Here is a 115343-nt window from a genome sequence, read left to right as displayed (position 1 = left end):
AGGGATTCGCCCTCGAGCGCGCCGGCTCGCGTCGCCGCGAAGGAGATCCCGCCGCGCGCTCCCCGGTTGATCTTCCCCAGGGTGAGCAGAGAGGGGATTCCTGCCTGATGAAGATAGGCGCTCAGATTCCTCCACGTGCGCATCGTGGACACGTCGACATCGGAGAGCATCACGACGGTGCGGGGGAACCCGGGGAGGAACGGGCCGATCACGATCGCGCGATCGGTGACCGCGAAGGCGAAGGAGCGCAGCACGAGTGCGATCGGGACCACGGCGAGAAGGAACAGGAGGACGAACGAGATCACCGCGGCGAGCCGGTCCCCGGCGAGAAGGATCAGACCATCGATCGCGAGGACCAGCACGAGCGGCAGGAGTCGGAGGTACCAGGGCCAGTGCATCCGGAACGTGGCGCGTGTGCGGCCCAGGACCTGTGCGCGGCTCATGCGCGAGCCTCCCGGGCCGCCGTCTGCTCCGGTGCCTGGCGCACGAGGTCGTCCGACCGACGGAGAAGATCATCCTGCGCCTTCTGCATGGCGGGGATCGCCTCGCCGAGGGCCCTCCCGCGGAACTCCTCGGCGTCCGCGCCGTGCCGATCGGCGGCGGAGACGTCGCGCATGATCCGGGTCCGCACTTCCCGGAGACGGAGCATGCCCTGCCGCATGCGCACGCCGATGTCGCGCAGCTGATCGGTATCGGCGCCGAGGGATGTCATCGCCCCTCCGTCGTCGTGGTGGTCCCCAGGGCCTGGCCGGAGCGGTGCGAATGCCCAGGCGGGTCCGACCGTATGCGGAGACGGGACGAGCGGCCATGGGGAGAAGTCCCCACCGTCCGTCCTGACGGCGGTCGAGAAGGAGCGGCCCGTCGTCTCCCTCCCGCCCCGCCCCGCGACCTCACTCGATCCCGAGCAGCTTCCCGCTCTTGGAGACCTCGGGGTCGGTGCACGAGGCGAGGTCGAAGCAGCAGGGGCGACGCTTGCCGTTGCGCATCTTGTCCAGCGACACCTCGACGCGCCGCGCCCGAGTGTCGGGGTTCTTCGTGGCGCCGACCCAGCGCACCCACTCCCACCGGGCCATGGGCGTGATGTCCTCCCAGACCCCGCCGACGTCGTCGGCGCCCGCGAGCGCCTCGCCGAGATCCTCGGGCACCGACGGCTCGGGCCATGCGGCCGACGGGGTCAGCGCGAAGGACACTTCCTCGCCGTCGCCCCGGCCCAGCACCTCGAGCATCTCCTCGTCGAGGCTGATCCAATGCCCCTTGGCGCCGTCGGGCTCGACGACGAGGTCGAAGGGATGACCGTCGAGTACGGCGGTCACGGCGTTCTGTCCGCGCGTGCGCAGCCGAGCGCTCGCCTCGGCGGGCAGCGGCAGGATCAGGCGCTCGCCGATGGCGCGGATGCGTCCGGTGCCCTCGATCGGCTCTGCTGTCTCGTCGGGGGTCCCGGCCATGTCCCGCTCCGTCCTGCTCCTTGGCTCCGCCGCCCCGTCGGAGTCGACGGGGTCGAGGCTGTCGAGGTCAGAGTACGGCCTCTCCGCGCACCGGGGCCGCGCGCGGGAGTCACGGGCCGGGGCCGCCCGCGGGGGCCGCGCCCCCAGGCCGAGTCGCAGGGACGGGTGCGAGGCGAGCGGTGACGTGTGGGATGACGGACGCTCCTCGGACGCCGCATCCGTGACGGCGCGCTCCCCGCCGGTGGCATCATGGCTCCCCGGCTCCGCCCGCGCGACGAAGCTGTGCAGCGACGACGCTGTCGACCGATCAGTCGCCATCGAAAGGCTTCCCATGTCGGAGAGACCCTCCGCCCCCTCGTCGACCACCGGTTCCTCCGCGGACGGGGCGCCCGCCCCGGCCGGCGCCGACGAGAACACGCGCTCCCTGCAGTCCACGCTCAAGCCCTCCTGGGTGTTCGCGATCGCGCTCGGCTCGGCCGTGGGCTGGGGCGCGTTCATGCTGCCCGTGGACTGGCTGCAGGACGGCGGCACCGCCGGCGCGCTCCTGGGCTTCACGATCGGCGCCGTGCTCATCGGCATCATCGGCATCAGCTACGGGATGATCATCCGCGTGCTGCCCGTGACCGGCGGCGAGCTCGCCTTCGTGCTGCAGGAGTTCGGCCGGCGCCACGCGTTCGTGGTCGGCTGGTTCCTGGCACTCGCGTACGCGTGCATCGTCGCCCTGAACGCGACGGCCGTCGCGCTCGTGTTCCGCATGCTGCTGCCCTCGCTCATGGAGCAGGTGCACCTGTACACGGTCGCGGGCTGGGACATCTACCTGCCCGAGGTGATCATCGCGGCCCTCGCGATCGTCGCCACGGGCTTCATGAACGCGATGGGCACGGCCCTGTCCGGGCGCTTCCAGTTCATCGCCTGCGTGGTGCTGATCATCGCGGTCGTCGCGATCCTGTTGGGTGCGCTGCTCCACGGCATGCAGCACGGCTTCGCGTTCTACCCGGCCTTCCCGGAGGGCTCCTCGCCGCTGCCGGCGATCGCCGTGATGGTGGCCTTCGCGCCGTGGGCGTTCGTGGGCTTCGACAACGTGCCGCAGGCGGCCGGGGAGTTCGACTTCTCGCCCCGCAAGGCGCTGTTCCTCATCCTCGCCGCGATCGGCACGGCGGGCCTGGTCTACCTCGCGATGATCTTCTCGAGCTCCGTCGCGCTGGGCCCGAACGGCGACACCCACCCCGACGCCGCGTGGCCCACGGCGGAGGTGATCGCCGGGATCATGGGCCCGCTCGGCAAGGGCCTCATGGTGATCGCGGTGCTCATGGGCGTCGCGACGGGTCTGAACGGGTTCACCGTCTCCTCCTCGCGCGTGCTGATGGCGATGGGCAGGGCGAAGATGCTGCCGGCGTTCTTCGGCCGCGTCGAGAGCCGGCACCGCACGCCCGTGGTCGCGATCGTGTTCACGAGCGCCCTGTGCCTGCTGGCGCCGTTCTTCGGGCGCTCCGCGCTGCAGTGGATCGTGGACATGACCTCGGTGGGCGTGACCATCGCCTACGGGTACACGTGCCTGGCCGCGTTCAAGCTGGCCCACCCCGCGCGAGCGGGGGAGCACGACGCCTTCGGCCGTGCCCGCCCCGTCTATCGCGCGATCTCTCTGCTGGGCGCGCTGCTGTCGCTGGGCTTCCTGCTGCTGCTGTTCGTCCCGGGCTCGCCGGGGCGCCTGGGCACCCAGCCGCTCGTCGCGCTCGCCGTGTGGGTGGTGCTCGGCGCGCTCTTCCTCGCCGTCCGCCACCGACGGCTGATGGCCGCCCCCGAGGAGGAGCTCGAGGAGGTCATCCTTCACCCCGAGCCGTGAGTGCCGGGCTCGGGTCGGCCCGGCACCGTCCGGCTCTCACGCCGAGTACACGACCTCGCCGTCCTTGACGGTGGTGAGCACCTCGATGCCACGCAGGTTCTGCGGGTCGGTCGCGAGGGGGTCGGCCGAGAGGATCACGAGGTCGGCCCGCATCCCCTCGCGGATCTGCCCCTTGGTCTGCTCCTCGCCGTACTGGTAGGCGGCGTCGGTCGTGACCGCGCGCAGCGCCTCCCAGGTCGAGATGCGCTCCTCGGGGCCGACGGGCGTGCCCTCGCGGCTGATCCGGTTCACGGCCGCCCACACGCTCAGCAGCATGTCCGGGGGCGTGACGGGGGAGTCCTGGTGCAGGGTGACGCGCACGCCGCGGTCCAGCGCCGAGCGGGCCGGGGAGACGCGGCGTCCGCGCCGCGGTCCGAAGTTGCGCAGATGCGCGTCGCCCCAGAAGTACGTGTGGACGCTGAAGATCGAGGCGATCATGCCGAGCCGTGCCATGGTCTCGAGCTGGTCGTCGCGCACGGTCTGGGCGTGGATCATCACCGGGCGTTCGGCCAGCAGCGTCGGGTTCTCGGCGCCCACCTGCGTCACCGTGTCGATCCACTGCTGCGCGGCGGCGTCGCCGTTGCAATGGGCGATCAGCTGGACGCCGTCGCCCGCGAGCTCGCGGGTCCAGGCGAGCACCTGCTCGTCCGAGTGGGCGGGATAGGCGCAGCCGGGATGCTCGTCGCCCGGGACCGGGTCGTAGGGCTCGCTCATCCACGCCGAGCGCGCCTGCGGGGAGCCGTCGAGGATCAGCTTGTACCCGCCCAGGCGCAGACGCCCCGCGTAGTCGCCGGTGAACTCCGCGAACTGCTCGCGCGCCGGGGCGCCCCAGGCCGCGACCGGGTAGACCACGAGGTCCAGCGGGAGCTCGCCCGCCCGTGCAGCCTCGGCCAGGTCCGTCACCGCGTCGGGCGAGGCGGCGCCCTCCTGGGCGGTCGTGATGCCGTGGCGCAGATAGTCCTCCGCGGCCAGACGCAGGGCGGCCGACGCGTCGCCGCCGCCGAGGATGCTGCCCGCGCCGCCCTCCGGGTCGATCGCGGCGAACAGGGCGCCGAGCGCCGCATGCTCCTCGGCGAAGCCGTCGGGGGAGCCGTCGTCGCGGCGGCCGAAGCGCCCGCCCTCGGGGTCGGGGGTCTCGGCAGTGATCCCTGCGGCCTCGACGAGGACGGAGTTCGCGGCGCCCACGTGCATGCTGCGGTGCATGGCGAGGACGGGGACCTCGGTGGAGACGCGGTCGAGGTCCTCGCGCGTGGGGTGGCGCCCCTCGGCCAGCTGCGTCGGGTCGTACTTCGCGCCGATCAGCGGCGAGTAGTCGCCCGCATCGCGCGCGGCGAGACGCTCCCGGAAGGCCGCGACCACCTCGTCGATGCTGCGGGCTCCCTCGAGGTCGACGAGGGCGGCGAGCCGGCCGTGTGCCAGCAGATGGCCGTGGGAGTCGACGAAGGACGGCATCAGAGTGCGGCCTGCGAGGTCCACCTCGGCGGGTTCGTCGGCGCGCTCGCGGAGGTCGGCGAGAGCGCCGACGCCGGTGATCAGTCCGTCCTCGACGAGCACGGCCTCGGGGGCGTCGTCGCGGTCGACCATGGTGAGGATGCGGCCGGAATGGTAGAGCGTCTGCACGCTGCGGCTCCTTCGATGCGGGGGTGAGGCGTCGGCGCGCCGCGCGCGTCGGCCGAGCCACCGTATCGGTGCGGGCAGGACGGTCGCTGGGCCAGGGCCGTCCGGCCCGACGCCCCTGATGCCGCAGTCCTGCGCGGCGCGGCCGATGCTTCCCCCTTTAGTCCCTTCCTACGCCTCGGCTCCGGCCCCGGCCCGTGCCCCGGTGCGGAACCGGGACACGTACTCCTGGAAGTCCCAGCCCTCGCGGGTCGCCGTCCCGTCGAGGAAGTCGGTCGCGGCCTGCCGTCCGGTGCGGTAGAGCTTCTCGCGGTCCTCGTCCGAGAGGTCGAACTGGGTGGGCTTCACGAAGCTCGTGTCGATGAAGATCGTGCGTGCCTGCACGTGCGGGTCGTCGATGTGCATGCGGTCGCGCGCGCCGATGAGGGTGTCCAGCAGGGCGAGCGCATACGAAAGGGCGCCGCGGATGCGGTTCACCGGGGCCGGATCGGCCGGCGGACGGGCCGAGAGCTTGATGCCGAACGTGGGCCAGCGCGGGAGAGCGCCGTCGGCCCGATCGAAGACGCCGACGGGGAAGTTCGAGAGCATCCCGCCGTCCACGAGGTATGCGCGCCGCCCCTGCGAGGTCGCCCATCGCACGGGCCGGAAGAAGAAGGGCATCGCGGTCGAGGCGCGCACGGCCTCGGCGACAGGGAGGTCGGCGGCCGTCATGCCGTACTTGCCGGAGTCGCGGGGCAGCAGCCGCAGCCGCCCCGCCGTGACGTCGGAGGCGGTGACGACCAGGCGGGACGCGCCGGTGTCCGTGCCGGCGCCGGTGGACGAGTCCGCGACGGCGTCCTCGACGGACCGACCGTTCCCGACGGGCCGACCGTTCCCGACGGGCCGGTCGGGCGCCTCGCCCTCGGGGTCCTGGTAGGGGAGATCGGCGAAGGTGAACGGACGGGAGGGATCGGCGGGCCGCGCGTGCTCGGCCAGCTGGTCGGCGAGCCACGTTCCCACGTACCTCCCGTGATGCACGCCCTTGCGCACGAGGATCGCGACCGCCTTGCCCACCAGCGGACGCGTCCACCAGGGGCCGTCGCAGAACTTCTCGTAGTCGATCTCGCGCAGGAGCCCCACCAGGTCTTTGGCGGGCACGTCGGCGGCGACCAGCGCCCCGGCGATCGCTCCCGCGGACGAGCCGGCGACCCGGCCGAAGCGATACCCGCGCTCCTCGAGCACCTCGATCGCGCCTGCGAGGGCGATGCCCTTCACGCCGCCGCCCTCGAGCACGAGGTCGGCGCGGGAGGGCTGGGAATCCGCCTCCGGGGAAGCAGGCATGGAACTCATCATGGCGACAGCCTCTCGCGGACCGACGGGGCCGGGCGTGGAGTCCGCACTGCGGTCCCGGGTGGAGCTGACGAGTTCTGGTGGCGCGAGCGCGACGCTTAGACCCTCGGCGCGCCGTGACCGGTGGTGCCACGCGGGGCGTGGGCACCGTGCTCGCCGACGGCTGCATTTTTGGCAGGGTTCTCGTGGACACCAGTATGCCGCGCTGGACGGCGGAACCTGGCTGCGAGGTCGTCGCCTTCGATTGAAGGGCAAAAGTACGGGCACGAATGCGGAATGGCAGATCGGTGTGCGTAAGGGCTCCTGATCGCGACCTCGGTGCGGATGCTGGCGCTGAACCCTGCACCGACCCGGATCCGCTGAGGGCTGGATGCTCAGTCCGCGATCTGCTTGGCGTACTCCTCCATGTTGTCCTCCTTCAGGGCCGTGCGCAGGGCGTCCATGCCCTTCTCGTCGCTCGCGACGACGCTCGCCCCGCCGGAGGTCGTCGCCGGATCGCCATGCGGCGCGGCGAGGAAATGCAGGTCGCTGCCCCGCAGATTCCTGTTCGAGAGGCCCAGCTTCACGATGGCCTGAGAGGTGAGTCCGTCGTCGGTGGTGAGATACGGGGAGAGGGCGGTGACGGTGTCACGCATCTTCCCCGGGGACGAGAGGGTGTCGCCGCTGATCAATTTCATCGCGACGGCCTTGAGCAGCTGCTGCTGGTTCTGATTGCGGGCGAAGTCGCCTCCGGAGAGGTGCTTGCGCTCGCGGGAGAAGGTCAGCGCCTCCTTCCCGTTCAGGTGCTGCGTCCCGGCGGTGAAGGTCGTGCCGCCGCGCTCGAAGGACTCCGGGACGTTCACGTCGACGCCGCCGAGCGAGTCGACGAGACCTTCGATGCCGTCGAAGTCGATGAGGGCGACGTGGTCGATGGGGGTCTTCGTGTAGTTCTCGACGGTGGTGACTGCGAGGGGGAGACCGCCGTAGGCGAGGGCGGAGTTGATGCGGTCCTTTCCGTGGCCGGGGATGTCGATGTAGAGGTCGCGGGGGAACGAGACGATGTACGCCTCGCCGCCATCGGCGGGGATGTGCACGAGCATCATGGCGTCGGAGCGCTGTCCCGACACGCCTTCGGAGCCCGCGTCCTGCGCGCTGCGCTTGTCCGATCCCAGAAGCAGAATATTCTGCCCGCTGCCGCCGGCCTTGCGGTCACCATCCGACGACCCCTTGTCCAGGCTGACCGTCGTGCGCTTCTGGTAGGCGGAGTCGAGCGAGTGCATGTAGCGGCCGACGATGATCCCGCCGGTGGCGACCAGAGCGGCCACGATGAGGAGCGCGATCAGCACTCCTCTCCAGCGGCGACGGCGGGGAGAGACGGCTCCCGTTCCCTCGGGCAGATCGGTGGGGTCAGACATGGAGCTCCCAGTCGGGGACGGCAGGGGTCAGGCGGCACAATACGGCACGCGGAGCGGGAGCCCGTGCTGCAGGATGGCCCATGTCTGACCGCGGAACTCGGCGATACTCTAGGCACGCCCTCCTTCCCTCGGACCCTTCGCGCCTGCGCAGGATCCTCCGCTCCCCAGCGGTCACTCCCCGAGTCCGGAACTGGATGAGAATTCTTCTGATCAGCCATTACTACGCCCCAGAGTTCGGAGCCCCCCAGCGACGCTGGTCCGCGCTCGTGAGGCGCTTCATCGCTGCCGGTCACCAGGTGACCGTGATGACCCCTGTTCCGCACTACCCGGCGGGTCGACCGACTGCTGACCAGGCCCAGTGCCACCACGTCGGCGGCACCGAAACCGGGATGCACGGGGAGACCATCGTGCGCACTCACTATCTTGCTCACCGAGGGGACATCGTCACGCGCAGCGCGGACCACGCCCTCGCGGCGATAGACGGCCTGCGCAGATCCCTGCTGCGCTTCCGGCGACGGTCCGCGCGGCCCGACGTCATCATCGCGACCGCTCCGGCGATCGACAGCCTGTTCGCCGGCACGATTCTCTCCCGGCTCTGGCGCGTGCCGCTCGTCGTGGAGATGCGGGATGCGTGGCCGGATCTCGTGACGCATGTGGGGGCGGCGGTGCGCCACGAACGGGTATCCGGCGGCGAGGATCCTCCTGCCCCTGATCCCGCCCGGCCCCCGCGGCGTTCTCTTCCGCGCCAGGCGATCGGGGTTGTGAAGGCCCAGGTGCATTTGCTGGTCTCCGCCTGGCAGCGCGACGCCGCCCAGGTGGTGACCACGACCTCTCGCTTCGCGGGCGTGCTGAGGAAGCGCGGGATCGCCCGGGTCGACGTGGTGCGCAACGGCGCGGATCTCAACGTCGTCCAGCCCCAGCGCGACCACGTCCCGGCACATGAAGAGCTGCGCTGCCTGTATCTGGGGAACATGGGGCGCTCACAGGGTCTGGAGACCGTGGTGCGGGCGGCGGCGCGAGTGCACGCGGAGGGCGTGCCGATCCGGGTGCGCTTGGTCGGCCACGGCGCCGAGAGGGAGCGCCTGGACGGGCTCGCTCGGGAGCTCGGTGCGCCGGTTGAGGTGCACCCTCGCATCCCGTACTCAGAGGTCGGCGAGCAGTACGCCTGGGCAGACACCGTGCTGGTCTCGCTGCGCAGCTGGGAGCCGTTCACCTGGACCGTGCCCTCGAAGCTCTACGAGCTGCTCGCGACGGGACGGCACGTCACCGCCCTGGTGGCGGGGGAATCAGCCGACGTGGTTCGGGCATCCGGTGCGGGCGACGTAATTCAGCCGGAGGACGTCGACGCGCTGGTCGATCTCTGGCGGGACCTGCAGGCCGACCGCGAGCGGGTCGCCGTGCGCGCGTCCGGTCGCAACTGGGTGCGCGAGCACGCGAGCGATGACGTGCTGGCGCGCCGGTATCTCGAGATCCTCACCGAGGTCCGGGAGGGCTGAACGGGGCGGTCGACCCTGCACGGCCGTCGGCCTCAACCCGCCTTCGCGGCGTACTCCTCCATGGTGTCGTCCTTCAGGGCGGTGCGCAGGGCCTCCATGCCCTTCTCATCGCCCGCGACGACGCTGGCGCCGCCGGAGGTGGTGTAGGGGTCGCCGTGCGGTGCGGCCAGGAAGTGCATGTCGCTTCCGCGCAGTCCCCGGTTCGCGAGCCCGAGCTTCACGATCGTTCCGGAGTCCAGACCGTCGTCGGTGGTGAGGTACGGGGAGATGTTCTCGACCGCGTCCTTGAGCTTCCCCGGTGAGGTGAGGGTGTCCCGGCTGATCATCTTCACGACGATCGCCTTGAGAAGCTGCTGCTGGTCGCGGTTGCGCTGGAAGTCGCCGTCGGCGAAGGACTTCCTCTCGCGCGCGAACACCAGGGCCTCCTTGCCATCGAGATGCTGTGTGCCCTGGGTGAAGGTCGAGCCGTCCCGCTCGAAGGACTTCGGGATGTTCACGTCGACGCCGCCGAGGGAGTCGACGAGCCCTTGGATGCCGTCGAAGTCGATGAGGGCGACGTGGTCGATGGGGGTTTTCGTGTAGTTCTCGACGGTGGTGACTGCGAGCGGGAGGCCGCCGTAGGCGAGGGCGGAGTTGATGCGGTCCTTTCCGTGGCCGGGGATGTCGATGTAGATGTCGCGGGGGAACGAGACGATGTACGCCTCGCCGCCGTCGGCGGGGATGTGCACGAGCATGATCGTGTCGGAGCGCTGGCCGCTGACCTTCTCGGCCGCGGCGTCCTGCGGGTTCCTCTTGTCCGAGCCGAGCAGGAGAATGTTCGTCCCCGAACCGCTGAGACCGCTGTTGTCGTCGTCGAGGCTGACCACCGTGCGCTTCTGGTAGGCGTTGTCGAGCGAGTACAGGTAGCGACCGACCACGATCCCGACCACGGCGATCAGGCAGAGGACGACGAGCAGGGCGATCAGGGCGGTCCTGCGCCGACGGCGGGGACGGCGACGGATCGCGCCGTCGGCCTCCGGGAGATCGAAGTCCTCGTTCATGGTGCCTCTCGGGAAAAGAGCGGGTACGAGGTGACTTTAAGCCAAGGGATCGCGTAAAGGTAGCGAGGTATGTGGAGGGAATGAGGGGAGGTGGAGTGCGCGTGCGCGGTTGTTGGGCTCGGATTCGCGTCCTCTTTCTCCTGCTCACACTTGATGGACGATCTGGCCGTCCTTGATGGTGGTGAGGACCTCGATGTCACGGAGGTCCTGCGGGGGTGTGGCGAGGGGGTCGGCGGAGAGGATGACGAGGTCAGCGCGCATGCCGGCGCGGATCATGCCCTTGGACTCCTCCTCGCCGTACTGGTACGCGGCGTCGGTGGTGACGGCGCGCAGGGCTTCCCAGGTGGAGATGCGCTGCTCGAGGCCGATGGGCCGGCCGGTGCGACTGATGCGGTTCACGGCGGCCCAGATGCTCAGCAGCATGTCCGGAGGCGTGACGGGGGAGTCCTGGTGGAGGGTGACGCGGACGCCGCGGTCCAGGGCCGAGCGGGCGGGGGAGATGCGCCTGCCGCGGACGGGGCCGAAGTTGGTCATGTGGGCGTCGCCCCAGAACCAGGTGTGGACGGAGAAGATCGAGGCGATCATGCCCAGTGGTGCCATGCGGTCGAGCTGGTCGTCACGGACCGTCTGGGCGTGGATCATGACGGGGCGTGTGTCGAGGAGGGCGGGGTTCTGGGCGCCCACCCGCTCGATGGTGTCGATCCAGAGCTGCGCGGCGGCGTCGCCGTTGCAGTGGGCGATCAGCTGGACGCCGGCTGCGGCGAGCTCGCGGGTCCAGGTCTCGACCTGTTCCGGTGGAATCGTGGGGTAGGCGCAGCCTGGCTTCTCGTCTCCGGGGATGGGTTCGTACGGCTCGCTCATCCAGGCGGAGCGGGCCTGCGGGGAGCCGTCGAGGATCATCTTGCATCCGCCCAGGCGCAGGTGCCTCACGTAGTCCCCCGTGAATTCGTCGTGGGCCGCGAGGGCCTCGGTGCCCCAGCGTGCGATCGGATAGACCACGAGGTCCAGGGGAAGCGCTCCCTTGCGCGCGGCCTCGACGAGCGAGCCAACGGTGCCGGGATCGGCGGCGCCCTCCTGCGCGGTGGTGATGCCATGGCGCAGGTAATCCTCGGCGGCGAGGGCGACGGCCGTGGACGCGTCGGCGGCGCCGCCGGGGACCAGCCCGCCCTTTCCCTCAGGATCGAGGACCGTGAAGAGTGCCGCCATCGCCGGGTGCTCCTCCACGTAGCCGTCCGGGGTGCCATCCGCGCGCCGGCCGAATCGGCCGCCCTCGGGATCGGGTGTGCTGGCGTTGATCTCCGCGGCCTCGATCAGGATCGAGTTCCCGACCGCCACATGCATGCTGCGATGAAGAGCGAAGACGGGCAGATCCGCCGTGACGGCGTCGAGGTCGTCCCGCGTGGGGTGGCGCCCTTCGACCAGCTGTGACGGGTCGTACCGTGCACCGATCAGCGGGGAGGTGTCTCCGGACTCGCGCTCCGCGAGCCGCGCGCGGAAGGCCTCGATGATGTCCGCAATGCTGCGGGTGCCCTCGAGATCGACCAGGGCGGCGAGCATCCCGTGCTGGAGCATGTGCCCGTGGGAGTCGATGAACGAGGGCATCAGTGTGCGGCCTCTCAGATCGACCTCGATGACGCCTGCGCCGCGCCCGCGGAGATCGGCAAGAGAGCCGACGCCGGTGATCCTGCCGTCCTCCACGAGGACGGCCTCCGGTGAGTCATCCTGATCGGCCATGGTGATGATTCGGCCGGAGTGGTAGAGCGTGCTCACGAGTGGGGTCCTTCCGAGTGCTGGTGCACGGGTGTTGCGGGGCAGGCGGGATCGACGGACCGGGCTGCAGGCTCGGCAGCATCGGGGTCCGGGACCTGTCCGCTCAAGGTCCAGGTACGGCGACCGATGCTGCGCGTGACGAGCATGATCACGAAGTAGGCGACGGTCAGGGCTGCCATGATGCCGAGCGCTGCAGGGAGGCCGAAGCTGCCGGCGAAGGCGGCGGAGATCGTGAGCATCGCCGGGATGTAGAGCATCTCGGGGAGGTTCATCAGGCCCATCTCAGCCATCGTGGTGGTCCGCATGCGGGGATCGAGGATACGCACCAGCGCGAGGCCGGTGGGCGTCGTCCCCGTCAGCGTTCCGAACATGCCCATGGTGCGCTCGAAGTCGTGGTCGCTGCCGTAGCGCTGACCGAGGAGGAACACCAGAACGACTGTCACCGCGGTCGCCACGACGCACGTCACGAGGATCGGTACCAGCCACGCCACGACCACCACGGCCTGGACCGCCATGAAGGATGCGACGACCACGTAGTCCGTGGCGAAGCCGGTGATCTTGGCCTGCAGCTGCCGATCGATGAGATGGGTGACGCCCATCCTGCTCAGTATCCAGCGCACGGCATAGGCCGCGAGCAGGCCGTTCATGAACATCATCCCGCTCATCGTGTCACCGATGAACCCGGGGATGAAGCCGAGGATCCAGGCGAGCACGTGGGCCAGCACATAGGAGATCCCCATGAGCGCTATGTGGAGCGAGAGGGTGTCGATGTTACCGGAGAAGGTGGTCTCCGAGCCGACGGACTCCGTCTCCTCGTCGTGGCGGAAGAACCCCTTGGCGACCGAGGCGGAGATGCCCATCGAATGGGTGGCGAGCCCGCGGGTCATGCCCCACTTGGCAAGCGGGACACCCACGAGGAATGCGACGGCGAAACCTGCCGACGCGAAGGCCAGGCCGACGTCGACGGCGTTCGACCATCCCTGCTGCTCGAAGATCCCCGCGAACGTGACCGCCTGCCCCGGCCCCTGCGCGAAGGCGAACGGGACCATGAATCCATAGACCGCGTCCATCCCGCCGAAGCGGCCCGTGACGGCGACGGTGGCCACCCCGATCAGAGCTTGCACGACGAAGACGAAGCTCCAGGTCAGTCCCATTGCCCAGGCGCCTCGGAGCAGCGTGCGGCGCATTCCTCCTTCATCGTCGCTCGTCGTGGACGGAGGCGGGGTGAGCCCGATGGAGATAAAGGAGAGTGTGAACAGCTCGCTGGTGATCGTGGTGAACAGTGTGTGGTCCACACCGTCGATCACCCCGGCGAGCCCCACGTTCATGGCGATGGCCCCGAGGAACCCGGCGATGACGAAGGCGGGGACCATGTTGGTGCGCAGGAAGGGGACCCACCGTCGCAGTGCCATGCCGAGGAGACAGAAGACGCCGATGAGGGAAAGGCCGAATACTGCTGACACGGGGGCTCCTAGCCGTGGCCGCGTGCGACGAGCACAGGAGCGATCGTCGGTCTGCGGGCCGGTGATGGACGTCGTGGGGAGGTTATCGCGAACCCTCAGCTCGCCTGGATCGCTCCCGATATGCGCTCGCGAAGAGCGACGAACTGCGGCATCGCCCGCATCTCCTTGCCCGGCGGGCGGCCGAGCACGGATTCCAGGTCGATGACCTCGTCCAGGAGAATGCGGCCGGGTCGAGGGCTCATCACCAGCACGCGGTTGCCGAGGAACACGGCCTCGTCGACGTCATGCGTGATGAAGAAGATCGTCTTGTGCTGCGACCGATGGATCTCGAGAAGATCGGCCTGGAGCTTGTCGCGGGTAATCGCGTCGAGAGCGCCGAAGGGCTCGTCCATGAGGATGATGTCCGGATCGGTGGCGAGCACGCGGGCGATCTGGGCGCGCTGCTGCATTCCCCCGGAGAGCTCGTACGGGCGGGAATCGGCGAAGTCCTGCAGTCCCACGGTCTCCAGGAAGTGGGAGGCGCGCTCGCGACGCTCGGCCTTGCCCATGCCACGGATGCGAAGACCGAGAGCCACATTGTCGAGCACACTGAACCAGGGGTAGAGGTTCGCGTTCTGGAAGACGACGCCGCGTCCTGCCGCGGGGCCTTGTACCCGATCTCCGTTGGCCAGGACCGTGCCCTCCGTGGGTGTGAGGAAGCCGGCGATCATCTTCAGCAGGGTGGTCTTGCCACAGCCCGAGGGCCCCACCACGCACACGAACTGGCCCCGAGGGATCTCCAGGTCGACCGTGCTGAGGGCGGCGACGGAGCTGCCGCCGTCGGTCGTGTAGTGATGACGGACGTCGCGGAACTCGATCTCGCTCTCCGCGACCGGCCGAGGCGCGGGTCCGCTCGCAGGCTGTGGCGCTGCGCTGCTCATCGTGCGGCCTCCAGGGCATCGGGGTAGAGCATGCCGGCGTACTGCTGGGGCGTTGCCTCCGCGTCGATCTCCTTCTGCTCGAGCAGGAAGTCGGCGGTTGCGGCGAGAACCTCGGGCAGGGTCTTGCCGTAGTGCTTGTCGGAGAGCTGCTGCGCGGGCGTGAGGTACTCGTAGCCCTTCATCAGCTTCAAGGCGTCCTTGCGAGGCGTCCCGAGCTGGGCGGCGAGGGAGTCCGAGGCGGCCTCCTTGTCCTCTCTCATCATCTCCACGCCTCGGCCCTGGGCGATGCCCCACATCTTCATGAACTCCGGGTTCTTATTGATGAAGTCGCGGGTTCCGGCCTCGAGGTCGTAAGTCGCTGCGCCGGTCTTCGCGGTGTCAGCGCTGGACATGATCACGGTGCCGTCGGCGGCGAGATCGCCGAGGGTGGGCTCCCAGACCCAGGCCGCGTCGATCTCACCGCGCTGCCAGGCGGCCTGCATGGCGTCGGTCGAGAGGTTCACGATCTGCACCTTCCCGCTCATGCCGGCCTTCTGGAGCGCATTCAGCAGCGAGAAGTGGGAGGTCGACCCGAAGGGCACCGCGATCCGCTTCCCGCCGAGGCCCTTAAGGTCCTTGATCGAGGAGTCGCGGACCACGAGCGATTCAGCGGTGCCGATGACGTCGTGCAGCCACACGATCTGGAGGTCGACGTCGAGCGGGGCCGAGCGTCCCTTGACGGCCGGGCTCGAACCGACCTGGGCGAGGTCGACACTGCGGGACCCGAACGCCTGCAGCACGTCGCCGCCGGAGTTCATCTGCACCCAGGAGATGTCCGCGTTGGGCATGCAGTTTTCGAGGATCCTGCGGTCCTTGACCACGAGATCGCCGTTGGGGATCGGCTGCCAGGCGATGCGCGCCGTGGTGGTGATCGAGGGGTCCGGGTCCACGGGGCACGGCTCGCTGACGACGTCCGAGTCGGGGTGGACGGTGCGGCCGGGCTGCACGCATCCGGTCAAGGCCACCGCGGCGATGGCGAGCATCGCACCGGCCCGACGCAGGCGCGCCGCGCGAAGAGGGGGGAGCACGCGGATCACGCCTTTCCGTGCCAGGGGGTCAGGAGATCGCCGAGCTTTGCGATCAGGGCGTCGAGGAGCACCGCGACCACACCGATGAGCACCACGCAGGCGATCACGAGAGCCGTGTTCAGCTGGGTGCCCGCGAGGTAGGCGATGCCGCCGATGCCGGGGATGCCGTTGTTGAGCTCGGCCGCGACCACGGTGGTCCACGCGAAGCCGACCGCGAGCCGGACGCCGCTGACGATGCTGTTCAGCGACGCCGGCAGAATCACGAAGCGGATCGACTGCCAGCGGCTCGCGCCCATGGACTGCGCGGCCTGGATGCGATCCGCCGAGACGTCGCGCACGCCGTTCATCGTCGCGAGCACGATCGGAGGGAACGCGGCGAGGAACAGCAGCCAGTACTTCGCGGCGTCGCCGATGCCGACCCAGACGATGATCAAACCGATGTAGCCCAGCGGCGGCAGGGCGCGGATGAAGTTGAGGTACGGGGCGAGCGCCAGGGTGGTCCACTTCGAGGCGGCCATCGCGAAGCCGATGATGGTGCCGGCGATCAGTGCCGCGCCCACGCCCACGGCCATGCGCTGGAGGCTCGCGACCAGGTGCTCCCACAGGTAGTAGTTCTGCACGCCGCAGACCTTGCGCAGCGCGCCTTCGGCGACGGGGACGCACGAGTTCGCGTTCCAGAAGGCCTTCCAGACGGTGCCGGGCCCGGGCAGGAACTGCGCGGAGACCAGATGCATCCCGGCGACGATTGTCCACACCAGGAAAATCACGATGAGCACGCCAACCTGGATCCCGCGATTGCGCAGCCAGATCAGCGATCTGGAGCGGCGTGTGGGGATGCTTGGCGGGGGTCCGGTCGGCTGCTCCGTGGTGGCTGGGACCGCGGTCTGCGCCGGGGCCGGCAGTGCACTGCCAGCAGTTTCTCGGGCGTCCTCGTCCATTGACGCTGCTCTCGTGGGGAAGGGATGTGAGATGGCAGACAGGAAGTTACCACTGCCGGGGATCGTGGAGCCGGGTGGCAACGCGGGCAAACGGACGTATGACAACAAATCGGCGCTTATGAGGGGGTATGGCCACCCTCCGGTGGTCCGCGACACGAGCACTCGCTATCATTCGCTGGATCCTCCCCGCCTCGTCCTCCTCCGAAAGGCCAGCCGAAAGTGCTCATCTCTGCTGTCTCGCGTGCCATCAGAAGCAGTTCGCTTCTCGCGGCGTCGGCCGGGCAGCACCTGCGGGATGACCCTGCCGTGCTCGTGCTCCAGGTAGCGCGACGGATCCCCATGGGGGCCCGCGCGCGAATGGGACGTGTGTTGCAGTCGGTACGAGTCCTCGGGCCGCGCGCCCGGGGGGTTGCCTCCTTCGGTGCCTTCGTCGCCGGGGATGACCTCGCCTCACTTGCGCTCGCGAAGTCGGCGCTCAGCGTGCACTCCAGGATGGGTTTAGAGGTCGCAGTACTCCTTGATCGCCATGACCTCATCGATTCAAGTGCCTCACCATTGCTTCGAGCGCGTGCGAAGACGGCACTTGGAGACATTGACGGGGCGCTCTTTGTGCTTGAGGAGGCTGGACTGGGGCGCACAGTTCAGGCTGGACGTCTTCGCAGTGAGCGTCGACTAATGAGCCCAGGCATTCAACTGCATGCGCCTTCTATCGATCGACGAGTGAGGCACCTTGCCCTGAGCGGATCGGGGCAACCAAGGCGCGTTCTTCATTTTATCACGAACTCGCTCCCGCACACTCAGTCCGGCTACTCACTGCGAACTCATCGTATCCTCAGCTCAATGAGCGAGGCAGGTATCGACTCCGTCGCACTTACGCGCACTGGTTACCCTGTGATGGTTGGAAAGTTCTGGGCAAAAGACGAAGATCTAGTCGACGGTATTCGGTACACACGTTGCCTTCCGGGGCGTCTGGGCGAGACTCCGGAGAGTCGTCTCGAGCAGGAGGTTGCAAGGGCGATGGAGTTAGTCGACGAGTTCGATCCGCACGTGCTCCACGCCACGACGGACTATCGGAATGCTCTGGTCGCACAGGCCGTCAGCGCCGAGACCGGTATTCCGTGGGTCTTTGAGGTTCGCGGCCTGATGGAGCAGACATGGATAGCTTCACATCGCACGCCCACATCCCGAGAGGCCGCATCTGCGTCACAGAAGGCCTCTCTTGTATCTGCGCGCGAGGGAGAACTTGCTGCTCAAGCAGGAGCAGTCATCACCTTGAGTCAGACGATGGCAGACGAACTTGAGAGGCGGGGTGTTGACGCTGGGGTAATTACTGTGGTCCCGAACGGCGTCGAAAAATCGCTTCTCGACCAGGACCTAACCCCCCAGGGCGCGCGAAACAGACTTGGGCTAGATGTGCCACCAGATGCCTTCGTTGTCGGTGCGGTGAGCGCCCTGGTTCCCTACGAGGGCCACGATGTGCTTCTGCATGCTGTTTCCGAAATTTTGCACTCGAGTCATGTCTCGCAGGTGGTGCGGGATCGGTTGCATGTCGTGATAGCCGGTGATGGCACGGCCGCACCCTCTTTGATCGCACTTGCGGCTGAACTCGGGATTCAGGACAGAGTCATAATGCCTGGACGAGTCCCACGAGAAGAGGCGAAGTTCTGGGTTCAAGCGTTGGACGTAGTCGTGGTGCCTCGGCTAGACCTGGACGTCTCGCGCGCAGTAACTCCGCAGAAGCCCGTCGAGGCAATGGCTCTCGGACGGCCCGTCGTGGTGAGCGATCTGCCGGCCTTGCGGGAATGCGTCACGAACAGTCGTGGGCAGATCTGCGCGACACTCGCCCCAGCTGGAGATCCATCCGGTCTCGCTCAGGCGATCGTTGACCTAGCGGATTCGGACCGCCGTCGAGCCGCCCTGGCAGACCGTGCCCACCAACTGGCCAGCGAACGGACCTGGCTCTCGATGGTGAGACGATACGTTGCGGCATACGACCGCGCTCAGTGGGAGTGCAGGGAAGGAGCCGTGGGTGGCGACTGATGTCAAAACGGCGGCCGAGGTAGTCCAAGACCTCAAGAGCCGCGGACTGGACCCCTCCGGGCTCAGTCGAGTCGGAGTTCGGCCCTCCATCGCAGAGTACCTGCGTGAGCTGTGGAACCGCCGACACTTCATCTGGATGGACTCCCACCACCGTGTGGCTACCCAGAACAGCAGAAATATTCTGGGCAACATCTGGCTCGTCCTAAGACCGTTGCTGGACGCGGCGATGTATTTCGTCATCTTCGGGATGATCCTCAGGGCCGACAGGGGCGTCGACAACTTCTCTGCGTACATCGTGATTGGTGTGCTGATGTTCCGGTCGACGACAGGGAGCATCAGCCAAGGGCCGACGATCCTCAAGTCCGGGAAGGCGATGATCAGGGCGTTCTCGTTCCCGCGTGCCGCCCTTCCCATCTCTGCCGAGCTGCGCGCTGCCATGCAGATGATCATCACAGTCACTGTGATGCTTGTGATGATCATCGTTCTACCGAAGCATGAGTATCCCCAGGTCGCGTGGCTGCTCATCGTTCCGCTGTTTCTGCTTCAGTGCGTGTTGAACCTGGGTATCTCTCTGCTGATGGCACGTGTCGGATTCCTGATACCGGATGTTGCTCAAGTGATGTCTGTCGTCTCCCGCTTACTCATGTACGGCTCCGGGATCATTTTCCCGATCGACCGGTACCTGACTCACCCCGTTGTCTCGGTTATTATTCAGGCGAACCCAGTGTTCCAGATGGTGCATATGTATAGGGAGATCCTGATGGATGGAACCGTTCCCGAAGCACGCTCATGGATCGTGCTCTCTGCGTGGGCCGTGGGACTCCTCGTTGTCGGATTTCTCTTCTTCTGGCGAGGGGAGGCGACGTACGGCGATGAACAGCGCTGATTCCAGCACTTCCAAGGCCCTCGACAGTGACGAAGAATCTATTGATAGATGGATTGCTCCAGAATCGTCAGAATTGACCGTGGCGGCGCATCAGATCAAAGTCCGCTATCGCGTCCAGCGCACAGACAGGGAGCCGCGCGACGGTCTTCGCGGACGCCTGCGCCGCACACAGCAAGTCTCAGTGGCGGCGTTGAGGGGGGTCTCCTTCACGGCTCGATCGGGAGAGTTCATCGGGGTAATCGGACGAAACGGATCCGGCAAGTCCACGTTGCTGCGAGTTCTCGCCGGCCTTGAAGCCCCTACCTCTGGAACGGTCCTTACTTCTGCGAAGCCCGCACTGCTGGGCGTGAGCGCGGCGTTGCTTCCCAGCCTTACAGGTGCCCAGAATGTGACCCTCGGTGCTCTCGCGATGGGTCTTTCGCCCTCACGTGCCGAGGAGATCTTTCCGGAGGTTATCGAACTCTCGGCGCTCGGCGATGCGATACACCACCCTATGCGCACCTATTCATCGGGTATGGCCGCTCGTCTGAAGTTCGCCATCTCCCTCGCAGCAGATCCATCAATCCTCATGATCGATGAGGCGCTCTCGACTGGCGACGCGACCTTCATGGAGCGATCCAAGCGGGCGATGGATTCGATGCTCAAACGTGCCGGAACAGTGTTCTTCGTGAACCACGCTGCCCAGACGATCGAGAACATGTGCTCCCGGGCCATCTGGCTTGAGCGGGGATTGGTCGTCATGGATGGGGACGCTGTCGAGGTCGCGCGTAAGTACAGATGGTTCGCGCACAATCTTGCACAGGGGAACATGTCGAAGGCCAACGGGCTCCTGGCCGATGCTCGCCGCGAGGGTGAAGATCAGCGAGAGAAGGATCGCCAGTCCGCTAGACCCGGCCCTGAGCTCCATTGGGTGCCTCGACATCTGCGGCGGGAACCGCGGAAGAAGACGCGTGCTCGTGTGGGAACTACACAAACCGATGATCCGTCGGGAGTCTCTCGATGACTTCGGCCCCATTCGAGGACGGCTATGACCTGTGCAGTGAATCAATGTGCCAGGAGGAAACGTGATGCTCCGGATCATGACGATCTACGGGACCCGTCCCGAGGCAGTGAAGGTCGCTCCGATCATCAAGGCAATCGAAGCGGCCCCGGACCTCGAGCACGTCGGTGTGATAAGTGGACAGCACCGCGAGATGCTCGATCAGGTCAACGAGCTTTTCGAACTTGTACCGGATCACGATTTGAACATCATGACCGCAGGGCAGTCACTTAACGAGATCGTCGCGCGAGTCCTCAGCGGGGTCGACGCGGTGCTGGACAAGGAACGTCCGGATGTGGTGCTCGTCCAAGGAGACACATCGACGGTACTGGGAGCGGCCATCGCTGCTTTCAATCGTCGCCTTCCGGTGGTACATCTGGAAGCGGGTCTCCGGTCAGGGGACATCGACTCTCCGTTTCCCGAGGAGGCTAACCGCCGCCTGACGAGCCAGATCTCTTCCCTGCACCTAGCGCCGACAGCGACGTCAAAGGTCAACCTGACGCGTGAGGATATCAGCGCGAACAATATCGTCGTCACGGGGAACAGCGTGATCGATGCGCTTCGGCTTGCCATGGAAAATCTCCCCGAACACTTTGAAGATGAGCGGCTGGAGCGCCTCCGGCGGAGTCATGCTGAAGGGGGCCACGGGAGGATCCTCTTGGTCACTGCACATCGGCGTGAAAACCTCGGGTCGGCGATGGTGGATATCGGACATGCGGTGGCGGAACTCGCGCACAGGTACCCGAATCTCACGGTTGTATTCCCGCTTCACAAGAACCCAGAGGTCCGAAAGGCCATTCAGCCAGCGGTCGAAGCGGTGACGAATGTCCTCCTCACCGAGCCGCTCGGATACGTAGAGTTCACGCGCCTCCTCGGACTCGCGGACATCGTGCTTACCGACTCCGGTGGCGTGCAGGAGGAAGCTCCCAGCCTGGGTAAACCTGTGCTGGTCATGCGTGAGAACACCGAGCGGCCCGAAGCGGTGCTGGCAGGTACCGTGAAGCTGGTGGGCACACATGCGCAGCGCCTTGTCGATGAGGTGTCGCTGCTTCTGGATTCAGAGGAGGCGCTAAAGGCGATGGCGAACGCCGTGAATCCGTACGGTGACGGTCACGCGGCGGAGCGGGCCATCGCGGCTATCCGGTGGAAATTTGGAAGCGGGGAGAGGATACCAGATTTTCGAATAGCTCCGTAGCCCCCGACTGCGACATTTCAAGACAACATCGACAATTAAATAAACGCAAGGAGAAGAAGATGGCAAAAAAGACAGCAACGATCGTGGGACAGGGATACGTGGGCCTTCCGCTGGCCCAGGCCGCCGCTCGCGCGGGCTGGACGGTGCACGGCCTCGATGTCACAGAGTCACTGGTGGACATGCTCAACGAGGGACACTCGCATGTCGACGATCTCAGCGATGCCGACATTCAGGAGATGCAGAGCCTGGGCTACCGTGCGACCACGGATCCCTCTGTGATTGCGAACTCCGACGTCGTGGTGGTGTGCGTTCCCACGCCGCTGGGGGCCGGAGGTAGCCCCGATCTCGGCGCGGTGAAGGGTGCGAGCAGGACCGTGGGAGACAACCTGGTCAGCGGTACGACCGTGATCCTCGAGTCGACCACCTACCCAGGCACCACAGAAGATGTCGTGAAGCCCATCCTGGAGATGGCATCCGGGCTCGCTGCGGGAGCCGACTTCCAGCTTGCCTACTCTCCTGAGCGCGTGGATCCGGGGTCGAAAAAGTTCGGAATCAAGAATACGCCGAAGCTCATGGGTGGAATCGATGATGCCTCTACGCAGGCCGCCGTGGCATTCTACGGAACGTTCGTGGATCAGCCGGTTCCGATGGATGGCATGCGCGAAGCGGAGACCGCGAAGCTCCTCGAGAACACCTTCCGCCACGTCAATATCGCACTTGTCAATGAGATGTCGAAGTTCTGCAAAGAGCTCAACATTGATATCTGGGAGGTCATCCGTGGCGCCTCGACCAAGCCGTTCGGGTTCATGAAGTTCATGCCCGGGCCAGGAGTTGGCGGGCATTGCATTCCGATCGATCCGAACTATCTCTCCTATGAGGTCCGGAACCAGCTCGGGTACCCCTTCCGGTTCGTGGAGCTTGCCCAGGAGATCAACAATTCGATGCCCCGGTACGTCGTCGACCGCGTCGGCGCGCTACTCAACGAGCATCGTAAGCCGCTCAACGGCTCAAGTGTTCTTCTCCTGGGTATCACCTACAAGGCGGACATCGCGGACCAGCGCGAGTCGCCCGCAATTCCGGTGGCGGAGGTGCTGCGTGAGCGAGGTGCCGACGTCCGCTTCCACGATCCGCTCGTGGACAGCTGGAAGGTCGATGGCACGGAGATCGCGCGCGAGCAGGACCTTGACCAGGCGGTTCGGGACGCCGACGTCGTCGTGATCCTCCAGGCGCATGACTCCTACGACCTGGAGCGGCTTGCCGCAGCGTCCAAGATCATGTTGGACACACGCGGCACGGCACCGAAGCCCGCCGTGCTTCTGTGACCTCGTCCTTCTCTGCGGGCGCTCGCACGCACTCCTGAATGCGTGCGAGCGTCCATGACTCCCTCATAAGGTGACCCATGACAGGATCTCGACTTTTCGATGGCGCCTCAGTTGCCTGCGGTGCAAGCTCGCCTTCTGGATGTGACGCCATGCGAGAGATCATGGGTGGACGGCGTCATGTCTGAGCCCATGAAATGGCGACCTTGGAGATTCGGGATCCTCATGGTGCTCAGCGGGGTCACTATCGCGGCCGCGCTCTCGGTCCTCGTACTGACGCCGGGTGCCGGTTTGGGCTCGCTTGTTGCCATTCTGCTGTTTGGGGGGTGGCTTGCGCCGTTCTCGCTCGCGCTCCACTACCACGGTGCCTTGAAGTCGCTGAAGTCGCTGAAGTCGGCGACGCCGACGGACGTGGAGAAGGCACGAAGCGCAGCCGTTGCCGCAGTGAACGACTCGCGGGCCAAGGCCTCGCGGCATGAATATCACCAGGAACGGACTCTCGGCCGCATAGAGCGGGAGTTGCGTCAGCTTTCCGTTCTGGCGCCACATGGGCGGTGGACTGGCGCAGATGGTCTCGACGTCCTGTTTGTCACGAGCAACGGAGCGGGTCTCGGGCACATTACTCGGCTTCTCGCAATTTCGCAGAACCTCCCCCCGAACAGGACTTTCGAGCTTCTCACTCTGTCGAAGGCTTACAAGCAGGTCGCTGGGCGAGGCATGACTGTTCACTACTTCCCGTCGAGCGAGGCCACAGGGGAGAATACCGCGCGGTGGAACCGTATCTTCCGGAATTACTTCAGGGATCTGGTGACAACCCGTAGGCCCAGTGTCGTGGTGTTTGACGGAACGTGGGTCTACAACGGCATCACCGACGTCTGCCGTGCTTTCGGCATCACGTTGGTGTGGGTACAGCGGGGCATGTGGCGGCCCGAGGTCGATGAAGCGTCGCCCCAGAGGCATGCCGCCGCGGGTGTTGTCGACCACGTGATCGTTCCCGGGGACATCGCGGGCAATGAGACCGTCGATAGCGGTCCGGGACTTGAAGCGACGTACGTCGGACCGATCGTGAGGACGCGGAAGGAAGACCTCGCGGAACGAGAGGGCGCTTGCAAGGCGCTCGGTCTCGATCCAGCTGGCAGGTATGTCCTCCTCAGCCTCGGGGGTGGCTCAATTAGTGATCCTGACTCTATTGCGCACACAGCGCTCACTTTCATTCGTTCTGCATCTCCGGAGTTGATACCTGTGCAGGTGGTCTCCCCTTTGGTGGACATTATTGAGGAGATCCCAGGGTTGCGGAGGATCAAGGCGTATCCGGTGATGGCGCACGCGCGAGCCTTCGAATACATGGTCGCCGCCGCCGGGTACAACTCCGTACAGGAGTCGGTGTCGTTGGGTGTCCCCTCGGTCCTCGTCCCGAACTTCTCGACCAAGACAGATGACCAGGTTCGACGCGCGCGACTCCTGGAAAAGCAAGGACTGTGCCTGGTCGCTGACAACGAGACTGCACTGCGGGAATCGATCGCACGCATGGCGGACGCGAACATACGAAGGGAGCTCCGGTCGAGAATCGAGTTGGTGGACGCGCCCCGAGGCGCTGAGGAAGCAGCCGCGGCGATCGAGGAGATCGTGGAACAGACAGAGTGGATTCGTGGTGTGGACACGGTCAAGGGATCGGAGATCTTCGATGCATGAGTCGATTGATAGGTCGTTCGAGTTCGCACGATTCCGCCGCCTTGGTGCCCGGGCCGATGCGTGGGCACTCTCGTCTGAGGCCACGGTGGCGAAGGACATCTACGCTTCGGTAGCGAGTGGAGGCACCAAGACCTTCGATCAACTGCTGCGGGCGGTGGGGGAGGGAGACCTCTCGGGCTGGGATCCTGTGTGGGTCGCGCGTCTCGCCAGAGTGCTCGCTCTGCAGCCGTACGAGACGGGCCTGAGAGAATTTGCTTTCCGGGCATTGAGACTCAGCATCGATCTGATCCCGGTCACCGGCGTGACGATGTACCTCCGGAAGATTCTGTTCGAGATGCTCTTCGAGCGGAAGGAGGATACTGCAGCGCGGTCCCTCTTGGAGAGCGATCCGCAGTTGGCCGATCTCTACCACGGGTACCTGGCGGCCGACCTCCTGAATCCGTACCGGAACGGCTCCATGGCGAGCTTCAAGGAATGGCTCCCGAGTTTTAACAGGCCTTTCACTGCCGAGGGCCTTTCCTCCGTGGAGGTGCGCACCGACGCCCTGACCCCTTTTGATGGATTGCAAGGAGGCGTGGAACTCGGTTCGATTGACGGACCGCTTGTGAGCGTGATCGTGACAACGTTCAATCCTGACCCCGATGAGATCCGTTCCTCGGTGCGATCGATCTTGCATCAGACCTGGCGATCGGTTGAGGTCCTGCTTATTGACGACTGCTCCAGGGAGGAGTCGATCCAGGTCCTGGAAGACCTCGCTGCAGAAGACTCGCGGGTTCGCCTGATCAGACTTTCCGTCAACGGCGGGACGTATCGCGCACGCAACGCCGGCATCGCAGCGGCAACGGGGAAGTACCTCACCGGGCAGGACACGGATGACTGGTCGCATCCGGAGAGGATCCAGAGGCAGGTCGAGTTTCTCGAGGCGAATCAGGAGCAGATCGGTGTCACGATCACTGCCAACAGGACGGACCACAACCTCGTGAAGGTCTCGCTCGGGAACAAGCCTGAGCGGCGCTGCGAGGTGAGCCTGATGGTTCGCGTCGACACGGCTATGGCGGTCGGTGGCTACCTTCCGGTGCGGAAGGCGGCGGACAGCGAGTTCCGCGAGCGGATCGAGAAGTGGTCGGGCGTGACCGTGCAGCGGCTGGATGAGCCTCTCTACGTGATCCGGATGTCCCCGGGGTCGCTCTCCCGAGCCGACTTCCGACCGGGGTGGTCGCACCATGCCAGGCGCGGCTTCTGGAGCTCGTACAAGCATTGGCACGCGAACGCGGATCCGGAGGATCTGGTCGTCAACGCCGAGAGCCCACCAGTGTCGATCCCGTCCATGGCCCCGGCCCGCATCGCTGGGCGCGAATGGATGGAGACGAAAGAATTCGACGTCTGTGTCGTCGCGGACTGGCGAGGCACGACGGAGGACCAGCGCGCCGCTCTCGACGAACTTCGCGCCATGTGCACCAGCGAGCTGTCGGTCGCGGTCCTGCACATCGACACCCCGTGGGGACGGACAGGTGACACTCGGGCACTCGTGAGTGGAGTTCAGGAGCTGATCAGCCGGGGGCGCGCCCGTCGCGTATATCTGGACCAGGAGATTGACGCAGGCCTTGTGCTGATCCGCGACCCGGCGACTATGGATTACGCACGTGAGATGCGTGGATCCATCACAGCCGATGCATTGCTTGTGGTGGCGAGCGGGGACCCGGCCTGCTCTACCGCTCATCTGCGGCCGTACGACGCACGCCATGCGCACAGGATGGCAGAGAGTATCTTTGGCTTGGTGCCGCGCTGGATCGCACCGGAGGGTGTGGACCCGACCGTCCTTATGGACACCCTTGAGCTGCCGATGGACGAGGCGGTGTACCCCGTCTACGTGGACGCTGAGCGCTACTCGCGGGCTCCTCTTCGGCGGCGGCAGGGGCGCCCTGTCGTGGGGCGGGTCGCACAAAACGAACTCGAGGACTGGCCCTGTAGGAAAGACCTCCCCACGGTATACCCCGCAAGCGAGGCGATCGACCTGCGCGTGCTCGGCGATGCGCGGGGTGCGGTCAGAGCGATGGGGAAGCGTCGACTTCCTGCAGAATGGCTGCAGTACAAGACCGGCGATATAGCCCCCGACACTTTCTGGAGAACAGTCGATGCCATGATGCTGTTCGATCAGAATCTCGTGGAACGAGGACTGGAGCGATCCGTCCTGGAGGCGCTGGCGTCGGGAGTGCCGGTTGTGACGGATCATCGCCGTGGCCGGCTTTACGGCGATGCAGTGGTCGCCACGGACCCATCGGAGGCGCTTGAGGTGCTTTTGGGTCTCATGGCCGAGCCCGCAGATCTCGAGCGACTTAGAGCCGTTGGCAAGCGGCTGATCAGGAATCACGCGGATCCACAGCGGCTCCGCACCTTCATCGAGCGACGCGTGCGGGCAGCACGCGCAGGAGCTGAACGAGATGCGTGACGGAAAGAATCAAATCATGTTCGGCTACCTCGGAGCCGTTGTCCTATTTCCCGCGGCGTTCATCATGGCCATTTTCATGGTCGGGCCCGAGAGTTCAGTCGGTACCCTGATCTACACGCTACTGGTCGCCATCCTGCTCGTGGCTGGAGCGGGCATTTTCGCGGCGATTGGTGTCCGGGCGTACATGCGTCGAGTCCTGCAAACGATATCCAATCGCCTCGATCGTGCATTCGAAAAAACTGATCATGCGGCTGGTCGTCGACATGGCGAAATCCTCGCGGAGCACCGGCGGATTCTCGAAATCGTCGACTCGGAGATTCGCCCACAGTTGGTAAGTCACTCATCGACTCTGGAGGCACTGGAGAAGGGACAGCGGGACGTGCAGCACTTCCTCAAGAAGGAAGGGAACGCACAGGAGGTCCTGGACAAGCTCATAGTTGTCGAGCGCCGGCTCGTCTCGGGAGTGGACAGCATCGCACTGACGACGTCGGATCAGGTCGGTGCGGCACTTGCGGCGCTTTCAGGCGACCTGCGTCGGAGCATCGATGGCGTGCGTGATGAACTCGGCACTGCGAGTAGCAGGGCTCAGGCGGCTGATTCCGACGTGTCCGCCAGGCTCGTTGACCTGGATCGGGCAATCGGCTCCGTGCACTCCACGGTGGGTTCTGTCCTTCCCCGGCTCGAACAGGCGTCGAAGAAGCTCGGTAAGTCAGTTGGTTCCGTCCGTGCAGCTGTGATCGGCGTGGATGGGGGCCTCCAAGAGGCGGCCCGAGAACTCGCCGAACAGATCGACGTCGTGGAGTCGACGCTGTCTGGATCCATTGCACGGACTCATCGAGACGCGGACCAGAATAGGCAAGCCGTCAGCTCACTCGAGACGCTCGCGCAGGACTCCATCTCCAGGCTCACGACCTCGCTCCATCACGTAGCTCAGCTGCTCGGCGATCTCGAGGCCGCCGTCGGCGAGACCGCGCCGCAGCTTGAGCGCCAAACGGACTCGATCATGCGTGAGCTCCAGCCCCTTCATGCGGCAGCGGAGGATTCGGCTTCGAACTTATCCGCTGGCGTCGGTTCGATCGTGTCGAAGGTCGACGATCTGCAGGACTCGGTTGACGCCAGAGTGGGCGACGTGCAGGGCACGGTGGACGAGATCAAGACGCGCCTTCTGCCAGGTTTCGACGAGCTCACGTCCCGCCTCGGTGCGCTGGGTGAGCGCGTGGATGGCCTTGGGCCCGATGTCGAGCGCCGAATTGGAAGCCTCGATGGTGAAATCGCCTCGCTCCACTCGAAGATGGATGAGTCGAGCCCGGCTCTCGCGCACAAGATCTCAGAGCTCGACTCCAAGGTGGAAGAACTGCATGCCCTCGCAGCCACCTCTGCTGCGGCATCGAGTGGTGACGGTGAAACACAGACCTCAGCAGAAGCTTCAGTCGCGCATGTGGGAGACACGCTCCAGACCGTGCTGCAGCTGACGGATACGGCGAAGAATGAAGTCAAGGCACTCTCTCGGCACGTCGATCGTGCCGGGATCGAGACGGTCCGCCAAGTGGAGGCACTACTTCAGCTCCTGCCGCGAGTGGATACGCGCACAAAGAGAGTACCTCAGTCCGGCGGTTTCGCGATGAATCCGGATGGACTCCTGCTGCTGTCGGATCTAATAATTCAGGAGCGGCCGAAACAGATTCTTGAGCTGGGGAGCGGAGCATCGACGGTGTGGATGGCGATGTTCGCGAAATCAGTCGGTGCGACCTTGGTCTCGATTGATCACCTTGTGGAGTATCGGGACAAGACGGCGAAGATGCTGGAGGACGCAGGACTGGCCGACGTTGTGGACCTGAGGCTCGCGCCTTTGGTGGACATCGATCTCGGCGGCGGCCAACGCGCGTGGTACGACCCGGAGGTCTTTGGTGCCGTAGAGGACGTCGACCTGCTCATCGTGGACGGCCCCCCGGAGTCGACGGGTCCCGAACCACGGTTCCCGGCCTTCCCGCTACTTCGCGAAAGGCTTGCCGAAGGAGCTCTCGTGGTGGTCGACGACTTCCACAGAGAGCAGGAGGCACGAATGGTCGTAGCCTGGCAGGCCGATGATTCTAGACTGTCGATGACTTCCTGGGCAATTGGACGTACTGGTGTACTGCGATTCAGCGAACGGTGATACTGCGATCCGAGACCGCTCGGCCGTTTCGCACCTGAAAATGCGCCACGCCCACTCGTCTCGATCCCCGAAATGACCAAATTCGTTGAGCAGAAAACGAAACAAATCCCTGTGAAATACGACGATAATATCCAAAGCGCTATCAATTCTCATCTCGACGGCCTACGGCAAATTTGGCGTCTCGTTCGGACGGTAAAAATGGATCCCAAGCTCACTGAATCTGAGCGCAATGAGTCGCTGGCTCGGCTGTTCGCCCCTTTGAGCTACAAGGACATCCAGCAGAACTTCGTAATGGATGGCATCAAGCACGATGTTGGAGTATCCTTCCGGTCAAGCATGGCGAATATGATGCGATTGAAGAGAAGGCTCCGCCAGAGGGGTTACGTGATCGCCCCTGGGGGAAACAACAAGGTGCATGACTTTCAATTCGGAAGGCAGCTCGGCATTCCTGTCCCCCGCACCTTCGCGGACGGTGTGCGGGCCGAGATGCTTCAACTTCGGGCTGGCACAATCATCAAGCCAACCCAGGGCGCAAATAGCCAAGGTGTTTACCTCGTCCAAGACGACTTGTCGTTGCTTTCGATCAAGACGCGCATGACCTACAACGATTTTGAGGAGGCTGCGCGCGCCGCCGGCGTAGATGCAGTTAAAAGCCGTTGGATCTGTGAAGAGGCGGTGCTTGGTGCAGACGGGAACTTGGCGCCCGACATGAAGATCTACGCATTCTACGGCGAACCGGGATTGTTCATCGAGATTGAGCGCGGAACCGGAAAGAATGGCCGCAATCGTCACGCAACGTTCGGGCCTGGAGGCGATCGCGTTGACGTAAACCTGAAGTATGAGATGATGTCTGGAAACGGGATTCCGGAAGGGGCGGCGGATATTGCCCGAACGCTCTCGATCAACACACCCGTGCCGTTTCTCCGTATTGATCTTTTGGCGGGAGTAAATGGATGTTTTCTCGGAGAGATCACTCCTCACCCAGGGGACACGTATGCAGGAGACCTGCGAGACCAAGCCGACCGTGAGTTTGGGGAGATGTTCTTGGAAGCAGAAGCACGCCTTCTGATCGACCTCCTTGAGGGGAAGTCGTTTTCGAGTTATTTCTCCGTGTACGGTGCGTCGCCAAGTACGACACACCCAAGATCCTAAGTTTGGCACCCCTGGCCTCTGTGTGACTGACTGAGTGAGCACCAAAGCAGCCTCGTTGGGCGCCATGTGATATTTCGTTTTGCCTCGGTGCGTTGCGGTACGTGGCGTCGCTATCGCCAGAGCCCCTTCGTGTCGATGACGATCTTGTCTTGAAGCTGTTCACGATTCAGCTCCCTGAACTGCGAATGATCGACCAGAAGCACGACAATGTTGGCTGATTCGAGGTCGTTCTCCAGGTCACCCAAGCGGACATTCGGCATCTCGGAGAGATCGGGCGGAAGGTGGCCGATATTGGGCTCGACAATGACCACTTCGGCCTCGGGATGAGTGGAGGCCAAGCTTTTTACAATTGACCGGCTGGGGGATTCGCGAAGATCGTCGATGTCTGCCTTGAAGGCAATTCCCAACGCAGCGATCCGCGGTTCTTGAACCTGGTGGGCAGCCTCGACAATTTTCTCCAGCACCATCGCCGGCTTAGAGTCGTTGACTTCGCGAGCCGTTGCGATGAGCCGAGATGTCTCAGGCGCTGCCGAGACAATGAACCACGGGTCTACTGCGATGCAATGGCCACCGACTCCGGGCCCGGGTTGAAGGATGTTTACCCGAGGGTGATGGTTTGCTAGCTCGATGAGCTCCCAAACGTCGACGCCGAGGTTGTCGGCGATGAGGGAAAGTTCGTTGGCGAAAGCGATGTTCACATCGCGGAATGCATTCTCGGTGAGTTTCGCCATCTCTGCCGTTGTGGCGTCTGTCAGGTGCAGGCTGCCCCGGCAGAAGGAAGCGTATAGAGCCTTGGCGAGATTCGCAGCACGAGGAGTGGTCCCCCCCAATAATTCGATCATTTTCAACCATCTCGATCATGATGCGCCCGGGAAGTACTCGTTCGGGGGCGTGAGCGAAGTAGAGCGAGTTGGGCTGATCGGGTTCGGCCGTGAGGTCACTCCGTTCCTTGAGGATGACTGAGGCCATGCGCAACGTGGTCCCCGGAGGGGAGGTCGACTCGAGAACGATGAGCTCGCCGCCTTCGAGTGTTGGGGCGATGCCCTTCGCTGCAGCTTCGACAAAGGAAAGGTCGGCGGCGTGACCACCCTTGAAAGGGGTGGGAACCGAAACGATGTATGCGTCGGCGTGGGGCGTCGTTGCGCGAGCTTCGAGCAGGCCCCGTGCGACGACGCCCGCGACAACGGTCTCAAGTCCATCCTCGACGAAAGGCACCCGACCGTTGTTCACGGCGGTAACAGTTTGCTTGTTCAAGTCGACGCCGATGACGGCCTTGCCGGCTTGTGCGAGTACCGCTGCCGTGGGGAGGCCTATGTACCCGAGGCCAACGACGCAGACACGTGCGAGACTGTTTTGCGACATCATGGCCGGTTGCGGTGCACCGACCCTCGAGTCGAGGTGGCTGGACTCCTTGTGCGCGGGCATCTTATCCTCGGATTGGTTTGGCGGGTTTGACGACAAGCCCATGGACGGACTCATGGTATGCCCTTCCAGGGGCGTGGCTCATCCGGCGACCAGTCGGGATGCCGCACGGCTGTGGGTGCTAGGCGTCGATAAAGCATGTCCCGGCAAGAGGCATTCGATCATTCCGGCTCGAGTTGGAGCGTCATCGCAACGCCATCAAGATCAAGGGTTCGGACATGGAGAAAAGTCCATCCGTCCGAAAGTTTTAGCGTCGCTCGCTCGACAGGTGCTTGAAGTGCCCACGTGCCCGAGACCCGGATCAAGATCTCATCTCTTCGCTGTGTCGGCTCGGCGAAGGTCAACTCTAAGCCTGATTTGAGGTTGCGTACCAAAACCATGGCAGGCGCATTGAAATGGACGCGAACGCCGTTTCGGGCATCGAAGCTCATGGGCGTCCAAATGGCTGCGGCCGTGACAGATGCGCCGTCCTGAATGACCTGAGCGGTATTGTCGTTTTGGACGATTGTCGTACGTGAAGAGTTTGTGCCGTCAGCGCGGGCGATCGCCGCGGTGCGGTTTTCGGATTCTCCGGGCAGGAGCATCCAGGCTTCTCCCTGATCCGCTGGAGAGTGTTGAAGGTCGAGTGACGCCCATTCTCTACTGATGCGACGTTCTGGCGGGATGTCCTGTTCGGAGCGTTGAACGTCTGCGTCACTGCCTATACGTGTTGCCACACGCGCGGTGAGAGATCCTCGAGACAGGAAGACGTATCCCCCCACCCCATTGAGGTGTGCCCAGGAAGGGTTATCAAACTTGTGCGTGTTGCTCACGGTTTGTCCTCCCACCGTAAGCATAGGGGAGACGCCCTTTGGCATCATGCGATTCTCGATCGTGGTGACGGCGGAGGTATTCTGTTTGGATACGTGGCTGACGGTCTCTATGAGCGCATCTGGAGTGCCGAGGAGGAATTTTCTGCAGCGGGGAACGTCCCCATCCAGCCCCACTTGATGCATCGCAGCGATGCTGTATCCGCCGATCGTAAGCCCTCCCGCCCACTCACCAAGAGTGAGCTTACTTCCGTTCGGTCGCGTTTCGCCGCGCTCGAGCGGTCTCCGGCTATTGGTTGTGCCAGGCGGGTGTGCGTAGTCGATCGTGGACCAGAAACCGTCGTCATACGGCAGGGTGTCACCCCGTAGGTACACGTATCGCATGAATTCACCAGTTCTGCTTCCCCAAAAATTTTCCGAAGCGGAGAACTCGTACGCAGAAACACGGGGGCTGCACATGGCGATGGTCGCCGTCCAGGATTTGGCACGGTGGATAAGACGATCCATCGACGGAATATATTTTGAGGGCGTGGTGGGGCTGTTCCGGGTGGCTGTGGTGGCAGCAGTGAGCGCAACTGCGTCGGAGATGTCTGACCCCGCCAGGAGATCTAGAGTGGAGTTGTTTCTAGCCCACTGATGAATGATCGAGTTCCAATTGCGTTGCTGTTCCGTTGGTGCCAGTCGCGCGATGCGCGCTATTGACCCTGCCGTCTTTTGGCCCATAATTGATCCGTTTGAGTGCACCCGTGAGACGGCGCGACCTCGGACTGAATCCATCATGTGTCCATCTACGATCACGGGAAGATAGCTGCTCTCGACGATTTTGAACACCGGTGTCAGATCGTCGACAGCGAACTTCGTGCCATTCACAAGTTCGAGCATGCAGGCGATGTCCTGGATTGCATCCACTCCGTAAGATCCCGTGTACGGGACCGTGGCGTGCTGGATGAACCCTCCGTCGAGATGGAACCCATCTCCCTCGCGCGCAGGCGCCCAGGCGTGTCGGAGGGCGTCGATGCAGGAATTTATTCTGGCGTCATCTTGCTCGACCAGAGCACCAACAATTGCAGCGCGTGTCGTGTTGACTCGATTCGCTCCCGTTGAAGGAGCGTCGGTCATCGCGCTCATCCTAGGGTCCGGGATGAAGTGTCTGATTGCGGCTGTAACCTCGGAGACTAGATCTTCCTCGAGGTCGTCCCGGAGGATGCAAACAAGGTCGGCGAGCGGGCGAGGAGTTCCGATCTCCCAGTCGTACCAATTCCCGTACGGCTTGGCGTTGTTGGAGTAGCCCGCATCAAGTACCCTTTTCGTGCCCTCTTCGATCTTATAAAGAACGTCGGGATCTTTAGTGCATGATAGGTGCGGCGTTACCCATGCGCGAGCCATCTTGGCGAGAGATACCGCTGTGCCGGTTAGTGAATGGGACTTGTGTCCATTGAGTGGGTATTGGCGGAATACGGTGGCTGGCGCACTCTGTCGCTCAATGGCCCTCATCGACGAAGCTACACTCGCATCGAGTTCCGAAAGATGCTGTTGGATTCTTGCATCGCTTCGCTGTAGCTCGCTTCGGGCGGTGATAATTTCAACCCATCGGTCGCGTAGATCGGAAGGATAGTCGTCCCGGTCGAAGCATCGCGAAGTCGTGGCGAAGACACCTAGCGCAAGTATTGTGCTTGACCCGATAAGGACTGCCCGTCGTCCGACGGTTGATTTGGGGCTCTGCTCCCGAGGCTGGCGGTGCCGATCCTGTGCGCTCATGCCGTCTGTCTCGAGTCTTTATCGGTACGAGTGTTGATACTGGGGGCCGTTTTGAGGAATGAGGGGTTAAGGGCGTGCAACGGCGTTCGTTTGCTAGCAGTCGCCCTTTCTCCGGCCATCAAGATGCGGTGACGGTGGGCTTCGCGGCAACTTGGAGCGGGCACCGGCACCTCCTGTGCGTGCTTCGATCGACGGGCATCGATGGAGTCGAGGTTCCCTAATTCTTACCGTATATGTCTCAGGTCTAGATGCGGGTTCTGATCTTGTCAGCGTCGGCCTACACACCTGTCAATTCACTGGCGAGGTTGCCTCGTTGTGACCAGCGTCTCTCTCGCTCGCCTGTCGTGGGGCGCTGGAGGCGCCCGCTCGGATGGGGGACGTCTCCTGCGCCTGGACGAATGGGTCAGCCGTGTCTGTAGGGTGCCTGTGTGATGAACGTGAACAAGACGACCGGGCTCCACGAGACGCGGCATCCGAAGTACAAGGTCCCCGTGGTCCACCAGGAGGACTTGGACGCCCTCAGGTTCGAAGGATACCCGCTGGCGATCCATACGGTGCCCGCTGCAGATGTGCCCAGCGTCGACTTTTACGCCAAGCTGGAGCCTTCAGACGAGCTGTACGTGTCGTTGCATGGTGCAGTGGATCCGGGGCCGGCTCGGTACCCACATTTCCGCAGAGTTGAGTCGATGCGCGACCGAGTGTCAGCCTTCCTCTCAATCGCCGACCCGACTCTCGAACTCAGTGAGCGGGAGGACTTCGGCATCGGCTGGTATACCGGTGGTCCTGGGTGGGACCCGATGGATGCCGTGGAGTCGATCGTCCGTCAGGCCCTGGCCGCTGTTGGCGCGAAGTACGTGATGTTCATTGGCAGCTCGGCAGGGGGGTTCGCCTCGCTGCGAGCTTCGGTCCGTTTCCCGGCCTCAATAGCTTTCGTACAGGATCCGCAGACAGACGTGGGTGCTTACTACTCCGGGCACAGGAATCGACTCTTCGAGTGCTGCTGGCCTCAGTGGGAGCAGGACGCTGCGCTCGTTGCGCATCCTGATCGGTTCGATTTGCGACATCTCTTTGCGACTCGTGATCCGCAGAACTTTGTCTACTATCGCCAGTCGAATGGCGATGAGTGGCATTCTCGAAACCATGCCAAACCATTCCAGGAAGCGCTCAAGAGCTGCACTGGAACGCGTGACGGGCGCTTCGTCTTCGTTTTCGAGGACGGTGAGCGCGAAGGGCACGGTAAGATCACCGCAGCGGAATTTGATCGTCACTTCGATGCAGCGCAAGGCTTCTGGCGCGAGGCGCGAGCCACTGACTGAAGATCAATGGCAGCCTCTGAAGGGTGCCTCACGCGCGTCCAGGTGTTCCTGCTGCATGGTGTGGGGTGCTGGACCATTCGTTGGTCCGCGGTCCGATGACTGGGTGATTCCAGTTGGGAAGCCGGTTGTTGCCCTGAGCGCGACAGTGCCCGAAATGCTATGTGATCTTGTTCCGGAGACTGGCGGTTGCCGGAGTCGTTGTCTCGAGAGTGTCGGGAGAAGCCTTGAGTGTCGATCGACGAGCATCACTCCCGGGTTCGAGACTGCATAAGGGTTTTCTTTCGACGCTCCGGATAGCATTTAGGTAGTCGAACTGATGGATTGTCGTTGGGTGGCTCCCGTTTCGAGGCGGGGTAGTGCCATGGATGGCCGTTTCTACCGAAGAGCGCGAGGGGCGATCCGAGACGACCGTGCGTGCAGCCGCATGGGTGAGCAGGCGCTCAGATCTTCACGGGATGTTTTCGTCGAAGGCACCGCAGGGCGCCCGCAATGGCCATCCCGCACGGTTTGGGGCGCCTGGGACGTTAAGTCGGGAGTCTCCACTACTCATGGCCGGCCCGCTTGGATGCCCTCTACTCGGTATCGGGCGTCAAAGTGAGGACGGTCGTGGTTCCCGCCGCGCTTGCCAATGTGAGGGGGGTGCCACGCCCGAGCGTCAGGCCCGCCAGCTTGTCGCCTACGGGCGCGGGGGCGCCGAGCGCGCTGTAGTCGGCATCGAGCGTGTTCCCCGAGAGGGTCGATCCCTCGGCCGGGTGCCAGGTCTTGGGGGCGTCTCCCGACAGTGACCTGGGAGCGCTCACCCGTACAGGCACGGGTTCTGCAGCGCTCGAGGGTGCCCGCATATCAACGATGACCAACGTCAGCGTGCCGTCGTCCGCTAGAACTCCGTGCACCATGACCCTCCCGTCGCCGGAGGCACTGGGGGTCAGTACCTTCCCCTCCGGGATCCATCCCAGCTGCATCAGGGACAGATAGCTCGTGCGGCCCTGAAAGATCTCGCCGGGGTCATCCTTGGGGCCCTGTGCGCACAGGGGGCTCATCGGGGCTCCGCCTTTGCATGCCTGCAGGGTCGAGTGGAAGGCGACCTGGGAGGCTCCCGACTCGGCCGCGGTGAGAGTGAAGTCGCTGGTCCACAGCGCCTGCGCGTGAGTGCGGGAGGTTTCGTTGGTGCCCGGGCACGATGTAGGTCCGGTCTCCTCCAGCCAGAACGGGAGGTCGCTTTCGTGAGCGACGTTCTCGCCCAGGCCGATGATCTTCCGGGCCTGGGCCCGCAGCTTCGGCGAGGTCAGGTCCTCCAAGGTGGGATTGGCGATCGACGAAGCCGGGCCCTCGCAGTCCCACAGGGGATACCAGTGCATCGTGAGGGCGGCCTTGTCGTTCACCTGAGACTGCGCGAAAGCCCGCATCCAGGCGGCGTCGTAGGCGCCGGGGCCAGCCATCGGAGTACCGGGGGAGTTCGACTGGATCGCGTGGTCGTAGTCCTCGAGCTCGCGCTGGTAGTCGTCGGTTCCCCAGCTGCTGTCGCGCATGGCGAGCTGAGGCTGATTCTTGTGGAAGAACCCGTTGGGCTCGTTCCCGACCGAGACCGCGAGCAGCCTGTCGCCGAAGGCCTTCCGTGCATGGGCGACCATGTCCGCCGCGCGGTCGGGATCGTCATGCCCTAGGTCCACGCCGAGGGTCACCCGGGAATCGGTGGTCTCGAGCGTCTCAGCCAAGCGATCCAGATCCTCCGGCGTCACGGTGGCCCGCGCCCACGAGGGTGCGGGCTCGTCGCTCGAGGTCCACCACACCCGCCGGTCCACGGAGTTCCCCCCGAACCGCAGCACGGGCTTCGACAGGGCGGAGAGCATCTCGTCGATGTTGGACTCCTTCGAGTCCCACACGGGAGAGGCCAGCTCGGTGGCCTCGAAGCTCAGACCTATGCCACCGCCGAAGCGGGCCGCGCCGGAGTCCAGGGCAAGACTCGCGCTGATCGAATCATCCGTGAGCGTTTCTGCATCGGGGAGGGTGAACTTGCCGGGACTCGGGTCGAAGCCCGCTGCGATCCGCTGAGACGCAGGATCCGGTGGCGCCGACGTGGCCCGGGTGTCCGCGGAGCGCTGTCGGGGGCCGTTGAGCCGGGGAATGACCACCAGAGCGACCACAAGGGCGAGGATGACCGTGCCGATGAGGGCGACCGTGCGGAAGGATGGCCGTCGCGAGCGAGCAGCGGAAGAGGTGTCGGTCTGGCGCGGGCCGTGCGGCGACGGGGGCATCGATGTCTCGCGGTCCTGGAGTGGGGCTATGGCCTGGGGGAGTATGCCGACTCATCGTATCCGCGGGATGAGGTCAGCAACACCGAGCGCACTTTCAGACCATCACGTGTCGCTGGTTGCGTCCGAACCAGGCGACGTCGGCGGTCGCCAGCAGGGCCTGCTCGCTCATCGACCAGGCATGGCTGTGAGCTTCTCCTGCGGTGCGGACCTGCGTGAAATTGAAGCGGTCCGCGGAGTAGATCCTGCCTCCGGCGCGGGAGACGTCCTCGAGGAACCCGGTGTCCTCCCCACGGGAGACGTCCTGGAAGGGGTGGGCGGTGAACATCTCGCGCGGCGCGGTGATCGTCGGGCCCATCACGCGATCGGTGAAGCGATGCTCCATCCACGGGAAGCGCAGGAGGGTCGCGTCGGGACCGCGCAGGTGCATGTAGTGCGCATGCTTGCCCACGAGGTCCGCCCCGGAGAACTCCAGAGCCCGCAGCAGGTCGTGCAGGTACCACGGCCCATACAGATCGTCGTCGTCCATCTTCGTGAGCACGTCGCCGTCGGCCCTCGCGACGGCCGCGTTCAGGCAATCGCCGAGCGTGACGTGCGACGGCATCTCCCGGGCCACGACCTCGGCGATGCCGGCCTCATGCGCGATGGCTATTGACTGCGGATCGACCGTGAAGCCGTGCGTCATGAGCACCAGCTGCAGGGGGACGGTCTGACGCGCGACCTGGGCGATCAGGTGATCGACCTGGCGGGGACGGTTCGTCACCGCGAGCACGCTGATGCGCGGCAGCCCGGCATCTCCGGGCACTCCGCGACTGCCTGCGCGCTCGCCGAGCCCCGCCGCTTCGAGCACCTGCCGTGCACGATGCGTGTAGGTGTGCTCTCGCCAGATGCGGCGCTGCGCGAGGTGCACCGTGCGATCGCGCAGCTCGCCCGAGCGCACGAGGGAGCGCACCACGTGGCCGGCCTCCGTGCGGTCGCTCGCGACGGGCACCTCCTCGCTGGGGAAGAAGCTCGCCATCGCGGGCGAAGGCGTGGTCACCACGGGCGTCCCGGAGGCCGTGATCTCGAAGATGCGGCGCGCGCACATCGACGGGCTCGTCACCACCGAGTTCACGTTGAGGAAGACCTTGTACGCCTTGTAGGCGCTGAGCATCCGCTCGTAGGGGAGTGATCCGACCACGCGATCGGCGAGTTCACCGGGGAACTGGTAGCGCTCGTCATTCCCCAGGAACCTCGAGAAGATCTCGAGCCCGTACTGCATCCGCCCCGAGACGTCGAGGGCACCGCCCAGCAGCAGGTCCATCTGCTCGCGCCGCTCCGGGAACTTGTGCGCGAAGTACATGCCCGCGAAAGCCACGTCCCGCTCGTGGAAGCCGTGCTGCGGACGCACCGGATTGTGGAGGGCGGTCTGGGCGGCGAAGGGCAGCACCGCCACCCGGTCGTGCCCCAGCTCCTCGCGATAGCGGGGCAGCAGGGTCACGTCGGTGGTGAAGACGTGGTCGAACAGCCGCGCAGTGTCCATGAAGTCATCGAAGTGGGGAGGATCCTCCTTGTTCCAGAACACCGCCGGCACGCCCTGCTCCCGGCAGTGCTCCACGAGGGAACGCAGCGCGGGAGAGGGGGCCTGGGATCCCGTCAGCTGGTACTGCCAGGCATCCCCGTTGCCGTGCCACGCCGACTCGACGAGCAGCAGCTCCACGGGCTCTGCGGCGAGCTGATCGGCCCACTGCTCGGGCGTCACGGCGACCGTCTCGAACTCGTGGGACCAGGCGCGCATCGAGAAATCGTCCAGGATCACCGCGGCCCGCAGGCCAGGGATGTGCGGCGGCCCGGGGAGCGGTTCGGCGACCGGGAAGGTCAGGGTGCCGTCGTCACTGGGCGTCGCGACCGAGCTGCCCGACGCGATCCCGGCGCGCCGGCGCCGCTGCCACGTGCGCAGCTCGTCGATGCCTCCGTGGCGCAGATGCCACAGCGCCGTGCGCGCGGTGCGGAAGGGCGAGCGGGGCACGGTCATGGTGGTCTCCTGCACAGGCATCGGCGGATGGCGTCGAGCCCGTTGCGGCGCGCGGGTACTCTGACGCCGACCACCGTATAGCGCCTTGACGCGTGACCGGGACCTTCCGCCAGGAGGTGCCGCTCTCAAGACGCCGGCCCGACCACTTCGAGGAGCCCCGTGAGCGAACCGTCCGGGAATGGGCCCCTGCGGGTCGCCATCTACGGCAGCTGCGTCGCTCGGGACACGGTGGACCTCGCGGCGCCCGAGGGCGTCGAGGTCGTCGACTACGTGGCGCGCCAGTCGCTGCTGTCGATCGGGAAGGATGCCTCCTCGCGATTCCCCGAGCACGATGACGTCGACTCCCCGTTCCAGCGCCGCCAGATGCTCGGTGACTTCGCGGGGGACGCGGCGCGCCGAGTCATGGACGCGGCGCCGTCGACCGACGTGCTGCTGTGGGACCTCACCGATGAGCGCCACGGCGTGCAGGCCTACCTGGACGGCACAGTCGTCACCCGCAGCATCGATGTGATGAGGTCTCCCGCCGTGAAGGCGGCTCTGAGGGGGTCGCTGCACGTCCCCTTCGGGGACGAGGACCACTTCGCGGCGTGGACAGGGGCCGCGGAGTCCTTCCACGGCGAGCTCGCTCGCGCCGGGCTGGTTGAGAAGACCGTCGTGCTCGCCGTGCCGTGGGCGCAGACCTCGCTCGACGGCGAGAGCACCCCCTGGAGCATGGGTATCTCGGCGCCCGATGCCAACGAACGATTCTCCCGCTACTACGACCACCTGCGCTCGCTCGGACTGCGTGTCCTCGCGCTCGAGGACGAGGCCGTCCACTCCGACCCCGCGCACCGTTGGGGCCACGCCCCCTTCCACTACGCGCAGGACGTGTACGAGCGCATCGCCGCCGAGGTGCTCGGCGGCTGATCACTCAGCCTCGCTGGGCGGGCTCGCCCTCGTCGGTCTCGCCCTCGCTGTCGGTTCCGCTCACAGACTGCTCCTTGTCGTCTCCCACGTCCCCCTCATGCTCCTCGTCTCCGGGGACGTCCGGGACGCCGAGCATCGCGGGCACGTCGTCGACGGGCGTGCCCGGCTGCCAGCGGCGGGCGGCGACGATCATCGAGTTGACCGTGGCGATGAAGGGCACGGCGAAGAACGCGCCGGCGATCCCGGCGATCGCGGTGCCCGTGACGACGCCGAGGACGACGCCCAGCGGGTGCACCTTCACGGCGGTGCCGGTGAGCATGGGGTGCAGGACGTGGGATTCGATCTGCTGCACGCCCACCACGATCGCGAGCATGATCAGCGCGTGCACCCAGCCGTTGAAGACGAGCGCGAGGCCCACGGCGACGGCGCCGCCCACGATCGCGCCGACCACCGGCACGAAGGCGCCGAAGAAGACCACCACGGCGATCGGGATCGCGAGCGGGACGCCGAGGATCGCGGCGCCGATGCCGATGAACACGGCGTCGGTCGCGGCGACGACGAGCTGGATGCGGATGAAGCTGGTCAGGGTGTGCCAGCCGGCGGCGCCCGCCGCGAGGATCCGCGGCTGCGCCGCGCGCGGGAACAGCCGCGAGGTCCAGATCCAGATGTGCTTGCCGTCGATCAGGGCGAACAGGGTCACGAAGATGACGATGAACAGGCCCTCGAGCACGTGCGCGACGCTCGAGCCGGCCTCGGCGGCGCCCGCACCGATCTCCGAGGCATGCTTCTGCAACCACTCGGTGGCCTTGGTGACGTAGCCGTCGACGTCGGACTCGGTGATCCCGAAGGGATGGGTCGCCAGCAGGGTCTCGGCCTGGTCCAGCGCGTCGATGGCCTGCTTCTGGATCGACGGCAGCTGGCTGCGGATCTGGCTGGTCACCAGGACCACGAGTCCCACGATCACGGCGAACATGACCACCCAGGCGGTGATGATCGCGACCCACTTGGGCCAGTGATGGCGCTGCAGGAACGCGGAGACCGGCACCAGGAGTGCCGAGAGCAGGAGGCCCACCATGAAGGGGATCACGATCTCGGAGAGCCACACCGCCGCGAGAGCGACCGCGACCACGCCCAGCCCGATGATCAGCACGCGCCAGGTGTAGCCGGCGCCGATCTTGAGCCCCTCGGGGATCGGGTCGGGGTGCGGCAGCGGCGAGGAGGGCCGCGCCGAGGCTGCGGTGACTCGGGCCGGGTCTGGAGTGGTTGAGGACGAGAGAGCGTTCCTCGGGCTCGCGGTGTCCGGATCTGTCATGGACGGATTATCCCGCTCGCGCCGGAGGCGTGCTGTCGGCGCGCGGCGCGTCCGTGGATGCATCTCTCGAGGATCGGCCGGGTCGCGCTGTTGCCGAGGCCCGGCCGGCGGGACGCCCGCTCGGCGCCCTCGATGCCTGCATTGCTCCCGCGGGTCCGCTCAGTCGATCCGTTCCCAGCCCGGCGGATACTCGCTCGGCGACCAGACGTTCGCGTTGATGACCGACCGGTACACGCCGCCTTGATAGCTCACCACGGCACCGGCCGGGTAGGCGTCGTGCGCGCCTGTGGGCTGGACCCAGGCGGGAGAAGGTCTCTCGAACTGTGGGGCGGCGGTGAAGGTCGCGGCACTGTGCGTGGCATCGGTGAAGACCGCAGAAGCCGGCGTGCCGACGCCGACCAGCAGAGCGACTGCGAAGGCGGTGGCGAGGGTCGCCGCGGCGACGGGGGCCTCCCTGTCGCTGGCGGACGCCCGCTCCGCCTCGCCAGGTCCGGCCGGGCGCATCGGTGGTCCGTCGGCTCCGGGCGGCGTCGGTGGGTCCGCGTCTGCGCGGTCCGAAGGGATGCGAGCGGCCGAGAGCAGAGTGATCAGCACGAGCCCCACGAGAGTCAGCGGCAGGTACCGGCCCTGGGCGGCCCACACCGCCGGACGCCCGATCCAGGGGATCCGCAGCACGCCGACCCCGTGCACGTGCGCAGGCGCCACCGGAGTGGAGTCCGCGTGGGCGTTGGCGTCGCCGCGCAGCACGAGATCACCATCGGCGGTCGCGTGGTCGTAGCGGTGCAGCAGCTCACGGCCGGGGTGCGCGGGGTCGTCGACCCGCAGCACCTGGCCCACGCGCAGACCGGCCGCGGGGACCTGCCGGGTCACCACGACGTCCCCCGTCATGATCCGCGGCTCCATCGACCCGCTCATGACCACCGTCGGCTGCCATCCCAGAGCCAGCGGCAGCACGCTCCAGACCAGCAGGCCGGCGAGGGTCACCAGAACCGTGCGCGCGCATCCCGCCAACAGGGCTCGCGCGACGATGCGCGTCGTTCTCGCATCCATGGCACGGCTCCTTGCGGGGAGGAGAGGGACTGGGCGCGACGGCGTCACTTCGAGACGCTCTGCGCCTCCCACGTGAACCCGATCCGCGCGGTGCCACCCTGCGCGGAGTCCGGTGCGTCGGCGCTCAGGGTGTAGGTGAACGTGTACGGGGTCGAGGCGTCGCTGCCGCCCTCGGCGCGGCCGAGGTCGATCCCGCTCGCGAAGTCCGAGTGGTCGGCGGCGAAGTCGGCCAGCGTGCCGGTGTAGACGGTCGATGCGTCGGCACCACTGCCCGCGACGATCTTCAGGTCGATGTACTGCGCAAGGTCCTGAGTCGTGGCCTCGTCCTCCCCGTACAGGCGGGTGGCGGCGTCCAGGGTGCCGCTGTACGTGGTGACGATGTCGTTCGTGCCGGTGTCCCCGGGAGCGAGCTCCTTCGCGTCGAACATGGCGGTGCCCGCGTCGTCGTCGGTGATCTCCACCTGGCCGGCCTGCCAGGAGTTGCCCGGGTTCTCGGTGGTGTCGCTGAAGGCTGCGTAGGAAGCGTGCCAGATCAGCAGCGAGCTGAGGACGAGACCGGCGGGGATGCTGCCCCACTTCATGAAGCGGACGGTGCGGGACGACGAGGCCATGGGGGCTCCATTCAGGAGAGTCAGGGAGTGCCCGAGACACCCGGGCCGGGCACGCGTCCATGCGTTACCCGTGGGTAGCATCTGTCCGGATTGCTCAGAAATCAAGCCTTATGTCGGGCACGTCCGCCCCGCAGGAGGGAGACCTTGAGCACACGGGATCCATCGAGAGCACCAGGGTCGAGCGGCGACTCACGCCTCCGCGGAAGGCATGCGGATCGTGAACGCGGATCCCTGCCCTTGTTCGGAGCGCACACTGATCTGTCCTCCGTGGGCGCGCACGATGCTCTGGGTGATGGCAAGCCCCAGCCCGTGCCCGGGAATCTGCTTCTTCGCGGCTGTCTCTGTGCGGTAATACTCCCTGAACAGGTTCGCCTGCTCGTCCGGCGTCATGCCGATGCCCGTGTCGCTGACCTGCGCTTCGACGGCTCCCTCGACGTCGGTGACGGTCACGTCCACGTGGCCACCCGACGGCGTGAACTTCAGAGCGTTCGAGATCAGGTTCACCAGCACCTGCGTCATCCGTGCGGTGTCCAGCGAGATCAGCCGGTTCTGGCGCACGGTGCATGTGAGTTCGACACCCACGCTCTGGGCGCGCGGGCGCAGGGTCGTGCAGGCCTCGCACGCAATGTCGCCGAGTCGCGCCGGGGACCGGTCCAGGGACCGCTCGGCCGCGTGCGGGGACATCCCATCCAGCAGGTCGCCCACGAGGTGCAGCAGCTGCTCGGCGTTGCGTTCGACGACGGCGAGCTCCTGGCGGATCTGCGGGTCCATGCGCGGATCGTCCATCGCGAGCTCGAGGTACCCCAGGATCGAGGTGAGGGGCGTGCGCATCTCGTGGGAGACGTCTGCCGTGATCCGGCGTTGCTGCCGGGCGTGCTCCGTGAAGGTGCTGATGTCGTTGAAGACGATCACCGCGCCCCCGCGCTGTCCCTTCGTGTCGACGATCTGGCGGGCGGCGGTGGAGACGGTGCGGCGCTCGCCGCCGGGGTCACCGAGCACCACGATGTAGTTGGTGAAGGTCTCCTGGTCCACGGCGCGGCGAACAGGTCGCACGTGAGGGGGGATCATCGCGCCGGTGTCGGGATAATGCACCAGGAGCTGGTCCTCGGCAGGGTCCGGCTCACCTTCGGGCAGCGCCAGGCGGTGCAGCTCCGTCTGAGCGCGATTCATCATCAGGTCGTGGCCGTCCTTGTCGACGATCACGATGCCGACCGAGAGGCTGTCGATGACGTTCTGGAACAGGTTCTCCTGTTCGGTCGTCACCCTCAGCATCTCCGTCTTCTGCCGCAGGGCCTCCTCACTGCGATGACTCTCCTGCACTGATCGTGTCGTGGCCATGGCGATCATGAGCGTCATCTGCAGCACGACCAGAGCGAGCAGCACGGAGCGCACGACCGCGGCGCCGGTCGGGTCCGGATACGCCCGCACGAGCGTGGGGATCGCGAACGATATCGTCACGGCGACGGTGGATGCCGCAGCGCCGACGTAGCGCCAGCTGTAGGCCGCCCACAGCGCGGGGACGAAGGCGAGCAGCGTGACCGTTGCCGCCTCCACCCGGAAGGCGTCGCGTAGGGGAGCGACTGCCAGGATGTCGGCGATGGGGATCCAGATCGCCGCACTCGGGCGTACCCGCAGCACGTGCCAGGTCGCCGTGAGAACGGTGACGAGCGCGAGGGCGATGATGCCGGCCAGGTATTCGGGGCCGAGCACCTTCTGGGGGCTGACGATCGCGAGCAGCGCGCTGATCGCCAGCACGAAGGCGAAGAACCAGCACTGCTTGGGAAGGTGGTGGTCCCGTGAGGCGATCGCCAGGAAGGAACGCCGACGGGAAGCGTCGGGGGTCGACATGCGAGCACTCTTCCAGACTCGGGTGAACTGCCAGACCGAATGATGGAGAGTGACTTCGCAGGGGAGTGCGTGGGCTTCCCGCTGCGAGCGACGGTCAGTTCGTCCTACCGGCCCGTCCTTCCATCCCCCTCTTCGCCGCGCCCCGCATCCCATAACCTGGAGCGTGACAACGGTCGGGTCAGGGAGGTCGAGCGCATGGGCACAGCGACGGCAACGGTGATCGAGGATGACGACGACATCCGGCGTCTCCTCGAGGTAGTTCTGAGCCAGGAGGGGTACGCGGTCACGACCGCGGCCAGCGGAACAGACGGGATCGCGTCACTCATCGCCGAACCACCGGACCTGGCGCTCGTGGACGTCGGCCTGCCGGACATGGATGGATACGAGGTGGTGCGCCGCGTGCGCACCGCCGTCATCGGACTGATCGTGATGCTGAGCGCCCGCTCACAGGCCGAGGACGCCAGGCTGGGACTCGAAGCCGGCGCCGACGCGTATCTGACCAAGCCATTCCGTCCCCGCCAGCTGCGCCAAGAGCTTCGGAACCTCGTCGCCAGTGCCCTCACCGGCGACGGATCGGCACCGCCTGCGTCTGAGTGAGTGAGGGCTGCTCCATCAGTGGCACCTGCAGCAGCTCGCGCCGCACCGATACCTCCTTGCGAAGCATATTCACGGTCTCCTGGCCGACGGCGGTGACGACCGGCAGCTGTGCGGCGGCCGCGTCCGTGTCCCCGCGCTCCAGCGCGTCCTCGAGATCGCCCGCGGCGCGCTCGAGGCGAGTGGCGCCGACCATCGCCGAGGAGACCCTGATGCTGCCGATCGCATCCCGGGTCTGCATCGGCGACTGCGCGGCGAGGGCTCGCTCCAGCCTGGCTGTGCGCGTGGGCCACATGATCGCCCAGCCGGAGACGAAGTCAATGCCCAGGTCGGAGCGACCGTCGAGCTCGGCCGCCAGCTCCTCGAGCTGCTCGATGCTGAGCAGCGGCAGCGCCGTCAGGTCTGCCCCAAGGGCGACGTCGGCGAGGACACGACCGTCTGCGTTGCGGCGAGTCTTCGCCCAGCCGGTACGGCCGGTGACGGCTCGCCAGGCCGCTCGCATGTAGTAGACGTAGGTCAGGTATACGTAGACCAGGTTGGCGAGCCCCAGCGCGACGCACTGGCTCCGGGAGATCTCCTGATCGGTGACAGTGCGGTACACCAGCCCCCACACGGCGTAGGGCAGGACCAGGAAGAACAGTCCCGCCAGTACGAGAGTCAGCAGGCTCGATGAGGACCAGTAGTCCAGGGCAGACTGCGCCACTCCCAGGACCAGCAGAAGGGGACCAGCACCAGATTCAGCATCATCACGACGGGCTGAAGCATGAAGTAGTGGATCTCCAGGAGGCCGGCAAGGCTCAGATGACCGCTCTTGCGCAGCCCGGGCAGCGCGGAGGCGCACTCCATGTTGCCCTGCGCCCAACGGGTGCGCTGAGTGATGAGGCGTCGGGTGAACGGGAGAGCCTCCTGGGAGACATGCGCCTCGCGCACATAGTGGTTGTGCATGCCCATCTGCAGGATGTTGAGGCCCAGCTCGTAGTCCTCCGAGAGCTTCTTGCCCCATGGCTTGCCGCGCCGGCTGGCGAGGGCGTCCAGAACGGATAGCCGCGTGAACTGGCCGTTGCCGCCCATGCCGACCGTGCCCGTGCGCACCCTCAGCACTTGCATGGCCGAGTTCGTGGTGCGGAACTCCAGGTCCTGCATGCGCACCAGGAACCTGCCGACGATGTTGAGCCAGCGCCCGTCAGTCGGGCGGGGACGGCGGTCCCCGCGGTTCTTCATCCACACCTCGAGCTGCACCGCGCCGATCTCAGCGTCCCCGAACGCCTGCGGGCCTGCGAGCATCGCGAGCGTGTTGTCGGAGAGGTAGCCGTCGGCGTCCAGGACGCCGATCACAGTGCGGTGGCGCATGTCCTCGGTGCCGCCCACGTGCTCGGAGACGATCCGGTAGGCGGCGTTCAGGGCGTCGCCCTTTCCGGTGCGGGCCTCGGGGGCAATCCGGGAGATCAGGTGCACGCGCTGGTCGAACACCATGAGGCCCCGCACCACCTCCGCGGTCGCGTCCTCGCTGGCGTCGTCGATCACCCACACGTGCAAGCCCGGGAAGCTGGAGCGTGCCGCTGAGACGGTCTCGGCGATGACGCTCTCCTCGTCGCGGCACGGCACCAGCACGTGCCACTCCAGGACATCTGGGTCGCCGGGTGTGTTCCGCGGATGCCTGACCTCGCCGGAGAAGATCATCAGCAGCAGCGCAACGTAGGTCAGAGCGCAGGCTGCGACGACGGTCAGGAGCAGCACGGCGACGTCTCGCCAGATCTTCTCGCCGAAGGATCCGAACTCCCCCGAGAGCCCGAAGACGAAGACGGCGGCGACGCCGAAGAGCACGGCGAGGAGCACTGTCAGGAGGGGCCTCATGCGGGTGCTCGCTTTCGCAGATGATGCCGCGTCGGACACGTCGATGCCCTCCCCAGTGCATTCGAGGGAAGGGGGAGGGCATCAGCGTGCAAGCGGACACGTCGGCCCGCCTGCGGTCGCCCCGCACGTCCACGGAGCCAGCCTCAGATTACTGATCAGTAGGCGCCTGCACGGCCCGAATGGGTCACCGTCTCGTCACGATCTTCGGCACTGTGCGGGAGTGGGCGAGGCTGCGGCTGAAGGGACGTCAACGTCTCGACTCGTCCTCCGGCGGGCTGACGGGCGAGGCGGCGGCGCGCTCGCGCTCACGGCGGCTCTCCTCCTCGTCGTGACGGCGGAAGCGCCGACCGATGACGACGCCGACCACGACGAGCAGGATCAGCACGAGCGCGGAGATCCCGTAGAAGGCGAAGAGGGGCTCGAGCGGCATCATTCCCACGAGTCTAATCCTCGGCGCCCGGGTCCGACGACGGAGGGCGGGGCGGCCTCGGATGAGACCGCCCCCGCCCTCCGTCGTGCGGAGCTGGGGTCACAGACCCCGCTCGGGGTCCTCGATCCCGTCGTCGAGCTCGCCCTCGCGCGGACGACGTGCCCGACGCACATGGCTCTCGGACACGCTGAACGGGTCCGAGTCGTCGACGGGGCGCGACGTGCGCCCCTCGGTGTCGGTGTCGGTGTCGGTGTCGGTGTCGGCGTCGGTCTCAGGGCGCGGCGTGCGTCCGTCGGCCTCGCCGACGGGGCGAGGCGCCCGGCCGTCGGCCTCGTCCACGGGTCGCGGCGCGCGTCGGTCGTCCGCCCTCGGGCTCTCCACGGGGGTCTCCGCGCCGCGCGGATCCTCGTACGCGTCACCTGACCGGAGCGCGGTGGCGCCCGCGGTGGGCGAGGCGTTCCTCCGATCGGTGGCCGGGCCGCTCGCGGTCGCCTTGGCGTCGATCTCGTCCTCGCTCAGGACGCGGCCGTCGGCGTCTCCGGGCTGTCGGCCGGGGTCGCGTGACGTGCCGGTCGCCGGAGCGGCCGCACCGTCCTCCGCGATGAGCGAGCCCTCGCGCGACGCGCCGCCGTCCACCGGTCGAGGATCTTGGTGGCGGCCCTTGGTCTGCTCACTGGGCAGCGGTTCGCGATGCGTCCCGGCGGGAGCATCCTCTCGGTGTGCGGCGTCGTCGACCCCGCCGGCATGCGGCCCGTCCTCGGCGCGGTTCTGGCCGGCCTGCACGCGACCGGCGCCCGTGTTCTGCGGGGCCCCGGAGTCCTGCAGGCTCTGCGGGGCCTGCGCTGCGCGCTGATCCTGCGCGGCCTGGGCATCACCGGAGTGCGCACCGGCGGCGACGCCGGCGCCCGCTGCAGCTCCTGCGCCACCGGCCGCTGCGGCACGGCCGCCCTCGGCTGGTGCGGCATGGGCGCTCTCGCCGGGCGCGGCATGGCCGTCCTCGGCGGGTGCACGATGGGCACCGCGGGTGTCGTCCTCGTGACGGCCCTGCGGCCGATGTCCGTCGGCGAACTCGGCGGTCTCTGGCGCATCCTCGGGGATCCGCTGATCGCGAGGGGCTGCGCCCGGCTGGGCCGCGCTCGCCTCCCGCGATGCGGGCTGCGTCGACCTCTCGCTGCGCGCCTCCGGCTGGCCCGTGCGCTCCGCGTGCGCTCCGGGCTGCGGTGAGTTCTCCGTGTGCGTGTCCGGACGGGGCGTGCGCTCGTCGCGGGTGCTGGCCGGATTCACGGTTGCCTCACGGGGACCGGTGTCGACCGTGCGAGCATCGCGCGGACGCTCCTCGACCCGCTCCCGCTGGGCCGCATCCTGCCGTGCCGTGACGCCGTCGGCCCCGGCACTCTGGTCCGTGCGGTCGACGTGCTCCTCGTGCGAGGCGGCAGCTCCTGCACCGGCAGCTCCTGCGCCTGCCACACCGGCTCCGGCGGCGACACCGGCACCGTGCCCGGGAGCTCCGCGCTCGTCGGCCCGCGGTTCGGCGTCGCCGGCGTCCCGAGCGGTCGTCTCGTCGAGGGGCGCGTCGGAGCCGCGTCGCCCGCCCGATGCCTTGGCGTCGACGTCGGGGTCGAGCTCATCGGCCTGGCGGAGCCGGTCGTCCACGTCGGCGCGCGCCCTGTCGGCATCCTGCCGCTGCTCCTGCGCGGTCTGGTCGCGGCGCTCGGCCTCGACCTTGGCCTTGTCGGCCTCGAGCTCCGTCTCGCGCGCCTGGATCTCGCGCTCCTTGACCTCGACCTGGTCCTTCTGCGCCTCGTTCCGGAGCTCGGCAGCCCGCTGGCGGTCGATCTCCTCCTGGCGGGCGCGCCGACGCCGGGAGCTGACGACCCCCACGATGATCAGGATCGCGAGGACCACGATGACGAGGATGATGACCGGGATGACCCAGCCGGGCAGGTTACCCATGTGCTTCTCCTTCGATCTGACCCGTTCTTCCGGGCCGGGAGGACGTGCGCGGCAGTCACTGCCGTGCTGTGCATTCCACCAGATATATGTGGTGGGCGCCACATCGGCTGCCGAATCGGGCCCAGCCGGTCCGCGCTTCCGGGACTCCGCCGTCAGGGAGATCCGCCCTGTCGCCGTGCCGTGAACGCTTCGTCGAGGAGGCCCCGGACGCAGAAGGGCCCCACGAGCCGAAGCTCGTGGGGTCCTTCTCTCAGCACTGGCCCGGCAGGATCCGTCCTGCGGACGGTCGCGCGCCGGGCTGACGCGGAGGCGTCACTGGCGCACGACGATGTTCTCCGAGTCGATGAAGCGGCCGACGGGCGAGGCGAGGGTCTCGATGACCCGCGCGACGTGCTCGGGCTGCATGATCGTGGACGGGTCCTCCTCCGGCGCCAGGGTGCGGCGCAGGGCGGTCGCGGTGCGGCCGGGGGAGAGGCAGACCACGCGGGTGCCGTAGATCGCGAGCTCCTCTCGCATCACCTGGCTCATGTTGATCACGGCCGCCTTGGAGGCCGAGTACGTGAGCCAGCCCGAGCGCCCGTTGATGCCGGCGGTCGAGGCGATGTTGACGATCAGCTTGAACACGTTGCCGTGGTTCAGCAGCCACTTCACGATGAGGAACGGCGCGTAGACGTTCACGTTCATCGTCTTCTCGAAGTCCTCGATCTCCGCCTGCTGCAGCGGGACCGGGTTCGTGTAGCCCGCGTTGTTGACGAGGATGTCGATGTTGCCGACCTCGCCGTGCACGGACTCGAGGGCCTCGTGCAGGGAGTCGCGATCGCCCACGTCGACGTAGCGGGTGATGATCTTGCGGCCGACGGGGCTCGAGGAGCGCAGCTCCTCGACGGCGGCGTCGAAGTCGTCGGACTTGCGGGCGAACATCACCACGGTGGTGATGTCCTCGCTGTTGTGCAGGAAGCGGCGGGTGGTCTCGAGACCGATCCCGCGCGAAGCACCGGTGACGAGAGCAGTCTTAGTCATCGTCTTCCTCCTCCGGGCGCAGGAGGAATCCCGCCATGCGCAGATCAGTGGGCGTGGTGACCTTGAAGTTCACGTCGGAGCCGTCGATGAAATGGACGGGGTGCCCGGTGACCGCGACGAGGGTCGCATCCTCCGTGTAGACCTTGTGGTCCTGCTCGGCCTTGGCGTGGGCGTCCTGCAGATCGGCCTTGGAGAACTTCTGCGGCAGCTGCACGTTGCGCAGCTGGTCGCGCTCCAGCGAGCCCGTGACCTCGTGGGTCTCGGGGTCGACGGGTGCCACGGTGAAGGAGATCGGCGTCATCAGCGAGACATTGCTGTGCTCTGACGCGATGAGGTCCTCGAAGTTCCTCTTCGTCACCAGCGGGCGCGCGGCCTCGTGGATGATCACGTCGTCGTTGGTGCAGTGCGGGAGCATCGCGGCGACGGAGGAGTGGCGGGAGTCGCCGGCCTCGACGAGCGTGACCGGGGTGGAGATCGCGTAGTCCCGGAGGACCTCCTCGACCTCTTCCTTCCACTCCGGCGGGTAGTTCAGGACGATCTGGTCGATCTTCTCGACCCGGTTCGCCATGATCAGCGCGTAGACCAGGATCGGGATGCCGCGGAGTTTCAGCAGCTGCTTCGGCTGGTTGGCGCCGATGCGAGCCCCGATCCCTCCGTTCAGCAGGATCAGTGAATACATGGATGGGTTCCTTCGTGCAGTCGGTGTCGCGCTCCGCTCCGCTGCGGGGTTGCCGCTCCGGCGTGGTCACGCGACCGCTACGTCGGTCAGCCGGGAGTTCACCTCCCGGACAGGTGCTCGTAACCATACAAGACGAGACCTGCGCGGCCGCGCAGGTCTCCGAGGGCACGCATTGCGGCGGCGAGCATGCGGAGCGAGGTGTGCGTGAGAGTCGCCTCCCGTGCACTCTGAAGGCACCTGGCGTTCACTTACGATCGGGGGATGACCGCTTCACCGCTCCCCGTGTACTACCTGGGCGACAGTCACGTCCGGTACTTCAAGAAGGCCGCGAAGGCCGGTCTCCTCGCACCTCACGAGCTCACCGGGGTCGAGGTCGGCGGTGCGACCGCCGTCGGCATGAGGAACCCGAACTCCAAGACCGATGCGATCGGCCGGTTCCGGAAGTGGATCAGCGACAGGTCTCGAGAGGCGATCGTGGTGTTCCACCTCGGCGAAGTCGACTGCGGTTACGTGATCTGGTACCGCGCCGACAAGTATGACGAGCCCGTCGAGCTCCAGATGGAGAACTCGGTCGAGGCGTACTTCGAGTTCATCGACGAGCTGCGGGGCCTCGGATTCCGCCGCATAATCATCACCGGCGCCACGCTTCCCACGATCACCGACGACGACCAGGTCGGGGAGGTCGTGGTCAAGCGGAGCGCGATCACGGCCACGCAGAAGCAGCGCACCGATTTGACGCTCCGGTACAACGAGATGCTGAGGAGGGAAGCCGTGCGACGCGGGCTTCCCTACGTCGACATCGACGAGGACGTGCTCGACTCGAAGACGGGTGTCGTGGACGAGCGGATGCGCAACCCCAATCCGGAGGACCATCACATGCACGGGAGCGTGGCGGCCGTGCTGTGGGCCCGGAAGCTCCGCGACGCCGTTGCGACGTATCAGGAGACCGCGCCCGCTCCGCGCATCTGGACGTGCACGCACGCCACGTACCTGAAGGCCTATCCGGGACATTCCCAGCGTATGCCCGTCGACATGCGGCATGCGGTCTCCGTCGGCGACGTCGTGACGGGTGACGAGGTGCAGACCCAGGGGCAGTACACGGTGATCAGGAACGCCCGGATCAACGGGACGAGCTACCCCCTTATGGGCCTCTTGCACACGGAGCACTACGGGCCGGCCACGCCGCCCGAGTCCGACGCCGCGGGCGGCCTTCTCGGGCTCCTGCAGAGGATCTTGCGGCGCCGCCCCAACGGATCGCCGCGGGGAGCCCACGCGCACTGACGCCTCCGCTCTCGGCGGCGCGAACCGAGAGCACACGACCGGCGGCCGATGGCCAGCATCCCTACGGCTGCTGCGAGCCCGCCTGCGAGAACCCGTTGTCCCCACCAGCGAACAGACCACCAAGAAGAAGAGACGAATGCCCGCTTCCCGCCCCGTCGTACGCAAGGTCGTCAAGCTGCTCCGGATCTGGGCAGTGCTCGTGGACGTCCTCATCATGGCCTCGGCGTTTCTGGTCCTCCTGTATCCGGACGCATCGTGGACCGTGGTCGCACTCGCCGTCCCGCTGCTCGTGATCATGTGGCGCACGCGCCGCTCGCTCACGCGGCGTCTGCGGTCCGTCGGCGCCATGGGTGAGTACCTGGTCGGTCGCTATCTGCTGCTCATCGTGGGTCTCGTCCACGTCGCCCAGCAGGGTGTGCCGACGCTCCTGTGGATCGTCTCGGGTGGTCTCCTCGCGCTCGCGCTCGAGGCCGAGCGCTTCGAGGTGCGCATGCACCGGCGCATCCGCCCGTACGCAGCCCACCTGCCCGGTCGAGATACCGAGCATCGTCCCCGCTTCGCCTACGGCTACGTCTACTCCCTGGTGATCCTCGGCCTCGCCCTGCTCGTGGTCACTCCGTGGCTCGGAGCGGCAGGGGCATGGGCTGTGGTCGCCGTCGGGCTTCTCGCGGTGCTCTTCGCCGCGGCGGTCCTCGTCGACATCGTGCAGCGGATCTCGCGGCGCAGCTCCGCACTGCGTGAGATGCCGCAGATCGTCGAGGATCTGGAGCCCCGGTTCTTCGTGTACTGGAGCGCGCAATCAGGATCGGCCTTCCAGATCACGATGTGGCTGCCGTATCTCGAGCGGCTCGGAGTGCCCTTCGCGATCATCGTCCGCAACGACGCGAACTTCCGGGACCTCGAACGCGCCGTCGACGCCCCGCTGATCCTGCGCAGGACGCTCGCTGACCTGGATGCGGTGATCGTCCCGAGCGCCCGAGCGGCGTTCTACGTGAACAACGCGGTCCTGAACAACCACATGATCCGTTACTCGGAGCTCATGCACATCCAGCTCCTCCACGGGGAATCGGACAAGGCCGCGAGCACGAACCCGGTCACGCGCATGTTCGATCGCGACTACGTTGCCGGACAGGCGGCGATCGACCGCTTCGCCGCGCGAGGGATCTCCATGCCCGAGTCGATGTTCCGCATCGTCGGCCGGCCCCAGGTCGAGGGTGTCGAGGCGGCTCGGGCGCCCATCGGCGAGATGGCCGCGCCGACCGTCCTCTACGCGCCCACGTGGCAGGGCTTCCACCAGGACGCGCAGTACTCGTCTCTCGCGCACGGTCCAGATCTGGTCCAGCGGCTGTTGGAGCGCGGCTGCACCGTCGTCTTCCGTCCGCATCCGTACAGCTACAGGACGCGGTCCCTGCGCAGTGCCTGTGCGCGGATCAAGGCGATGCTCCAGCAGGATGCGGAGCTGACCGGACGGGCTCATCTTTACGGCGTTCTCGCGGAGAAGGAGATGACCGTCTTCGACTGCTTCAACGCGTCCGACGCGATGATCTCCGACGTCTCGAGCGTCGTGGGTGACTATCTCCACTCCGAGAAGCCGATGGCGATGAATTCGATGCATGCCGCGGTCGACGACTTCCGTCGTGAGTTCCCCACCGCTCGTGCCGCGTACGTGATCGAGGGCTCGGAAGAGGGACTCATCGATGTCGAGGACGTGCTCGACGCGATGCTCGGTCCGGACCCGATGTCCGAGGTGCGCAAGGGCTTCGCGACGTACTACCTCGGAGACATCCCTCGCGACTCCTATGCGGAGAGGTTCCTGGCCGTTGCGCGTGAGGATCTGGGCATCGAGTCCGAGCGCGTGTCAACGACTGGTCATGAACGGGCTGAGCCGTGACAAGTCGGCCCGGGCACTGACAGCTGCGAAGGTGGTCGCCTTGTAGACTCCCCGCCGTCACCTGTCGTTCACCTTCACCTGGAGCTCCCTGTGCCGAGACTACGACGGCTCCGCCGCCTGGCCGCATCCCGACTGCCCATCGCCACCAAGGATCAGGTGCGAGCCGCCTCTCGATCGGAAGATTGGGCGAGCGCGTATGAGCAGCTCCTCGCGGCCGCCGAGGGGCGGTCGGCCGGCACCCCTCCGAAGAAGGTCCCGTCCCCGGCGGTCGCGGACCGTGTGCGCAAGAGCGTGGAGAAGAAGTCTGCCGATCCGCTGACGCGCGCGATCATGCAGGGCAAGGGGCTTGACCGGGCCGTTGCCGAGAGGGTCCGCGCTCTGCTGAAGGACAAGCGGACGAACGAGGCGCAGTCGCTCGCCGACGCCCTCGTGCGAGACGAGTCGACGGCCGCCGCGGGGCACCTCGCCGCAGGGATCGTCGCCGCCTCCCGCAGCTATCACTCGCTCGCGGTGCACCACTTCGACGCCGTCGACGACGAGCAGTCCCTGAGCTTCGCTCCGCTCGAGAAGATCCAGACACTCTTCCGTGCGGATTCGGGCCGCGGGATCGAGACCGCGAGGACCTGGCTCGCCGAGAACCGGACCTTCAGCGCGCGCACCTGGTTCGAGGTGTACCGCAACCTGTTCGTCGTCGACGAGCTCGACCTGGCGGATCAGGCCTTTGCGAAGACGTCCGCCGCGTACGCGACACCGACGCAGCAGAGCGCCTGGAAGTCCGGTCATGACGATCTGGCCTGGGGAGAACGCTGGGTGGGCTCCGGTCGGTTGCAGAGCGCTCCAGCGACTCCCGAGGGCCACGTGTCGTTCGGACTCATCGACTACCTGCAGCCCGGACGGGCTCGCGCTTCCCAGAACATCGGCGATCAGATCCAGACGCTGGCCTCCCTCGGCCACGTCGTGCGGCACCAGGACCTGCGTTTCCACGGTGAGGAAGGCGTCGTCGACTTCGTGCGCTCCATGCAGGAGCGCGTGCGCCCCGAGCTGCGCAGGGAGGGCGTCTCCGCGGACGTCGACCTGCTGACAATCGATCGTGATTCCTCGACCTACCAGCAGATTCCTCCGAACACATGGCTCCTGGAGTTCGGCTGGCACATGCACGCCATGTTCGGCCTCGGCGTCTACGACTTCCCTCTCCACCCGAATCTGAACCCGATCTTCGTCTCGTTCCACTGCAGCAAGCGAGCGCTCCTCAGCGAGGAGTCGCTCGCGTACCTGCGTGAGCACGGGCCGATCGGGTGCCGTGACTGGACGACCGTCGACCTGCTGCTCTCACTCGACGTCCCCGCGTTCTTCTCCGGTTGCCTGACGACGACGGTGAACACCGTCTTCCCAGATCTCGAGGGGAAGCCCGAGGAGGCGACCGTCTATGTGGACGTCGCCCGCAGCCCCGTCCCGAAGGGGCACGAGAACGTCCGGCAGTCCTACCCCGAGATCAAGAAGCGCGACTTCACCGCGAACATGTGGGACGCCGTCCAGGTGCTCGAGCGCTACCGCCGCGAGTACACCGATGTGGTGACCACCCGACTGCACTGCTACCTCCCGACGACCTCCCTTGGGCTGAAGGTCGACTTCGAGCCGAAGAACAACGCCGACGTGCGCTTCAACGGCCTGTTCCGTCTGAGCCAGACGGACTTCGACGCCATGCGGTCGCGGATGCGCGACCGTCTCCAGCCGGTGCTCGAGGCGATCTTCCGGGGCGAGGATCGCGCGTCCGTGTACGCCCTGTGGCGGGAAACGGTCGAACCCGAGGTCCAGCAGGCCCGGGAGCGCCACTCGCGCTCCGTCACGGTCCCCGCGGTCGGGCGCTCCGCCGGCCAGCTGGTCGCGTCCGTCCAGCGGCAGGAGGCCGACGGCCCAGCGAACCCGATCGACGTCGTGCTGACCCCGACCGCCTACCAGGTGCGCCACCTCGCCGCCGTGCTGCGCTCCGCGGCCGAGTCGTCCTCGCGGACGATCCGCGCATGGATCGTCGCACGCGGGGCCGGCCCCGCGCGCCTCGAGGTCGAGGGTGTCGAGATCCGATGGGTCGACACCGCCTCCGTCGACGCGAACGCCGTGAAGGCGCTCGACGAGCGTTCCCTGGACCGCGTGCTGCTCCCCGAGCTCGTGCCCGTGGACCGCGCGATCCTGCTGCCGGTCGACGGCGTGGTCTCCGCCGACCTCGCCGAGCTCGAGGGCATTGATCTCGGCGAGGCGCTGTTCGCGGCGCGCCGCACGTCCCGGGCGGACGCGAGCGGCTTCGCGGTGCTCTACGGCGCGGCCAAGCGTCTGGACTCCGACCCAGTGACCGCCTACGAGTTCTACCGTGACATTCACGGACGCCACGTCTTCGACTTCGATGCCTTCGACACCGATGTCATGGTGCTCGACCTCGCCGGCCTGCGCGCAGCGGGCTTCAGCGATCAGGCCGTGCCGGCGATGGCCCACTACCGCCTGGACGACCGCGATGCGCTGCACTACGTGGCGGGCCCCCGTCGCGCCGACCTGGGCGCCGAGTGGGCGCACGTGCCCGACCGCGAACCCCTCGAGTCCCCGAAGGCGCGCGTCTGGGCCGAGGGTGCGAAGCCCTGGTCCTCCTCGTACGTGACGGACGCGGAGCTCTGGGAGCAGTACTCCTCGAAGTGAGACACCCGGCCACGAGGTGGGGGAGATGAACCCCCGCCCGGACGCGGCGTGAGCAAGCCCGAGCTCTCAGGAGCGCCGGCGACCTCGCGCCGCGTCGGCGTCTCCTGGCTGGCCGAGACGTGTGGGTCTGCGGCGGAGGCGCGTGCGCGCGTCGCGGGGCCGCGGGTCAGCGCGCAGAAGCGGGGAGGCCGCTGCGGGTCTCTGCGTAGGCGAAGGCCCGATCCCAGTCGCGCAGCACGGCCTCGAAGCTCAGGCGCTGCGAGATGTCTGCGCGACCGGCGGCGCCCATGCGCGCGGCCCTCTCGGGCGAGCGCAGCAGCTCGACGACTGCGTCGGCGAGCTCCTTCCGCCCCCCGCGGGGGACGAGGACACCGGTCTCGCCGTCCCGGATGAGAGTCGAGGGTCCGTACAGGCAGTCGTAGGCGACGACGGGAGTGGCCACCGCGAGCGACTCGCCGATCGACAGCGGCAGCGCCTCCCAGTCCGATGTGGAGAGCGTGCAGACGCTGCGGGCCATCACACCGTTCGCGTCGTCCGTGCGGCCCATGAACTCGACGTTCCCCTGGATCCCGAGCTCTGAGACCAGTGACTCGAGCGCAGACCGCTCCTTGCCGCGACCGTAGATCTCGAGACGTGCTTCGGGCACCTTTTCCACGACACCGGCGAAGGCGTGGACGGCCTCGTGCAGCGCCTTCTGCGGCGCGAGGCGGGAGATGATCGACACCAGGTGAGGATCGCGCTGTTCCGCGGGCTCGGGCGGGATGACCAGGGCATTCGGGACCACGGTGAACGTCTCGGCGTGCCCCAGGCGCTCCGTCATGTCACGGCGCTGTCTCTCGCTGAGCAGCACATAGGCGTCGACCTCGTCAAGATTCGCGAACGGCTCCTCGTAGTCGGGGCGCAGCGGGCTGTCGATCGCGAACGGCGAGGCAAGGTGGCTGTTGTGCATCATCCCCAGGCGTACGGCGCTGTCTCGGCGGAGCTTCAGCATCTTGGTGATTGTGGAGGCGGTCTCCGCGATCACGTACGGGGGCGTGTCGCTCCGATCGACCACGGACTGCAGCCAGTCGGCGTGCCAGGCCGGCAGGCCGCTGAAGCGTCGCATGGTCCGCGTGCCGGGCTGCACGACGTACACCCCCAGGCCGTGGCCATCCTCCGGGTCCGTCCAGCGCTGGGCGAAGCAGAGCCCTTCGGGGGTCAGGAACTCCACGCGGTTCGCCGAGCCGGCGGACGTGAACCATGTACGGCGCGCCGCGAAACCATCCTCCATGTCGTCGCGGCGGATCAGGAAGCGGTTCTCGAAGAAGTTCGTGTAGGCGACACCGCCGGACTCGTCGAGGCGGTCGAACGCGTAGTACTCCCCGGCTGCCGTGAAGCGCCGACGATACGGCCCGTGCTTGTCCTCGCCCGTCTCCGTCAGGTCGTCGTGCGAGAGCGAGGAGATTTGCTCGCGCACGCGCCTGCCGAGGTTGCGGCCGGCCGCCGTCGCGCGCTCGCGCATCCCCGTGGCGCTCCTGGTCCCGGCGCGACCACGCGCGGCCTGGCGGGTGTCCTGGTAGACGTTGAGCACCTCGACGCCGACGGGGAGCCTGCCCGACTCGCGCAGCGCCGCGACCGAGGAGCGGAAGGAGGGATCGTCGTCGAAGGTCGCGATCGCGACCTTGCGGCCGGCGCTGTCGAACATGCGTGCTTGATCCAGGACGGCCTGGGTGACACCGCCGTGAGCGAGTCGGTGGAGAACGATCAGGATCGGTCTCGTCACGACGTCGCCTTGTGCTGGGCGGCCAGCTGCTGGGCATATCGCTTGGACTCGTTGACGAACTGCTTGTAGCGGTGGCAGACCTCGTCGGCCGGACCGTCCATGACCAGCTGGCCCTTGTGCACCCAGAGCACGCGCTCGCACATGCTCTTCACTGTCGCGAGGGAGTGGCTGACCAGGAACACCGTACCGGCGGCCTCGCGCACCTCGTTGACGCGCGCCTTGCTCTTGGCGCGGAACGCGGCATCGCCCGTGGACAGTGCCTCATCGATCATCAGGATGTCAGGGACAGCACTCGCGGAGATCGCGAAGCGCAGGCGCGCACCCATGCCCGAGGAGTAGGACTTCATCGGCATGTTCACGAACTCGCCGATCTCGGCGAAGTCGACGACGTCCTGGTAGCGCTCGCGCACCTGTTGCTGTGTCAGACCCAGCGCGAGGCCGCCGATCATGATGTTGCGTTCACCGCTCAGGTCTCCCATGAGCACGGCGTTCACGCCGAGAAGCGCCGGGTCGCCGGCCACGTACACCGAGCCCTGGGCCGGGGGGATCAGCCCGGCGATCGCACGCAGCAAGGTCGACTTGCCCGACCCGTTCACGCCGATGATGCCGATGGATTCGCCGTGGCGGGCGCTGAAGGAGATGCCGCGCACCGCCTTCACCTCGCGCACGTTCTGCTGAGACGCACCTCGGCTGAGAAACTTCTGCAGAGCGGTCTGCTTCCGTGCGGGGCCTGCTCCCACCTTCTTCGCGCCGAAGACGCGGTAGGTGATGTGCAGGTCGTTCACCAGCAGTGAGAGCCGGTCGGACTCGCTCTCGTGGACCGGGGTGTTGTCGAGGTCCTCGGCGTCGACCTCGAAGTCGTCCTCGTCGGTCTCAATTGCGGCCATAAGTCTCTTCCCCCTGCCAGAAGTAGAGGAACCCTCCCACGAGGAACACGATCGCCCAGCCCACGCCGACAACCCACTTCATTGGGTCGAGCGGGGCGGAGGGCTCGGCGAGGATCGCGGAGCGCGCGATCTCGAGGAACACCGCGACGGGCTGGTACTCCATGATCCAGCCCCACGAGAACTTTCCGAGGAAGTGGTCGATCGAGAAGATCACTCCCGAGACGTACATGAGAATGCGCGTGCCGAAGGGGATCAGGTTGTCGACATCGGGGGTCTGCGCGACGAGCCTCGCCATGATGAACGCGCAGCCCGTGCAGAAGCACCACAGCAGCAGCACGGCCGGGATCAGCAGCAGCCAGCGCGGCTCGAGGGGGACGTCGCCCTCGTTGGGCAGCAGCCCCGAGAGGTACGCGATCACGCACATCACGACGAGGGCCGGGACGAGCGTGGTCAACTCTGCTGCCACGCCGGCGATCGGGAGGACCGCGCGTGGGAAGTGCACCGAGCGCACCAGGTTCATATTGGAGCGAATGGCCTTCGATCCCGCCTGGAGAGACATCTCGAAGAAGCGGAACATGAACACGCCGACCACGATGAAGGCGATCGTGTTGTCGATCCCCGCACGTCCCACTTTCAGGATGAAGCCGAAGATGATTGTGTACACGGCGGCGTTGAGGACGGGCGTCAGCAGAGCCCAGACCTGGCCCAGGTAGGTGTTCTGGTTCTTCGCCTGCGCCTTGGACACCGCGAGCACACGGATGAAGGTGCGGCGCTTCCAGAGCTCCGGGATGTACTCGCGCAGGGACGGGCGCACGCCCATCCGCTCGAGATCGTTCTGCTGCGCCGTGGACTCCACCCACTCCGGAGCGTAGGTGCGCTCGAGCGGAGGGGGCACCGTGGGGAGCGCCAGGTTGCTTTCAGTCAACAGGCCGTACCAATCTCCGAAGGGCCGGGAACAAAGGGGCGGCCTACCGCGGCCGAGGCACCGTTCATCTTAGCCCGGGGGTCCGGCGTCGTCGCGGTGGCCTCTCCCACAGGGGTGCGTCGGGCGCCGACGCCGTGTCAGCTGCGCCGGTCCGCGACCTCGAACGCCGCCTTCCATTTGGGGGCGATCGCCTCCATGGAGTACTCCTCAGCCATCCGTCGCGACGCGGAGCGGCCCATCTTCGCGGCAGATCGCGGATGTTTGAGCAGTTTGATGATCCCGTGCGCGAGTCGATCGACGTCCCCGTCGGGGACGAGGAGACCGTCCCGGCCGTCGCGGATGAGGTCCGAGGGGCCGTAGTTGATGTCGTATGCCACCACGGGCGTCTCCGCCGCGAGCGACTCGCCGATCGAGAGCGGCAAGCCTTCCCACCTCGCGGCGGAGGCGGTCAGGATGCAGCTGGCCATGAGGTCCGCGCCGTCGGGCACCCACCCGTGGAAGGTGACGCTCTCCTGAAGGCCCAACTCCGAGGCGAGCTGCTCGAGAGACCTGCGGGCGCCTCCGTCACCGCCGATCTCCAGGTGCGCGGCGGGGACCGCCGCGACGACCTGGACCCAGGCGCGGAGGAGATCGTCCACACGCTTCTGCTCGGCGTGCAAGCGGCACACGACCCCTACCCGTCCGCGCACCTTGCGGATCGAGGTCGAGGACCTGCGGTCCCGGATCACGTTCGGGATGACGATCGGGTCGCAGTTCTCCGCTCCGAACGTGGCGCGGTAGTCCGCCGCCTGCTTCGCCGTCAGAGCGAGCACCACGGGCATCTCGGATACCCGTTCGAACGGCTTGACATAGTCCTCGCGGATCGGGGAACCGAGAGTGTAGGGGGGTTGGAACTGGTTGACGTGGGCGAGGAAGAGTCTGCTGGACAGCTTCGGGTCGGTGTCCAGCAGCTTGCGCATGGCGGTCGGATGCTGGGCGATCGCCAGCGGGCGGGGCTGGGACTCCTCGAGGATCTTGGTCAGCCACGCGGCGTGCCATGGGATGTTATGGGCGTAGCGGGTCGACCGGCCCGTGCTCGGGTCGTGGCAGTAGACGCCGAGCTGGCGCCCGCTCTCCGGGTCCAGGTGGCGTGTCACGTAGCAGATGCCATCGGGCGTGAAGTAGCGCTCCTCAGACACGTTTCCGGTCACTGGGTCGAGGGAGAGCTCGCGTCCGCACGCGCCCGTGTCCTCGTACTCGCGCTGCACCGACGGCTTTCCGTCCCGGTACAGGACCGTCCTGAGCGGCTCATCGTCGCGCAGCTCACGGTGCTTGACGAGGCGGCCGCTGAGATCGAAGTACTCGATGCGGGTCGTGTCCCCGTTCGTGGAGGTGCTCCAGGTGAGCCCATGGGTGTCCTCGTCCTCGGCGCGCGACCAGTCGGCGTGGGAATCCTTGGTCAGCGGTGCGCGCATGTCGCGGTAGATGTTGATCGCGGACGACCCCTCGGGGAGCACGATGTCCCCCTCGCGGGAGGCGAGCCCCTCCTCGAATCTGGGCTCGTACTTGAATGTCACGATGACAGGCTTGAGCCCCATGTCCACGAACATGCGGCACTGATCGAGAGCGGCTCCGGACCGCCCGGCGTAGCCCAGGGCGTGGAGGAGTATGAGTACGGTCCGCATGGCGGCGTCACCCTTCTGGTCGACGATGTCTCCTGATTCGGTTCTTCATGGACGTGAGGTTCAATCGTCCTCGTCGGCGCTGTCCGCGCCGGGATCTTCCGGGCCGTCCAGTGCCCGGGTAGCGTCCTCGGCGGACTCACCGCCGCCGCCCATGCGGGAATCCGCGACTCCCTCGTCCGCTCCCTCGGTCCGCGCATTCTGCGCGGCCACCGGCTTGCGATCGTGCAGCACGACGTTGCGCGCGGCGCCCACGAAGGCATCGGCGTAGTTCTCGGCCGGGAACGGGCCCAGATAGTCCACGCGGGTCTGTTTGCGAGCCTCGGCCTTGGGGTCGGTGACCAGCAGCTGGTCGAGCATCTCGTCGAGGTTCGAGAGGTCCTTCGGGATCACGTAGGCCGAGCGTGCGAGCGGGAACATCCGCTCGAACTCCGCGACCGTGTACGACATCGTCACCAGGCCGTAAGGCTTGCCGGAGTACAGGAAGTCCGGGACCACGGAGGAGACGTCGGAGATCATCGCGTCGGCGGCGTTGAAGCAGCCGAAAGCATCCAGCTCCTTCTCCGCAGCGTGTCCCCACAGGTGCTCGCGGCTGCCGGATTCGGCGTCCTCGCGCAGCATCTGCTTGATCGCGTTGATGTTCTGGGCGGCCTCGGGGTTGCGATAGCTGAAGGGGTGCGGTCGGAAGACCACAGTCATCCCGCGCTCCAGGAGAGCGCGGACGATGTGGGGCCCCACCGGCAGCGAGCCGTAGTTCGTGTCCGCGTAGTGGCCCTCCCAGGTGGGGGCGTACAGCACCGTGCGCACCGGGATGTTCTCCGGGCCCTGCTGCTCGACGGTCTCCACCTGTGGGCGGCCGACGATCGTGAACTTCTCCTGCGGGATCTCCACGCCGTTGTTCTCGTAGCGGTCGATGGCCGCCTGACCCGCCACGAAGATCCTGTCGTACAGCGCGGTGACCGGGTTGAAGCTCGAGGCCTTGTCGCTGTCGCCGTGCAGCAGCTGCACGTGGGTGATCTGCGGGTAGCGCACCAGGTGGACGTTCGGCGCGGAGTTGTTGACGTAGAAGGCCGTGGTGATCGAGGGCGTGATGACGTCATCCAGCTGCCAGATGTTCGTGCGCACCACCACCGGGGCGTCGGTCAGGCGCGTGATCTCGCGGAACGCGGAGGTCTTGCGCAGCACCACGATGAAGGGTTCGCCGATCCGCTCGAGGTACTCGATCCACATCCCCACCTGGTAGGCGGATCCGGCGGGAACGCCGTAGTAGAGGACGAACTTCGGGGCGAGGGCCTCGACGGCGCCGTAGAGGTTGTTGTCGGCGTTCACGGAATCCCGCACGCGCCGGAAGGAGTCCAGCGCGTGGTACCCCGCGATGGCGAGGGCGATCAGGGGCAGCGGCACCAGCGCTCCCGCAGGAACGTGCACGAGGAGCAGGAGCGAAGCGAGCGCGGTGAGCGCGAGGTCCACTACAAGCACGAGGTTCACGGGGAACGCCGGTCCACGGTGGTCGGGGATGCCAGGCAGGTTCGCCACACGGAGCTTGCGACCCGGTGCCACGCGGGTGACGACGGGCTCGGACAGCGGAACCAGGGCGAACAGGAACGTTGTCACCCAGCCGAGAGGCCCCGTCGTGCCCTGTGCCCAGCAGATCCCGAGCGGCAGCAGGCCCAGCAGCAGGCGGATGCCGTGCTCCCCGGCCAGGGCGGTGCGGCCCACGTGTCTGCGCAGCCGGCGGTACCCGCGGCGGATGAGGATGAAGAAGGGGTAGATCGCGGGGATCACGGCGATCGCGGGATGAACTCCCATCGCGAGCAGCGCCAGTGGGACGATCGCGACGGTGGTCTGGGTGAGGCGCCTGCGCAGCCCTGCCATGCGCTGCCAGGGCATCACCATGCGGTGGCGTTCGGCGGAAGGATTCTTGGATTCGGTCTGGGTCATCGGGTACGGCCCTCCTCGGGCTCGCCGGCCGTGCGCGTCGCGCACGTGCCGCCCTGGCGGTCACGGCGTCAACCGTGATGTGTGCATCTCTCTGCTGTGCGCTGCTCTGCGCACATCGCGTCGGACGATCATGTGGTTCACGATGCGGTGCCCTCCTCCTGGATCGACGCCCACAGCTGATCTCGCAGCACAGTGAGGTCGGTGCAGGCGTCCAGGAAGCGATGCAGCGAAGCCCCCGGGGTCGTGTCGCCCAGGTAGTACTCGGTGAGCTCGCGGCGCTGCTCGCGCTGGGGGTCCTCGGTGATCTGCTCGAGGGCGAGTTCGCCCGCGCGCGGGGCCTGCTCCTCGGTGAGGCGCGGGGCCGTCTGCAGGAGGCGCGTGGCGGCCTCGCGGGGTCCGCCCTCGGCGCGTGCGGGCTCGGTGACGAGGAGAGGCTTGCCGGTGGCCAGCCAGTCCGTCGCGACGGCGGAGACGTCGCAGATCATGAGGTCCGCGCGGGCGAAGTCCCGCTGGATGCCGTGGCGCTCGGCCACCTCCTGCCCGCGCTCGGCGAGCAGCTCGCGCAGCTGCGCGTCGGCCTCACCGAAGGCGGGCACGCGCACGCCGGTCAGCGGGTGCGGCCGGTAGATGACCTGCAGGCCGGCGGCGACCAGGGAGCGCACGATCATCTCCGACTGGGTGAGCAGCGAGGAGTAGGCGACGCTCGCCTGCCCGCCCTCCCACGTCGGCGCGTAGAGCACGGTGCGGGGAGCACCCTCGGGGCGCGACGAGGCGGGCACGCGGTCCGTGTCCAGGCTGGGTCGCCCGACGGGGATGCAGCGGGTGCGCGCGTCGAACAGGGTCGAGTAGCGCTCGAGGCGGTCGATCGCCGCCTGCCCGGCGACGAAGGAGAAGTCGTAGGCCTTGATCTGGTTGGAGACGGACACGCCCTTGTCGGAGTCGCCGTGCAGCAGCGAGACGTGCAGCGCCGAGCGGCTGCGCAGCGGCGCCGTGTTCAGCGGGTTGTAGTTCACGTAGAGGATCAGCTTGGTGTCGCTGCGCAGGATCAGCGCGTCCAGCGTCGCGTCGCGGGCGACGGTGATGACCGTCATCTCCACCCTCTCGCGCAGCGCCGCGGCGACCCGCGAGTCCATGCACACGATGGTCACGCCCCGCTGGCGGTGCAGCTCGCGCAGCGGCCCGAACCAGTCGTCGAGCTGGTAGAGACTCTCCAGGGTGTCCGGGAAGTAGAGGATGACGTCGCCCTCGAGGACGGTCTCGCCCAGGCGGTCGTCATCGCCCAGGCCGTCGGGGACGCCGCCGGGAAGCAGGCGGAAGCGGCGCAGGAGCTTGCCGCCGGAGCTGCGCAGGCGCCGCTTGAGGGAGTTGCCGCGTGCGGCCATCAGCGGCCTCCTTCCGGGCTCGCGTCAGCGCTCTCGTCCGTGCGCTCCTCGGTGCTCTCATGCTCGGTGCTCTGGCGCTCACTGTCCTGCTGCTCGGCGGCGTGCTCCTCGGAGCGCGGCACCTCGGTACCCGGCTGCTCCGCCCGCTCCAGGATCTCCCGCCAGGCGCCCGCCGTGGTCCAGCGCGGCAGGGCGCGCGCGTACCGGCGGCGCAGCCGACCCCAGCGCAGGGCCAGGCGCACGTGCGTGCGCAGCACCCGCAGGAGCAGGGACCGATCATCGTGCCCCTCGATCGCGAAGGCGTCGATCCTCTCGCCCCGTGCGGAGGTGATGATCACGGCGTCGGCCCCGAGCACGGTGCGCCAGGACACCTCGCTCGCGGGGATCTCGAGCACGCTGCGCGGAGCGCGGACGGGGGAGAGAGCGCGCGCGAGCGCCCGCAGGGCCCCGGCGGACAGGGAGAACGGGGTGGTGCGCGTCGGCTCGAGGCTCTCGGTGCGGGGGCGCTGGCGCTCGCGCCAGGCGTCGACCACAGCCTGGCCGTCGGCCCTCGCGGTGCCCAGATCCCGGCCGAGCCATGCCTCGGGCCCCGCGAGCGCCGCTCGTGCGCCCTCGTCCCACAGGCGCGCGGTGAGGTGCAGGCCGGACAGCACGTGCTTGAGCTGGTGGGCGAGGGAATCGGCGAGCACCCCGCGGCCGGCGCGATGCGCGGCGGCGGTCGCCAGACGGTTGCGGTGCAGGATCCGCGCGCTCCAGCTCATCTGCGTGCGGTACGCGTCCCAGGAGGGGTGCGTGACCGAGGCGCCCGGCAGCACCATCGTCGAATAGCCGCTCGCGCTCGCGCGCAGCCCGTACTCGGCGTCGTCCCACTTCAGGAAGAAGGGCGCGGGGAGCCCCAGCGTGCCGACGGCGCCGGGAGGGAGCAGTGTGCCCCACCAGCCCGTGTAGTCGGCGGCGGTGCGCGGCAGCAGGGCGTCCCAGTCGGCGGGCGTGGTGCCGGCGAGGTCGAGCGGCCCGTGCATGCCGTCGGCCGAGCGCCAGAAGAAGGTTCGGCGCTCCACGTGCTCGGCCTCGGTGAGCAGGGTGGGGGCGCCGGCGGGGGAGTCGGCGTCCAGCAGGCCGGTGCCCAGGATCGTCGGCGCCTCGGCGAGGGCCTGGAAGGTCAGCAGGCGGCGCAGGGACTCCTCGGAGATCAGGGCGTCGTCGTCGGAGAGGAACACGGCCTGCGAAGGGTCGTCGAGGGAGGCGAGCATGCCGCGCGCGTATCCGCCCGAGCCGCCCAGGTTCGGCTGCTCGAGGAGTTCGATGCGCGCGGTGGCGAGGGAGTCGGGGAGGTCGGCCGACATTCCCTCCTGCGCGTCGAGGAGCCGGGTGAAGGGCGCGTGGCCCGCGAGGGTGCCGCCCTGATCGATGACCAGCACGCGGGCGACGAAGGGCATGGCGGCGAAGGCGTGGGCCTGCGCGGTCGCATCGTCCTCGCGGCGGAAGGTGGGGACGATGGCGCTCACGCGCGGCAGCTCGACCTGCTCATCGACCCACCAGCGCACGCCGGACCAGGTCGCGCCGGACCCGTCGGCCGCCTCCTCGACCCACAGCCAGGCGGGGGTGGAGGGATCTGCGAGATCCACGGTGCGGCCCTCGGCCCCGATCTCGCCCAGGTCGATCACGGTGCCCGCGTCGGCCCCCAGGAGACGAGGGCGGCGGGTGGAGTCAGGGGCGACGGCGGGGGCGTCCGCCCCGTCGGACCCGGGCGTCCCGACCTCGACATGCACCGGACGCGGCCCGACGGCATGGCGCCATGCCCATGCGGCGAAGGCCTGCTCCCACAGGGGAGCGGCCGCGCTCGGCGTGCGCTGGAGCGTCGTCCCGACGTGCACGGGGCCTCCTCGGAACGCGCGGTCATGAACGGGGTGATGGACGGCAGGCCGCGGTGAGCTCGATCCCTGGGCTCGGAACACGGGTCTGCACGGAAAGGGGTCGGGCTCTCGCCGGGCCGTTCCTGAGGTTACAACAGGGCGAACGGCCGACGAACGAGGCGTGACCGATGTCGGATCGTGCAGGTCGTGATCCCCGGTCGCCCCTCACTCCTCCGGCAGGTCCGCCCAGGCCCGTCGGGCATCCGCGACGAGCTGCTCGTGATCGGCCCGGTACCGCGCGATCCGGCAGCCGCGCCCGTTGGGCTTGAGCGCGATCCCCTCCTCGTCCCACGCGTCGAGTGCGCGCGCGAGGAGCGGCGCGGGCAGGTCCCCGTCGGCCGATGTCACCCGCCACCAGGTCACCCCCGAGCCCCACTGGCTCATGATCCGACCCACCAGGCGCGGCCCCACCCCGCACACGTCGCCCACCTGGCCGTAGCTCGCGACGCGGCCCCGGGGGATGGACTCGACGGTGCGCAGCACCCGCTCGACGGTGAGATCGTCCATGACGGCCAGTCTCGCAGGTACCCTCGATGATCGTGGCTCCCATGACATCCCCCGCCTCGCCCGCCGCCGCGGCCTCCTCGAACCCCTCGGGCTCGGCCTCCTCGCCGGACGACCCGGACGCGCCCACCACCTCCGGCCTGGGCGCGCTCGTCGACGAGTCCCGCCGCGTCCTCGTCGCCCTGCTGCAGGGGCCCTTCGTCGACGGTCGGCGTGAGCCCCAGCGCTACGGCCAGCTGCTGCGGGACCGGGCGGCCATCGAGGCCCGGCTCGCCGACATGTTCCTCGAGCTGGTCCTGGACGACGACGCCCAGGTCGCCTTCGTGCGCCAGAGCGAGGCCGACCCCGACGCCCCCAAGCTGCTGCGCCGCCTCTCCGGCCTGAACCGTCTGGACTCGGTGCTGCTGCTGGTGCTGCGCCAGATGCTGCTCACCCAGTCCTCCCGCGGTCAGCGCGCGGTGGTCTCCGAGGCGGAGATCCAGCAGGCGCTCGCCGCCTACCGCCGCTCCACCTCGACCGACGAGGCCGGCTTCGCCAAGGAGGTGCGCGCCTCCATCACCAAGATCCAGCGCGCGGGCCTGCTCGAGGAGCAGGGCGACTCCTTCGAGGTCTCCCCGGTGCTGCGCCTGATGATCGGCCCCGACACCGCCCGCGAGTTCATCGCCCTGTACCGCGAGGCAGGGGCCGGCGGCCTCGCCGACCCCGAGGACGATGACCCCGAGGACGTCGACGCGGAGGATGTCGGCCCGGAGGACGTCGACGCGGAGGATGTGGGCCAGGACGACGTCGACATCGAGGGCGCCGATACGGAGGACGGGCACGCCGCGGACGATCTCGACGCGGGGGCCACTGACGGCTTCGGCGGCGCCGCCGTGTCCGGGACCGACGCCGAGGGCGAGAGTGCGGACGGCGCGATCGACCCTGCGGACGGGGACGAGGGGCGCTGACGGCAGAGGGTCGGAGGCGGGAGCCCGGGGCGCCGACCCCGAGGCACCGGACCTCGGACGAGCGCCGCGCGTCGCTCGCGGCGGCGCAGGCACGGTGACGTGAGGCGACGCCGGGTTCCGACATATGCCGCACGCCCTCTGCTACGGTGACCTGGATCACCGTGTTCACCTCCCGTTCACCTGTGCTCGGGCCATTCCCTGACCTTCCCCACCCGCGGCCGCGCTCCTGAGGGCGACCGCCCGCCCACCGCCTCGATGACGAGGAGAGGAGGGGTCGCATGACCACGACGTCGACCGACGCATCCACCGTCCCCGACGCATCCGAGATTCCGCGCCGCAGACCCTCACGACGGGGTCAGTACAGCTCCTGGCTCTACCTGGTGCCGGCGCTCGCCGTCTTCGCGGTCTTCATGTTCTATCCGCTCGCGCGCTCGTTCGTGCTGTCCTTCCAGGGCAACGACATCCTGGGCCGACCTGCTGGCTTCGTCGGCGCCGAGCACTACCTCAAGCTGCTGCAGGACTCCGAGTTCCATGCGGTCCTGCTGCGCACGATCGCCTTCGTGGTGCTCACCGTGGTCCCGGTGATCGCGATCTCGCTGATGCTCTCGCTGCTGCTGCACCAGAGGATCCGCGGCATCCGCTTCTTCCGCACCGCCTTCGCCTCACCGTTCGCGTTCTCCGTGGCGACCGCCTCGGTGATCTTCGCGGTCATGTTCAACCAGGCCACGGGCGTGCTGAACGGCATCCTGGGGACGTTCGGCATCGGCCGCGTCGGCTGGATCACCGACCCCCACATCGCGCTGATCTCGATCGCGCTCACCACCGTGTGGATGCAGATGGGCTACAACCTGCTGGTGCTCTCGGCGGGCCTGGGTTCCGTGCCCGACGACATCATCGAGGCGGCCCGCCTGGACGGCGCCGGAGGGCTGCGCATGCAGCGCTCGATCATCATCCCGCTGCTCACCCCGCAGATCTTCTTCCTGCTCGTCACCGGCACCATCAACTCCCTGCAGAGCTTCGGCCAGATCCACATCCTCACCCGCGGCGGGCCGCAGGGGTCGACCACCACCCTCGTCTACTCGATCTACGAACAGGCCTTCGCCTACGGCAACTCGAACTTCGGATACGCCTCCGCCCAGGCGATCGTGCTGCTGCTCGTCGTCGTCGTGATCACCGCCCTGCAGTTCGGGCTCGTCGAGAGGAAGGTGTTCTACCAGTGAACGAGCACTCCTCGACCACGACGTCGTCCGCGGCGCGCCCGGTGCCGACCACGCCGGCGGGCCCTGCGCGCCGCCGGCGCCCCTCCGGGGGCCTCGCCTCGAAGGTCGGCACCTACGTCGTGCTGCTGATCTTCCTGGTCCTCATCGGGTTCCCCGTGTACTTCGGCTTCGCCGGGTCGCTCATGGGACCCGGCGACATCAACGCCTACCCGGCCGCGCTGTGGCCGAGGAGCGGTGCGGTCCTGCGGAACTTCGCGGACGCCCTCGACGCGATCCCGCTGCTGCGGCAGTGGGGCAACTCCGTGGCGATGGCGGGCATCATCACCGTCGGCCAGATGATCACGAGCGTGCTGGCGAGCTTCGCCCTCGTGTTCCTGCCGATGCGCTGGCGCAATTTCTGGTTCTTCCTGCTGCTCAGCACGATGATGGTGCCGGTCGAGGCGATCATCATCCCGAACTACCTCTTCATCTCCGACGCGGGCCTCATCAACACCCTGCCCGCGCTGACGCTCCCGTTCCTCGCGCACGGCTTCGGGATCTTCCTCCTGCGCCAGGCGTTCATGTCCTTCCCCTCGGAGCTGTTCGACGCCGCCCGCATCGACGGCTGCTCGAACCCGCGCTTCCTCCTCCGGATCCTCGTCCCGCTGTCGCGGCCCACGCTGATGGCGCTCGGATTCTGGTCCTTCCTGATGGCCTGGAACATGTACTTCTGGCCCCTGCTGGTCACGCAGACCCCGCAGATGCAGACCATCCAGATCGGCATCACCCAGCTCAAGTCGGCCGACAACTTCAACGCCGGCCTCGTGCTCGCCGGCACCGTGCTCGCGGTGGTCCCGACCCTGCTGCTGCTCATCTTCGGCCAGCGGTTCATCGTCCGCGGCCTCACCGGGGGAGCGATCAAATGAGCCGCGCGGACGGGGAGGACAACGCCCATCCCCGCACCTGCGCACACCTACACACCTGCGCACATCCCCGCACCTGCTCGCGCTCCCTCGAGCATCCCGCACCCCCACAGAACCGATCCCGCACCTCACGGAAACGAAAGGCGGCCCGACGATGATCCGACGGCGCACAGTCATGGCTTCGATGGCGGGGATGGCGGCCGCGGCGCCGCTCGTCGCCGGCTGCTCGGGAGGCGGAGGAGGGTCCGAGGCGAAGGCCCCGGACTCCGGCGCTCTCGACAAGGCCGACGGCGAGACCACCGTCGCCTTCTGGCACTCGATGGACGGCACCAACGGCGACACCCTCGAGAAGCTCGTCAAGGCGTTCAACGAGAAGAACTCCGGGAAGATCACGATCAAGCCCGTCTACCAGGGCGAGTACGACGACGGCATCACCAAGTACAAGGCCGCCGTGCAGTCCGGCAGCACCCCTGCCCTGGTGCAGATCTACGACCTCGGCCTGCAGTTCATGATCGACTCGGGGACCGTGGTGCCCATGCAGTCGTTCATCGACCGCGACTCCTACGACGTCTCCGACATCCAGCCCAACATCGCCGGGTACTACACGGTCGCCGACAAGCTCTGGTCGATGCCGTTCAACACCTCGATGCCCGTCCTCTACTACAACAAGAAACTCTTCGAGAAGGCGGGCCTCGATCCGGACAAGGCGCCCGAGACCCTCGATGAGGTCGCCGAGGCCGCGAAGGCCCTGTCGAAGAAGAACGACGGCCCCGCGGAGTTCGGCTTCAACGGCGCGATCTACGGCTGGTTCGTCGAGCAGATCATCGCGACGGCCGGAGAGCTCTACTGCACGCCCGACAACGGCCGCGGCAAGGAGCGCGCGAGCGCCTTCGCCTTCGACAACGACGCCGCCGTCCAGTTCCTCACCTGGTGGAAGAAGCTCGTCGACGACGGCATCGCCGGCAACACGGGGCGCGCCCCGGCCGATGCGCAGGACGCCTTCAAATCCGGCACGATCGGCATCACCCTCGAATCGACCGGCGCGCTGGGAGGCATGAAGGAAGCGGCCGACGAGCAGGACTTCGAGCTGGGCGTCGGCTTCTATCCGCGCATCGAGAAGAGCGAGTACGGCCCGGTCATCGGCGGCGCCTCGCTCTACGTGGTGGGGGAGAAGCACTCCGATGCGGAGAAGGAGGCCGCCTGGAAGTTCGTGCAGTTCTGCAACGAGCCCGCGAACCAGGCCACCTGGCACACGGGCACCGGCTACTTCCCCGTCTCGAAGAAGGCACTCGACGAGCCCGAGGACACGAAGTGGCGCAAGGACTTCCCGCAGTTCGACGTCGCCATCCAGCAGCTCGACGAGACCGAGCTCAGCACCCCCACCCAGGGCGGCACCGCGGGCATCATGCCCCAGGCCCGCAAGGCCGTGGAGGAGGCCTGGGAGGGCATCCTCCAGGGCGACGACCCGAAGGAAGGGCTGACCAAGGCCGTCAAGGGCCTGCAGTCCGCCCTCGACCAGTACAACGACTCAGCAGGCTGACCGACCCGGCGGGGCGACCGGCCGGTCACGGTGACCGGCCCGCCAGGGCGACCGCCCCGCCAGGGCGACCGAACCGCCCACCCGTACCCCCTCGCGCCTCCGCCCTCGGCACTGTCGCCCGCGAGAGGTGAGTTGTTGTCGTCAAAAGGCCCGTTTGACGACAACAACTCACCTCTCACCGACCGGTAGCCACGACAACTCACCTTTCGCTGGTGGATCGCGACGCCACAGCTCCCTGGGCCCGGCGATGTCGACGACTCACCCTTCGCCGACGCGCGACTCATCTGCTCGTCGACGCGCGACGCACCTCTCGCCGACGCGCCCGCATCGGGTGGGTGCTGCGGGGGCGCTCGACCGGACGGGATCCGTCCTGTGACCTGGGCATTGTGGATGATCTCCGGCGCCCGGGATCGAGTCGGGGACGCTGGTGCCCATGTCGAAGCCGCGTGCGCCGCTGCCTGCGCATCTGCCGCCGGTGTTCACCGCTCGACAGGCGAGGGCCGCCGGGGTCGGCGCGGCCCGCCTGCGCTCCTCGGACATCCGAACGCTGGCACGCGGGCTCTACGCGAGGGCGGGGACCGGGGCGAGCGCCGCGCAGATCGTGCGCGCGCTGAGTTTCGACAACCCGTCGGCCTTCGCCTGGGGACCGACTGCCGCGGAGCTGCTCGGGATGCCCATCCCGCGCGGGCTCACGGCTGCGCGCAGTCGCACCGTCCATGTGGGCAGTCCCCGCAAGCACGAGGACTCGGCCCTGATCCGGTGGCACAAGTGCTCGGGTGCGGAAGCGGACGACGCGGTCCTCGTGGCTGGGGTTCGGACCACGGGGAGGGTCAGCACGTGGTGCGATCTCGCCCCGCTGCTGCGGGTCGACGATCTCGTGTCGATCGCCGATCATCTCGCGCGTCGGCCCCGCCCCCGTCTCGAGGGACGCACCGAGCCGTACGCGTCTCTCGACGATCTCGCCGCAGCGGTCGAGGCGCGCCGAGGGCGACGGGGCGCCCGCGCGCTGCGGGCCGCGCTCGACCGAGCTCGCGTGGGCAGCGACTCCCCGGCGGAGACGAGGCTCCGTCTTGCCCTCGAGGACGCCGGTCTTCCCGAACCTCGGCTCAACGTGCGCGTGTATGACGGGGGAGTGGACCTCGGGGAGCCGGACCTCTCCTGGCCGCGCTACCGCGTGTGCCTCGAGCACGAAGGGCCGCGCCACCTCACGCGTGCTCAGCAGGAGCGGGACATCGAGCGCACGGAGCGCCGCGTGAGCGCAGGCTGGATCGAGGTGCGCACCGTCGCGTCGGATCTTCACGACGGGTGCTCGCGCGCGGTGGTCAGGGTGGACGACGCGCTGCGCCGCCATGGCTGGACCCGCTGACCCGCCACCGCCCCGACCCCTCCGCTTCTCCACCCCCGCCCCCGACCCCCGCCCGCCCCGGTACCCTTCTGGGGTGGAATCCGACGCAACGACCCTCGACCTGCCCGGCCTCGCCGAGGACACCGGCGACCGCGCCGACGCCGCGCAGACGGACCCCGAGCACCCGCATCCCGGGCAGTGGCGCCTCGTGCACGTGCAGGTCTCGAACTGGGGGACCTTCCACGGCACCCATGACCTGGAGATCTCCCCGCGCGGCTACTTCCTGACCGGCGGCCCCGGCACCGGCAAGTCCACGCTGCTGGACGCGATCAGCGCCCTGCTCACCCCGCCGCGCACCCTGCACTTCAACGCCGCCGCGTCCGACGCGGGCCCGGCGCGCTCGAAGTACCGCCGCACCGTCGCGAGCTACGTGCGCGGCGCCTGGGCGATGCACTACGACGCCTCCACCGGCGAGTTCAACCAGGAGGTGCTGCGCGAGAAGACCACCCTCACGGTCCTCTCGCTGCGCTTCGCCGACGGGCAGGGCGGCGTCGTGCAGCTCTCCCGCCTGCTGCTCCTGCAGGCCGGGCACACCTCGGACTCCGACGTGAAGAGCCTGTACGTGATCTCCCGGAAGGCGCTCGACGCGACGGACCTGCGCCAGTTCGTCTCCAGCCAGATCGAGGGCCGCGCCCTCGAGGCGGCCCATCCCGGCACCGAGACGTTCCGGCAGTTCCGCGAGTACCGGGCGAAGTTCTGCCAGCTGCTGGGCATCCCCGACGAGAAGGCCCTGGGTCTCCTCCACAAGATCCAGAGCGCCAAGGAGCTGGGCGACGTCAACGCCCTGCTGCGCGACTACATGCTCGACGAGCCTCGCACCTTCGAGCTCGCGGATCAGGCGCTCACGAACTTCCACAACCTCTCCGAGGTCTACGACGCCCTGGTCACCGCCCGTGAGCAGCGCGATCTGCTGCGCGGCCTGCGCGACGCCCACACCTCGTGGAAGGAGATGCGCGAGCGCGGCGGGGAGCTCGTGGACCGCCGCAGCGACATCGACGTCTACGCCGCCCAGCACCTGGTGCGCCTCCTCCAGGACGAGCAGGAGCGGCTGCAGCTCGAGCGCGACCGCGTCGGCGCGCAGCAGCGCCGCCTCACCCAGGACCTCGCGGACTCCCGCGCCGACCTCGCCCAGCTCAAGGAGCAGCGCCGTCGCGCCGGAGGCGGCGAGATCGACGACTGGAAGCAGCAGATCGCGGGCCTGGACGTGGAGCGCGAGCGCCGCAAGGAGCGCGCCGCCGAGTTCGCCGCGCAGCTCGCGACCGTCGAGCTGCGCACCCCCGTCAGCGAGGACCTGTTCCTGGCGACCCAGCGCGAGGTCGGCGATCTCCGTCGGACCCTCGAGACCGAGGAGAAGAACGCCGACGAGAACCGCTGGCAGTCCGAGGCGAAGGTCCGCGAGCTCCAGCAGGAGCTCCAGCAGACCGTCGCCGAGCTGAACTCGCTGACCTCCCGCGCCTCGAACCTGCACTCCGAGGACGTCGCCGTGCGCGACATGATCGCCCGCGAGGTCGGCGTCGCCCCCACCGATCTGCCCTTCGCGGCCGAGCTCCTGCAGGTCAAGGACGGCGAGCAGGAGTGGACGGCCGCCGCCGAGCAGGCGCTGCGCGGCCTCGCCCGCTCGATCCTCGTGCCCGAGCGCGTCTACCGCGAGGTCGCCGGGGTCATCGACCGCACGCGCCTGCGCCGCCGCATCTCCTACAACCGCGTGAACACGGACCTCACCCGGCCCTCGCGACGCATCGACCCGACGACGCTGGCCGCGAAGCTCGACGTCAAGGACGGCGAGTTCCACACCTGGCTCTCCGGGGAGATCGCCGCCCGCATGGACTACGTGTGCGCGGAGGACCTCGAGGAGTTCACGCGGCTGAACCGCGCCGTGCTGCGCTCGGGCCAGATCAAGCACTCCGCGTCCCGGCACGAGAAGAACACCGACCGCGCGATCAACGACCGCTCCCAGTGGGTGCTGGGCTTCGACAACCGCGGCAAGCGCGCGGTCTTCGAGGACGAGCGCACCCGCGCCGAGCAGGCCCTCTTCGAGGCCCAGGCCCGACGCAAGGACGTCGAGGCCGAGGCCGAGCGCCGACGCGAGCGGCTGTTCGCGCTGCAGGCGCTCGCCGCCGTCGAGTGGGACGACATCGACGCCGCGTCCGTCGCCCGCCGCATCGCGAACCTGCGGGACATGGTCCGCGCCGCCGAGTCCGGCTCCGAGGCCCTCGCGGACCTCGCCCGGCAGATCGACGACGTCGAGCAGTCCATCACCGACGCCGACGAGGAGCTGCTGGACGTCGCCCGCGGCGCCGGCAAGCTCGGCGAGCAGGCCGAGCGCGCCGCCGAGCGCCTCGCGAAGGCGAAGGAGCGGCTGAGCGAGCGGAGCCTGAGCCCCGAGGTCGAGGAGGAGCTCTCCGAGCGCTTCCACGCGATCGCCCCCACGATCGTCCTCTCGACGATCGACCAGGTCACCAAGGACGCCTCGGCGACGCTGGACGCCGAGCTCGTGGACCTCACCAAGCGCACCTCGCGCGCCGAGGAGGATATGCGCACCGCGATGCGCGAGTTCTCCCGGCGCTGGCCCGCCGAGGCCGGCGACACCGACGTCTCCCTGGACGCCGCCGGCGACCATCTCGCGATCCTCCAGCGCATCGAGGAGGAGAAGCTCCCCGAGGTCGAGGACCGCTTCTTCGAGTTCTTCACCGGCAACACCCTCGGCGACGTCCAGGCCCTGGCCACCGCGATCGCCCGCGAGCCCGCCGAGATCAAGAAGCGCCTCCAGCGCATCAACGCCCTGCTCTCCCAGGTGGAGTTCCACTCCGGGCGCTACCTGCAGCTGTCCATGCGGCCCGTGCATCTCGCCGCCCTCGACGAGTTCAAGAAGGCCCTCGAGGACGCCGTCGCCGGCACCATCGAGAACGACATCACGCGCGACCGCGACCGGGCCGAGGAGCGCTTCGTCTCGCTGCGCCACCTCATGGAGCTCATCTCCAACGCCCGCACCAAGGACGACCAGGTCTCCCGGGCGATCCTGGACGTGCGCCGCCACGTGCACTTCCACGCCGAGGAGGTCGACGCCGAGGGGAAGGTCGTGCACGCCCACGAGTCGGGCGGCCCGCTCTCGGGCGGCCAGAACGAGCGTCTGACCACCTTCTGCCTCGCGGCCGCGCTGCGCTACCAGCTGGCCGGCACCGGGATCGACGTCCCCCGCTACGCGCCGATCATCATCGACGAGGCCTTCTCCAAGGGCGCCGGCAAGTTCATCACCGCGGCGATGGAGTCCTTCCGCCACTTCGGCTTCCAGGTCATCCTCGCCAACCCCGGCAAGAACCCCCAGGCCCTCGCCCCGTTCATCGGCGGCGTGGGCGTGGTCGCGATCCGCGAGGACCGCTACTCCCAGGTCAGCCCGATCGAGTTCGTCCCCGTCGACTGAACCCACCGGACCGCCGGATGGGCGGCCCGCCGGGCGCCCGGCCGGTCTGCACCGCTACGTGCGGGGCCGGCCGGTCTGCCCGGCTCCAGCCCGGCCTGTCTGCCCTGCTGCGCGACCGGCCTGGGCCGGTGGTCGGATTCCGTGCCCGATCCGGCCCCGTCCGGCACGGATCCTGACCACAGGGGCACCCCCGACGCCATCATGTCGTGCACGGTCCGGAGAGGTCTCGCACGGCCTGTCGATGGGGACTTCTCCCCATCGTGACGAGGAGTGTCGCACGGATACGGTGGGCCGAGCCGCAGCACACCAGGGCATCAGGCCCCCGGGCATCAGGGCAGGACGCAGCGTGGAGGTGAGCCGATGACGGGCAGGCCACTCGCGCACGAGCGCGTCCCGACCGGCCCCGCCGAGGCCCGCCGCCGCGTGCACGAGATCCTCACCGTCGTGGTCGACGCCCTGCGCGCGCACGGTGCGCCGCACAGCAGCGCCCTGCACGGCGGCCCACACGACGATGGCGCACCGCGCAGCCGAGCACCCCACAGCAGCGCATCCCACGGCAGCGCACCCCACGCCAGCGGACAGGGCCTCGAGCTCATCGAGCACCGGCCCCGTCGCGACCGGGCCTCCGGCACCCGGTACCGGGGCGTGCGCACCATCCAGCACGTGAGCGCCCTGATCGGATCGACCGCGGAGCCGCCCGCTTCGCCCAGTCCCGTGTCGCTGCTGCGCGTCGCCGATCGTGCGCTGCGCGGCCTCGGGCTCGCCGTGAGCGAGGACGGCGAGGTCAGCGGCGTGCGCACCCGCGTGTGGGACGACCCGGAGGGGGACCGCGCCGAGGTCGTCATCGGTGCGCGCCTGCTCCTGCGCGTGATCAGCGCGCCGTTCCTGCCCGGCGTCGAGCAGGGCGACGTGTCGACCACGCCGTCGGCCGTGCGGCGCGTGCTGCGGCCGGCGCCGAGCCTGCACGCCGTGCCCGCCGCCCTGCCGATCCCCTCCGTCGCGCCTGCCGGGATGCCGGTGGGCGCGGCGACGCCCGAGTCCTCGGTGCTCAGCGAGAACTGAGCCGGGCCAGCGCGCCGAGGGGGATCGGCAGCCAGCTCGGACGGTTCCGCGCCTCGTACAGCACCTCGTAGACGGCCTTGTCGGCCTCGAAGGCGCGCAGCAGCGCGAGGAACGACGCGTCCTCGTGGGCGATCCCCATGGCGTCGAGGTAGCCGTCGAGGAAGGCGCGCGAGGACTCCGCGACCCACGCCGACGCGTCCACGCCGTGCTCGTGCAGCACGGCTCCGCCCGCGTAGTCGAGGCTGCGCAGCATGCCCGCTACGTCCCGCACCGGGCAGTCGGGGAGCGCGCGCTCGGCGAGCGGGCGCAGCGGCTCGCCCTCGAAGTCCAGCAGCACCCAGCCGCGCGAGGGGTCGGCGAGCACCTGGCCCAGGTGCAGGTCGCCGTGGATGCGCTGGAGGGGCGGCCAGGCGGCGTCGGCCGCGGCGTCGATGAGCCCGCGCAGCGCGGCCCGATGGGGGAGGACCTGCGGGACCTGGGCGGCGACCTCGTCGAGACGGGCGCGCATCTGGTCGAGCACGCGCGCGCGGTCCGCGGGGGCCGCCGGTGCGCTCGGCAGCTCGGAGGCGAGCAGACGGTGCACCTCGGCGACCGCGGCGCCGAGGTCGCGCGCGCCCGCACGGAAGTCGACGCCGCCCGAGGCCTGCTGCAGCGCCACCCGCCAAGCGTCCTCGACGTCCGGCAGGAAGCCCTGGGCGAGCAGCGCGTCGGCGCTCTCGTCGGCGCCCTCCTCGGCGGTCGCACCGCCCCTCGCCCCCACGCGCAGCCGCACGGATCCGATCATCGGGGCGATCCGCGTGCAGCCGGCGCGGTCGAGAGCGCCCTGCAGGACCACGTCGGGGTTCTCTCCCGGTGCGAGCACGCGGAAGAGCTTGAGGATCACGGGGTCGGCGTCCTCCAGCGTGAAGATCATCGAGGAGTTCGACTGCTCGCCGCTGAGCAGTCGCGTCGCGACGACGCGAGCGCCGGTGCGTCCCGGGACGGGCGCGGGGTCCAGCGCGAGTCCGGGGCCGACGAGCGGGCCGATGGGCGGGCCGACGAGCGGGCCATCGCCCGGGGCGCCGTGCGTGCCGCCGCGCAGACTGTCGGCTCGCCGATCCGCCGCGAGCACGTGCAGCAGGGCGCGCCTCCCGAGGTCGGTGCGGCAGGCGTCCTCGATCCGCAGGGGACCGGTGCCCGCGCCCGGCGCGGAGGAGGCGGCGCCGGTCGGATCCGTCGGGACGTCGCTGTCCGCGGGTCGTTCGAGGACGGTGATCAGCCCGTCGGGATCCTCGCCGTCGGACCCGGCGCCGGGCGCGGACCCGGCTCGCACCACGAGCGGCACCTGGTAGTCCGTCGCCGCACCGTCGGCCACGGCCCGCACCACGACGTCGAGCACCTGCGCCCCGCCGTCCCGAGCAGCCTCCGGGCCCGTTCCGCTGTCCCGAGCATCCTCCCTGGCCGCCCCGTCGGTCCCTGACGTCGAGGCGATCACCGCGGCGCCGCGCACGGTGAGCCGCGGCGCGCCCGCTCCTTTGGCCGGGTACCAGCGCTGCCGCACCATCCACTGCGCGAGCGAGGGGAGCGCGTCCACGAGCGCCGCCGCGAGCGCCGCCGCGCGGGTGTCGTGCGACAACGCCGCGTGCCCGTCACCGAGCGTGGGGCCGTCGGGCCGAGGATCGTCGGTCGAGCGAGGCTCATCCATGGGCCCACTGTAGGACCCGGCCGCGCTCCGCCTCCGCCGGTTCGTGAGGACGGCGGGCCGATGTGCTGCACGGGTCCGCGCGCGCTTCCGACCCGCGGTCCGCGCACCCTCGGCTGATACCGTGACCGGGTGCCAGGCAGGGATGCGACCACTCCGCTCGCGCGCGCGACACCCGCGCCTGCGCGCAGACCCCTCGCGCGCCGCCCGGACGCCAGCTCGCGGAACCCGCGGTCCAGGTCTCCGCGCCCGGCCCCCGCACGGTCCCTCCTCGTCCTCGCGCTGACCCTCGCGCTCGGCGTGCTGACCTCGCTCACCGCGCCCGCGGCCCTCGCGCTCGGCGAGAAGGGCCCCTTCGACCTGCCGCTCTCGCGCGACACCATCACCGTCGCGCCGGGCGTCGTCAACCGTATCCCGCTGACCAGCCTCCTCGACGACGACGCCGAATCGGAGCTGAACCTGGACTCGGTTCGCCTCGCGGTCCCGTCGGACGCCTCGGACGCGCAGCTGTCCGAGATGACGCTCGCCTCCGACGGGACCTCGCTCGCCGTCGAGGGGGAGGGGACGTGGACGATCCAGGGCGAGGAGCTCGTCTTCACCCCGGCCTCCGAGTCCGAGACGGATCCGGCCCCCATCGCGCTCACCATCGAGGCGACCAACGGGATCCGTTCCCTGCCCTCCGACCTGCCCGTCGAGCCGAGCCCCGTCGCCGATGCGGGCATCGCCGCGCCCGCCGGCGGGGAGATCCGCGTGTCCCTCAAGGGGGATCTGCGCCCCTCGGGCACCGAGCGCGTGCGCCTGCTGCTGGACACGATGCCCGCCGGCAGCACCCTCTCGGGCGACGGCCGTCGTCTGATCGCCGTCGGCGAGGGCGAATGGCAGGTCTCCGAGGACGCCACCGAGCTCACCTTCACGCCGTCCTCGAGCCATCTGGGCCGCTCGCCCGAGCCCATGCGCTACGTCGCCGAATCGGCCGACGGCACCGTGCTGACCACCGGCATCATCAGTCTCACCACGCCCGTGCTTCCCGACCTCGTGCGCGCCGCACCCTTCGGCGATCCCATCGATTTCGATGTCGCCGACGGCCAGGAGGACGTCGAGTCCTCGACGCTGCGCCTGGTGCCGCTCACCCACGCGGACGCCGGCTCGACGGGCGCGAGCGACGGCGGCTCGGACGGCACCGGATCGACCGACGCCGGGTCCGAGCACGGCGCGACCGGGACCGACGGGGACGCCGCGACCGGGACCGACGGGGACCCCACGACCAGCGGCTCCGCCGACGACGGGGTGAAGGTCAACAGCGCCGGCACCCGCGCCGTGGTGGCGGGCCAGGGCACCTGGACGCTGGACCGGAAGAAGCAGTCCGTGCGCTTCACCCCAGCGGAGGACTCGGTGAAGGCGGCCGACCCGATCGGGCTGACCGGTGAGGACTCCGAGGGCAACACCGCGGGCGTCGCGACCCTCGCCCCCGGCTACCCGGCGATGCTCGACCAGACGCAGGTGGGCACCGCCGGAACGTCCATCACCTTCGCGCCCATGGACGACGCCCGCTTCGTGCGCGCCGACTCCCTGCGCTTCGCGAAGGACGGCCTTCCCAGCGGGGCGAAGGTCTCCTCCAACGGCCGCGAGCTCACCATCCCCGGGCAGGGCAGCTGGGCGATCGACGTCGACGCGCGCGCGGTCACCTTCGATCCGGACGACGACGCCGAGAACGGCCTGCGCAGCACCGTGCAGCTCGTCGGCAGCGGCTCGTACGCCGACTCCACGAGCTCGAGCGCGACGCTCACGGCGCTGGTCACCGACAGCGGGGCCGTGCTGCGCGACGACGAGCTGCGCACCGCGCCCGGGAAGGCCGTGCAGGTGGACCTGCTCGCGAACGACACCGCCGGCGCCCCCTCGGACCCCCTGTCGCCCGCCACGGTGCGGATCAGCTCCCTGGAGGCCTCCAACCTCGACGACCTCGAGCGCTACTCGGGCACGCACCTGGTGGTCCCGGGGGAGGGAGAGTACCAGGTGGGCAGCGACGGCGTGCTGCGGTTCACGCCCGCTCGCGGCTTCCGCGGGCGCACCACGTCGATCAGCTACACCGTGCAGGACGCCGAGGGCGTCCAGTACCGGGCGAACGTCTCCGTGCAGGTGGACCCGCAGCTCGCGAGCGCCTCGGATCCGCGCGGCGATTCCAGCGCCGGGATCAACACGATGCTCTCGGGCCTCATGCCCAGCGCGACCTCGACCTCGGCCGTGTTCCTCACGATCGTCGTTCTGATGGGCTTCGCCGGCGTGATCTCGCTGTTCATCGGCGCCCGCATGGAGTCCGACCGCCGCACCTGGAAGGACTGAGCAGGCCCCGGCCCTGCGCGCTCGGGCCGTCGGCCCGCCGACCGCTCGGCCCACAGTCCGCTCGGCCCACAGTCCGCTCGGACGGTCAGCCCTCCGCGCCCTCGGTCGACGAGTCCTTCGCGTCCTCGGAGCACCCCTGGGGCATCTTCACGGCCTTCGTGAGGGCCTTGGCGGCGTCGTCCTCGTCGACCAGGTCCTTGAAGCCGCCGCCCACGAGCACGTCGACCGTCGAGTCCTCGCGGTCGTCGAGCTTCAGCGTGGGCTTGGAGAACTCCGCGGCCACGGCGGTGGCCTCGAGATACCCCGCGGGCCCGTAGACGATCGTCACGGCGCCCGAGGCGGCCTTCGTGTTGCCGGCCTTCCCCGTGGAGAAGCCGCGATCGGCGAGGGACTCGGTGACCGATGCCGCGAGCCCCCTGCGCGAGGTCCCGTTCTGCACGCTCACCTCGACCTTCTTCGGCTTCGCGGGCTTCGCACCGGGGTCCGGGCACTGCACGCCGCCCTTCCCCGTGGCCACGTCGGCCCCGGCATCGGAGGGCCCGGCGGCCACCACGTCGTCGTCGGCGGTGAGCTGGGTGAAGGCGAAGGTGAGCGCGCAGATCATGCCGATCATCGCGAGCGAGAAGACCACCAGCTGGGTGATCCGGACGCGGCGCTGACGGCGCCGGCGCTGGTCGCGCCGACGCACGTCGTCGTTCGAGCGACCGTAGGGGTGCGCGTCGCGGTGCGAGGAGCTCATGGCCGTGCCATCCGCTCTCGGTCAGTCCAGAGGACGGTAGGAGACGCCGAGGGCGTCGAGACGGGGGAGATGACCGCGCAGCCGCTCCACGAACTCGCCGTAGGACTGCTCGGGCGAGCCCCAGGCGCGCTCGGCCAGCGCGCACACGCGCGGGAAGGCCATGTAGCCCAGGTGCTCGGGGGTGGCGATGTACTCGGTCCACAGCTGGCCCTGGATGCCCTGGACGAGAGCCGCCTTCTCGTCGTCGAGCTTCTTGGGCAGCAGGCGGTCTGTGTACACGTCCTTGAGGGTCATGCCCTCGCCGATCGCGAGAGGCTCCTTCTTCAGGGGGCCCTGGGCGTAGTCGAAGTAGAGGTCCTTCACGGTGGAGACGACGGTGCGGAAGCCGCGCTCGAGGGACTCCTCGAGGCCGTCCTCCGTGCGCCAGTTCATGACCACCACGTCGTCGGGCACATGGGACTCGAGGACCTCGTCCCAAGCGACCACGGTCTTGCCCTTCTCGGCGAGCACCTGGGTGGCGAAGTCCGTGAAGCGCCCCTGGATCTCGGAGACGCGGGTGAGGCCCCACTCGTTCATGCGCGTGCGGGCATCGGCCGACTGCTCCCACTCGACGCGCGGGCACTCGTCGCCGCCGATGTGGAAGAAGGGCGCGGGGAAGATGTCGGCGACCTGCGTGAGCACGTCGCGCACGAAGTCGAAGACCTCGTCGGAGACGCCGAGCACGTGGCCGGAGATCCCCCAGACCTCGCGCACCTGCACGGGGCTGGCTGGGAAGTTGCCGAGCTCGGGATAGGCCGCGATCGCCGCCTGCATGTGGCCGGGCAGGTCGACCTCAGGCACGATCATCACGCCGCGGTTCTGCGCGTAGCCCACGAGCTCGCGCAGCTCGTCCTGCGTGTAGAACCCCTCGACGGGGGTGTCGTCGAAGGTCCAGGACTCGGGGTCGCCGCTCATGTGGCCCTCGAGGGAGCGCGGACGCTTCGAGCCGACCTCCGTGAGCCGCGGGTAGCCCTTGATCTCCACGCGCCAGCCCTGGTCGTCCGTGAGGTGCAGGTGCAGCACGTTCAGGCGGTGCAGCGCCATCGCGTCGATGAACAGGTGCAGGGTGTCGATGTCGAAGAAGTGGCGCGAGACGTCCAGGTGCAGGCCGCGCCATGCGTACTTCGGGCTGTCGCTGATCGTCACGCAGGGGATCGAGGTCTCGCCGGTGAGCACGATCTGGTTGAAGGTGTTGCGGCCGTCGGCCAGGGCGGCCTCGCTGCCGGCGGTGAGGTTCGCGCCCGACGGCGTGATCGACAGCGTGTACTCCGCGCGCGGGAGATCCTCCGAGATGCCGACCGACAGGCCGGCCCACGGGTCGGTCGTCTCCCATGTCCCCGAGGACCAGATGACGGAGCGGGGGAGCGGGACCAAGCTGATCGGGTCGGACATGCGAGGGATCCTCCTTGACCGGGATGTGGTGCAGGTCAAGTCTGTCACAGACTCCGTCGCAGATCGGACGTGTCGGGCCGACGCGCCGGGCCGTCGAGCGGCGCCCACGGGGAGGCGGACGTCTCCCTCCCGGCCCCGGACGCAGAGGAGCCCGGTCGGTTCCCCGACCGGGCTCCTCACACGCCGTCCTGCTCCTTCCCGTTGGTGCGCTCAGCACCGAGCAGGCATGACGTGGTCCGGGTGACCTGCGCTGATCAGCGGTAGGTCACGAAGACGTGCGGTGCGCTCCAGATGGTGCGCTCCACGACCTTCTGCTGCGAGCCCGAGGCATCGATGATCTGGTTGTTGCCCACATAGATGCCGATGTGCCCGTAGTCGTTGCCGGTGAAGGCCACCAGGTCGCCGGGCTTCGCCTGCGACTGGGGGATGATCCGGCCTGCGAACGTCTGCTGCTTCGCCGTGCGGGGCACGGTGATGCCGTTCGCGTTGTAGGCGTACTTCACCAGGCCCGAGCAGTCGAACCCGGTGGAGGGGCTCGAGCCGCCCCACGTGTACTTGGTGCCCTTCACGCTGCGGGCCTTGGCGATGATGCTCTGCCCGTTGAAGGAACCGCTCGAGGAGCCGCCGGACCCGCCGATGGACGCGCTGCTCGAGGACAGCTTCGACCAGGTGTTGGGTCCGACCACGCCGTCGGCGGAGATGCCGGCCGCGCGCTGGAAGGCCTTCACGGAGCTCAGGGTCCTCGACCCGAAGACACCGTCGACCGAAATGCCTGCACCGTGCTGGTTCAGCTGCTTCTGCAGGGTGCTGACCGCCGAGCCGCGAGAGCCGCTGCGCAGCTTCGGGTGGCTCGACGAGGAGGATCCCGTGGACGCGGACGACCCGAGGGCGTTCCAGGTCTTGGGGCCGACGACCCCGTCGACGCCGATGCCGGCGCTGCGCTGGAACGACTTCACGGCGCTCAGGGTCTTCGATCCGAAGACGCCGTCGACCGCGATGCCCGAACCGTGGGACCGGAGGCTGCGCTGCAGCTCCGACACGGCCGATCCGCGTGCGCCGTAGCGCAGCTTCACGTTCGAGTAGGCGGCGGGTGCCAGGGACTTCGCGGCCGTCGCGGCAGCCGCGCCCGCGAGGGGCGAGGTCGGCGCGGTGGTGGCCGGGTGAGTGGGGGCGGGGGTGGTTGCTGCATCGGCGGAACCCATGGCCTGCATGGAGGCCGTGGCCGTCACGGCACCGACGACGGCGAGACCGCCGACGGTGCGACCGACGGGAGCCGTGAGGCCCCGGTAGTCGATCACGGCAGGGCCCGCGGCGCGATGCGTGCGCGGGGCGCTGGAGCGGAACATCGGATGAGGTCGCTTTCTCTGTCGCCGCACAGTCACCGCTCGCGTTCCGCCCGCGGGAAGCGACACCCGTGAGGCGACACCCGAGGGGTTCGCTGCGCCCGCCACCCAGGGAAGTGAGGAAGTGGTCGAGAACGGTGGCGGGAGCGACTTCTCGACCGGTGCCTGGGGAGAGGCACCGTGGTCACTGTATGGGGCCACCCAGGCCCTTCACGCACGACCTTTGCGACTGCTATCAAGGGCCTTTACCAAGATTTTAACTAAATCGGCGATTTTCGCCGTGTCGTACCGGCGATGTCCGAATTCGATATGTTAACCACACCGATGTGATTCAAGGGTGTTCGGCGGGCGTGAGAGGGCCTTTCGGAGTGCGTCGAACTGATGTCGGCGAACGGCGTATAGCGGACATCTCTGCCATATACGGCAGAGGTGTCCGCCATACGCCGGTGCGTGACAGCTCGCCGCCCGGCCGGCGCTTCCCGGGAGCGTTCGAGGGGCTCTGACGTCTCGGGTGCTGCCGGTGCAGCCGGTGATGCCGAAACCGCTGCCGATGCGTCAGTCGCCGAGCGCCCCCGGACATGACGACGGCCGCGGACATGACGAAGGGCCCCGGATATGACGAAGGGCCCCGCCGCAGCGGAGCCCTTCGACATCTGGTCGGGGTGACAGGATTTGAACCTGCGACCTCCTCGTCCCGAACGAGGCGCGCTACCAAGCTGCGCCACACCCCGAGGTCGTGTTCGGCGAGCAGACGCGAGCGCCGCTCTCCGACGAGCAACGATACCAAGTCGCCCGCGGTGGTCGCGACCTCTCAGCGCCGCTGAGGGCGCAACGTGAGCAAGGTCGCCTCCGGCGGATTGGCGAAGCGGAAGTTCGAGTAGGGGTTCGCGCCGAGCCCCCCGCTCACGTTGAGCGGCACGCCGCGCCAGGTGGAGAGGCCCCGGGCTTGCGCACGCGGCAGGTCGCAGTTGGTGACCAGGGCGCCGACGCCGGGCATGCGCAGCTGGCCGCCATGGGTGTGGCCGGCGAAGATCAGCTGCGCTCCGTCGTCCACGAAGGCGTCGAGGACCCGCTGGTACGGCGCGTGGGCGACGCCGATCCGCAGGTGCGGGACATCGGCGGCGGGGCCGTCGTCGGCTCGGGTGGAGGTCGCGGCGGCTTCTGCGGCAGGCGTCCGTCCGGTGCCGTCGGCCCCCGCGTCCTGCTGCGCGCCCCGCGCCGCATCCGGCGCGGGGAACACATCGCGCTCGAGGTGCGGGTCGTCCACGCCCACGAGGTCCACCTGCAGGCCCGTGAGGCGGAGGCTCGCGCGGGTGTTGGTGAGGTCCTTCCAGCCGTGGGAGGTGAGCGCGTTGCGCAGGGAGTCGAGGGGCAGGTCCGGCTCGCGGTGGCGCTTCGTGAATCCCTCGGGCCGAGGGTCGCGCAGGAAGTAGCGCAACGGGTTCTTGCGGTGAGGAGCGAACATGTCGTTCGAACCCATCGCGAACGCGCCCGGACGGTGCAGCAGGGGATCGATCGCGTCGGCGAGCACGGGGATGGAGGCCGCGGAGGCGATGTTGTCGCCGGTGTCGATCACCAGGTGCGGCTTGAGCGTCTCGAGATGGCGCAGGAAGGCGATCTTGCGGGCCTGGTCGGGCATCAGATGCGCGTCGCTGAGGTGCAGGATGCGCACGGGGCGCGTGCCGGGAGGCAGGATCCGTAGCTCGTGCTCGCGCACGGTGAAGCGGTGGATCTCGATGTGGCGGGACCAGACGTGGGCGGCCGCGGCGGCGACCGCGCCGGCCCCGGCGAGGGCCAGCGCGGCGCGTCCGGCGCCCGCGCCGCGGGAACGGGTGCGGGTCATGCTCGCTCGCCCGCTCAGTCGCCGGTGTCCTGGTCGCCGGAGTCCTGGTCTCCGCCTGTGTCCCCGCCATCGCCGCCGGCGGCTCCGCCGGTGTCATTGGTGCCGGAGGCCGCGCCGCCCGTGTCGACCTTGCCGCCCCCGCCGTTGCCGGGATCGGTATCCTTCGGGGCGCCGGCGGGCTGCTTCGGGAACTTCTCGTCGGGCAGTCCCTTGTGGGCCTTGATCATGAACTCCTGCCAGGTGGGCAGGGAGACCGTGTTGCCCCAGACCTTGCCCCGCTCGAGGTACTCGCCGTCCACGGAGAACCCGCCGGGGCGGACGTTGCGCGTGGGGTTGCCGAACCAGACCGCGGTCGACATCTGCCGGGTGAAGCCCACGTACCAGGTGTGGAACTGGGAACCGGAGGTGCCGGTCTTGCCGCCCGCGTCGTGGCCCGGGATGACCTTGCCCTTGCCCGTCGCCCGCGGGTCCTTGAGGTCCTGCTCGAGGGTCCAGGCGACCTGGTCGGCGGTCTTCTTGTCGATCTTCTGCTCGCACTGACCGGCGCCGACGTCCTTCATCTTCTTGCCGTCGCGATCGATGACCTCGGAGATGCCGGTGGGCTTGCAGTAGGTGCCCTCGGCGGCGAAGGTCGCGTAGGCCGCGGCCTGGTCGAGCGCCGAGATGCGCAGCTCGCCCAGGACCACCACGGAGGGTGCGAGCTCGGTGCCGTACATGTCCTCGATCGACATGTCCCAGGTGGACTTGTCGAAGGGGTTGTAGGTCGCGGGGATCGCGCCCAGCGACCGGGCCTGCTCGGCGATGTCGCACAGGTCGAGCTGGCGGGCCATGTTCGCGTAGGCCGTGTTCACGGAGAACTTGGTCGCGTTCAGCACGGTCTCCTGGGCCGACAGCGGCACGGAGACCGCGTTGTCCGGGTTGTAGCCCTGGGTCTCGTACCAGCGCCCGCGGTCCAGGCACTGCGCGGGGAAGGTCTTCAAGGTCTGGCGGGCCGTGCCGACCTTGTCGTAGATCGACTTGCCGTGCTCGAGCCAGTCGGTGAGCACGTACGGCTTGAACGTCGAGCCGACGGGGAAGCCGCTCGAGCCGCCGAGCGCCTGCGGGACGTTGTAGTTCAGCGAGGTCTCGCCCTCGCTGGCGTCCGCGTGAGGATCGAAGGTGCGGTTCTCGGCCATCACCAGGACCTTGCCCGTGCCGGGCTCGACGGTCACGATCGAGTGGCCGAACCCGCTGTCGGAGTCCTGGGGGACCTTGCGGTCCACGATCTCCTGCGCGTCCTTCTGGAGGTCGGAGTCCAGGGTCGTCTTGATGGTGAGGCCGCCGCCGTACAGGAGCTTCTGGCGCTCCTCGTAGGTGTCCGCGAAGGTCGGATCGTTCAGCAGGGACCGGGTCACGTAGTCGCAGAAGAAGCCGTTGGTGCCGGCGTCGCCGCAGCCCGCCTTCACGTTCTTGACCTTCAGCATGTCGTCGATCGACTGCTTGGAGTACTTGTCGTACTCCTTCTGGGTGATGTGGTCGTAGCGGAGCATCGCCGAGAGCACCTCGTTGCGCCGCTTCTTCGCGGCCTCCGGGTTCGCGACGGGGTCGTTGCCGTTGGGCGAGTTCGTGATGCCCGCGAGCAGCGCCGCCTCACCGGGGTTCAGGTCCTTGGCGTCCTTCGAGAAGTAGTGCTGGGCGCCGGTCTGCACCCCGTACTGCGAGGGCCCGAACTGGGCGACGTTGAGATAGGCGTTGAGGACCTCGTCCTTGCTCCAGCGCTTCTCCAGGGAGATCGCGAGCTTCGCCTCGCGCAGCTTGCGGCCGTAGCTCTGCTCGGTCGCCTCCGCCTGCGCCTCCTTGTCGTTGCGCTGCTCGGCGTCCATGAGCAGCGCGTTCTTCACGTACTGCTGGGTGAGCGTGGAGCCGCCCTGGGTGGCGCCGGAGGCGGCGTTGTTCGCGAGCGCGCGGACCGTGCCCGTGAAGTCCATGCCGCCGTGCTCGTAGAAGCGGTGGTCCTCGATGTCGACGACGGCATGCTGGACGTTCGGCGAGATCTCGTCGAGCGGGACCATGATGCGGTTCTGGCTGTAGAACGTCGCGAGCAGCGACCCGTCGGACGCCTCGATCCGGCTGGCCTCGTTCAGCGGCTGGGTCTCGAGCTCCGCCGGGAGGGAGTCGAACAGGTCCACGCCGTCCTTCGCGACGGCCGAGCTCATCGACACCGCGGGCAGGAAGAAGGCGGCCAGCAGCACGCCGGCGATGCCCGCGACGGCGAGCATCCCCAGCAGCAGCATCAGCGCGCGCAGCGCGGCTCCGGGCACGGTGGCGGGGCCCGTCGGCGGCGCGGAGGTCGCCTCGGAGCTGAGGTTCCCGAGCGGAGCGGAGTCACGGTCAGCCATGGGAACACAGTACGGCCCACGGCGGGCGCGGACCACGAGGCGCGGCCGTGCCGGCGCATATCACCCAGCGCTCACGGGTGCATGGATCCTGCCCCGGCGCAGGATGTGCGTCCGACGGGGGAGAGGAGCGCCGCCGACGGGATCCGTGGGCGGCGGTCCCGGCAAGGTATGTGCCTGGGTGCCTGGGTGCCTGGGTGCCTGGGTGCCTGGGCGCCTCGGATGCCCCGGATGCGCCCGGATGCCTCGTCCCATGTCCGTCGCCCATACCGGATCTGCGGGGGTCCGCGGGAGGTGGGATTGGCGCCCCTGTGCCGATCTCGATACGCTGACGCACCAGAACGGATCGACGAGGATTCGAGAGGGGACATTCGTGACGATCAGCAGGATCCGCGGCACGGATGATCGCAGCTGGGCCGCCCGGGGGGCGTGCACACAGCTGGATCCGGACGGCTTCTTCGTGCAGGGGGCCGACCAGCAGAAGATCAAGATCGCGTGCCAGGGGTGCCCGGTGCGCATGGAATGCCTGGCCGACGCGCTCGACAACAGGATCGAGTTCGGCGTCTGGGGCGGGATGACGGAGCGCGAGCGGCGCAGGCTGCTGCGCCAGCATCCCGACGTCGAGGACTGGTACGACGTGCTGGGCCGCACCGCACGCCGTGCGGCGGGCGGGTGAATCGATCCCGTCGCCGAGGCGCTGCATCACGCCGCCGCAACGCCCGTCGCGCGCCATGACGCGGGCCCGGTGCCCGGACATGGGCCCCGTGCCAGGACCTCCGTCCGGACCTCGGTCCGGACCACGCGCGACGGCCGAGCGTCCGCACAGGGCTCGAGGGCGGGCCGGTAGGCTCGGGGCATGACCTCCGTGACGCGTTTCGAGTACATCACCGTGCCCCTGCTGATCCACGCGACCAAGCAGATCCTGGACAACTACGGCTCCGACGGCTGGGAGCTCGTGCAGGTGATCCCCGGCCCGAACCCCGAGTCGCTCGTCGCCTACATGAAGCGCCCCCTCGCGGACGCCTGATGGAGGACGACGTCCCCGCGGGCGGCCAGGACGATTTCCAGAGGGACCCCGACGCCCCGCCCGTCGCGCTCGAGCTCATCCGCGCCGACAACCCGGGGCCGATGACGCTGCAGGGCACCAACACCTATGTGCTGCGTGACGGCGAGGAGTCCTGGGTCGTGGACCCGGGCCCGCTGGACGCCCAGCACCTGGCCGCGATCATCCGCGCCTGCGGCTCGCGTCCCGTGGGCGTGCTCGTCACCCACCGCCACGCCGACCACACCGACGGCGCCGGCACCCTGCGCCGCCAGCTGCAGAACCGCACCGGCTGCGAGGTCGCGCTGTGGGCCGCCGACACCCGCGCCGTCGCCGGAGCGCGCAAGCCCCCGGCCTCCCTGATCAGCGAGGCCGGCGTCGTCGGCCATGTCATCCACCTGCCCGGGCACACCGCCGACTCCCTCGGCCTGCTGGTCGACGGCGGACGCATGCTCACCGGAGACACCCTGCTGGGCGACGGCTCCTCGACCGTGATCAGCCCGCCCGACGGCAGCCTCACCGAGCACATGCAGTCCCTCGCGATCCTGCGCGCCCTGGCCATCGACGGACGCATCTCCTCCCTGCACCCCGGGCACGGCTCGCCCGCGACCGACCCGCTCGAGGCGATCGACGCGATCGAGGCGATGATCGCCCACCGCGAGGAGCGCATCGCCCAGGTGAAGGAGGCCCGCGCCGCGGGCGCCCTGAGCATGGACCGGCTGCTGCGCGCGGTCTACGGCGAGGGCCTCGACCCGGCCCTGCGCGGCGCCGCCGAGGACTCGCTGCGCGCGGTCCTCGACCACATCGCCCGCACCCGCTGAGCGCGACCGGCGGGCCAGCTCCGCGGACCGCTCAGGCGGCCCGCCCTGCCCGGTCGCCGCTCCCGCCCGCAGGTCGCTGAGACGACCCCCGCACGCACGAGGAGCGGGGCGCGACGATGACCGGTGTCATCATCACGCCCCGCTCCTCGTCTCGCCGTCGACGCCCGCGGTGCGGGCGTCGAACGGTCGGCGCGGGATCAGCGCGCGCGGCGGCGCAGGCGCTCCACGTCGATCAGCAGCACGGCGCGGGCCTCGAGGCGGATCCAGCCGCGCGAGGCGAAGTCGGCGAGGGCCTTGTTGACGGTCTCGCGGGAGGCGCCGACGAGCTGGGCGAGCTCCTCCTGGGTGAGGCCGTGGGAGACCATGACGCCGTCGTCCGTCTGGCGGCCGAAGCGCTGGGCGAGGTCCAGCAGGTTCTTGGCGACGCGGCCGGGGACGTCCGCGAAGACGAGATCGGCGAGCGACTCGTTGGTCTTGCGCAGACGACGGGCGAGCGAGGCCAGCAGGTGGCGGGCCACCTCGGGACGCTGCGAGAGCACGCGGTACAGGTCCTGCTGGGTGAGGGAGTACAGCGTGGACTCGGCGACCGCCGTGGCGGTCGCGTTGCGCGGAGCGGGATCGAACAGCGAGAGCTCGCCCAGGGTCTCGCCCGGGCCGAGCACCGCGAGGAGGTTCTCGCGGCCGTCGCCCGAGGCGTGGCCGACCTTGACCTTGCCCGCGCCGATGATGAACAGGCGGTCGCCCTGGTCGCCCTCGCGGAAGATCACCGCGCCGCGGTGGTAGTCCTCCTGCGACATCGAGGCCAGCACGGCCTGCTTGCCGTCGTCGTCGAGCGCCGCGAAGAGCGGGGATGAACGTACGATGTTCTCGTCCACGGAACCTCCTGATCTAGGTGATCCCGTCGGGTCCGGGACCGTCGTCATGGGAACCATTGTGACCGATGTGGCGCGGATATGCGTGCTTGCTCACCTGATCCGTGCGTCGCACGGCGCATCCGGCCCGCCCCGCGGAGGCCCCTGGGGTGCCGGGAGCAGGGGCCGCGGAAGGCCCACGAAGGAGCAGCGAGTGTCGGGAGTCTCATCGGCCGACGGACCGGCCGACGTCCGCGAGGTCGTCTCCCGGCTGCGCGCGGATTACCCCCGGGCACGCACCGAGCTGGACTTCCGCGACGCCTTCGAGCTGCTCGTCGCCACGGTCCTCAGCGCCCAGACCACCGACGCGCGCGTGAACTCCGTGACCCCGGAGCTGTTCGAGCGCTGGCCGGGACCGGAGGGACTCGCAGGGGCCGATCCCGCCGACGTCGAGCAGGTGCTGAAGCCCCTGGGCATGGGGCCCACGCGCGCCGCACGCGTGATCGCCCTGTCCCGCGCGCTCCTCGCGGACCACGGGGGCGAGGTGCCCGACGACCAGGACGCCCTCGAGGCGCTGCCGGGCGTCGGCCGCAAGACGGCGTTCGTGGTGCGCGGCGTGCACTTCGGCCGCTCCCTGCTCGCCGTCGACACGCACGTGACCAGGGTGGCCGGCCGCCTGGGCTGGACCCGTTCCCGGCAGGCCCGCGCCGTCGAGCGCGATGTCGTCGCCCTCGCGGAGGGCGTCGACGCTGCTGCCGGTGAGGGCGATGCGGGTGAGGCCGATGCAGGGGAGAGCGACGCGGCGACGGAGTCCATTGATCTCACCGCCCTGTCCCTGCGGCTGATCCTGCACGGCCGGCGCGTGTGCACCGCCCGGTCGCCGCACTGCACGGAGTGCACGCTCGCGGACCTCTGCCCGCGGATCGGCGTGGCCGCATGAGCGGCGCCGAGGCCGAAGGGACGACGGGGACGGGAACCCCGGACCGGCCCGAGCTGCCGGGCTTCCTGCGCCCGCTCGCCGAGAGCGCTCGCGCGGGGGACCGCACTCTCGCCCTGCCCCGCAGCCCGGGCCCCGCGCGCGAGATCACCCGGCGCAGCGCGGTCCTCCTGCTGCTCAGCGGCACCGCTCTGGAGGAGGCGGAGCTCGTCGTCGAGGAGCGCGGACACCGCATGCGCTCCCAGCCCGGCCAGTTCGCCCTGCCCGGCGGCGGGGTCGAGGCGGAGGACGCCGACGTCCGCGCGACCGCCCTGCGCGAGGCGCGCGAGGAGATCGGCCTGGACGCCGGGCAGGTGCGCGTGCTCGGGGAGTTCGCGCCCATCCCCATGCCCTGGCGCGGACAGGTCGTCCACCCCGTCGCCGCCTGGGCGCCCCGTCGTCCCGACCTCGCCGTCAGCGACCCCGTGGAGGTGGAGCGCGTGGTCCGTCTCCCGCTCATCGGCCCCGACTCCCTCACCGACCCGTCCTGCCGCTTCATGGGCAGCTTCGACGGTCGGGCCGTCGGGCCCGTGTTCTCGCTCAGCCAGGACCGCTTCGTCTGGGGGTTCACGGCGATGCTCGTCGAGGGTGCGCTCGAGATCATGGGCCTCGCCCCGGACGACGCGGCCCGCGAGGCGCGTGCCGCCGCCGGACGTGCCGCGGACGAGTCGGATGCAGGCAGCGCAGCGCCCGCCGCGCCGCCGCGCATCGAGATCCCGCCCGAGCGGCGCCGCGAGGGCCCGCGCGCCTGATGCGGCGCCCCTCACCGCGGCGGAGAATCCCCGCGCGGTCGTGCCCGCGCGAGCGTTAGACTGGAGCGCCGCGTCCGCGCCCGCAGACAACGGCCCCGGGCTACGCCCGCCGGGGCCACCCGCGAAGGCATGACGCGACCGACCATCATCACCCAGACGACTCCGTGAAGGACAGGGATCCGCGTGCCTCGTGGCAAGGTGAAGTTCTACGACGCCGAGAAGGGCTTCGGCTTCGTGCGGGACGACGAGTCCGGCGAGAGCGTGTACGTGCACGCCTCCACCCTCCCCGAGGGCGCCGAGACCCTGCGCCCGGGCACCAAGGTCGAGTTCGACATCGCCGACGGCCGCCGCGGCCCGCAGGTGCTGTCGCTGCGCCTGCTGGAGGCCGCACCCTCGGTGACCCGTGCCCGTCGGCCCAAGCCCGACGACATGGCCGGGATGGTCGAGGACCTGATCCGTCTGCTGGACGACGCCGGGAACGGCCTGCGCAAGGGGCGCTACCCCGACGCCGGCCACTCCCACAAGATCGCGACCGTGCTGCGAGCCGTCGCCGACAACTTCGAGGCCTGAGGACACCCACCGCATGCCGATGACTGCTGAGACCGACACCCCCGAGACCGGCGAGAGCGCCGCTCCCGCCCCGGCCACCGCCGCCGCTCCCGCCGCCACGCGGCGGCCCCGTGCGCGCACCGCGCGTCCGAAGCTCGACGCCGTGAGCGCCGCGGCCGTCGACCTCGCGCGCGAGGCGCTGCTCGAGGTCACCGAGCCCGGCCAGGTCGGCGAGCACCTGCGCGTCGAGGCGAGCGGGGAACGACTGGTCACGCACGTGTTCGCGTGCGCGATGCCCGGCTACAGCGGCTGGGTGTGGAACGTCGTCCTCGCACGCGCTCCCCGCGCGAAGCAGGCCACCGTGTGCGAGACCGTGCTGCTGCCGGGCGACGGCGCGCTGCTCGCCCCTGACTGGGAGCCCTGGTCGGAGCGGCTGAAGCCCTCCGACGTCGGGGCCGACGATCTGCTGCCCTATCAGGAGGCCGACGAGCGCCTCGAGCAGGGCTACGAGCAGACCGACGACGCCGAGGCCGACCGCGTCGCGCAGTGGGAGCTCGGGCTCGGACGCCCGCGCGTGCTCTCGCCCGTCGGGCGCGAGGAGGCCGCCGACCGCTGGTTCGCGGGCGATTTCGGCCCGCGTCCGGTCTCGGCCCGCAAGCGCCGGGGCACCGTGACCGCGACCTGCTCCTCGTGCGGGTTCCTCACGCTCATGGCCGGCTCGCTGCGCACCGAGTTCGGGGTGTGCACGAACGAGTGGTCCGTGGCCGACGGCCATGTGGTGCACCTCGACTACGGCTGCGGCTCGCACTCGGAGACCGGCAAGGAGGAGTCCCACCAGGACTCCGACCCCGATGAGGGCGTCGTCGTCGACGAGTACCGGGTCGACCTCGATCGCAGCACGAGCAGCGACGAGGGTGCCGCGGAGTCCGAGGATGCGGCGGGGTCCGAGGCCGCTGCGGAGACCGAGGCACCTGCTGCAGCCGAGGAGCCAGGCGAGGCCGTGGTGCCGGGAGAGACCGAGCCTGCCGGCGAGGTCGTGGCGGCCGGTGAGGCCGATGCCGCGGGAGAAGGACCTGACACTGCCGCGGAGGCGACGGCGGACGACTCGCACACCGTCGCACCCTGAGCGACCTGCGCCTCTGACCGGTGCAGATCGCGCGGCGAACAGTCAGCCGTCAGCGTTCACGTGCCATGCGCCGGCGCACTCGTGAGGCGTGCGGATCAGTGGATCCGGGGCGACCGATGGGGAGTGTCGAACGACCCCGTGCAGTACACGTAGCAAGAGGTCGGGTGACGTGCCATATATGCCGTCACCCGACCTCTTACTACGCGTGGTGCACGCCCCGGGATGAGACCACGCTCCGGCGGTCGCTCGCCCGGGCTCGCCGCCCGACGTGACCTGACCTGACAGGGGCTCGCGACGCCCGAGGGCTCAGCCGGCGCGGACGGCGATCCGGGCGAGCAGCGCCTCGGTCGCGAGCAGCGGCGGCACGTTGCCGGCGATCCGTGTGCGCGCCTGCTGGACAGCGTCGAGCAGGGCGAGCGTGACCTGCGGATCCCCGCCCTCGGCGGCGTGCACGATCTCCTCGCGCACGCCCGGGTTCACGAGCTCGGCGCCCGTGCCCAGCTGCAGCACGAGCACATCGCGCAGCACCGAATGGGCATCCAGCAGGTAACGGTCCAGGACGTCCCGCACCAGGCGCGTGCGCCGGCGCTTCGCGTCGTCCTCGAGCTGGCGCATCTGCGAGCGCAGCGACGGGGGGACCTTGCCGTCCTCGATGCCCGCCGAGCGCAGGAAGCGCTCCTTCTCCTTCGCGGCGACGTCGTCGGCCGTCGCGGCGGCCTCCGCGTTCGCGCGCTCCACGAGCGTGCCCGCCGCGAGCACGGCCTGGCCGCTGCTGCGCAGGCCCAGCAGGGTGCGGGCCGACTCCTCGCGGGCCTCGAGCGCACCCGGCTGCGTCGCGTACCGCAGGGCGAGCCCGATGTGCCCCTGCGCGGCGAGGGCCGCGCGCTCGGCGAGGTCCGGGTCCGCGCCGTCGCGCCGGACGAGCAGCTCGGCGACGTCGGACGGTCGCGGGATCGCGAGGGTGACCACGCGGCAGCGGGAGCGGATCGTGGGTGCGAGATCCTCGGCCGACGGCGCGCACAGCATCCACACCGTGTGCGGGGGCGGCTCCTCGATCGACTTCAACAGCACGTTGAAGGTGCCCGCGCTCATGCGGTCGGCGTCCTCGATGATGATCACCCGGTGCGCGCCGGTCGCCGGTGAGCGCTGCGCGGTGAGCACCAGGGAGCGGACCTCCTCCTTGGAGATCGAGAGCTTGTCGGTCGCGACCGCGGTGACGTCCGGATGGGTGCCCGCGAGGACAGTGCGGCAGGCGTGGCAGTGCCCGCAGCCCTCGCCGGTCTCGCACTGCAGGGTCGCCGCGAAGGCGCGGGCAGCCGTCGACCGGCCCGAGCCGGGCGGGCCCGTGATCAGCCAGGCCTGTGCGAGGGAGCCCTCGGGGGAGGCGGCGCGGCGGAACTGGGCGACCGCGGCCTCCTGGCCCACGACGTCTGCCCACACGCCCGTCGGACCCGCGCCCGTCGAACCCGCGTCTGCCGGACCGGCGCTCGTCGGCGCGCTCATCGGTCGTCGGCCCCGGGATGCGAGGTGTCGACCTCGAAGGTCGGGTCGAGCGTCGCGAGGTCGTCGGCGATCGCCGCGAGGACCTCCTCGTGCACCTCCTGGGGGCTGCGGGAGGCGTCCACGACCACGAAGCGGTCCGGGTCGGCCTCGGCGAGCTCGAGGAACTCGGCGCGCACGGCGTCGTGGAAGGCGCGGCCCTCGCGCTCGAGGCGATCGAGCGAATGCGCCTCGCGGCGCTCCGAGAGGGCGTCGGGGTGCAGGTCGAGCAGGATCGTGCGATGGGGGAGCAGTCCGTCGGTCGCCCACAGGCTGAGGGCGGCGATCTGCTCCTGGGAGAGCGAGCGGCCCACGCCCTGGTAGGCGATCGAGGAGTCCAGGTAGCGGTCAGCGAGCACGAGGCCGCCGCGGGCCAGGTGCGGGCGCACCACCGTCTCGATGTGGTGGGCGCGGTCCGCCGCGTACAGCAGCGCCTCGGCGCGGGCGCTCACGTCGCCGCCGTGCAGCACGAGCTCGCGGATGCTCTTCCCGAGCTCGGTGCCGCCGGGCTCGCGCGTGGTGAGCACGAGGTCCTCGGCCACCTCGCGGCGATGCACGAGGTGATCGCGGAGCATCCCGATCTGGGTGGTCTTGCCCGCGGCCTCCCCGCCCTCGAACGAGATGAACAGTCCCCGCCGCGGGGGATGGGGCGCGGGGACGCGCAGCGTGCGCATGCCGATCGACGATCCGGTCATCAGCGGGCGGTCTCCTCTGGTCGGGCATCGGGGGTGGTGCGCGGTGCGGCGACCTGGGCGCGGGCGGCGTCGAGCGCCTCCATCACGGCGACGGTGTCGTGCCAGGTCATGAGCGGTGACTCGAGGTCGCCGGCGGTGATCCTGCGCGCCGCCTCCGCGGCCTCGTAGGCGAGGCCGTCGTCGGGGCCGACGGGGCTGGCGGGCCCGACCGAGCCGTCGGGGGCCGAGGTCGGGTCGGGGACGGACGCGGTGCGGCCGTCGTGCATCTCGACGCGGACCTCGCCGGGCGCGAAGAACATGCCCTCGAGCACGAGGCGCCCCTCGGCGCCGAGGATCTCGGCGTCGTTCCCGGCGCGCGCCGCGAGGGTGGTGACGAGCGAGGCCCTGGCCCGAGGATGTGCGGCCGAGGACGCGAGCACGTGCACGGTCTCGTCGACCCCCGCGGGAGTGAGGGTGCCCGAGGCGGTGAGCTCCGTGAGATCCCCGAGCACCATCTGCGCGAAGCTCAGGGGGTAGACGCCCAGGTCCAGCAGGGCGCCACCGCCCAGCTCCGGTGCGTGGAGCCGGTGACCCGGTGCGAAGGGGAAGTGCTGGCCGTGGGTCGCGCGCAGCGAGACGATCTCGCCCAGCAGGCCCGATGCGAGCACGCTGCGCACCACGTCGAAGCGCGGCAGGAAGCGCGACCACAGCGCCTCCATGAGGAACAGCCCGCGCTCGCGGGCGAGGTCCACCAGGTCGCGGGCCTCGTCGGCCGTCATGGTGAAGGCCTTCTCGAGCAGCACCGGGTACCCGGCCTCGAGCACGGTGCGCGCCATCTGGTGGTGCGCGGAGTGCGGGGAGGCGATGTAGACGGCGTCGAAGCCGCCGGCGGCGAGCATCCGCGGCAGGGAGTCGAAGGCGGCGTCCAGGCCGTGCGTGCGGGCGAAGGCCTCGGCGCGCTCGGCGGAGCGCGAGGCCACGGCCACGGCGCGCGAGGCGGTGGCCCGGCCCAGGGTCTCGGTGAACTGCGTCGCGATGTGCCCCGGGGAGACCACGGCCCAGCGCAGCGGCGGGGCCTCGCGCGGGTCCGCGACCGCCGACACGGGCAGCTCCAGCGGGGTTCGGGACGTCATGCCTTCAATCTATCGGTCCGCCCCGACAGCCGGGTCCGGTGTGGACGGGGCGCCGCATCCCGTCGGCCGACCCTCAAGGCCGCAGGTCACGGATCGGTGAAGAATGTGCCCGAAATGTCGACTGAGAGGTACGCCACAGGTGCGTCCGGGTTACTCTCAGCCCAGGCGACGGAGCCTCCGCGGGTCCTTCGCACGAACCGCCGGCGGCGACCGTCGTCAGCGCATCGTCCACCGCATGCACGCGGCACGGAACTCGGCATGAAGGAGCCCCAGATGAGCAGCAGCAACCACGGTCTCGGTCGGCGCTCGGTCCTCGCGGCCGGCGGACTCGGCGCCTCCGCGCTCGGTCTCGCCGCGTGCGGAGGCTCGGACGACTCGTCCTCGGGCGGCTCCGGCGGCGGCGCGAGCGCGGACTTCGACGAGCACGGGCCGATCACGTTCGCGACCGGCAAGGACACCACCGGCGTCCTCAAGGACTTCCTGGACCGCTGGAACAAGGACCACTCCGACGAGAAGGTCACGCTCGTCGAGCTCCCCGAGAGCGCCGACGACCAGCGCAGCCAGTTCATCAACAACGCCCAGGCGAAGTCCGACGCCTACACCGTGCTGGGCCTCGACGTCGTGTGGACGGCCGAGTTCGCGGCCAACCAGTGGGTCGTCGAGCTGCCGAAGGACAAGCTCCCGATCGACGACATGATCCCCGCGACCGTCGAGACCGCGACCTACTTCGACAAGCTCTACGCGATGCCCTACGCGACCAACGGGCAGCTGCTGTTCTCCCGCAAGGACCTGCTGAAGGACGCCGGGTACGACGAGCCGCCGGCCACCTACGACGAGATGTACGAGATCATCGAGAAGGTCATGGCCGACCAGGACGGCATCAACGGCTTCGGCGGCCAGTTCGCCAAGTACGAGGGGCTGACCTGCCAGCTCACCGGGGTCGTGAAGTCGGCCGGAGGGGAGCTGTTCGACAACGACGGCAAGCCCCAGGCGGACAGCGATGCCGCGAAGCTCGGGCTGCAGACCCTCCGCGACGGCTTCGACAAGAAGTACATCCCCAAGGAGGCGCTGACCTACAAGGAGGAGGAGTCCCGCCAGGCCTTCCAGGACGGCAAGCTCGTGTTCCTGCAGAACTGGCCGTACGTCTACGACAAGTTCGAGGCCGACGACGGCTCCTCGAAGGTCAAGGACAAGGTCTCCGTCTCCCTGGTGCCCGCGGTCAAGGGCGAGGGCACGTCGACCGTCGGCGGCCTGAACTACGCGATCAGCGCGTTCGCGAAGAACATGGGCACAGCCCTGGACTTCATCGCGTTCATGGGCGCCGCCGAGCAGCAGAAGGCCTGGTTCCTGCAGACGGGCAACCCGACCGCCGCGACCGCCGTCTACGAGGACGAGGACCTCAAGAAGAAGTACCCGTTCCTCGACACCCTCAAGGACTCGATCGACAAGGGCGCCGTGCGTCCGCAGGTCGTGAAGTACGGCGACGTCACGCAGGCCATTCAGGAGGCCGCCTACGGCTGCCTCTCCGGCGACACCGAGACCGACGCCGCGCTGAGCGATCTGCAGAAGCAGCTGACCGACCTGACCGAGAAGTGAGCCATGGCGGACGCGCATTCCCGCCGTGTCACCGGCGGGCAGGGCCGCATGGCCTATCTCCTGCTGCTGCCGACGCTCGTGCTGCTGGCCCTCGTGGTCGGCTTCCCGCTCGTGCTCTCGGCCTGGCAGTCGCTGACCCAATCCGGCGGTGACATCGACCCCCAGACCGGGATCATCAAGCAGGGCGACACGTTCGTCGGCCTCGACAACTACGTGGAGGCGTTCACCGGCTCGGGCGCCGGCGCCGGGTTCTGGAACGCCTTCTGGAACACGACGCTGTTCACCGTGGTGGGCGTGAGCATCGAGACCGTGCTGGGCGTGTCCATGGCCCTGATCATGGCGCGCGCGATGCGCTCGACCGGCATCGTGCGGGCCTCGATCCTGGTGCCCTGGGCGATCCCCACCGTGGTCTCGGCCCTCATGTGGCAGCTGATCTTCGACGCCAACGGCATCTTCAACCGGGTGATCCACTACCAGGTGCTGTGGACCACCGAGGGCTGGCAGGCCAAGGCCGCCGTGCTCATCGCGGACATCTGGAAGACCGCCCCGTACATCGGGCTGCTGACCCTCGCGGGCCTGCAGACGATCGACGAGCAGGTCTACGAGGCCGCGAAGATGGACGGCGCCGACCGCTGGTCGACCTTCTGGCGGATCACGCTGCCGCTCGTGCGCCCCGTGCTCGTGGTCGCGGTGCTCTTCCGCCTCCTGGACGCGATGCGCATGTTCGACCTGCCCTACGTCCTGCTGGGCCGGCTCGAATCCGGGCAGACCCTCTCGATGCTCGCCTCCGACGCCGCGGGCAAGACGAACTACGGCCTCGCCTCGGCGTACTCGATGATCCTGTTCGCCTACATCTGCCTGGTGGCGTTCGTGTTCATCCGCGTGCTCGGCGCCGACGTCATCGGCGAGCAGAACAAGCCCGCCAAGCGCGGCGGCCGTCGCCGCGGCGACGGGGAGGACGGGGCCGACGGCGGCTCGGGCGGCTCCCGGCGCACGGCCCGCAGACTCCGCACCACGGCAGAGGGGAGCATGGCATGAGCAGCGCAGCCGACAGCGCATCCGGCGGCCGCACGCGGAGCGGCGGCACGCAGATCCGCTCGCGCACCGGCGAGGTGCTCTCGCCCAAGAAGATCAAGGGCGGGCGCGCGGGGTCGATCGTCATCGCGATCGGCATGGCGTTCATCCTCGTCTACTGCCTGCTGCCCTTCTACTGGATGGCGGTCTCCTCCCTCCGCCTGCCTAGCGAGGGCCGCTCCACGGAGCTGATCCCGAACCCGATCAGCTTCGAGAACTACGTGGCGGTGTTCGACCCGGACAACCACTTCGCCCGTGCGCTGGCCAACTCCCTGGTCGTCGCGGGCGGGACGACGGTGCTGGTGCTCCTGCTGGGCACCTTCGGGGCCTACGCCCTCGCGCGGCTGGACTTCGCCGGGAAGGTGCTGGTCATGTTCATGATCGTCGCCACCTCGATGTTCCCGGTGATCACGCTCGTGGTCCCGCTGCTGAAGCTCTTCAGCGGCGGCTTCGAGTGGTGGCCGTTCAACTGGATCAACAGCTACCAGGCGATGATCCTGCCCACCATGTCGTTCGCGCTGCCGCTGGCGGTGTGGAACCTCAACGCGTTCTTCCGGCAGCTGCCGGTCGAGCTCGAGCAGGCGGCGATGGTGGACGGCACCACCCGGTTCGGCGCGTTCTGGCGGATCATCCTGCCGCTCGCCGCGCCGGGCGTGTTCACCACGGCGATCATCACCTTCATCGCGGCCTGGAACGAGTTCCTCATCGCGCTGACGATGGTGAACCAGCCTGCGATGCAGACCGCGAACGTCGCGATCTCCAAGTTCACCGGCTCCTCGCAGTTCGACACCCCGTACGGCACGAAGATGGCCGCCGGCGTGATCGTCACCGTGCCGCTGATCATCCTGGTGCTGGTCTTCCAGCGCCGCATCATCGGCGGCCTCGCGGCGGGGTCCGTGAAGTAGTGCCGACGTCGAGGCGCCGGGGGCGGACGAACGGGTCCGCCCCCGGCGACGTTGACGGGGGCGGACGATCACGGGGCGGGCGGCCGGATGCTGCTCGGGCCCGGCGTCACCATGACGCCGTCACTCTAGGCCTTTCCGGTGATCCGGGACACAACCGGAACGCGTGTTTCGTCGCTTTGTTGTGAGGTCGTGACCTGGCGGCGCAACCGCGGGCTCACGAGGGCACGGCTCGAGCGTGGCTCGAGGACGACCCGGGCACGACGAGTCCCGAGGGAACCGCGCCGCGCCCCCGCGCGGGTCAGCTCTTCTTGGTGCTCGAGCTGCTCGTCTTCGGCGCGGCCTTCTTGGTCGTGCTCTTCGACGTGCTCTTCGTCGTGGACTTGCGGGTGGTGGTGCGCCCGCCCTTCTTGGCCGGGCCCTTCGCGCGCTTCTCGGCGAGGCGCTCGACGGCGACCTCGTGGGTGAGGGCGTCCAGGGAGTCGTCGCGGCGCAGGGTCACGTTCGTCGTCCCGTCGGTGATGTAGGCGCCGAAGCGGCCGTCCTTCACCACGATCGGCTTCTCGCTCGTCGGATCCGTGCCCAGCTCCTTGAGCGGCGGCTTCGCGGCAGCGCGGCCGCGCTGCTTGGGCTGGGAGTAGATCTTCTTCGCCTCGTCCAGGGTGATCGAGAAGATCTGCTCCTCGGTCTCCAGGGAGCGCGAGTCCGTGCCCTTCTTGAGGTACGGGCCGTAGCGGCCGTTCTGCGCGGTGATCTCCGTGCCGTCCTCGTCGGCCCCCACCACGCGCGGCAGCGAGAGCAGCTTGAGGGCGTCGTCGAGGTCGACCGTGGCCAGGTCCATGGACTGCAGCAGCGACGCGGTGCGGGGCTTGGGGCGCTTGGACTTGGGGGTCTTGTCGTCCGGGTCCTCCGGCAGCACCTCGGTGACGTAGGGGCCGTAGCGGCCGTCCTTGACGATCACGTCGTGGCCGGTCTCCGGGTCCTCGCCCAGCACGCGGCCGTCGTCCTTCTGGCGCTCGAGCAGCTCACGGGCCTTCTCGACCGTCAGCTCGTCGGGCGCGAGATCGTCGGGCAGGCTCGCGCGCTGCGGCGGGGCCGGCTCGGCGTCGGGAGCCGCGGGCGCGGCGTCCGGGTCCACGGGCGCGGGGCGCTCCACGTAGGCGCCGTAGCGGCCCACGCGCAGCGTGATGCCCTCGCCGATCGGGATCGAGTTGATCTCGCGGGGGTCGATGTCGCCCTGGTGCTCGACCATGGGCTGCAGGCCGATGGGGCCGTCTGTCCCGTCGGCCCGATAGAAGTCGTCGAGGTACTCGCTGCGGCCCAGCTCGCCGCGGGCCATCTTGTCGAGCTGCTCCTCCATCTGGGCGGTGAAGTCGTAGTCGATGAACGGCCCGAAGTGCTCCTCGAGCAGCTTGACCACGGCGAACGCCGTCCAGCTGGGCACGAGCGCCGAGCCGCGGCGCAGCACGTAGCCGCGGTCCTGGATGGTGGTCACGGTCGACGCGTAGGTCGAGGGGCGGCCGATGCCGCGCTCCTCGAGCGCCCGCACCAGCGAGGCCTCCGTGAAGCGCGGGGGAGGGGTGGTGGTGTGGCCGTCGGGCACGAGCGCCTCGACGTCCAGCATGTCGCCCTCGTCCATCTGCGGCAGGCGCTTGTCGTTCTCGTCCTGCTCGCCGTAGCGGGAGGCGTCGCGGCCCTCCTCGTAGGCGGCCATGAACCCGCGGAAGGTGATGACGGTGCCCGAGGCGCGGAAGGTGGCGGCCCGGCCGGCCTTCTCGACGGCCAGCTCGACGGAGCTCGTGGTGCCCTTGGCGTCGGCCATCTGGGAGGCGACCGTGCGCTTCCAGATCAGCTCGTAGAGACGGAAGTCGTCGCCCGAGAGCTGGCCGGCGACCTGCGCGGGCGTGCGGAAGCGGTCCCCGGCGGGGCGGATCGCCTCGTGCGCCTCCTGCGCGTTCTGAGACTTGTTCTGGTAGTGGCGCGGCTTCTCGGGCACGTACTGCGAGCCGTAGAGCTCGGCGGCCTGGGCGCGCGAGGCGCTGATCGCCTCGCCCGACAGCGCCACGGAGTCCGTACGCATGTAGGTGATGAAGCCGTTCTCGTACAGCCCCTGCGCGACGCGCATGGTCTGGCGGGCGCCCAGACGCAGCTTGCGCGAGGCCTCCTGCTGCAGGGACGACGTGGTGAACGGGGCGGCGGGCCGACGGGTGTACGGCTTGGACTCCAGGCTCGCGACCCGTGCCTGCGCCCCCTCGAGCGCGGAGACCAGCGCGGTCGCCGACTCCTCGGTGAGCACCGTGGCCGTGGCCGCCTTCTTCTTGAGGGTGCCGTCATCGGCGAAGTCGGAGCCGGTCGCGACGCGCGAGCCGTCGACGCTCGAGATGCGGGCCGAGAAGGCCGCATCGGATCCGGCGAAGGTGCCGGTCACATCCCAGTAATCGGAGGGGACGAAGGCCATGCGCTCGCGCTCGCGCTCCACGACCAGGCGGGTCGCCACGGACTGCACGCGGCCGGCGGAGAGCGAGGGGCGGATCTTGCGCCACAGCACGGGGGAGAGCTCGAAGCCCACGAGCCGGTCGAGGATGCGGCGGGTCTCCTGCGCGTCGACCAGGTGGTCGTCGATCTCGCGGGTGTTCGTCAGCGCCGCCTGGATCGCGTCGCGCGTGATCTCGTGGAAGACCATGCGGTGCACCGGCAGGGACTTCTTGGGCTTGAGGGTCTCCAGCAGGTGCCAGGCGATCGCTTCCCCCTCGCGGTCCTCATCGGTGGCGAGGTAGAGGGTGTCGGCGTCCTTGAGCTTCTTCTTGAGGTCCGCGACCGTCTTCTTCTTGTCGGCGCTGACCACGTAGTAGGGGTCGAAGCCGTTCTCGACGTCGACGCCGAACTTGCCGTAGGGACCCTTCTTCATGTCCGCCGGGAGGTCCCTCGGGACGGGGATGTCGCGGATGTGGCCGACGGACGCCTCGACGACGTAGTCGTCCCCGAGGTACCGGGCGATCGTCCTCGCCTTGGCAGGGGACTCCACGATCACGAGATGGCGCGAGCCGGGCACTTGTACCGTCCTTCTGGTGGTTCTGGCGGCTCCGGAGCGGGTCCGGGAGGCCGTTGCGCGGTGCCTGGGTGGCTCCGGCGTGCTCACCGTACACGCTCCGGCCACGTGGTCACCGGGACCGGGGCCCCGCGGGACGTGCGAGGTCCGGCACGCGCAGTCCCAGCGCGGCGGCGGTGAGGACGGCGACGGATCCCGGGATCACGAGCACCGTGGCCAGATAGGCGCGGGCCTGGTGGGACGCGTCGTCGAGGTCGATGGGGGTGGGGACCGTGGCGAGCACCACCATCCCCGCGGCGACCGCGACCGCGCCGAGCACCGCGAGCAGCGGTCCCGCCCCGCGCCCGGCCCGGGCGTCGCGCGGATGCGCGAGCCCCTCCGGGCCGCGCGGGGTGCGGGCGAGGGCGAGCGCCGCGTCGACCGCGAGCAGCAGGAACGTCCACGCTCCCGTGACCAGCAGAGCGCCGAGCACGTCGCTGGGCCGGTGCCAGCCGCCCGCGATGGTGCCCACCCCGGCGGCGGCGACCCACGCCGTCCCCAGGATCGCGACCAGGCCCCGGATCCTCGCGGGGCAGACGAGGATCAGGGCGAGCGCCACGGAGATCGCGAGCGCCGTGTGCCCGGAGGGGAAGGAGTTCGGGGTGACGTCGATGTCCTCCGCGAGCGCGGTGCGGTCCACGACGAAGGACTTCACGACCTGCACCGTGAGATTGGCGCCGGCCACGATCACGAGGATCTGCAGCAGCAGGGACGGCCGGCGCCGCACGAGCGCGAACACCGCGGCCAGGGCGAGCAGGAGCAGCACCACGGGGACCGTCACCGTGTTCAGCGCAGGGAAGATGACCTGGGTGATCGGGCCGTCGTCGTTCTGCGCGGCCGAGAGGATCAGCTGGTCGAGCCGCTGCCCGCGCGCCGTGCCGACGGCGCCCTTCGCGAGCAGGACTGCGAGCGCCGTGCAGACCGCCGCGCCCAGAAGGCCCACGAGCAGCCGCGGGATCAGGCCGCTGCGGCGATGGGGTCCGGAGGGAGCGGCGACCGCGCCGACGTCGTCGGGCTCGCGGGGGTCGTAGGGCCCGCGGGACTCGTCGGGCTCGCGGACGTCATAGGGCTCGTCGGGCTCGACGGGCGTGCTGTGCCCGTACCCGGGCCCTGGGCGATGGGCGCCGCGCGGATCGTCCTCGGGCCACGCCTCCTCGTGCGAGGCGTCCTCGTGCCGCGCGTTCACAGCGCCACCATCGAGGTGCGGATCATCTCGCGCAGCTGCGGGAGCACGCGCTCGCGGGCGTCGCCCTCGTCCTCGTCGGTCAGGGCGCACACCGCGCTCAGGATCTGGCCGAGCGTCAGCGTCCCGTCGAGGGCGCCGACGACGGCGGCGAGCACCTGGTCCTCGCGCACGGCGCGGGCGAAGCCGCCGCCCTGCACGACCTCGATGAGCATCGGGTCGAACTCGCCGGGGGTGAGGTGGCGCCGCTCGACGACGTCCGCCGCGCGCACGGGACGGGAGGCGAGCAGGGCCTCGTCATCGAGCCGGGCGAGAGCGTCGAGGGCCGCCAGCCCCGCCCCGATGTGCTCGGACAGGGTGCCGCTCCCCGTCCCGGTGACCTCCTCGAGGAGCACCTGGGCGCCGTCCGGGCGCGGCGCCGCGGGCCGGCGCAGCATCAGGTAGCCGAAGCCGATGCCGGTGGTGCCGCGGGCCTCGAAGTCCTCGAGCCAGGCCTCCTGCATGCTCGGCCACGCCGCATCCCGCACGGTGATCCCGCCGTCGCGCGCCCAGGTCTCCGCGTACTGGGCGGCGTCCTCGCTCTCCCGCTGGATCACCCAGGCGTCGATCCCGTCGGCCAGGACCGGCTCGAGCCATGCCCGCGGATGGACGTCCCATGCGGTGTCCGCGCTGATCTCCCAGTTGGAGAGCATGAGGGCGCTGCCGCCGGGCACCAGGTGAGGGGGCAGGTCGGCGAGGAGCTCGGCGGTCAGCACGTCGCCCGTGCGGCCGCCGTCGCGGTAGGTCCACTGCTCGACCCCGCCCCTGCGGGGCGTGATGACGAACGGCGGGTTGCTCACCACCAGGTCGAACTGCTCGCCGGCGACGGGCTCGAGCAGCGATCCCTCCCGCAGCTCGAGGTCGATGCCGTTGAGCGCCGCATTGAAGGCCGCGAAGGCGAGCGCGCGGGGCGAGAGGTCGGTGGCCACGACGTGGTCGGCGTGCCGGGAGGCGTGCAGCGCCTGGATGCCGCCGCCGCAGCCCAGGTCCAGCACCCGCCCCACGTGCCCGCGGGGCGTGATCCGGGCGAGGGTCAGCGAGGCGCCGCCGACCCCGAGCACGTGGTCCGAGAAGAGAGGTGCGCCGGTCGCGATCTCGGAGAGGTCCGAGGCGATCCACCACTGGATCTCGCCGAGGTCGTCGCTCGCGGCGTAGGGGGAGAGGTCGACGACTGCGCGCACGCGCGCGGTGCGGGAGCCTCCGTCGCCCCCACCCTCCGCGGCCGCCTCCGCCTCGATCTCCTCGACCAGGCCCAGCGCGATCGCGCCCTCGAGGCCCAGGGCGGGCAGGGCGCGCTCGACGAGATCCCGGCGGAGCGCGCCGCCGAGGGTGAACAGCCACAGCAGCACCGCCGTGGGCCGCTCGTCCTCGGCCAGGACGCGGCGCGCGGGGATCGGGTTCTCCCGGCCCAGGGCGTCGTGCGCGAGCGGGCCCAACAGGTCGCGGCAGGCCTGCGTCGTGAAGGGGGCCGCCGCCAGGTCGCTGCGCAGCGCATCGAGCAGGGCGGACTGCACGCGCGGGGGCGCCGGCGCGCGCTCGGCGGACGCGGGGGCGCGCGTGGCGGGGGCGATGTCGGCGGGCATGGCTACGATTGTGCCCCAGGTGCCCGGACGTGATCCGGACATGCGCTGGACGGGCGGTCCCAGAACCGCTCCCGGCGCTGATCCGGGCCGTGGTCAGGAAGGGGAGCGGGTGCGACGAGGGCGGGCCGACGAGCTGCTGCGGGACCTCAGCGCACCCCTGCAGCGCCGCACCTGCCTCACCCATGTGGAGCACGTGCCCGCGCGCCCCGGACGCACCGGCGAGTTCCCGGAGTGGACGGATCCGCGCCTGCGCGAGCACCTCGCCTCCCGCGGCATCACGGCCCCCTGGATCCACCAGGAGCAGGCTGCGCAGCTCGCCCACGAGGGGCGGCACGTCGTCCTCTCCACCGCCACCGCCTCCGGCAAGTCGCTCGCGTACCTGCTTCCCTCGCTGAGCGCGATCGGCGCGCGCGAGCTCGACCGCTCCGCGCCGCGCGCGACCGCCCTGTACCTCGCGCCGACGAAGGCACTGGCCGCGGACCAGCTCACCAACATCACGGCGCTGGCCGACGGCGCCGAGCTGCGCGACGCCCGCGTGGCCGTCTACGACGGGGACACCCCCACGGAGCAGCGCCGCTGGATCCGTCGGCACGGCACCTTCGTGCTCACCAACCCCGACATGCTGCATTTCGGGATCCTCCCCGGTCACGAGCAGTGGGCGAGCTTCTTCCGGGCCCTGAAGTACGTGATCGTCGACGAGTGCCACAGCTACCGCGGCGTCTTCGGCAGCCACGTCGCGATGGTCCTGCGGCGCCTGCGCCGCGTGGCAGCCGCCTATCGCAGCGACCCCACGTTCATCCTGGCCTCGGCCACCACCGCGAACCCCGAGCTCTCGGCCTCCCGCCTGATCGGCGGGGACGCCGTCGCCGTCACCGAGGACGGCTCTCCGCGCGGCGGCGTCACCTTCGGACTGTGGGAGCCCGGCACGAAGTCGGTGGTCGACGGCCGCCGTCCGACGGACCCGAGCGGGGCCGGTGGCCCCGATGGGCCCGGCGGCGAGGCCCCTGCCCACCAGCGCACCGAGCGCAGCGAGCACACCGAGCACACCGAGCGCAGCGAGGAGCCGCTGCGCCGCTCGGCGACGAGCGAGGCCGGCGCACTGCTCGCGGACCTCGTGCGCCGCGACGTGCAGACCCTCGTGTTCGCCCGCTCCCGGCGCGGGGCCGAGCTCGTCTCGACGGGCGCGCAGCGCCTGCTCGGGCAGGAGGCGGAGCAGGCCATGGACGGCGAGCTCGCGCGCCGGGCAGGGCGGATCGCCGCCTATCGCGGCGGGTATCTCGCGGAGGAGCGGAGGTCGCTCGAGGACGCTCTGCGCTCGGGGGAGCTGCGGGCGCTGGCCTCCACCAATGCCCTCGAGCTGGGCATCGACATCTCCGGGCTCGACGCCGTGCTGATCGCCGGCTGGCCGGGCACCCGCGCCTCGCTCTGGCAGCAGGCGGGACGCGCCGGGCGCAGCCAGGAGGGCGATGCGCTCGCCCTGTTCGTCGCCCGCGAGGACCCCCTGGACACCTATCTCGTGCACCATCCGGACTCCGTGTTCGGCATGGAGGTCGAGGCGGCCGTCTTCGACCCCCAGAACCCCTACGTGATGACTCCCCACCTGTGCGCCGCGGCCGCGGAGCTCCCCCTGCGCGAGGGCGAGGAGGAGATCTTCGGGCCCGCCGCGCGGGAGCTGCTGGACACCCTCGCCGCCCGCGGCGTGCTGCGACGCCGCCCGACGGGCTGGTACTGGACGATGACGGAGAGCGCCCACGACCTCACCGACCTGCGCGGGAGCGGCGGTGAGCCGGTGCGGATCGTCGAGGCGTCCAGCGGCGCCCTGCTGGGCACCGTCGACGCCGGCAGCGCCCACACCCAGGTCCATGACGGCGCGGTCTACATGCACCAGGGCAGGAACTTCGTCGTCGATCACCTGGACGTCGAGCGGGCGGTCGCCCTCGTGCACCGCGAGGACCCCCTCCACTCCACGCATCCGCAGTCGACCTCCACGATCCGCATCCGCTCCACCGACCGCGAGGAGGAGTGGGGGCGAGGGGTGATGCTGTGCTTCGGCACCGTGGACGTCACCGACCAGGTCACGGGCTATCAGGTGCGCGACGTGTACACCCAGGCGGTCCTCGGCCAGCATCCGCTGGATCTGCCGCCGCGCACCCTCACCACGCGCGCGGTCTGGTTCGTGCTGCCCCAGGAGACCACCGAGGCCGACGGCATCGTCGACGAGCTGCTCCCCGGCGCGCTGCACGCGGCCGAGCACGCCGCGATCTCGATGCTGCCGCTGCTGGCCACGTGCGACCGCTGGGACATCGGCGGGGTCTCGACGGCCCATCACGAGGACACCGGCCAGCCGACGATCTTCGTGTACGACGGCGCGCCCGGCGGCGCCGGGTTCGCCGAGCGCGGCGCCGAGGACGCGGCCGCCTGGGTGCGGGCGACGGAGGACATGGTGCGCGAATGCGCATGCGAGGCCGGCTGCCCGGCGTGCGTGGTGTCCCCCAAGTGCGGCAACGGCAACGAGCCGCTGTCCAAGGCGGGCGCGCTCGCCGTCCTCGAGCTGCTCGACGGCGCAGGGCCGGCGCGGGCCCGCGAGCGCTGATCCGGCAGCACGCCAGCAGGCGTGCTGACCTCGACGATCACGTCCTGACCCGCGACCGTGCACGAGAGCAGGCTCGCGTCGTTGCGGGCGGCCGCCTCGGAGGCGACGGCGCACGGCGCGCTGCCGCCGACGGCGAGCGAGTCGGCGCCCGCGAGCGCGGCGAGGTCCGCGGCGGTGTCCGCGGCCGCGAGCGCGAGCAGCCCCTGCCCGATGACGACGACCGCGCCGAGCACCGCCGTCATCGCCCCGATGTAGGCGAGGACGCTCGCGGGCGCCGATCCCTCCTCCCTCGCGTGCTCTCCCGCGTCCTCCCGTGCGCGTCGCGGCGTCACGGTGCGCCCCCTCCCTGCCCGTCGCCCACCAGATGGGGTTCCCTGCGCGCCTGGGCGGAACCGCTGAGGTCCCAGCTCGCGCCGGCGAGCAGGCCGCCGCGGGCGCCCACGGTGCGCGTCACCGTCACGCGAACCCACGCGCCGTCGGAACCGACGCTCACCTGCGCACCGTCGCCGGCGATCCGCTGAGCGCTCTGCACTGCCTCGCCCTCGCTCTGGCCGCGCGCGAGCTCGCGGGCCGCCCCGCGGGCCGCGGACTCAAGCTGCACCTGCGCTCCGATCCCGACCCCGGCCACGAGGATCACGAGCACCATCAGCACGACCACGGGCAGCACGATCGCTGTCTCCGCCGTCACCGAGCCGGTGCTGCCGCGCAGCGGGCGACGGGCGCCCCGGCCGGCCCGGGAAGGGGCCTGCCGGGACGCCTCGTCGGCGTGCGCGCACTGCGCGGGTGGGGCGGGGGAGCGGACGGTCACTGCCCCAGCGAGAGCGCCGAGGTGATGATGTTCATCAGCAGCTCCCGCACCTCGCCGGACTTCAGCAGCAGCACCAGCACGGCCGCGAAGCCGCAGGCCGCGAGCACCGTGATGGCGTACTCCGCGGTCGACGCGCCGGCGTCGTCCCGCAGGGCCGCGCCCAGGCTGTGTCGGGTGGGACCGAACACGCCGGTGCCCCCACGGGGAGTGTGGGCGCGCGGGCGCGGGCACGGGTCCGCCGCGGCCCGGGTGGTCCCGGGCCCGATGGGCGCGGGGCGGGTGGAGGCCGCGCGCCGGCGGCGCGGGACGGGCTGGGTGAGGACGGGTGCGGACATGGTGATCTCCTTCGGGTGGACCCGCGGGTGCGGGTGATGGCGCACCGCCGATCGGCGGCGCGGACCGGGCACGAGCCCGGGGGTCAGGGGTGAGGCAGGTCGGAGGACGAGCGGCGGTCAGACGACGGGGAGCCAGGTCTCGACGCCCAGGGAGCCGCTCAGCAGCGAGGCGACGGTCGGGATGATCCCGAGCAGCACGAAGGCCGGGAGCAGGGTGGTGCCGGTGGGCAGGACCAGTCGCACGGCCAGGCGCGCGGCGGCTGCCTCCGCGTCGCGGGCGCGGTCGCGACGGGCGTCCCGCGCGGCCCCGTGGAGGACGCGCGTGAGGTCCGCGCCGGAGCGCTCGGCGAGCAGCGCTGACTCCCCGAGCACCGTGAGATCGGGCGGCAGGTGCTGCGCCGCGAGCACGGAGGGGACGCCCGCCGCGAGGGACTGCGCGAAGCGGTCCAGGTCCTTCGCGGCGGTCTGCGAGGAGGGATCCTCGGCGAGGGCCCGTGCCACCACGGATGAGGCACCGGCCAGCGGCAGCCCGGAGGTCATCGCTCCGGCGATGAGATCCAGGAGCACGGAGGGGTCCACGCCGCTGTGCGCGTGCCCCTCGGCGGTGCGCAGGAGGGAGCGCATCCACCACCAGCCGGCGAGGGTCAGGGCGCAGCCGCTGATCAGCAGCAGACGACCGGCGGTGGTGCCGAACAGGATCCGCAGGGGATCGGCGCCCAGGAGCGCGCCCAGGGCGATGCCGGCGACGGGCAGACCCAGCAGGATGCGGCCGGTCGCCCGTGGGCCCGCGAAGGCGCTGCGGCGCGCGGCCGCGGCGTCGTGCAGCCCGCGCAGGGCCCCGGCGAGCCCCTCGAGCAGGGAGGACATGGGGGCGCCGCTGTGCTCGCAGACCTCGAGCGCGGTGCCGAGCGCCCGGATCTCCGCGGAGCGCGAGAGGCGCCCGTGGGCGGCGCGGCGCGGGTCGGCGCCAGCGCTCACCCGGGCGGCCAGCTGGGAGAGGTCGCCGGGCGGCAGCGAGTCGGCGACGATCCTCCAAGCGCCGCGCACGGGAGACCCGCTGCCGAGCACCACCGCGAGCCGCTCGACCATGCGGGCCACGTCCAGCGTGCTCGCGTGCTGCGGGCGACGGGGGAGGCGCAGCGGTCGCCGGCCCGGTGCCGCGACGGCCGGTCCCCTGCTCCAGACCACGAGGAGGACGAGAGGGGCGGCGAGCAGAAGAGCGAGGACGCTCATCGGTCCGCCCCCGGTCGCGCGGCCCCGTCATCCGCGCGGGCGCTGTGGCGGCCCCGGGCGCGGTCCGCGCCCGCGGGTCCCGCCGTCGGCGTCGCGGTGAGGCCGAGGCGGCGGGCGAGCCGGGCCCATCCGGGACCGGTGACGACCACGTCCTCGCGGAGGTCCAGGGCGGGCACCGCGCGCAGCGCGCCGTCGTTTCCGCGCTCGAGCACCGCGAGCTCGACGATCCGACGCCGGCCGTGCGGG

The 115343-nt window shown here is 69.0% G+C and carries 86 protein-coding genes, 1 tRNA gene and 2 pseudogenes (2 of these 89 running past the window's edge); 36 read left to right on the top strand and 53 right to left on the bottom strand.

Annotated features, from left to right (window positions below; translation table 11 throughout):
• The 3 genes from M4486_RS10625 to M4486_RS10615 all read right to left on the bottom strand — a co-directional run.
• Nucleotides 1-443, bottom strand: partial view of a hypothetical protein gene (locus M4486_RS10625; protein ID WP_249477093.1) — the 5' portion only. Its footprint begins 226 nt before the window's first position; only the first 443 of its 669 coding nucleotides appear in the window; it begins with the start codon at nt 441-443; its stop codon lies off the left edge, out of view.
• Entirely contained in the window at nt 440-712 is a 273-nt protein-coding gene (locus tag M4486_RS10620; protein WP_249477092.1) for a hypothetical protein, read from the bottom strand. The genes M4486_RS10625 and M4486_RS10620 overlap by 4 nt, the downstream gene beginning before the upstream one ends.
• Before the next feature lie 178 nt (nt 713-890).
• Nucleotides 891-1445 (bottom strand): YdeI/OmpD-associated family protein, encoded by a 555-nt coding sequence (locus tag M4486_RS10615; RefSeq protein ID WP_249477090.1) that lies wholly within the window; start codon nt 1443-1445, stop codon nt 891-893.
• A gap of 331 nt (nt 1446-1776) precedes the next feature.
• On the opposite strand from M4486_RS10615, the gene M4486_RS10610 reads away from it, so the two are divergent.
• Nucleotides 1777-3288 carry an APC family permease gene (locus M4486_RS10610; RefSeq protein ID WP_249477088.1) on the top strand — a complete coding sequence of 504 codons (1512 nt, stop codon included), beginning with the start codon at nt 1777-1779 and terminating at the stop codon, nt 3286-3288.
• A 36-nt stretch (nt 3289-3324) separates the two neighbouring features.
• Here the strand turns inward: M4486_RS10610 and M4486_RS10605 are convergent, their stop codons facing one another.
• The 3 genes from M4486_RS10605 to M4486_RS10595 form a co-directional block, all read right to left on the bottom strand.
• The gene (locus M4486_RS10605; protein ID WP_249477087.1) at nt 3325-4947 is read right to left on the bottom strand and encodes an amidohydrolase; all 1623 of its coding nucleotides are present in this window, start codon (nt 4945-4947) and stop codon (nt 3325-3327) included.
• A 168-nt stretch (nt 4948-5115) separates the two neighbouring features.
• Nucleotides 5116-6264 carry a patatin-like phospholipase family protein gene (locus M4486_RS10600; protein WP_429798293.1) on the bottom strand — a complete coding sequence of 383 codons (1149 nt, stop codon included), beginning with the start codon at nt 6262-6264 and terminating at the stop codon, nt 5116-5118.
• Between the two features lie 383 nt (nt 6265-6647).
• Entirely contained in the window at nt 6648-7667 is a 1020-nt protein-coding gene (locus M4486_RS10595; RefSeq protein WP_249477085.1) for an LCP family protein, read from the bottom strand.
• 194 nt (nt 7668-7861) lie between these two features.
• Here M4486_RS10595 and M4486_RS10590 point away from each other — a divergent pair, with 194 nt between their 5' ends.
• Nucleotides 7862-9163, top strand: a complete 1302-nt coding sequence (locus M4486_RS10590; RefSeq protein ID WP_249477083.1) for a glycosyltransferase family 4 protein — start codon at nt 7862-7864, stop codon at nt 9161-9163.
• A gap of 32 nt (nt 9164-9195) precedes the next feature.
• On the opposite strand, the gene M4486_RS10585 is transcribed toward M4486_RS10590, so the two are convergent.
• The 6 genes from M4486_RS10585 to M4486_RS10560 all read right to left on the bottom strand — a co-directional run bounded on the left by M4486_RS10585 (nt 9196) and on the right by M4486_RS10560 (nt 16199).
• Nucleotides 9196-10203, bottom strand: coding sequence for an LCP family protein (locus tag M4486_RS10585; protein WP_249477081.1), 1008 nt, complete (start codon nt 10201-10203; stop codon nt 9196-9198).
• A 144-nt stretch (nt 10204-10347) separates the two neighbouring features.
• Nucleotides 10348-11973, bottom strand: a complete 1626-nt coding sequence (locus tag M4486_RS10580) for an amidohydrolase (protein WP_249477079.1) — start codon at nt 11971-11973, stop codon at nt 10348-10350.
• Complete coding sequence (locus M4486_RS10575; protein ID WP_249477077.1) at nt 11970-13436, bottom strand: sodium/glutamate symporter; 1467 nt, start codon at nt 13434-13436, stop codon at nt 11970-11972. Before M4486_RS10575 ends, M4486_RS10580 begins: the two co-directional genes overlap by 4 nt.
• A 95-nt stretch (nt 13437-13531) precedes the next feature.
• Complete coding sequence (locus tag M4486_RS10570; RefSeq protein WP_249477075.1) at nt 13532-14356, bottom strand: ABC transporter ATP-binding protein; 825 nt, start codon at nt 14354-14356, stop codon at nt 13532-13534.
• Nucleotides 14353-15423, bottom strand: coding sequence for a taurine ABC transporter substrate-binding protein (locus M4486_RS10565; RefSeq protein ID WP_249477073.1), 1071 nt, complete (start codon nt 15421-15423; stop codon nt 14353-14355). Before M4486_RS10565 ends, M4486_RS10570 begins: the two co-directional genes overlap by 4 nt.
• Before the next feature lie 5 nt (nt 15424-15428).
• Entirely contained in the window at nt 15429-16199 is a 771-nt protein-coding gene (locus M4486_RS10560; protein WP_249477071.1) for an ABC transporter permease, read from the bottom strand.
• A gap of 501 nt (nt 16200-16700) precedes the next feature.
• Here M4486_RS10560 and M4486_RS10555 point away from each other — a divergent pair.
• The 9 genes from M4486_RS10555 to M4486_RS10515 all read left to right on the top strand — a co-directional run bounded on the left by M4486_RS10555 (nt 16701) and on the right by M4486_RS10515 (nt 30288).
• Nucleotides 16701-18401, top strand: a complete 1701-nt coding sequence (locus M4486_RS10555) for a glycosyltransferase (RefSeq protein ID WP_346731782.1) — start codon at nt 16701-16703, stop codon at nt 18399-18401.
• Nucleotides 18391-19287 (top strand): ABC transporter permease, encoded by an 897-nt coding sequence (locus tag M4486_RS10550; RefSeq protein WP_249477067.1) that lies wholly within the window; start codon nt 18391-18393, stop codon nt 19285-19287. Before M4486_RS10555 ends, M4486_RS10550 begins: the two co-directional genes overlap by 11 nt.
• Nucleotides 19274-20290 (top strand): ABC transporter ATP-binding protein, encoded by a 1017-nt coding sequence (locus tag M4486_RS10545; RefSeq protein WP_249477066.1) that lies wholly within the window; start codon nt 19274-19276, stop codon nt 20288-20290. Before M4486_RS10550 ends, M4486_RS10545 begins: the two co-directional genes overlap by 14 nt.
• Before the next feature lie 64 nt (nt 20291-20354).
• Nucleotides 20355-21521 carry a non-hydrolyzing UDP-N-acetylglucosamine 2-epimerase gene (wecB, locus tag M4486_RS10540; protein WP_249477065.1) on the top strand — a complete coding sequence of 389 codons (1167 nt, stop codon included), beginning with the start codon at nt 20355-20357 and terminating at the stop codon, nt 21519-21521.
• 59 nt (nt 21522-21580) lie between these two features.
• Entirely contained in the window at nt 21581-22843 is a 1263-nt protein-coding gene (locus tag M4486_RS10535; RefSeq protein WP_249477063.1) for a nucleotide sugar dehydrogenase, read from the top strand.
• 177 nt (nt 22844-23020) lie between these two features.
• Nucleotides 23021-24532 carry a glycosyltransferase gene (locus M4486_RS10530; protein WP_249477061.1) on the top strand — a complete coding sequence of 504 codons (1512 nt, stop codon included), beginning with the start codon at nt 23021-23023 and terminating at the stop codon, nt 24530-24532.
• An 85-nt stretch (nt 24533-24617) separates the two neighbouring features.
• Nucleotides 24618-26981 carry a glycosyltransferase gene (locus M4486_RS10525; protein WP_249477059.1) on the top strand — a complete coding sequence of 788 codons (2364 nt, stop codon included), beginning with the start codon at nt 24618-24620 and terminating at the stop codon, nt 26979-26981.
• 16 nt (nt 26982-26997) lie between these two features.
• Complete coding sequence (locus tag M4486_RS10520; protein WP_249477057.1) at nt 26998-29136, top strand: class I SAM-dependent methyltransferase; 2139 nt, start codon at nt 26998-27000, stop codon at nt 29134-29136.
• Nucleotides 29137-29208: 72 nt separating this feature from the next.
• Nucleotides 29209-30288 carry an ATP-grasp fold amidoligase family protein gene (locus tag M4486_RS10515; protein ID WP_249477055.1) on the top strand — a complete coding sequence of 360 codons (1080 nt, stop codon included), beginning with the start codon at nt 29209-29211 and terminating at the stop codon, nt 30286-30288.
• Nucleotides 30289-30398: 110 nt separating this feature from the next.
• Here the strand turns inward: M4486_RS10515 and wecC are convergent.
• Nucleotides 30399-31650: pseudogene (gene wecC, locus M4486_RS10510) on the bottom strand (UDP-N-acetyl-D-mannosamine dehydrogenase).
• Between the two features lie 221 nt (nt 31651-31871).
• Nucleotides 31872-34277, bottom strand: coding sequence for a polysaccharide lyase 8 family protein (locus tag M4486_RS10505; protein ID WP_249477053.1), 2406 nt, complete (start codon nt 34275-34277; stop codon nt 31872-31874).
• A 431-nt stretch (nt 34278-34708) separates the two neighbouring features.
• On the opposite strand from M4486_RS10505, the gene M4486_RS10500 reads away from it, so the two are divergent.
• On the top strand, nt 34709-35593 hold the full coding sequence (locus tag M4486_RS10500) for a hypothetical protein (protein ID WP_249477050.1): 885 nt from the start codon (nt 34709-34711) through the stop codon (nt 35591-35593).
• 572 nt (nt 35594-36165) lie between these two features.
• Here the strand turns inward: M4486_RS10500 and M4486_RS10495 are convergent.
• On the bottom strand, nt 36166-37848 hold the full coding sequence (locus M4486_RS10495; RefSeq protein WP_249477049.1) for a hypothetical protein: 1683 nt from the start codon (nt 37846-37848) through the stop codon (nt 36166-36168).
• A 94-nt stretch (nt 37849-37942) separates the two neighbouring features.
• Nucleotides 37943-39859, bottom strand: a complete 1917-nt coding sequence (locus M4486_RS10490; RefSeq protein ID WP_249477047.1) for a glycosyltransferase family protein — start codon at nt 39857-39859, stop codon at nt 37943-37945.
• A 159-nt stretch (nt 39860-40018) separates the two neighbouring features.
• Here M4486_RS10490 and M4486_RS10485 point away from each other — a divergent pair, with 159 nt between their 5' ends.
• Nucleotides 40019-40765, top strand: a complete 747-nt coding sequence (locus M4486_RS10485; RefSeq protein ID WP_249477045.1) for a DUF6270 domain-containing protein — start codon at nt 40019-40021, stop codon at nt 40763-40765.
• A gap of 4 nt (nt 40766-40769) precedes the next feature.
• Here M4486_RS10485 and M4486_RS10480 read toward each other — a convergent pair whose 3' ends face one another.
• From M4486_RS10480 to M4486_RS10465, 4 genes are all read right to left on the bottom strand, one after another.
• Nucleotides 40770-42077: an AI-2E family transporter gene (locus M4486_RS10480; protein ID WP_249477043.1), complete on the bottom strand. Its 1308-nt coding sequence runs from the start codon at nt 42075-42077 to the stop codon at nt 40770-40772.
• A 159-nt stretch (nt 42078-42236) separates the two neighbouring features.
• On the bottom strand, nt 42237-43127 hold the full coding sequence (locus M4486_RS10475) for a S24/S26 family peptidase (protein ID WP_249477042.1): 891 nt from the start codon (nt 43125-43127) through the stop codon (nt 42237-42239).
• Nucleotides 43128-43171: 44 nt separating this feature from the next.
• On the bottom strand, nt 43172-43738 hold the full coding sequence (locus tag M4486_RS10470) for a CalY family protein (RefSeq protein ID WP_249477041.1): 567 nt from the start codon (nt 43736-43738) through the stop codon (nt 43172-43174).
• 189 nt (nt 43739-43927) lie between these two features.
• Entirely contained in the window at nt 43928-45586 is a 1659-nt protein-coding gene (locus M4486_RS10465; protein ID WP_249477040.1) for an ATP-binding protein, read from the bottom strand.
• A 195-nt stretch (nt 45587-45781) separates the two neighbouring features.
• Between M4486_RS10465 and M4486_RS10460 the strand changes: the two genes are divergently transcribed.
• Nucleotides 45782-46183 carry a response regulator transcription factor gene (locus M4486_RS10460; protein ID WP_249477039.1) on the top strand — a complete coding sequence of 134 codons (402 nt, stop codon included), beginning with the start codon at nt 45782-45784 and terminating at the stop codon, nt 46181-46183.
• Here the strand turns inward: M4486_RS10460 and M4486_RS10455 are convergent.
• The 6 genes from M4486_RS10455 to M4486_RS10430 form a co-directional block, all read right to left on the bottom strand.
• Nucleotides 46146-46883, bottom strand: a complete 738-nt coding sequence (locus tag M4486_RS10455) for an Hpt domain-containing protein (protein WP_249477038.1) — start codon at nt 46881-46883, stop codon at nt 46146-46148. The two genes, M4486_RS10460 and M4486_RS10455, sit on opposite strands and share 38 nt — an antisense overlap.
• Entirely contained in the window at nt 46838-48034 is a 1197-nt protein-coding gene (locus M4486_RS10450) for a glycosyltransferase (RefSeq protein WP_249477037.1), read from the bottom strand. Before M4486_RS10450 ends, M4486_RS10455 begins: the two co-directional genes overlap by 46 nt.
• 247 nt (nt 48035-48281) lie before the next feature.
• Nucleotides 48282-48467, bottom strand: a complete 186-nt coding sequence (locus M4486_RS10445; RefSeq protein WP_249477036.1) for a hypothetical protein — start codon at nt 48465-48467, stop codon at nt 48282-48284.
• Nucleotides 48468-48563: 96 nt separating this feature from the next.
• Nucleotides 48564-50417: a hypothetical protein gene (locus M4486_RS10440; protein ID WP_249477035.1), complete on the bottom strand. Its 1854-nt coding sequence runs from the start codon at nt 50415-50417 to the stop codon at nt 48564-48566.
• Between the two features lie 312 nt (nt 50418-50729).
• Complete coding sequence (locus M4486_RS10435; RefSeq protein WP_249477034.1) at nt 50730-51437, bottom strand: SDR family NAD(P)-dependent oxidoreductase; 708 nt, start codon at nt 51435-51437, stop codon at nt 50730-50732.
• A complete protein-coding gene (locus tag M4486_RS10430) occupies nt 51430-52116 on the bottom strand; it encodes an IspD/TarI family cytidylyltransferase (RefSeq protein WP_249477032.1) in 687 nt (228 codons plus the stop codon). The genes M4486_RS10435 and M4486_RS10430 overlap by 8 nt, the downstream gene beginning before the upstream one ends.
• A 261-nt stretch (nt 52117-52377) precedes the next feature.
• On the opposite strand from M4486_RS10430, the gene M4486_RS10425 reads away from it, so the two are divergent.
• The 3 genes from M4486_RS10425 to M4486_RS10415 all read left to right on the top strand — a co-directional run bounded on the left by M4486_RS10425 (nt 52378) and on the right by M4486_RS10415 (nt 57973).
• Complete coding sequence (locus M4486_RS10425) at nt 52378-53397, top strand: SGNH/GDSL hydrolase family protein (RefSeq protein ID WP_249477030.1); 1020 nt, start codon at nt 52378-52380, stop codon at nt 53395-53397.
• Between the two features lie 136 nt (nt 53398-53533).
• Nucleotides 53534-55288: a CDP-glycerol glycerophosphotransferase family protein gene (locus M4486_RS10420; protein WP_249477028.1), complete on the top strand. Its 1755-nt coding sequence runs from the start codon at nt 53534-53536 to the stop codon at nt 55286-55288.
• A 156-nt stretch (nt 55289-55444) separates the two neighbouring features.
• Nucleotides 55445-57973 carry a hypothetical protein gene (locus tag M4486_RS10415; RefSeq protein ID WP_249477026.1) on the top strand — a complete coding sequence of 843 codons (2529 nt, stop codon included), beginning with the start codon at nt 55445-55447 and terminating at the stop codon, nt 57971-57973.
• A gap of 166 nt (nt 57974-58139) precedes the next feature.
• Here M4486_RS10415 and M4486_RS10410 read toward each other — a convergent pair whose 3' ends face one another.
• From M4486_RS10410 to M4486_RS10375, 8 genes are all read right to left on the bottom strand, one after another.
• A complete protein-coding gene (locus M4486_RS10410; RefSeq protein WP_249477024.1) occupies nt 58140-59657 on the bottom strand; it encodes a glycosyltransferase in 1518 nt (505 codons plus the stop codon).
• A gap of 74 nt (nt 59658-59731) precedes the next feature.
• A complete protein-coding gene (locus M4486_RS10405) occupies nt 59732-60622 on the bottom strand; it encodes an ABC transporter ATP-binding protein (protein ID WP_249477021.1) in 891 nt (296 codons plus the stop codon).
• Entirely contained in the window at nt 60609-61547 is a 939-nt protein-coding gene (locus M4486_RS10400) for an ABC transporter permease (RefSeq protein ID WP_249477019.1), read from the bottom strand. The genes M4486_RS10405 and M4486_RS10400 overlap by 14 nt, the downstream gene beginning before the upstream one ends.
• Before the next feature lie 137 nt (nt 61548-61684).
• Entirely contained in the window at nt 61685-63103 is a 1419-nt protein-coding gene (locus M4486_RS10395; protein ID WP_249477017.1) for a glycosyltransferase, read from the bottom strand.
• Between the two features lie 168 nt (nt 63104-63271).
• On the bottom strand, nt 63272-65149 hold the full coding sequence (locus tag M4486_RS10390; RefSeq protein WP_249477015.1) for a CDP-glycerol glycerophosphotransferase family protein: 1878 nt from the start codon (nt 65147-65149) through the stop codon (nt 63272-63274).
• A gap of 137 nt (nt 65150-65286) precedes the next feature.
• Nucleotides 65287-66531 (bottom strand): CDP-glycerol glycerophosphotransferase family protein, encoded by a 1245-nt coding sequence (locus M4486_RS10385; RefSeq protein WP_249477013.1) that lies wholly within the window; start codon nt 66529-66531, stop codon nt 65287-65289.
• Nucleotides 66531-68408 carry a glycosyltransferase gene (locus M4486_RS10380; RefSeq protein ID WP_249477012.1) on the bottom strand — a complete coding sequence of 626 codons (1878 nt, stop codon included), beginning with the start codon at nt 68406-68408 and terminating at the stop codon, nt 66531-66533. Before M4486_RS10380 ends, M4486_RS10385 begins: the two co-directional genes overlap by 1 nt.
• Before the next feature lie 204 nt (nt 68409-68612).
• Nucleotides 68613-68954, bottom strand: coding sequence for an MGMT family protein (locus tag M4486_RS10375; protein WP_249477009.1), 342 nt, complete (start codon nt 68952-68954; stop codon nt 68613-68615).
• Nucleotides 68955-68995: 41 nt separating this feature from the next.
• Between M4486_RS10375 and M4486_RS10370 the strand changes: the two genes are divergently transcribed.
• From M4486_RS10370 to M4486_RS10340, 7 genes are all read left to right on the top strand, one after another.
• On the top strand, nt 68996-69898 hold the full coding sequence (locus M4486_RS10370) for a DUF4194 domain-containing protein (RefSeq protein ID WP_249477007.1): 903 nt from the start codon (nt 68996-68998) through the stop codon (nt 69896-69898).
• A gap of 278 nt (nt 69899-70176) precedes the next feature.
• Nucleotides 70177-71118 (top strand): carbohydrate ABC transporter permease, encoded by a 942-nt coding sequence (locus M4486_RS10365; protein WP_249477004.1) that lies wholly within the window; start codon nt 70177-70179, stop codon nt 71116-71118.
• Nucleotides 71115-72023 carry a carbohydrate ABC transporter permease gene (locus M4486_RS10360; RefSeq protein ID WP_249477002.1) on the top strand — a complete coding sequence of 303 codons (909 nt, stop codon included), beginning with the start codon at nt 71115-71117 and terminating at the stop codon, nt 72021-72023. The genes M4486_RS10365 and M4486_RS10360 overlap by 4 nt, the downstream gene beginning before the upstream one ends.
• Nucleotides 72024-72195: 172 nt before the next feature.
• Entirely contained in the window at nt 72196-73560 is a 1365-nt protein-coding gene (locus M4486_RS10355; RefSeq protein WP_249477000.1) for an ABC transporter substrate-binding protein, read from the top strand.
• Nucleotides 73561-73993: 433 nt separating this feature from the next.
• Nucleotides 73994-74926 carry a hypothetical protein gene (locus M4486_RS10350; RefSeq protein ID WP_249476999.1) on the top strand — a complete coding sequence of 311 codons (933 nt, stop codon included), beginning with the start codon at nt 73994-73996 and terminating at the stop codon, nt 74924-74926.
• 73 nt (nt 74927-74999) lie between these two features.
• Nucleotides 75000-78386, top strand: a complete 3387-nt coding sequence (locus M4486_RS10345) for an ATP-binding protein (RefSeq protein ID WP_249476998.1) — start codon at nt 75000-75002, stop codon at nt 78384-78386.
• Between the two features lie 360 nt (nt 78387-78746).
• On the top strand, nt 78747-79448 hold the full coding sequence (locus tag M4486_RS10340; protein ID WP_249476997.1) for a hypothetical protein: 702 nt from the start codon (nt 78747-78749) through the stop codon (nt 79446-79448).
• On the opposite strand, the gene M4486_RS10335 is transcribed toward M4486_RS10340, so the two are convergent.
• Nucleotides 79435-81132 (bottom strand): phosphotransferase, encoded by a 1698-nt coding sequence (locus tag M4486_RS10335; RefSeq protein ID WP_249476996.1) that lies wholly within the window; start codon nt 81130-81132, stop codon nt 79435-79437. The two genes, M4486_RS10340 and M4486_RS10335, sit on opposite strands and share 14 nt — an antisense overlap.
• Nucleotides 81133-81429: 297 nt before the next feature.
• Between M4486_RS10335 and M4486_RS10330 the strand changes: the two genes are divergently transcribed.
• Nucleotides 81430-83469, top strand: coding sequence for an Ig-like domain-containing protein (locus M4486_RS10330; protein WP_249476994.1), 2040 nt, complete (start codon nt 81430-81432; stop codon nt 83467-83469).
• An 85-nt stretch (nt 83470-83554) separates the two neighbouring features.
• Here M4486_RS10330 and M4486_RS10325 read toward each other — a convergent pair whose 3' ends face one another.
• The 6 genes from M4486_RS10325 to M4486_RS10300 all read right to left on the bottom strand — a co-directional run bounded on the left by M4486_RS10325 (nt 83555) and on the right by M4486_RS10300 (nt 91203).
• Entirely contained in the window at nt 83555-84208 is a 654-nt protein-coding gene (locus M4486_RS10325) for a LytR C-terminal domain-containing protein (protein ID WP_249476992.1), read from the bottom strand.
• Between the two features lie 21 nt (nt 84209-84229).
• Nucleotides 84230-85639 (bottom strand): beta-N-acetylhexosaminidase, encoded by a 1410-nt coding sequence (locus tag M4486_RS10320; protein WP_249476990.1) that lies wholly within the window; start codon nt 85637-85639, stop codon nt 84230-84232.
• A 254-nt stretch (nt 85640-85893) separates the two neighbouring features.
• Nucleotides 85894-86985 carry a C40 family peptidase gene (locus M4486_RS10315; RefSeq protein WP_249476989.1) on the bottom strand — a complete coding sequence of 364 codons (1092 nt, stop codon included), beginning with the start codon at nt 86983-86985 and terminating at the stop codon, nt 85894-85896.
• A 651-nt stretch (nt 86986-87636) separates the two neighbouring features.
• Nucleotides 87637-87713, bottom strand: a tRNA-Pro gene (locus M4486_RS10310).
• An 80-nt stretch (nt 87714-87793) separates the two neighbouring features.
• Nucleotides 87794-88825, bottom strand: coding sequence for a metallophosphoesterase (locus M4486_RS10305; protein WP_249476988.1), 1032 nt, complete (start codon nt 88823-88825; stop codon nt 87794-87796).
• A gap of 14 nt (nt 88826-88839) precedes the next feature.
• Nucleotides 88840-91203: a transglycosylase domain-containing protein gene (locus M4486_RS10300; protein WP_249476985.1), complete on the bottom strand. Its 2364-nt coding sequence runs from the start codon at nt 91201-91203 to the stop codon at nt 88840-88842.
• Between the two features lie 370 nt (nt 91204-91573).
• Between M4486_RS10300 and M4486_RS10295 the strand changes: the two genes are divergently transcribed.
• The 3 genes from M4486_RS10295 to M4486_RS10285 all read left to right on the top strand — a co-directional run bounded on the left by M4486_RS10295 (nt 91574) and on the right by M4486_RS10285 (nt 93063).
• Nucleotides 91574-91876, top strand: coding sequence for a WhiB family transcriptional regulator (locus M4486_RS10295; protein WP_283257913.1), 303 nt, complete (start codon nt 91574-91576; stop codon nt 91874-91876).
• A 180-nt stretch (nt 91877-92056) separates the two neighbouring features.
• Nucleotides 92057-92227, top strand: a complete 171-nt coding sequence (gene sp36 / locus M4486_RS10290) for a Sp36 family protein (RefSeq protein WP_152352272.1) — start codon at nt 92057-92059, stop codon at nt 92225-92227.
• Entirely contained in the window at nt 92227-93063 is an 837-nt protein-coding gene (locus M4486_RS10285; protein ID WP_249476983.1) for an MBL fold metallo-hydrolase, read from the top strand. The genes sp36 and M4486_RS10285 overlap by 1 nt, the downstream gene beginning before the upstream one ends.
• A 197-nt stretch (nt 93064-93260) precedes the next feature.
• On the opposite strand, the gene M4486_RS10280 is transcribed toward M4486_RS10285, so the two are convergent.
• Complete coding sequence (locus M4486_RS10280; RefSeq protein WP_152352270.1) at nt 93261-93938, bottom strand: Crp/Fnr family transcriptional regulator; 678 nt, start codon at nt 93936-93938, stop codon at nt 93261-93263.
• Nucleotides 93939-94128: 190 nt separating this feature from the next.
• On the opposite strand from M4486_RS10280, the gene M4486_RS10275 reads away from it, so the two are divergent.
• The 4 genes from M4486_RS10275 to M4486_RS10260 all read left to right on the top strand — a co-directional run bounded on the left by M4486_RS10275 (nt 94129) and on the right by M4486_RS10260 (nt 97317).
• Nucleotides 94129-94854 carry an endonuclease III domain-containing protein gene (locus M4486_RS10275; RefSeq protein ID WP_249476981.1) on the top strand — a complete coding sequence of 242 codons (726 nt, stop codon included), beginning with the start codon at nt 94129-94131 and terminating at the stop codon, nt 94852-94854.
• Entirely contained in the window at nt 94851-95642 is a 792-nt protein-coding gene (locus M4486_RS10270) for an NUDIX hydrolase (protein ID WP_249476979.1), read from the top strand. Before M4486_RS10275 ends, M4486_RS10270 begins: the two co-directional genes overlap by 4 nt.
• Before the next feature lie 183 nt (nt 95643-95825).
• Nucleotides 95826-96212: a cold-shock protein gene (locus tag M4486_RS10265; RefSeq protein WP_152352267.1), complete on the top strand. Its 387-nt coding sequence runs from the start codon at nt 95826-95828 to the stop codon at nt 96210-96212.
• 19 nt (nt 96213-96231) lie between these two features.
• Nucleotides 96232-97317, top strand: a complete 1086-nt coding sequence (locus M4486_RS10260; RefSeq protein ID WP_249476977.1) for a DUF3027 domain-containing protein — start codon at nt 96232-96234, stop codon at nt 97315-97317.
• Nucleotides 97318-97623: 306 nt separating this feature from the next.
• On the opposite strand, the gene M4486_RS10255 is transcribed toward M4486_RS10260, so the two are convergent.
• The 3 genes from M4486_RS10255 to M4486_RS10245 are packed head-to-tail and all read right to left on the bottom strand — an operon-like array spanning nt 97624 to nt 100663.
• The gene (locus M4486_RS10255) at nt 97624-98820 is read right to left on the bottom strand and encodes a DNA polymerase III subunit delta' (protein WP_249476975.1); all 1197 of its coding nucleotides are present in this window, start codon (nt 98818-98820) and stop codon (nt 97624-97626) included.
• Nucleotides 98817-99551, bottom strand: a complete 735-nt coding sequence (gene tmk, locus M4486_RS10250) for a dTMP kinase (RefSeq protein ID WP_249476974.1) — start codon at nt 99549-99551, stop codon at nt 98817-98819. The genes M4486_RS10255 and tmk overlap by 4 nt, the downstream gene beginning before the upstream one ends.
• Nucleotides 99551-100663 (bottom strand): Gfo/Idh/MocA family protein, encoded by a 1113-nt coding sequence (locus tag M4486_RS10245; protein ID WP_249476972.1) that lies wholly within the window; start codon nt 100661-100663, stop codon nt 99551-99553. Before M4486_RS10245 ends, tmk begins: the two co-directional genes overlap by 1 nt.
• Nucleotides 100664-100936: 273 nt before the next feature.
• On the opposite strand from M4486_RS10245, the gene M4486_RS10240 reads away from it, so the two are divergent.
• The 3 genes from M4486_RS10240 to M4486_RS10230 are packed head-to-tail and all read left to right on the top strand — an operon-like array spanning nt 100937 to nt 104238.
• Complete coding sequence (locus tag M4486_RS10240) at nt 100937-102259, top strand: ABC transporter substrate-binding protein (protein WP_249476970.1); 1323 nt, start codon at nt 100937-100939, stop codon at nt 102257-102259.
• Between the two features lie 3 nt (nt 102260-102262).
• Entirely contained in the window at nt 102263-103297 is a 1035-nt protein-coding gene (locus M4486_RS10235) for a carbohydrate ABC transporter permease (RefSeq protein WP_249476969.1), read from the top strand.
• Complete coding sequence (locus M4486_RS10230; RefSeq protein WP_249476967.1) at nt 103294-104238, top strand: carbohydrate ABC transporter permease; 945 nt, start codon at nt 103294-103296, stop codon at nt 104236-104238. Before M4486_RS10235 ends, M4486_RS10230 begins: the two co-directional genes overlap by 4 nt.
• Before the next feature lie 298 nt (nt 104239-104536).
• On the opposite strand, the gene topA is transcribed toward M4486_RS10230, so the two are convergent.
• The 3 genes from topA to M4486_RS10215 form a co-directional block, all read right to left on the bottom strand.
• Nucleotides 104537-107287: a type I DNA topoisomerase gene (gene topA, locus M4486_RS10225; protein ID WP_249476966.1), complete on the bottom strand. Its 2751-nt coding sequence runs from the start codon at nt 107285-107287 to the stop codon at nt 104537-104539.
• Between the two features lie 109 nt (nt 107288-107396).
• Nucleotides 107397-108509 carry a phosphatase PAP2 family protein gene (locus M4486_RS10220; RefSeq protein WP_249476965.1) on the bottom strand — a complete coding sequence of 371 codons (1113 nt, stop codon included), beginning with the start codon at nt 108507-108509 and terminating at the stop codon, nt 107397-107399.
• The gene (locus tag M4486_RS10215; protein ID WP_249476964.1) at nt 108506-110128 is read right to left on the bottom strand and encodes a DUF7059 domain-containing protein; all 1623 of its coding nucleotides are present in this window, start codon (nt 110126-110128) and stop codon (nt 108506-108508) included. Before M4486_RS10215 ends, M4486_RS10220 begins: the two co-directional genes overlap by 4 nt.
• Nucleotides 110129-110237: 109 nt before the next feature.
• Between M4486_RS10215 and M4486_RS10210 the strand changes: the two genes are divergently transcribed.
• Complete coding sequence (locus M4486_RS10210; RefSeq protein WP_249476963.1) at nt 110238-112721, top strand: DEAD/DEAH box helicase; 2484 nt, start codon at nt 110238-110240, stop codon at nt 112719-112721.
• 32 nt (nt 112722-112753) lie between these two features.
• Here M4486_RS10210 and M4486_RS10205 read toward each other — a convergent pair.
• The 5 genes and pseudogenes from M4486_RS10205 to M4486_RS10185 all read right to left on the bottom strand — a co-directional run.
• Nucleotides 112754-112963: pseudogene (locus M4486_RS10205) on the bottom strand (Rv3654c family TadE-like protein); the annotation flags it as partial.
• 86 nt (nt 112964-113049) lie between these two features.
• On the bottom strand, nt 113050-113409 hold the full coding sequence (locus tag M4486_RS10200) for a TadE family type IV pilus minor pilin (RefSeq protein ID WP_249476962.1): 360 nt from the start codon (nt 113407-113409) through the stop codon (nt 113050-113052).
• Nucleotides 113410-113525: 116 nt separating this feature from the next.
• A complete protein-coding gene (locus M4486_RS10195) occupies nt 113526-113864 on the bottom strand; it encodes a DUF4244 domain-containing protein (RefSeq protein ID WP_249476961.1) in 339 nt (112 codons plus the stop codon).
• Between the two features lie 117 nt (nt 113865-113981).
• Nucleotides 113982-115097 (bottom strand): type II secretion system F family protein, encoded by a 1116-nt coding sequence (locus M4486_RS10190; protein WP_249476960.1) that lies wholly within the window; start codon nt 115095-115097, stop codon nt 113982-113984.
• Nucleotides 115094-115343 carry the final stretch of a TadA family conjugal transfer-associated ATPase gene (locus tag M4486_RS10185; protein WP_249476959.1) on the bottom strand. The gene runs 1010 nt beyond the window's last position, so the window shows 250 of its 1260 coding nt (coding positions 1011-1260); its start codon lies beyond the right edge, outside the window — the gene reads right to left on this strand; its stop codon occupies nt 115094-115096. The genes M4486_RS10190 and M4486_RS10185 overlap by 4 nt, the downstream gene beginning before the upstream one ends.

It is taken from the genome of Brachybacterium kimchii, assembly GCF_023373525.1.
In the GTDB taxonomy this organism is placed as follows: Bacteria; Actinomycetota; Actinomycetes; order Actinomycetales; family Dermabacteraceae; genus Brachybacterium; species Brachybacterium kimchii.
Note: the sequence above shows the minus strand (reverse complement) of the source record. Positions and strands in the feature narration are given on the sequence as shown.

Excerpts from the sequence above, each read along its gene's own strand:
- M4486_RS10500 (WP_249477050.1), top strand. The coding sequence starts at position 34,709 with ATGAACGTGAACAAGACGACCGGGCTCCACGAGACGCGGCATCCGAAG.
- M4486_RS10585 (WP_249477081.1), bottom strand. The coding sequence starts at position 10,203 with ATGAACGAGGACTTCGATCTCCCGGAGGCCGACGGCGCGATCCGTCGC.
- M4486_RS10370 (WP_249477007.1), top strand. The coding sequence starts at position 68,996 with ATGACATCCCCCGCCTCGCCCGCCGCCGCGGCCTCCTCGAACCCCTCG.
- M4486_RS10355 (WP_249477000.1), top strand. The coding sequence starts at position 72,196 with ATGGCTTCGATGGCGGGGATGGCGGCCGCGGCGCCGCTCGTCGCCGGC.
- M4486_RS10465 (WP_249477040.1), bottom strand. The coding sequence starts at position 45,586 with ATGTCGACCCCCGACGCTTCCCGTCGGCGTTCCTTCCTGGCGATCGCC.
- M4486_RS10470 (WP_249477041.1), bottom strand. The coding sequence starts at position 43,738 with ATGGCCTCGTCGTCCCGCACCGTCCGCTTCATGAAGTGGGGCAGCATC.
- M4486_RS10365 (WP_249477004.1), top strand. The coding sequence starts at position 70,177 with ATGACCACGACGTCGACCGACGCATCCACCGTCCCCGACGCATCCGAG.
- M4486_RS10335 (WP_249476996.1), bottom strand. The coding sequence starts at position 81,132 with ATGGATGAGCCTCGCTCGACCGACGATCCTCGGCCCGACGGCCCCACG.
- M4486_RS10515 (WP_249477055.1), top strand. The coding sequence starts at position 29,209 with ATGACCAAATTCGTTGAGCAGAAAACGAAACAAATCCCTGTGAAATAC.
- M4486_RS10340 (WP_249476997.1), top strand. The coding sequence starts at position 78,747 with ATGACGGGCAGGCCACTCGCGCACGAGCGCGTCCCGACCGGCCCCGCC.
- M4486_RS10600 (WP_429798293.1), bottom strand. The coding sequence starts at position 6,264 with ATGCCTGCTTCCCCGGAGGCGGATTCCCAGCCCTCCCGCGCCGACCTC.
- M4486_RS10375 (WP_249477009.1), bottom strand. The coding sequence starts at position 68,954 with ATGGACGATCTCACCGTCGAGCGGGTGCTGCGCACCGTCGAGTCCATC.
- M4486_RS10545 (WP_249477066.1), top strand. The coding sequence starts at position 19,274 with ATGAACAGCGCTGATTCCAGCACTTCCAAGGCCCTCGACAGTGACGAA.
- M4486_RS10555 (WP_346731782.1), top strand. The coding sequence starts at position 16,701 with ATGGGGGCCCGCGCGCGAATGGGACGTGTGTTGCAGTCGGTACGAGTC.
- M4486_RS10475 (WP_249477042.1), bottom strand. The coding sequence starts at position 43,127 with ATGGATGCGAGAACGACGCGCATCGTCGCGCGAGCCCTGTTGGCGGGA.
- M4486_RS10620 (WP_249477092.1), bottom strand. The coding sequence starts at position 712 with ATGACATCCCTCGGCGCCGATACCGATCAGCTGCGCGACATCGGCGTG.
- M4486_RS10430 (WP_249477032.1), bottom strand. The coding sequence starts at position 52,116 with ATGTATTCACTGATCCTGCTGAACGGAGGGATCGGGGCTCGCATCGGC.
- M4486_RS10435 (WP_249477034.1), bottom strand. The coding sequence starts at position 51,437 with ATGACTAAGACTGCTCTCGTCACCGGTGCTTCGCGCGGGATCGGTCTC.
- sp36 (WP_152352272.1), top strand. The coding sequence starts at position 92,057 with ATGACCTCCGTGACGCGTTTCGAGTACATCACCGTGCCCCTGCTGATC.
- M4486_RS10460 (WP_249477039.1), top strand. The coding sequence starts at position 45,782 with ATGGGCACAGCGACGGCAACGGTGATCGAGGATGACGACGACATCCGG.
- M4486_RS10230 (WP_249476967.1), top strand. The coding sequence starts at position 103,294 with ATGAGCAGCGCAGCCGACAGCGCATCCGGCGGCCGCACGCGGAGCGGC.
- M4486_RS10235 (WP_249476969.1), top strand. The coding sequence starts at position 102,263 with ATGGCGGACGCGCATTCCCGCCGTGTCACCGGCGGGCAGGGCCGCATG.
- wecB (WP_249477065.1), top strand. The coding sequence starts at position 20,355 with ATGCTCCGGATCATGACGATCTACGGGACCCGTCCCGAGGCAGTGAAG.
- M4486_RS10610 (WP_249477088.1), top strand. The coding sequence starts at position 1,777 with ATGTCGGAGAGACCCTCCGCCCCCTCGTCGACCACCGGTTCCTCCGCG.
- M4486_RS10440 (WP_249477035.1), bottom strand. The coding sequence starts at position 50,417 with ATGGGTAACCTGCCCGGCTGGGTCATCCCGGTCATCATCCTCGTCATC.
- M4486_RS10240 (WP_249476970.1), top strand. The coding sequence starts at position 100,937 with ATGAGCAGCAGCAACCACGGTCTCGGTCGGCGCTCGGTCCTCGCGGCC.
- M4486_RS10195 (WP_249476961.1), bottom strand. The coding sequence starts at position 113,864 with ATGTCCGCACCCGTCCTCACCCAGCCCGTCCCGCGCCGCCGGCGCGCG.
- M4486_RS10520 (WP_249477057.1), top strand. The coding sequence starts at position 26,998 with ATGTTCGGCTACCTCGGAGCCGTTGTCCTATTTCCCGCGGCGTTCATC.
- M4486_RS10445 (WP_249477036.1), bottom strand. The coding sequence starts at position 48,467 with ATGATGCCGCTCGAGCCCCTCTTCGCCTTCTACGGGATCTCCGCGCTC.
- M4486_RS10320 (WP_249476990.1), bottom strand. The coding sequence starts at position 85,639 with ATGTCCGACCCGATCAGCTTGGTCCCGCTCCCCCGCTCCGTCATCTGG.
- M4486_RS10420 (WP_249477028.1), top strand. The coding sequence starts at position 53,534 with ATGCCCGCTTCCCGCCCCGTCGTACGCAAGGTCGTCAAGCTGCTCCGG.
- M4486_RS10425 (WP_249477030.1), top strand. The coding sequence starts at position 52,378 with ATGACCGCTTCACCGCTCCCCGTGTACTACCTGGGCGACAGTCACGTC.
- M4486_RS10450 (WP_249477037.1), bottom strand. The coding sequence starts at position 48,034 with ATGAGGCCCCTCCTGACAGTGCTCCTCGCCGTGCTCTTCGGCGTCGCC.
- M4486_RS10190 (WP_249476960.1), bottom strand. The coding sequence starts at position 115,097 with ATGAGCGTCCTCGCTCTTCTGCTCGCCGCCCCTCTCGTCCTCCTCGTG.
- M4486_RS10255 (WP_249476975.1), bottom strand. The coding sequence starts at position 98,820 with ATGAGCGCGCCGACGAGCGCCGGTCCGGCAGACGCGGGTTCGACGGGC.
- M4486_RS10260 (WP_249476977.1), top strand. The coding sequence starts at position 96,232 with ATGACTGCTGAGACCGACACCCCCGAGACCGGCGAGAGCGCCGCTCCC.
- M4486_RS10410 (WP_249477024.1), bottom strand. The coding sequence starts at position 59,657 with ATGTTCGACAGCGCCGGCCGCAAGGTCGCGATCGCGACCTTCGACGAC.
- M4486_RS10325 (WP_249476992.1), bottom strand. The coding sequence starts at position 84,208 with ATGAGCTCCTCGCACCGCGACGCGCACCCCTACGGTCGCTCGAACGAC.
- M4486_RS10480 (WP_249477043.1), bottom strand. The coding sequence starts at position 42,077 with ATGACAGATCCGGACACCGCGAGCCCGAGGAACGCTCTCTCGTCCTCA.
- M4486_RS10595 (WP_249477085.1), bottom strand. The coding sequence starts at position 7,667 with ATGTCTGACCCCACCGATCTGCCCGAGGGAACGGGAGCCGTCTCTCCC.
- M4486_RS10490 (WP_249477047.1), bottom strand. The coding sequence starts at position 39,859 with ATGACCGTGCCCCGCTCGCCCTTCCGCACCGCGCGCACGGCGCTGTGG.
- M4486_RS10505 (WP_249477053.1), bottom strand. The coding sequence starts at position 34,277 with ATGAGCGCACAGGATCGGCACCGCCAGCCTCGGGAGCAGAGCCCCAAA.
- M4486_RS10350 (WP_249476999.1), top strand. The coding sequence starts at position 73,994 with ATGTCGAAGCCGCGTGCGCCGCTGCCTGCGCATCTGCCGCCGGTGTTC.
- M4486_RS10495 (WP_249477049.1), bottom strand. The coding sequence starts at position 37,848 with ATGCCCCCGTCGCCGCACGGCCCGCGCCAGACCGACACCTCTTCCGCT.
- tmk (WP_249476974.1), bottom strand. The coding sequence starts at position 99,551 with ATGACCGGATCGTCGATCGGCATGCGCACGCTGCGCGTCCCCGCGCCC.
- M4486_RS10270 (WP_249476979.1), top strand. The coding sequence starts at position 94,851 with ATGAGCGGCGCCGAGGCCGAAGGGACGACGGGGACGGGAACCCCGGAC.
- M4486_RS10615 (WP_249477090.1), bottom strand. The coding sequence starts at position 1,445 with ATGGCCGGGACCCCCGACGAGACAGCAGAGCCGATCGAGGGCACCGGA.
- M4486_RS10315 (WP_249476989.1), bottom strand. The coding sequence starts at position 86,985 with ATGTTCCGCTCCAGCGCCCCGCGCACGCATCGCGCCGCGGGCCCTGCC.
- M4486_RS10530 (WP_249477061.1), top strand. The coding sequence starts at position 23,021 with ATGTCTGAGCCCATGAAATGGCGACCTTGGAGATTCGGGATCCTCATG.
- M4486_RS10305 (WP_249476988.1), bottom strand. The coding sequence starts at position 88,825 with ATGACCCGCACCCGTTCCCGCGGCGCGGGCGCCGGACGCGCCGCGCTG.
- M4486_RS10570 (WP_249477075.1), bottom strand. The coding sequence starts at position 14,356 with ATGAGCAGCGCAGCGCCACAGCCTGCGAGCGGACCCGCGCCTCGGCCG.
- M4486_RS10285 (WP_249476983.1), top strand. The coding sequence starts at position 92,227 with ATGGAGGACGACGTCCCCGCGGGCGGCCAGGACGATTTCCAGAGGGAC.
- M4486_RS10385 (WP_249477013.1), bottom strand. The coding sequence starts at position 66,531 with ATGGCCGCACGCGGCAACTCCCTCAAGCGGCGCCTGCGCAGCTCCGGC.
- M4486_RS10300 (WP_249476985.1), bottom strand. The coding sequence starts at position 91,203 with ATGGCTGACCGTGACTCCGCTCCGCTCGGGAACCTCAGCTCCGAGGCG.
- M4486_RS10215 (WP_249476964.1), bottom strand. The coding sequence starts at position 110,128 with ATGCCCGCCGACATCGCCCCCGCCACGCGCGCCCCCGCGTCCGCCGAG.
- M4486_RS10405 (WP_249477021.1), bottom strand. The coding sequence starts at position 60,622 with ATGGCCGCAATTGAGACCGACGAGGACGACTTCGAGGTCGACGCCGAG.
- M4486_RS10245 (WP_249476972.1), bottom strand. The coding sequence starts at position 100,663 with ATGACGTCCCGAACCCCGCTGGAGCTGCCCGTGTCGGCGGTCGCGGAC.
- M4486_RS10535 (WP_249477063.1), top strand. The coding sequence starts at position 21,581 with ATGGCAAAAAAGACAGCAACGATCGTGGGACAGGGATACGTGGGCCTT.
- M4486_RS10390 (WP_249477015.1), bottom strand. The coding sequence starts at position 65,149 with ATGACCCAGACCGAATCCAAGAATCCTTCCGCCGAACGCCACCGCATG.
- M4486_RS10590 (WP_249477083.1), top strand. The coding sequence starts at position 7,862 with ATGAGAATTCTTCTGATCAGCCATTACTACGCCCCAGAGTTCGGAGCC.